At 56.7% G+C, this 113,950-nt stretch carries 104 protein-coding genes, 5 tRNA genes, 17 pseudogenes and 1 other annotated feature (1 of these 127 cut by a window edge); of the genes and pseudogenes, 21 read left to right on the top strand and 105 right to left on the bottom strand.

The window, feature by feature from the left end:
- The 6 genes from htpG to DXA70_RS15300 form a co-directional block, all read left to right on the top strand.
- Window positions 1-1,669, top strand: the 3' portion of a protein-coding gene (htpG, locus tag DXA70_RS04875) for a molecular chaperone HtpG (RefSeq protein ID WP_128117769.1). The gene continues 260 nt to the left of window position 1, outside the view; 1,669 of the gene's 1,929 nt are visible here — the last part of the coding sequence; the start codon falls outside the window, past its left edge; the stop codon is at window positions 1,667-1,669.
- A 170-nt stretch (window positions 1,670-1,839) separates the two neighbouring features.
- Window positions 1,840-2,934: a 5-bromo-4-chloroindolyl phosphate hydrolysis family protein gene (locus tag DXA70_RS04870; protein ID WP_128117768.1), complete on the top strand. Its 1,095-nt coding sequence runs from the start codon at window positions 1,840-1,842 to the stop codon at window positions 2,932-2,934.
- 290 nt (window positions 2,935-3,224) lie between these two features.
- Window positions 3,225-4,511: a galactokinase family protein gene (locus DXA70_RS04865; protein WP_112149102.1), complete on the top strand. Its 1,287-nt coding sequence runs from the start codon at window positions 3,225-3,227 to the stop codon at window positions 4,509-4,511.
- On the top strand, window positions 4,508-6,010 hold the full coding sequence (gene galT, locus DXA70_RS04860) for a UDP-glucose--hexose-1-phosphate uridylyltransferase (protein WP_128117767.1): 1,503 nt from the start codon (window positions 4,508-4,510) through the stop codon (window positions 6,008-6,010). The genes DXA70_RS04865 and galT overlap by 4 nt, the downstream gene beginning before the upstream one ends.
- 1 nt (window position 6,011) lies before the next feature.
- A complete protein-coding gene (locus tag DXA70_RS04855; protein WP_347553488.1) occupies window positions 6,012-6,659 on the top strand; it encodes a copper homeostasis protein CutC in 648 nt (215 codons plus the stop codon).
- Complete coding sequence (locus DXA70_RS15300) at window positions 6,656-6,784, top strand: hypothetical protein (protein ID WP_347553487.1); 129 nt, start codon at window positions 6,656-6,658, stop codon at window positions 6,782-6,784. The genes DXA70_RS04855 and DXA70_RS15300 overlap by 4 nt, the downstream gene beginning before the upstream one ends.
- 56 nt (window positions 6,785-6,840) lie before the next feature.
- Here DXA70_RS15300 and DXA70_RS04850 read toward each other — a convergent pair whose 3' ends face one another.
- The 14 genes and pseudogenes from DXA70_RS04850 to DXA70_RS04785 form a co-directional block, all read right to left on the bottom strand.
- Window positions 6,841-8,061, bottom strand: coding sequence for a U32 family peptidase (locus DXA70_RS04850; protein ID WP_022256262.1), 1,221 nt, complete (start codon window positions 8,059-8,061; stop codon window positions 6,841-6,843).
- Between the two features lie 69 nt (window positions 8,062-8,130).
- Window positions 8,131-9,264: an endolytic transglycosylase MltG gene (gene mltG / locus DXA70_RS04845; RefSeq protein WP_128117766.1), complete on the bottom strand. Its 1,134-nt coding sequence runs from the start codon at window positions 9,262-9,264 to the stop codon at window positions 8,131-8,133.
- 10 nt (window positions 9,265-9,274) lie between these two features.
- Window positions 9,275-10,093, bottom strand: coding sequence for a hypothetical protein (locus tag DXA70_RS04840; RefSeq protein ID WP_128117765.1), 819 nt, complete (start codon window positions 10,091-10,093; stop codon window positions 9,275-9,277).
- Window positions 10,094-10,115: 22 nt separating this feature from the next.
- Window positions 10,116-10,805, bottom strand: a complete 690-nt coding sequence (locus tag DXA70_RS04835; RefSeq protein ID WP_128117764.1) for a thymidylate kinase — start codon at window positions 10,803-10,805, stop codon at window positions 10,116-10,118.
- Window positions 10,798-11,580 carry an FAD-dependent thymidylate synthase gene (thyX, locus tag DXA70_RS04830; RefSeq protein WP_128117763.1) on the bottom strand — a complete coding sequence of 261 codons (783 nt, stop codon included), beginning with the start codon at window positions 11,578-11,580 and terminating at the stop codon, window positions 10,798-10,800. Before thyX ends, DXA70_RS04835 begins: the two co-directional genes overlap by 8 nt.
- Window positions 11,581-11,584: 4 nt before the next feature.
- Window positions 11,585-14,260, bottom strand: coding sequence for a UvrD-helicase domain-containing protein (locus tag DXA70_RS04825; protein WP_128117762.1), 2,676 nt, complete (start codon window positions 14,258-14,260; stop codon window positions 11,585-11,587).
- 140 nt (window positions 14,261-14,400) lie between these two features.
- A pseudogene (locus tag DXA70_RS04820) lies at window positions 14,401-15,608 on the bottom strand (sodium ion-translocating decarboxylase subunit beta).
- A 15-nt stretch (window positions 15,609-15,623) separates the two neighbouring features.
- Window positions 15,624-15,989 (bottom strand): OadG family transporter subunit, encoded by a 366-nt coding sequence (locus DXA70_RS04815; RefSeq protein WP_022256269.1) that lies wholly within the window; start codon window positions 15,987-15,989, stop codon window positions 15,624-15,626.
- Between the two features lie 166 nt (window positions 15,990-16,155).
- Window positions 16,156-17,180: pseudogene (locus DXA70_RS04810) on the bottom strand (rod shape-determining protein).
- 100 nt (window positions 17,181-17,280) lie between these two features.
- Entirely contained in the window at window positions 17,281-19,506 is a 2,226-nt protein-coding gene (locus tag DXA70_RS04805; RefSeq protein ID WP_128117761.1) for an ATP-dependent RecD-like DNA helicase, read from the bottom strand.
- 119 nt (window positions 19,507-19,625) lie between these two features.
- Window positions 19,626-20,996, bottom strand: coding sequence for an MATE family efflux transporter (locus tag DXA70_RS04800; protein ID WP_128117760.1), 1,371 nt, complete (start codon window positions 20,994-20,996; stop codon window positions 19,626-19,628).
- Between the two features lie 231 nt (window positions 20,997-21,227).
- Window positions 21,228-22,022: a HAMP domain-containing sensor histidine kinase gene (locus DXA70_RS04795; protein WP_128117759.1), complete on the bottom strand. Its 795-nt coding sequence runs from the start codon at window positions 22,020-22,022 to the stop codon at window positions 21,228-21,230.
- A gap of 22 nt (window positions 22,023-22,044) precedes the next feature.
- Window positions 22,045-22,782 (bottom strand): response regulator, encoded by a 738-nt coding sequence (locus DXA70_RS04790; RefSeq protein ID WP_128117758.1) that lies wholly within the window; start codon window positions 22,780-22,782, stop codon window positions 22,045-22,047.
- Between the two features lie 140 nt (window positions 22,783-22,922).
- On the bottom strand, window positions 22,923-23,162 hold the full coding sequence (locus DXA70_RS04785; RefSeq protein WP_128117757.1) for a hypothetical protein: 240 nt from the start codon (window positions 23,160-23,162) through the stop codon (window positions 22,923-22,925).
- Between the two features lie 145 nt (window positions 23,163-23,307).
- Here DXA70_RS04785 and DXA70_RS04780 point away from each other — a divergent pair, with 145 nt between their 5' ends.
- Window positions 23,308-26,556, top strand: a complete 3,249-nt coding sequence (locus tag DXA70_RS04780) for an ABC transporter ATP-binding protein/permease (RefSeq protein WP_128117756.1) — start codon at window positions 23,308-23,310, stop codon at window positions 26,554-26,556.
- Between the two features lie 78 nt (window positions 26,557-26,634).
- On the opposite strand, the gene DXA70_RS04775 is transcribed toward DXA70_RS04780, so the two are convergent.
- The 39 genes and pseudogenes from DXA70_RS04775 to DXA70_RS14130 form a co-directional block, all read right to left on the bottom strand.
- A complete protein-coding gene (locus DXA70_RS04775) occupies window positions 26,635-27,516 on the bottom strand; it encodes an aldose 1-epimerase family protein (protein ID WP_128117755.1) in 882 nt (293 codons plus the stop codon).
- 15 nt (window positions 27,517-27,531) lie between these two features.
- Window positions 27,532-28,634, bottom strand: a pseudogene (locus DXA70_RS04770) (iron-containing alcohol dehydrogenase).
- Between the two features lie 73 nt (window positions 28,635-28,707).
- A complete protein-coding gene (locus DXA70_RS04765) occupies window positions 28,708-31,074 on the bottom strand; it encodes a formate C-acetyltransferase/glycerol dehydratase family glycyl radical enzyme (RefSeq protein ID WP_243001099.1) in 2,367 nt (788 codons plus the stop codon).
- A 168-nt stretch (window positions 31,075-31,242) separates the two neighbouring features.
- Window positions 31,243-31,428: a hypothetical protein gene (locus DXA70_RS14150; RefSeq protein ID WP_243001097.1), complete on the bottom strand. Its 186-nt coding sequence runs from the start codon at window positions 31,426-31,428 to the stop codon at window positions 31,243-31,245.
- A complete protein-coding gene (locus DXA70_RS04760; RefSeq protein ID WP_243001095.1) occupies window positions 31,425-32,207 on the bottom strand; it encodes a glycyl-radical enzyme activating protein in 783 nt (260 codons plus the stop codon). Before DXA70_RS04760 ends, DXA70_RS14150 begins: the two co-directional genes overlap by 4 nt.
- A gap of 206 nt (window positions 32,208-32,413) precedes the next feature.
- Window positions 32,414-32,581, bottom strand: coding sequence for a helix-turn-helix transcriptional regulator (locus DXA70_RS14145; RefSeq protein WP_243001093.1), 168 nt, complete (start codon window positions 32,579-32,581; stop codon window positions 32,414-32,416).
- A 17-nt stretch (window positions 32,582-32,598) separates the two neighbouring features.
- Complete coding sequence (locus DXA70_RS04755) at window positions 32,599-33,540, bottom strand: helix-turn-helix transcriptional regulator (protein WP_243001092.1); 942 nt, start codon at window positions 33,538-33,540, stop codon at window positions 32,599-32,601.
- A gap of 1 nt (window position 33,541) precedes the next feature.
- Window positions 33,542-35,044, bottom strand: a complete 1,503-nt coding sequence (gene glpK, locus DXA70_RS04750; protein ID WP_128117754.1) for a glycerol kinase GlpK — start codon at window positions 35,042-35,044, stop codon at window positions 33,542-33,544.
- A gap of 122 nt (window positions 35,045-35,166) precedes the next feature.
- Window positions 35,167-36,375: an ROK family transcriptional regulator gene (locus DXA70_RS04745; protein ID WP_128117753.1), complete on the bottom strand. Its 1,209-nt coding sequence runs from the start codon at window positions 36,373-36,375 to the stop codon at window positions 35,167-35,169.
- 170 nt (window positions 36,376-36,545) lie between these two features.
- Window positions 36,546-37,199 carry a hypothetical protein gene (locus DXA70_RS15295; RefSeq protein WP_347553486.1) on the bottom strand — a complete coding sequence of 218 codons (654 nt, stop codon included), beginning with the start codon at window positions 37,197-37,199 and terminating at the stop codon, window positions 36,546-36,548.
- A 145-nt stretch (window positions 37,200-37,344) separates the two neighbouring features.
- Window positions 37,345-37,884: a hypothetical protein gene (locus tag DXA70_RS15290; protein WP_347553485.1), complete on the bottom strand. Its 540-nt coding sequence runs from the start codon at window positions 37,882-37,884 to the stop codon at window positions 37,345-37,347.
- 162 nt (window positions 37,885-38,046) lie between these two features.
- Complete coding sequence (locus tag DXA70_RS04735) at window positions 38,047-39,597, bottom strand: tripartite tricarboxylate transporter permease (protein ID WP_128117752.1); 1,551 nt, start codon at window positions 39,595-39,597, stop codon at window positions 38,047-38,049.
- The gene (locus tag DXA70_RS04730; protein WP_128117751.1) at window positions 39,597-40,073 is read right to left on the bottom strand and encodes a tripartite tricarboxylate transporter TctB family protein; all 477 of its coding nucleotides are present in this window, start codon (window positions 40,071-40,073) and stop codon (window positions 39,597-39,599) included. The genes DXA70_RS04735 and DXA70_RS04730 overlap by 1 nt, the downstream gene beginning before the upstream one ends.
- A 166-nt stretch (window positions 40,074-40,239) precedes the next feature.
- Window positions 40,240-41,331 carry a substrate-binding domain-containing protein gene (locus DXA70_RS04725; protein WP_128117750.1) on the bottom strand — a complete coding sequence of 364 codons (1,092 nt, stop codon included), beginning with the start codon at window positions 41,329-41,331 and terminating at the stop codon, window positions 40,240-40,242.
- Between the two features lie 73 nt (window positions 41,332-41,404).
- Entirely contained in the window at window positions 41,405-42,163 is a 759-nt protein-coding gene (locus tag DXA70_RS04720; RefSeq protein WP_128117749.1) for a sulfite exporter TauE/SafE family protein, read from the bottom strand.
- A 3-nt stretch (window positions 42,164-42,166) separates the two neighbouring features.
- Window positions 42,167-44,176, bottom strand: coding sequence for an alpha-glucosidase (locus DXA70_RS04715; protein WP_128117748.1), 2,010 nt, complete (start codon window positions 44,174-44,176; stop codon window positions 42,167-42,169).
- A 28-nt stretch (window positions 44,177-44,204) separates the two neighbouring features.
- Entirely contained in the window at window positions 44,205-44,876 is a 672-nt protein-coding gene (locus DXA70_RS04710) for a DUF4867 family protein (RefSeq protein WP_128117747.1), read from the bottom strand.
- An 18-nt stretch (window positions 44,877-44,894) separates the two neighbouring features.
- The gene (locus DXA70_RS04705; protein WP_128117746.1) at window positions 44,895-45,752 is read right to left on the bottom strand and encodes an NAD(P)-dependent oxidoreductase; all 858 of its coding nucleotides are present in this window, start codon (window positions 45,750-45,752) and stop codon (window positions 44,895-44,897) included.
- A gap of 51 nt (window positions 45,753-45,803) precedes the next feature.
- Window positions 45,804-46,481, bottom strand: coding sequence for a transaldolase family protein (locus DXA70_RS04700; RefSeq protein WP_243001090.1), 678 nt, complete (start codon window positions 46,479-46,481; stop codon window positions 45,804-45,806).
- Window positions 46,482-46,988: 507 nt separating this feature from the next.
- Window positions 46,989-49,136, bottom strand: a complete 2,148-nt coding sequence (locus DXA70_RS04695; RefSeq protein ID WP_128117745.1) for an S-layer homology domain-containing protein — start codon at window positions 49,134-49,136, stop codon at window positions 46,989-46,991.
- A gap of 81 nt (window positions 49,137-49,217) precedes the next feature.
- Entirely contained in the window at window positions 49,218-50,423 is a 1,206-nt protein-coding gene (locus DXA70_RS04690; protein ID WP_128117744.1) for an ABC transporter permease, read from the bottom strand.
- Window positions 50,420-51,190: an ABC transporter ATP-binding protein gene (locus tag DXA70_RS04685; protein WP_128117743.1), complete on the bottom strand. Its 771-nt coding sequence runs from the start codon at window positions 51,188-51,190 to the stop codon at window positions 50,420-50,422. The genes DXA70_RS04690 and DXA70_RS04685 overlap by 4 nt, the downstream gene beginning before the upstream one ends.
- On the bottom strand, window positions 51,190-52,908 hold the full coding sequence (locus tag DXA70_RS04680; protein WP_128117742.1) for an HlyD family efflux transporter periplasmic adaptor subunit: 1,719 nt from the start codon (window positions 52,906-52,908) through the stop codon (window positions 51,190-51,192). Before DXA70_RS04680 ends, DXA70_RS04685 begins: the two co-directional genes overlap by 1 nt.
- A gap of 288 nt (window positions 52,909-53,196) precedes the next feature.
- Window positions 53,197-54,447, bottom strand: a complete 1,251-nt coding sequence (locus tag DXA70_RS04675) for a histidine kinase dimerization/phospho-acceptor domain-containing protein (RefSeq protein ID WP_128117741.1) — start codon at window positions 54,445-54,447, stop codon at window positions 53,197-53,199.
- Entirely contained in the window at window positions 54,444-55,181 is a 738-nt protein-coding gene (locus DXA70_RS04670; RefSeq protein WP_347553484.1) for a response regulator transcription factor, read from the bottom strand. Before DXA70_RS04670 ends, DXA70_RS04675 begins: the two co-directional genes overlap by 4 nt.
- 104 nt (window positions 55,182-55,285) lie before the next feature.
- Window positions 55,286-56,499: pseudogene (locus DXA70_RS14140) on the bottom strand (EAL domain-containing protein).
- Window positions 56,500-57,035: 536 nt separating this feature from the next.
- Window positions 57,036-57,505 (bottom strand): annotated as a pseudogene (gene fabZ, locus DXA70_RS04655) (3-hydroxyacyl-ACP dehydratase FabZ).
- Window positions 57,506-57,508: 3 nt separating this feature from the next.
- Window positions 57,509-58,747 (bottom strand): beta-ketoacyl-ACP synthase II, encoded by a 1,239-nt coding sequence (gene fabF / locus DXA70_RS04650; protein WP_128117738.1) that lies wholly within the window; start codon window positions 58,745-58,747, stop codon window positions 57,509-57,511.
- 16 nt (window positions 58,748-58,763) lie between these two features.
- On the bottom strand, window positions 58,764-59,513 hold the full coding sequence (gene fabG, locus DXA70_RS04645) for a 3-oxoacyl-[acyl-carrier-protein] reductase (protein ID WP_128117737.1): 750 nt from the start codon (window positions 59,511-59,513) through the stop codon (window positions 58,764-58,766).
- Window positions 59,510-60,447, bottom strand: a pseudogene (locus DXA70_RS04640) (ACP S-malonyltransferase). Before DXA70_RS04640 ends, fabG begins: the two are co-directional and overlap by 4 nt.
- A pseudogene (locus tag DXA70_RS04635) lies at window positions 60,444-61,509 on the bottom strand (nitronate monooxygenase family protein). Before DXA70_RS04635 ends, DXA70_RS04640 begins: the two co-directional pseudogenes overlap by 4 nt.
- Window positions 61,503-62,440, bottom strand: a pseudogene (locus DXA70_RS04630) (DUF561 domain-containing protein). Before DXA70_RS04630 ends, DXA70_RS04635 begins: the two co-directional pseudogenes overlap by 7 nt.
- Window positions 62,441-62,444: 4 nt before the next feature.
- Window positions 62,445-63,388: pseudogene (locus DXA70_RS04625) on the bottom strand (beta-ketoacyl-ACP synthase 3).
- Window positions 63,385-64,350, bottom strand: coding sequence for an acetyl-CoA carboxylase carboxyltransferase subunit alpha (locus DXA70_RS04620; protein WP_022256306.1), 966 nt, complete (start codon window positions 64,348-64,350; stop codon window positions 63,385-63,387). The pseudogene DXA70_RS04625 and the gene DXA70_RS04620 overlap by 4 nt, the downstream one beginning before the upstream one ends.
- Window positions 64,343-65,223, bottom strand: a pseudogene (accD, locus tag DXA70_RS04615) (acetyl-CoA carboxylase, carboxyltransferase subunit beta). Before accD ends, DXA70_RS04620 begins: the two are co-directional and overlap by 8 nt.
- A gap of 18 nt (window positions 65,224-65,241) precedes the next feature.
- The gene (acpP, locus tag DXA70_RS04610; protein ID WP_022256308.1) at window positions 65,242-65,472 is read right to left on the bottom strand and encodes an acyl carrier protein; all 231 of its coding nucleotides are present in this window, start codon (window positions 65,470-65,472) and stop codon (window positions 65,242-65,244) included.
- Window positions 65,473-65,830: 358 nt separating this feature from the next.
- Window positions 65,831-67,165, bottom strand: coding sequence for an MATE family efflux transporter (locus tag DXA70_RS04605; RefSeq protein ID WP_128117736.1), 1,335 nt, complete (start codon window positions 67,163-67,165; stop codon window positions 65,831-65,833).
- 42 nt (window positions 67,166-67,207) lie between these two features.
- The gene (locus tag DXA70_RS14135) at window positions 67,208-67,576 is read right to left on the bottom strand and encodes an AraC family transcriptional regulator (RefSeq protein WP_243001088.1); all 369 of its coding nucleotides are present in this window, start codon (window positions 67,574-67,576) and stop codon (window positions 67,208-67,210) included.
- A complete protein-coding gene (locus DXA70_RS14130; RefSeq protein ID WP_243001086.1) occupies window positions 67,522-68,100 on the bottom strand; it encodes an AraC family ligand binding domain-containing protein in 579 nt (192 codons plus the stop codon). The genes DXA70_RS14135 and DXA70_RS14130 overlap by 55 nt, the downstream gene beginning before the upstream one ends.
- A gap of 205 nt (window positions 68,101-68,305) precedes the next feature.
- Here DXA70_RS14130 and DXA70_RS04595 point away from each other — a divergent pair, with 205 nt between their 5' ends.
- Window positions 68,306-68,554 carry a hypothetical protein gene (locus tag DXA70_RS04595; protein ID WP_128117735.1) on the top strand — a complete coding sequence of 83 codons (249 nt, stop codon included), beginning with the start codon at window positions 68,306-68,308 and terminating at the stop codon, window positions 68,552-68,554.
- A 92-nt stretch (window positions 68,555-68,646) separates the two neighbouring features.
- On the opposite strand, the gene DXA70_RS04590 is transcribed toward DXA70_RS04595, so the two are convergent.
- Window positions 68,647-69,024, bottom strand: coding sequence for a PH domain-containing protein (locus tag DXA70_RS04590; protein ID WP_112115361.1), 378 nt, complete (start codon window positions 69,022-69,024; stop codon window positions 68,647-68,649).
- A 178-nt stretch (window positions 69,025-69,202) separates the two neighbouring features.
- Here DXA70_RS04590 and DXA70_RS04585 point away from each other — a divergent pair, with 178 nt between their 5' ends.
- The 3 genes and pseudogenes from DXA70_RS04585 (at window position 69,203) to DXA70_RS14120 (ending at window position 71,230) form a co-directional block, all read left to right on the top strand.
- A complete protein-coding gene (locus tag DXA70_RS04585; RefSeq protein WP_128117734.1) occupies window positions 69,203-70,198 on the top strand; it encodes a nucleoid-associated protein in 996 nt (331 codons plus the stop codon).
- A gap of 101 nt (window positions 70,199-70,299) precedes the next feature.
- Window positions 70,300-70,704 (top strand): annotated as a pseudogene (locus tag DXA70_RS14125) (AEC family transporter); the annotation flags it as partial.
- 184 nt (window positions 70,705-70,888) lie between these two features.
- On the top strand, window positions 70,889-71,230 hold the full coding sequence (locus DXA70_RS14120; RefSeq protein ID WP_243001084.1) for an AEC family transporter: 342 nt from the start codon (window positions 70,889-70,891) through the stop codon (window positions 71,228-71,230).
- Between the two features lie 76 nt (window positions 71,231-71,306).
- Here DXA70_RS14120 and DXA70_RS04575 read toward each other — a convergent pair whose 3' ends face one another.
- The 8 genes from DXA70_RS04575 to DXA70_RS04545 all read right to left on the bottom strand — a co-directional run bounded on the left by DXA70_RS04575 (window position 71,307) and on the right by DXA70_RS04545 (window position 75,731).
- Complete coding sequence (locus DXA70_RS04575) at window positions 71,307-72,731, bottom strand: ABC transporter ATP-binding protein (RefSeq protein WP_243001082.1); 1,425 nt, start codon at window positions 72,729-72,731, stop codon at window positions 71,307-71,309.
- Window positions 72,707-73,192, bottom strand: coding sequence for a hypothetical protein (locus DXA70_RS13745; protein ID WP_199522847.1), 486 nt, complete (start codon window positions 73,190-73,192; stop codon window positions 72,707-72,709). The genes DXA70_RS04575 and DXA70_RS13745 overlap by 25 nt, the downstream gene beginning before the upstream one ends.
- Window positions 73,185-74,969 (bottom strand): ABC transporter ATP-binding protein, encoded by a 1,785-nt coding sequence (locus DXA70_RS04570; RefSeq protein WP_128117733.1) that lies wholly within the window; start codon window positions 74,967-74,969, stop codon window positions 73,185-73,187. Before DXA70_RS04570 ends, DXA70_RS13745 begins: the two co-directional genes overlap by 8 nt.
- A 223-nt stretch (window positions 74,970-75,192) precedes the next feature.
- Window positions 75,193-75,268 (bottom strand) — tRNA-Gly (locus DXA70_RS04565).
- Between the two features lie 142 nt (window positions 75,269-75,410).
- Window positions 75,411-75,486: transfer RNA gene (locus DXA70_RS04560), tRNA-Phe, on the bottom strand.
- A 9-nt stretch (window positions 75,487-75,495) separates the two neighbouring features.
- Window positions 75,496-75,569, bottom strand: a tRNA-Asp gene (locus tag DXA70_RS04555).
- Between the two features lie 3 nt (window positions 75,570-75,572).
- Window positions 75,573-75,648: transfer RNA gene (locus tag DXA70_RS04550), tRNA-Val, on the bottom strand.
- 7 nt (window positions 75,649-75,655) lie between these two features.
- Window positions 75,656-75,731, bottom strand: a tRNA-Gly gene (locus tag DXA70_RS04545).
- A gap of 284 nt (window positions 75,732-76,015) precedes the next feature.
- Between DXA70_RS04545 and DXA70_RS04540 the strand changes: the two genes are divergently transcribed.
- The gene (locus DXA70_RS04540) at window positions 76,016-76,858 is read left to right on the top strand and encodes a sulfide/dihydroorotate dehydrogenase-like FAD/NAD-binding protein (RefSeq protein ID WP_112115356.1); all 843 of its coding nucleotides are present in this window, start codon (window positions 76,016-76,018) and stop codon (window positions 76,856-76,858) included.
- 1 nt (window position 76,859) lies between these two features.
- Window positions 76,860-78,253: pseudogene (gene gltA / locus DXA70_RS04535) on the top strand (NADPH-dependent glutamate synthase).
- Between the two features lie 94 nt (window positions 78,254-78,347).
- Here the strand turns inward: gltA and DXA70_RS04530 are convergent.
- Window positions 78,348-78,698 carry a cupin domain-containing protein gene (locus tag DXA70_RS04530; RefSeq protein WP_181566992.1) on the bottom strand — a complete coding sequence of 117 codons (351 nt, stop codon included), beginning with the start codon at window positions 78,696-78,698 and terminating at the stop codon, window positions 78,348-78,350.
- Between the two features lie 322 nt (window positions 78,699-79,020).
- Between DXA70_RS04530 and DXA70_RS04525 the strand changes: the two genes are divergently transcribed.
- From DXA70_RS04525 to DXA70_RS04510, 4 genes and pseudogenes are all read left to right on the top strand, one after another.
- Complete coding sequence (locus tag DXA70_RS04525) at window positions 79,021-79,650, top strand: TetR/AcrR family transcriptional regulator (RefSeq protein WP_278321313.1); 630 nt, start codon at window positions 79,021-79,023, stop codon at window positions 79,648-79,650.
- A gap of 150 nt (window positions 79,651-79,800) precedes the next feature.
- Entirely contained in the window at window positions 79,801-80,226 is a 426-nt protein-coding gene (locus DXA70_RS04520; RefSeq protein WP_128117731.1) for an RNHCP domain-containing protein, read from the top strand.
- Window positions 80,227-80,334: 108 nt separating this feature from the next.
- Window positions 80,335-81,080, top strand: a pseudogene (locus DXA70_RS04515) (GNAT family N-acetyltransferase).
- A 17-nt stretch (window positions 81,081-81,097) separates the two neighbouring features.
- Window positions 81,098-81,643: a GNAT family N-acetyltransferase gene (locus DXA70_RS04510; RefSeq protein ID WP_128117730.1), complete on the top strand. Its 546-nt coding sequence runs from the start codon at window positions 81,098-81,100 to the stop codon at window positions 81,641-81,643.
- Window positions 81,644-81,756: 113 nt separating this feature from the next.
- Here the strand turns inward: DXA70_RS04510 and DXA70_RS04505 are convergent, their stop codons facing one another.
- Window positions 81,757-81,972, bottom strand: a complete 216-nt coding sequence (locus tag DXA70_RS04505) for a hypothetical protein (RefSeq protein ID WP_199522846.1) — start codon at window positions 81,970-81,972, stop codon at window positions 81,757-81,759.
- 72 nt (window positions 81,973-82,044) lie between these two features.
- Window positions 82,045-82,275 (bottom strand): LysR family transcriptional regulator, encoded by a 231-nt coding sequence (locus DXA70_RS14115; RefSeq protein ID WP_243001081.1) that lies wholly within the window; start codon window positions 82,273-82,275, stop codon window positions 82,045-82,047.
- A gap of 199 nt (window positions 82,276-82,474) precedes the next feature.
- Between DXA70_RS14115 and DXA70_RS04495 the strand changes: the two genes are divergently transcribed.
- On the top strand, window positions 82,475-83,761 hold the full coding sequence (locus tag DXA70_RS04495) for a threonine/serine exporter family protein (protein WP_347553483.1): 1,287 nt from the start codon (window positions 82,475-82,477) through the stop codon (window positions 83,759-83,761).
- A gap of 160 nt (window positions 83,762-83,921) precedes the next feature.
- Here DXA70_RS04495 and DXA70_RS04490 read toward each other — a convergent pair whose 3' ends face one another.
- The 5 genes from DXA70_RS04490 to DXA70_RS15060 form a co-directional block, all read right to left on the bottom strand.
- Window positions 83,922-84,674: a DUF4866 domain-containing protein gene (locus DXA70_RS04490; RefSeq protein ID WP_128117729.1), complete on the bottom strand. Its 753-nt coding sequence runs from the start codon at window positions 84,672-84,674 to the stop codon at window positions 83,922-83,924.
- Between the two features lie 185 nt (window positions 84,675-84,859).
- Window positions 84,860-85,702 (bottom strand): class I SAM-dependent methyltransferase, encoded by an 843-nt coding sequence (locus DXA70_RS04485; protein WP_128117728.1) that lies wholly within the window; start codon window positions 85,700-85,702, stop codon window positions 84,860-84,862.
- 19 nt (window positions 85,703-85,721) lie between these two features.
- Window positions 85,722-86,405 carry a class I SAM-dependent methyltransferase gene (locus DXA70_RS04480; protein WP_128117727.1) on the bottom strand — a complete coding sequence of 228 codons (684 nt, stop codon included), beginning with the start codon at window positions 86,403-86,405 and terminating at the stop codon, window positions 85,722-85,724.
- 22 nt (window positions 86,406-86,427) lie between these two features.
- Complete coding sequence (locus DXA70_RS04475; protein WP_128117726.1) at window positions 86,428-87,039, bottom strand: class I SAM-dependent methyltransferase; 612 nt, start codon at window positions 87,037-87,039, stop codon at window positions 86,428-86,430.
- A gap of 247 nt (window positions 87,040-87,286) precedes the next feature.
- Entirely contained in the window at window positions 87,287-87,412 is a 126-nt protein-coding gene (locus DXA70_RS15060; RefSeq protein ID WP_278321315.1) for a hypothetical protein, read from the bottom strand.
- Between the two features lie 238 nt (window positions 87,413-87,650).
- Here DXA70_RS15060 and DXA70_RS04465 point away from each other — a divergent pair, with 238 nt between their 5' ends.
- Window positions 87,651-88,487 (top strand): hypothetical protein, encoded by an 837-nt coding sequence (locus DXA70_RS04465; RefSeq protein ID WP_128117724.1) that lies wholly within the window; start codon window positions 87,651-87,653, stop codon window positions 88,485-88,487.
- Window positions 88,488-88,596: 109 nt separating this feature from the next.
- Here the strand turns inward: DXA70_RS04465 and DXA70_RS04460 are convergent, their stop codons facing one another.
- The 14 genes and pseudogenes from DXA70_RS04460 to DXA70_RS04395 all read right to left on the bottom strand — a co-directional run bounded on the left by DXA70_RS04460 (window position 88,597) and on the right by DXA70_RS04395 (window position 97,343).
- Window positions 88,597-89,355, bottom strand: coding sequence for a cyclase family protein (locus DXA70_RS04460; protein WP_128117723.1), 759 nt, complete (start codon window positions 89,353-89,355; stop codon window positions 88,597-88,599).
- A 372-nt stretch (window positions 89,356-89,727) separates the two neighbouring features.
- Window positions 89,728-90,360, bottom strand: coding sequence for an alpha/beta hydrolase (locus tag DXA70_RS04455; RefSeq protein ID WP_128117722.1), 633 nt, complete (start codon window positions 90,358-90,360; stop codon window positions 89,728-89,730).
- Between the two features lie 26 nt (window positions 90,361-90,386).
- Window positions 90,387-91,154: an EFR1 family ferrodoxin gene (locus DXA70_RS04450; protein ID WP_128117721.1), complete on the bottom strand. Its 768-nt coding sequence runs from the start codon at window positions 91,152-91,154 to the stop codon at window positions 90,387-90,389.
- A gap of 140 nt (window positions 91,155-91,294) precedes the next feature.
- Entirely contained in the window at window positions 91,295-92,203 is a 909-nt protein-coding gene (locus DXA70_RS04445) for a radical SAM mobile pair protein B (protein WP_128117720.1), read from the bottom strand.
- Complete coding sequence (locus DXA70_RS04440; RefSeq protein ID WP_128117719.1) at window positions 92,191-92,880, bottom strand: radical SAM mobile pair protein A; 690 nt, start codon at window positions 92,878-92,880, stop codon at window positions 92,191-92,193. The genes DXA70_RS04445 and DXA70_RS04440 overlap by 13 nt, the downstream gene beginning before the upstream one ends.
- A pseudogene (locus DXA70_RS04435) lies at window positions 92,877-93,313 on the bottom strand (radical SAM mobile pair system MarR family transcriptional regulator). The gene DXA70_RS04440 and the pseudogene DXA70_RS04435 overlap by 4 nt, the downstream one beginning before the upstream one ends.
- Window positions 93,314-93,464: 151 nt before the next feature.
- Window positions 93,465-93,677 (bottom strand): hypothetical protein, encoded by a 213-nt coding sequence (locus DXA70_RS04430; RefSeq protein WP_243001080.1) that lies wholly within the window; start codon window positions 93,675-93,677, stop codon window positions 93,465-93,467.
- A complete protein-coding gene (locus DXA70_RS04425) occupies window positions 93,674-93,967 on the bottom strand; it encodes a flavodoxin domain-containing protein (RefSeq protein ID WP_243001078.1) in 294 nt (97 codons plus the stop codon). Before DXA70_RS04425 ends, DXA70_RS04430 begins: the two co-directional genes overlap by 4 nt.
- 59 nt (window positions 93,968-94,026) lie before the next feature.
- On the bottom strand, window positions 94,027-94,170 hold the full coding sequence (locus tag DXA70_RS13740) for a hypothetical protein (protein ID WP_199522852.1): 144 nt from the start codon (window positions 94,168-94,170) through the stop codon (window positions 94,027-94,029).
- A gap of 60 nt (window positions 94,171-94,230) precedes the next feature.
- Window positions 94,231-94,428, bottom strand: coding sequence for a zinc ribbon domain-containing protein (locus tag DXA70_RS04420; RefSeq protein WP_128117718.1), 198 nt, complete (start codon window positions 94,426-94,428; stop codon window positions 94,231-94,233).
- 149 nt (window positions 94,429-94,577) lie between these two features.
- Window positions 94,578-95,171 (bottom strand): sugar O-acetyltransferase, encoded by a 594-nt coding sequence (locus DXA70_RS04415; protein ID WP_128117717.1) that lies wholly within the window; start codon window positions 95,169-95,171, stop codon window positions 94,578-94,580.
- 277 nt (window positions 95,172-95,448) lie between these two features.
- Window positions 95,449-96,432 carry a Gfo/Idh/MocA family oxidoreductase gene (locus DXA70_RS04405; protein ID WP_128117716.1) on the bottom strand — a complete coding sequence of 328 codons (984 nt, stop codon included), beginning with the start codon at window positions 96,430-96,432 and terminating at the stop codon, window positions 95,449-95,451.
- A gap of 190 nt (window positions 96,433-96,622) precedes the next feature.
- Window positions 96,623-96,802 (bottom strand): annotated as a pseudogene (locus tag DXA70_RS04400) (DNA/RNA nuclease SfsA); the annotation flags it as partial.
- Between the two features lie 13 nt (window positions 96,803-96,815).
- Window positions 96,816-97,343, bottom strand: coding sequence for an isochorismatase family protein (locus DXA70_RS04395; protein ID WP_128117715.1), 528 nt, complete (start codon window positions 97,341-97,343; stop codon window positions 96,816-96,818).
- A gap of 306 nt (window positions 97,344-97,649) precedes the next feature.
- Window positions 97,650-97,909: a binding site (T-box leader), on the top strand.
- 106 nt (window positions 97,910-98,015) lie between these two features.
- Between DXA70_RS04395 and DXA70_RS04385 the strand changes: the two genes are divergently transcribed.
- Window positions 98,016-98,960 (top strand): bile acid:sodium symporter family protein, encoded by a 945-nt coding sequence (locus DXA70_RS04385; protein ID WP_128117714.1) that lies wholly within the window; start codon window positions 98,016-98,018, stop codon window positions 98,958-98,960.
- Window positions 98,961-99,313: 353 nt separating this feature from the next.
- Here the strand turns inward: DXA70_RS04385 and DXA70_RS04380 are convergent, their stop codons facing one another.
- Window positions 99,314-101,368: a TIM-barrel domain-containing protein gene (locus DXA70_RS04380; protein WP_128117713.1), complete on the bottom strand. Its 2,055-nt coding sequence runs from the start codon at window positions 101,366-101,368 to the stop codon at window positions 99,314-99,316.
- A 122-nt stretch (window positions 101,369-101,490) separates the two neighbouring features.
- Window positions 101,491-104,703 carry a PAS domain-containing hybrid sensor histidine kinase/response regulator gene (locus tag DXA70_RS04375; protein ID WP_128117712.1) on the bottom strand — a complete coding sequence of 1,071 codons (3,213 nt, stop codon included), beginning with the start codon at window positions 104,701-104,703 and terminating at the stop codon, window positions 101,491-101,493.
- Window positions 104,704-104,990: 287 nt separating this feature from the next.
- On the opposite strand from DXA70_RS04375, the gene DXA70_RS04365 reads away from it, so the two are divergent.
- Entirely contained in the window at window positions 104,991-105,791 is an 801-nt protein-coding gene (locus DXA70_RS04365; protein ID WP_128117711.1) for an SDR family oxidoreductase, read from the top strand.
- 87 nt (window positions 105,792-105,878) lie between these two features.
- Here DXA70_RS04365 and DXA70_RS14105 read toward each other — a convergent pair.
- The 19 genes and pseudogenes from DXA70_RS14105 to DXA70_RS04280 form a co-directional block, all read right to left on the bottom strand.
- Window positions 105,879-106,078, bottom strand: a pseudogene (locus DXA70_RS14105) (relaxase); the annotation flags it as partial.
- Window positions 106,012-106,245 (bottom strand): hypothetical protein, encoded by a 234-nt coding sequence (locus DXA70_RS13580; RefSeq protein ID WP_158565132.1) that lies wholly within the window; start codon window positions 106,243-106,245, stop codon window positions 106,012-106,014. The pseudogene DXA70_RS14105 and the gene DXA70_RS13580, both read right to left, overlap by 67 nt.
- Before the next feature lie 86 nt (window positions 106,246-106,331).
- Complete coding sequence (locus DXA70_RS13730) at window positions 106,332-106,493, bottom strand: hypothetical protein (protein ID WP_165852876.1); 162 nt, start codon at window positions 106,491-106,493, stop codon at window positions 106,332-106,334.
- Between the two features lie 82 nt (window positions 106,494-106,575).
- Complete coding sequence (locus DXA70_RS04355) at window positions 106,576-106,905, bottom strand: hypothetical protein (protein ID WP_097778305.1); 330 nt, start codon at window positions 106,903-106,905, stop codon at window positions 106,576-106,578.
- 61 nt (window positions 106,906-106,966) lie between these two features.
- Complete coding sequence (locus DXA70_RS04350) at window positions 106,967-107,902, bottom strand: hypothetical protein (RefSeq protein WP_128117710.1); 936 nt, start codon at window positions 107,900-107,902, stop codon at window positions 106,967-106,969.
- Window positions 107,903-108,121: 219 nt separating this feature from the next.
- On the bottom strand, window positions 108,122-108,481 hold the full coding sequence (locus DXA70_RS04340; RefSeq protein ID WP_128117709.1) for a DUF2500 domain-containing protein: 360 nt from the start codon (window positions 108,479-108,481) through the stop codon (window positions 108,122-108,124).
- 1 nt (window position 108,482) lies between these two features.
- Complete coding sequence (locus DXA70_RS04335; RefSeq protein ID WP_097793435.1) at window positions 108,483-108,830, bottom strand: DUF6054 family protein; 348 nt, start codon at window positions 108,828-108,830, stop codon at window positions 108,483-108,485.
- A gap of 173 nt (window positions 108,831-109,003) precedes the next feature.
- The gene (locus DXA70_RS04330; protein ID WP_128117708.1) at window positions 109,004-109,207 is read right to left on the bottom strand and encodes a transposon-transfer assisting family protein; all 204 of its coding nucleotides are present in this window, start codon (window positions 109,205-109,207) and stop codon (window positions 109,004-109,006) included.
- Window positions 109,197-109,436, bottom strand: a complete 240-nt coding sequence (locus tag DXA70_RS15050; RefSeq protein WP_278321312.1) for a YodL domain-containing protein — start codon at window positions 109,434-109,436, stop codon at window positions 109,197-109,199. Before DXA70_RS15050 ends, DXA70_RS04330 begins: the two co-directional genes overlap by 11 nt.
- A gap of 61 nt (window positions 109,437-109,497) precedes the next feature.
- Window positions 109,498-109,572, bottom strand: a pseudogene (locus DXA70_RS15045) (hypothetical protein); the annotation flags it as partial.
- Window positions 109,560-109,817, bottom strand: a complete 258-nt coding sequence (locus DXA70_RS04320) for a hypothetical protein (RefSeq protein ID WP_128117707.1) — start codon at window positions 109,815-109,817, stop codon at window positions 109,560-109,562. The gene DXA70_RS04320 and the pseudogene DXA70_RS15045, both read right to left, overlap by 13 nt.
- On the bottom strand, window positions 109,799-110,332 hold the full coding sequence (locus DXA70_RS04315; RefSeq protein WP_128117706.1) for an AbrB/MazE/SpoVT family DNA-binding domain-containing protein: 534 nt from the start codon (window positions 110,330-110,332) through the stop codon (window positions 109,799-109,801). The genes DXA70_RS04320 and DXA70_RS04315 overlap by 19 nt, the downstream gene beginning before the upstream one ends.
- Window positions 110,333-110,510: 178 nt before the next feature.
- Entirely contained in the window at window positions 110,511-110,747 is a 237-nt protein-coding gene (locus DXA70_RS04310) for a hypothetical protein (RefSeq protein ID WP_128117705.1), read from the bottom strand.
- A gap of 60 nt (window positions 110,748-110,807) precedes the next feature.
- Window positions 110,808-111,068: a type II toxin-antitoxin system PemK/MazF family toxin gene (locus tag DXA70_RS04305; protein ID WP_243001077.1), complete on the bottom strand. Its 261-nt coding sequence runs from the start codon at window positions 111,066-111,068 to the stop codon at window positions 110,808-110,810.
- Between the two features lie 21 nt (window positions 111,069-111,089).
- Entirely contained in the window at window positions 111,090-111,581 is a 492-nt protein-coding gene (locus tag DXA70_RS04300; RefSeq protein ID WP_128117704.1) for an HD domain-containing protein, read from the bottom strand.
- 55 nt (window positions 111,582-111,636) lie between these two features.
- Window positions 111,637-112,113 (bottom strand): NUDIX domain-containing protein, encoded by a 477-nt coding sequence (locus DXA70_RS04295; RefSeq protein WP_128117703.1) that lies wholly within the window; start codon window positions 112,111-112,113, stop codon window positions 111,637-111,639.
- Window positions 112,114-112,161: 48 nt separating this feature from the next.
- Entirely contained in the window at window positions 112,162-112,881 is a 720-nt protein-coding gene (locus DXA70_RS04290; protein ID WP_128117702.1) for a DUF554 domain-containing protein, read from the bottom strand.
- A gap of 17 nt (window positions 112,882-112,898) precedes the next feature.
- Complete coding sequence (locus DXA70_RS04285) at window positions 112,899-113,381, bottom strand: peptide-methionine (S)-S-oxide reductase (protein ID WP_097774964.1); 483 nt, start codon at window positions 113,379-113,381, stop codon at window positions 112,899-112,901.
- A 97-nt stretch (window positions 113,382-113,478) separates the two neighbouring features.
- Window positions 113,479-113,910 carry a GNAT family N-acetyltransferase gene (locus DXA70_RS04280; protein WP_243001075.1) on the bottom strand — a complete coding sequence of 144 codons (432 nt, stop codon included), beginning with the start codon at window positions 113,908-113,910 and terminating at the stop codon, window positions 113,479-113,481.
- Window positions 113,911-113,950 lie beyond the last annotated feature (40 nt).

Here is a 113,950-nt window from a genome sequence, read left to right as displayed (position 1 = left end):
GGAAAAGAACCTGGGCACCATCGCCCACTCCGGTTCTCTTGATTTCAAGAAAGACAATCAGGACGAGAGCATCGACATCATCGGCCAGTTCGGCGTGGGTTTCTACTCCGCGTTCATGGTAGCCGATAAGGTCACGGTCATCTCCAGGGCCTACGGCTCCAATGAGGCCTGGCAGTGGACTTCCTCTGGCGCGGACGGCTATGAGCTGGAGCCCACCGAGAAAGACACTGTGGGTACCGACATCATCCTGCACATCAAGGACAGCACCGATACCGACAACTACGAGAACTACCTCGATGAGTACGGCATCGTGGCCATCGTGAAGAAGTACAGCGATTACGTCCGCTATCCCATCCAGATGGAGCGGGAGAAGAGCCGCCAGAAGCCCGAACCCGATCCCAAGCCGGACGACTACAAACCCGAGTGGGAAACTTACACCGAGCTGGAAACGCTGAACAGCATGGTGCCCATCTGGAAGAAGCAGAAGAGCGAAGTGACCGATGAAGAGTACGCAAGCTTCTATAAGGATAAGTTCAACGATTACTCCGACCCCGCCCGCGTCATCGTGAGCCGCACCGAGGGCACCGCCAATTACAACGCCCTGCTCTTCGTGCCCAGCCACCGCCCCTATGATTTCTACACCAAGGACTACGAAAAGGGCCTGGCTCTATATGCTTCCGGCGTGCTTATCATGGAGAAGTGCGCGGACCTGCTGCCCGATTACTTCAGCTTCGTCAAGGGCATCGTGGACAGCCAGGACCTGAGCCTGAACATCAGCCGTGAGATGCTGCAGAAAGACAACCAGCTCAAGCTCATCCACAACGCTCTGGAGAAGAAGATCAAGAACGAGCTGCACGCCATGCTGGCCAATGACCGTGAGAAGTACGAGGCATTCTGGAAAGAGTTTGGCCGCCAGATCAAGTTTGGTGCTTACTCGGATTACGGGATGCACGCCGAGCTCCTGCGCGACCTGCTGCTGTTCTGGTCTGCAAAAGAGCAGAAGATGGTCACCATCCAGGAGTACATCGACAAGATGCCCGCCGAGCAGAAGTACATCTACTTTGCCGCCGGTGACTCCACCGACCGTCTGGCCAAGCTGCCTGCTGCCGAGCTGGTATTGGACAAGGGCTATGATGTCCTGCTCCTGACCGAGGATGTGGATGAGTTCTGCCTGCAGATCCTCCGCACCTATCCCCGCAAGGATGCCGAGGGCAAGGACGGCACCGTGGAGTTCAAGAACGTCAACAGCGGCGACCTGGGCCTTGAGACTGAGGAAGAGAAGAAAGCCGCGGAAGATGCTACCGCCGAGAACAAGCCTCTGTTCGACGCCATGAAAGACGCCCTGAACGGCAAGGTCAAGGAGGTCAAAGTTTCTACCCGCTTGAAAGATCACCCCGTCTGCCTGTCCGCCGAGGGTCCCCTCTCCATCGAGATGGAGAAAGTGCTCTCCAAGCAGCCCGGCAGCGAGGACGTCAAGAGCGATAAAGTCCTGGAGCTGAACGTCAACCACCCTGTCTTCGCGGTGCTGAAAGCCGCCCAGGAGGCTGGCGATGCCGACAAGGTCAGCAAGTACAGCGCCCTGCTCTACGCACAGGCACAGCTCATTGAGGGCCTGCCCGTGGATGACCCCGCCGCTTACGCGGAGGCCGTCTGCAGCCTGATGAAGTAAGGGGTTCTCCCTTTCATGATTTCCCGGGAAACGATACTGCTCCCTTGTAGCGTTTTCCTGTTCTTTCTTACACATACTCCCAACAAAAGATTTCCCCTTAACAAAAGGGCCGCGCTCCGCTATAATAGAGTGGAACGCGGCCTTTTTCTTTGCCCGTAGGAGGTTCTTATATGCCGAAGAAGCATTATTTTGCGCAGATCCCCACCATTGCCATTTTCATTGCCTTTGCCATTTCCGGGCCGCTGGGGCTGCTGCTGTTTATCCTGAAACACATCGATAAGGATTCGCTCAAAAAAGAGCAGGCAAACGCCGCCTATGCCAGTGATTTCCGTGCCTCCGATACCCGGCCTGGCGCACAGGCACAGCCTGCGGCAGAATCTCCGCTGAGCCACGACCTCCCGACGGCAGAGCAGAAAAAAGCCAAAGAGCGCCAGAAATCCATGACCACCCTGTGTGCTGTCGTGGGCGCAGTCTTTTTGCTGGCAGGCGTGAACGGGATGTTTATCAAGGGGCCGGGCGGCATGGCAGAGATGTTCCGGTATCTGGCCCAGATGCTGGGCGGCGGCGGAGCTCTGTGGCTGAGCACCCGGATGAGCCGCACCCGGAAGCTGGAACGTCAGCTGGACAAGATCGTGGCCGACCGGGATAACATCCCGCTGGAAGAGCTCTTTGCTGCGGCAGGCGTTGATGCCGCCAAGGGCCGCGCCGCCGTGGAAAGTGCCATTGAGCACGGGTACTTCGGGGCGGATGCCTACATCGACAACCGCACGGGCACCCTCGTGGTGCGGGGGCCTGCGCCTCAACCGCCCACTCCCCCGCAGCCGGAACCCACTCCGGAACCGCAGGACCCTTACACCGACCTGCTGCGCCAGCTGCGGCAGGCCAACGATGCGATCCCGGACCCGGTGATGACGGCCAAGATCTCCCGGCTGGAGACCCTCAGTGCCCGCATCTTTGCGCTGGCCAAGCAGGACCCCGGCAAAAAGGCCCAGCTGCAGAAGTTCATGGATTATTATCTGCCAACCGCCCTCAAACTTTTGAACACCTACGCTGAGCTTTCCCGGCAGGATGTGGCAGGAAGCAATATCTCCGACGCCCGGCAGTCCATCGAGCGTTCCATGGACCTGCTGGTGACCGCCTTTGAAAACCAGCTGGACAAGCTGTTTGCCTCCGACGCGCTGGATGTCTCCACCGACATTGCCGCGTTGGAGGGGATGCTCAACCTCGATGGTTTGACCACGCCGGATTTTCACACCAACGCATAAAAATGCAATCCTCCATATCGGCAGGCAGAGCCGCATTTCCGCCGCAAAGAACGGTTCTTTGTGGTTTGTGGCCAATGTTTTTCCTGTATGGAGGATTTTTTCGGCTCTGTTGTTGGATTTTTTGCACAAAATTCTGTGCGGATTTTCTGGCAACTTTGCATTGAAATGCAACAATAACGCATGGTCTTTTGGGCGCGGATTCTTTATTATAGAGTTAGAAAGCTTTCCCCGCGCCTGCCCTGTGGGCTGCGGCCGCAATTTGCACCATTTGTTCAGAGGAGGAACACGCAATGATGAAGCCTATTTCCGTTTGGAAGCAGGAGCTGTCCGGTGGGGCTCACGCTGCCCGGCTGGCAGCGCTCTACTGCTGCGCTCCCGAGCAGACCCCCGCACAGGCCGCCCGGTACGAGGCCGTGCTGGACGGGCTGGAAGCAACGTTTGGCCCCCATGCTGAGGCAGGGCTGTACAGCGCCCCCGGCCGTACCGAGATCGGCGGCAACCACACCGACCACCAGCATGGCCGGGTGCTGGCGGGCAGCGTCAACATTGATATGATCGCCGCCGCAGGCCCCAACACGCTGGGCCAGCTCCGTGTCCAGAGCGAGGGCTATGACCTGTGCGTCATCGACCTGAATGATCTGGCCGCCCGCAAGGAAGAGGAGAACACCAGTGCCGCCATCCTGCGCGGCGAGTGCGAGGCGTTCCGCCAGCGGGGGGCCAAGCTCTCCGGCCTGGACGTCTACATCTCTTCCAACGTGCCCAAGGGCAGCGGCGTTTCGTCCTCTGCCGCCTTTGAGGTGCTGATCGGTGTCATCCTCAACGATCTGTTCCTGGCCGAGAAAGTCTCCCCCATCGCCATTGCACAGATCGGCCAGTGGGCAGAGAATGTCTACTTTGGCAAGCCCTGTGGCCTGATGGACCAGATGGCTTCCAGCGTGGGCAACATCATCACCATTGATTTTGCCGACCCCGCCAAGCCCATCGTGGAGCCCGTGCCCGTGGACTTCTCTCAGGCGGGCCTCGCCCTCTGCATTCTGGATTCCGGTGCCGACCACGCCGACCTGACCGACGAATATGCCGCCATCCCCAATGAGTGCCGCGCCGTGGCCGCTGTCTGCGGCGGCGAGGTGCTGCGGGATGTTCCCTTTGAGACGTTTATCGCAAAGCTGCCGGAGTGCCGTAAACAGTGCGGCGACCGGGCTGTCCTCCGCGCGTTCCATATCTATGCGGACAATGACCGGGTGGCAAAACAGGTCACTGCCCTGCGGGAGGGCGATTTTACCACATTCCTCAATCTGGTGGGCGAATCCGGCCAGAGCAGCTGGGAGTACCTGCAGAACGTTATCCCCGCCGGTTACAAGGAGCACCAGGAGGTGGCCGTGACCATTGCGGCGGCCAAACATTTCCTGGGCGGCAAGGGCGCTGTCCGCGTCCACGGCGGCGGCTTTGCCGGTACCGTACAGGCCTTTGTGCCCGTGGAGCTTCTGGCGGGGTTCAAAGCCAACATGGAGGCCATTTTGGGTGAGGGCCGCTGCCATGTTCTCTCCATCCGCCCGGAGGGAGGCGCAGTCCTGTGAGCGATATTTCTACTGCCATCCAGCAGCTCGTCAACTACGGCCTGGACACCGGCCTTATCCTGCCGGACGATGAAATTTACATCCGCAACCAGCTGCTCATGACCATGCAGCTGGACAGCTTCACCGCGCCTGAGGGCGAAGTGTGCTACACCGACCTGGAATCCATCCTGAAAACACTGCTGGACGACGCCGTCGCCCGCGGTGTCTGCGCGGACAACTCCACGGCCCGCGACCTGTTTGACACCAGACTCATGGGTGTGCTCACCCCCCGGCCCAGCATCGTCCGCGCCAACTTTGAGGAGCGGTACGAAAATGAGGGCCCGCAGGCCGCCACCGACTGGTTCTACCAGTTCAGCCAGGATACGGACTACATCCGCCGCTACCGCATCAAGCGGGACCTCAAGTGGGTGACCAAGACCCCCTACGGCGATCTGGATATCACCATCAATCTCTCCAAGCCCGAAAAAGACCCCAAGGCCATTGCAGCAGCCAAGCTGGCCCCCCAGAGCTCCTACCCCAAGTGCCAGCTCTGCGTGGAGAACGAGGGCTACGCGGGCCGGATGAACCACCCCGCCCGCGAGAATCACCGCATCATCCCGCTGACCATCAACGACAGTGCGTGGAATCTGCAATACAGCCCTTATGTCTATTACAATGAGCACTGCATCGTCTTCAACAACAACCACACCCCCATGAAGATCGAGCGGGCCACGTTCCGCAAGCTGCTGGACTTTGTGGCCCTCTTCCCCCACTATTTCGTGGGCAGCAACGCCGACCTGCCCATTGTGGGTGGCAGCATCCTGAGCCACGACCATTTCCAGGGCGGCCATTACGAATTCGCCATGGCCAAAGCCCCCATCGAGAAACCCTGGGTCTTCCCCGGCTTTGAGGATGTGGAAGCGGGCATTGTCCACTGGCCCATGAGCTGCATCCGCCTCACCTGCGCCGATGATACCCGGCTGGTGGAGCTGGCAGATAAAATTCTGACAGCATGGCGCGGCTACACGGACGAACAGTGCTTCGTCTACGCCGAGACTGACGGCGAACCCCACAACACCATCACCCCCATTGCCCGGATGCGGGACGGCAAGTTCCAGCTCGATTTGGTGCTGCGCAACAACATCACCACCCCGGAACATCCGCTGGGTGTTTACCACCCCCACGCCAAGCTCCACCACATCAAAAAAGAGAACATCGGCCTGATCGAGGTCATGGGTCTGGCCGTGCTCCCCAGCCGCCTGAAGCAGGAGCTGTTCGACCTTGCTGATGTGCTGATGGCACACCTACCCACCGCAGAGTACCCCGAAGCCCTGCAAAAGCACGCTGCGTGGGCAGAGGAGATCCTTGCAAAGCACCCGGAGTTGAACGCCGACAATGTGCACCTGATTTTACAGGACGAGGTAGGCCATGTGTTCGCACAGGTGCTGGCCGATGCCGGTGTCTACAAGCTGGACGAGGCAGGCCGTGCAGGCTTTGTGCGCTTCCTGGAGAGTGTGTAAGATGATCCTGGAAGTCTGTGTTGACAGCACGGCCAGCGCCCTTGCAGCCAAACGCGGCGGGGCCGACCGGCTGGAACTCTGTGCCGACCTCATTGTGGGCGGAACCACCCCCAGCCTTGCGCTGGTGCGGCAGGTCAAGGCCGAAACCGGCCTCCCCGTGCGGGCACTGCTCCGCCCCCGTTTTGGCGATTTCTGTTACGACCGCTATGAGCTGGCCCAGATGGAGCAGCTGGCCGCAGAGCTGGTTGCCGCCGGGGCCGACGGCATCGTGACCGGTGCCCTGACACCGGAGGGAGATTTGGATACAGCGGCGCTGCGGCCCATCTATGCCGCTGCCCGCCGTGCCGCGCGGGAGGCCGGACGCCCGGCAGCTTGCACGCTGCACCGCGCCTTTGATGTCTGCCGGGACCCGTTTGCGGCGCTGGAAGCCGCCAAAGAGCTGCAGCTTGCCACCATCCTGACCAGTGGGCAGGCAGCCAGTGCCCCGCAGGGAGCGTCCCTGCTCCACCAGCTGGTGCAGGCCGCCGGGAATGACATTGAGATCCTGGTGGGTGCTGGCGTCGGCCCCGCCAACCTCCCGGACCTTGCCGCCCAGACGGGTGCCAGGCGTTCCACCTCTCGGGCAAAAAAGTCCTTGACAGCCGGATGATATTCCACCGCGAGGGCGTGCCCATGGGCCTGCCCGGCTTCTCCGAGTTTGACATCTGGCAGACCGATGAAGCCACTATCCGGGAAGTACGAACGATTTTGGATGCCCTTGCATCCGATGCATAAGAAAAGAAGCTCTCCGCGCAGGAGAGCTTCTTTTTGTGTAGATCCGTATAATAATCTCAGACTTTCCGGCGAAGCAGGCTCATGGGAGGCAGCTGCGGGGTGGGGATGGTGTATTTTTCCATCGCGTGCGGGGTGGACTCCATGGCCTCCCCGGCCTCGTTTTTGATCCACTCCGGGGTCAGCGGAATGCTCCGGCCATCCGGGCAGAGGGCTTCCAGCGTATCTCCCAGGCTCCACTTGCCCCGCTGCTGGCAGCTGGCAATGCCATTCTCCCAGCCGTCCACCGTGCCCACAAACTCCCACTCGCGGATGTAGGTGGCGCTGTCGGTGGCCTGACGGGCCTGCTCCCGGCCAAAATAGAAGCCGGGCGAATAGTGGCGGTGGCTGGTGCGGGTCAGCTCCTCCAGCACCTGCTCCGGCAGAGCGAAATCATCGTTGAGCGGGTCGGCAAGGTACTGGTCCAGCGCCTTGCGGTAAGCAGCGGTCACGCTGGCCACATAGTAGAACGTCTTGGCGCGGCCTTCGATCTTCAGGCTGTCCACACCCGCCTTGCAGATAAGGTCCAGGAACGGGGCGGTGCACAGATCATTGGCGTTGAGGATGTAGCTGCCGTTCTCGTTCTCGCCAATCTCATACAGCTGGCCGGGGCGGGTCTCCTCGCTGAGATAGTACTTCCAGCGGCAGGGCTGGGCACACTGGCCCCGGTTGGCGTCACGGCCTGCCATGTAATTAGAGAGCAGGCACCGGCCCGAGACGCTCATGCACATGGCACCATGGACAAAGGCCTCAATTTCCAGTTCCGGCGGGGTCTTGTCCCGCAGGGTAGCAATGTCCTGCAGGGTCATCTCCCGGGCCAGCACCACCCGCTTGGCACCCATGTTGTAGGCAGCGCGGGCAGCAGCCCAGTTGGTGATGCCCGTCTGGGTGGACATGTGGACATCAATGTCCGGGGCAAAGTGCTTGCAGGCGTCCAGCACACCCAGGTCAGCCACAATAAAGGCATCCACGCCCGCCTCCGCGGCGGACTTGATGGCCTCGGGCAGGCGGTCGGCCTCCTCATTGGTGGGCAGGGTGTTCATGGTCAGGTAGACCTTGCGTCCGCGGGCGTGGGCATAGATGACGCCCTCCGCCAGCTGCTCCGGCGTAAAGTTGGCCGGAGCCGAGCGCATTCCAAATTCAGGCAGGCTGCAATACACAGCGTCCGCGCCGTAGTTGATGGCATACCGCAGGCGCTCCAAATCGCCCGCCGGGGCCAGCAGTTCCGGGATCTGCAACATAACGTTATCCTCTCTTTTTATCGTTCTGATTCACACAATAAGCTCCCCTTGCCGGGGAGCTTATTGCATTTACTTCAGGCTTTTATTCACGCTGTCGGCCTCGGCGCAGTTTTTCTGGTGGTCCGCGTAGGTCTTGGCGTAGTAATAATGACCGCTCTGGTCTGTCACAAAGAAATAGCAGTCCTTGACTTCCGGGTCACACTGGGGGTCCAGCGCCGCCCGGATGGCCGCAAGGCCGGGGTTGGAGATGGGGCCCGCCGGGAGGCCGGTGCAGTTGTAGGTGTCGTAGGCGTCCCGGATATTGGCCGGGATGCTGTCCCACCCGCCGTAATAGGGGGCCACCCAGTTCCACAGATAGTTGTTGTCGGCATCGCTCTGGACATGGCTGGAGGCGTTGCTCTGCAGCTTGGGGTAGGGCGAACCCTCCGCCAGCCGGTTGCGGAACACCTGGGCCACATTATCGTCCTGGTCGTTGCCCGCTTCCTCCTGCACGAACGATGCCAGCGTGATCAGCTCCGGCAGGGTCATCCCCTGCTCGTCCAGCTGCTCGTACATGGCGTCGGTGATCTGCTTGTCAAAGTGGGCGTAGAACGTGGCCACATAATTGTGGACGGTATCGTCTTTCAAAAACTCGTAGGTATCCGGGAAGAGATAGCCCTCGCCCTTCAAAAAGCGGTCCGGGGCGTCCTTGTCGTCCGGGACATACTGCCAGAACTTATATTCACTGAAATCGCCGGTGTTGGCCTCTTTCAGGAATTCCTCAGCCGTGCAGAGGCCGGCATCCTCCATCTTCCGGGCCATGGCGATGGCGGTGGTACCCTCGGGGAACGTCAGGCGGACGCTCTCGGCCTTGGCATACTCCGACAACACCTCGATCAGGTCGTCATAGGAGCTGCCGGGTGCAAGCGTAAACTCGCCGTACTGCAATTTTGCGGCGGCTCCCTGTTTGCCCACATACCAGCGGAACAGGCGCGGGAATTTGATCACCCCCGCCTCTTTCAGCGCGTTGGCAATGGTGCCCACGCCGCTGCCCTGCTGGATGCTCACGGTGACTTCCCCGCCCGGCGTGCCGCCGTCGATCTCCCGCTTTGCCATCCAGACACCGCCGCCCGCGACCACGAGCAGCAGTACCAGCAGCACCAGAACTATTTTCAGTGCCCCGCCCTTTTTGCGGGGAGCACTGTGGGAATTTTTGTGTGCCATACCCACTCCTTTAACCGTTTTCCAGCATCAGCCGCATGTAGCTCTCGCTCATATCAAAGGGTTCGCCCTCAAAGCGGATCATGCCATAGTCCTGCCGGGTGCCCTCACCCAGGAACAGGTTCTGGGCAGCACCCACCGTGATAACAGCTTTTTCCACGATGACCTCTTTCTCCCGGGCCGCTTCCATCAGTTTCTCGGCAGAACGGTCATCCTCGGCCATCAGCTCCACAAAATAGAGGGTATCCTCCTTGCGGAAATAGATGCCGTAGCCCTGCTCACTGGCCACGATGGTGGCACCGCGGGAGTACAGGTCTCCCAGCACCACGGCCATCTTCTCCGGCGTCAGCATGACCGTATCCGGCCAGAAGCGCTCCCGCAGCTCGCAGAGCTTTTTGGCGGTCACCGAGTCAAACTCAGCCTGGCTCCACAGGTTGCGCTCCACTTCCCGGGGCAGGCAGCGGAGGGCAAAAGCTTTCTGGAACCCCTTATCCTGCAGCAGCGCTGCCCGCTCCGGGCTGGTGGGCGCGGCCACCGTAAAGCCCGCGCCCCGCAGCTTCTGCTGGGCGCAGAGAGTATCCACCAAACCCGCCAAAATCAGGTTGCCCTGCCCGCACAGGCCAAACAGGTAATTGCCCGGGCGGCCCTGCAGCGTGACCGGCACCGCCAATGCCGCAGCCTCGATCTGGCCGTTTTCTTCGGCCACGTAAACATTCTGTTCCCCGGCAAAACGGTCCATGGCGGTGTTGATAAACTCCGCCGTATCCCCCCGCTCTTTCTGCCAGAGTGCCACCACCGCCGCGCGATCCGACGGCTGCATCAAACGATACATGAATAGGATGCCTCCTTTATTCTCAAATAACCCGCTGGGCCAATTTCCGCACTTCGCTCTGGATGTCCTCGATGCTCCGCATGGCATCGCCCTGGGTGCAGTGGACAGTCTCCCAGCCCAGATGGGCCGCACAGAATTCCGCCGCGTTCCGGCTCCGGGCCAGGTACTCCACGTCTTTTTCGTGGACGTCTTTTTTGCTCTCGTCGCCATGGTAGCGGCCCGTCATCAGCTTCTGGCTCACAGCGGGGTCTACCTGCAGGTAGATGACTTGGTAGATGACTTCATCCGGGGCAGGCAGTCCCAGCAGCCGGAACTCATAATCAAACAGCCACTGCAAAAAGCTCTCCCACTGCTCCGGCGGGAGCTTGGAGCACTGGTGTACTGCATTCGATGTGGTGTAGCGGTCCGCAATGATGACGCCGCCCGCCTCGTAAAAGCTGCCCCAGCTGGTTTTGTAACTGGCGTAGCGGTCTACTGCATAGAAGCTTGACGCCGCGTAGGCGTTCACATCATCGGGCTTGTCCCCAAACTGTCCGGCCAGATACATCTTGACCAGGGCGCTGGAATCGCTGGCATAATCCGGGAATGTGATCTCCTGGACATTTTTGCCTGCTTCTTTCAGGTGTTGGGCCAGCAGTTTCGCCTGCGTCGCCTTGCCGCTGCCGTCCAGCCCTTCCAGCACGATGAGGGTGCCTTTTTTTGCATCAACCATTCTGCGGTTCCCCTTTCAGCGCGGCATACCGGGCACGGACTTCCGCCGTGCGGCCACAGCACATTTTTCCCTCCGGGCAGGGGCCGGAAACGCAGGCCGGGCCCGCCTTGGCAAAGAGGTGGGGTGCCACCGGGTAGACCAGCCGGAGCATCTCTTCGGCCAGTGCCCGGATCTCCCACTGGGCACGGCTGCAACACCGCAGGTGGAAGAAGTTCTGCAAGCTGCGGGCGTTCATCGTCACTACCATTTTCGTCTCGCAGGCGTTGGGCAGCACAAAGCGCGCGTCCTCGTTGGCCTGCTTGGAGGCCTTAGCGCGGGCCTGCTTCTCAGGCATTCCCTCGGCCATGAGGCGGGCGGTGTGGCCGTCCTCCAGCTTCTGCACGAGATCAAGATACCGCTGGGCGTCCTCGTTCATACTCTCGATGAACGCTGCCTTTGCCTCGGGGATGGCCTCGATCTCGGGCGGGATGACATAGCGGAAATCGTCCAGCCGGACATACCGCTGGCTCTGGACGCTGAACGACGCAATGCGGTGCCGGGTGATCTGTGCCAGCAGGGTGCGGCTGACTCCCTCAATGCCAAAGGTAAAGCTGGCGTGCTCAATGGGGCTGGCATGGCCCAGGTCACTGAGCATGGTCAGGAAGCGGGCGGTCTTTTCCTCGTCCAGCCCGTCCAGCAGGTCGGTGATATGAGCATCGGAGTAGCAGAGCTTGGCCGCTGCGGCCACCACCTTTTCAGGCTCCGGGGTGTGGGCGATCAATCGAACGGTCATCATACTCTCATTCCTCCGTAATTTTGGTCAGCGGGGCAAAGTTTGCCATGGTCTTCTTGACGCCGACTTTTTCAAAACGAATCTCCACGATCTGGTCCCCGGCAGCAGGCTTGACCGCCACCACCGTGCCTCGCCCGAAGACTTTGTGCTCCACCACATCGCCGGGCTCGTAGTGTTTCGTCGTGTTTGCGTTTGTTTTTGCAGCAGGCGTTCCTGTAAAGTTGATTTGCTTTGCAGACGTTTCAGGTGTTGCCGGGCGGCTGTAGCCGCTGCCAAAGCCGCCAGAACCGCCCACGCTGCCGCTGCGGGAGCCATAACTGCTGCCGTAACCGCTTGAAGAACTCCCCCGCCCGGCGTAACCGGAACCGAAGCCCCGGCTCTCCCCGGCGTTGTACTCCCGGTTCAGGTAGCCGGAATGGTTTCCATAGCCTGTACTGCCACCGTAGCTGCCGTAAGAAGCCGAACCGCGGCCCCAGCCCGAAGCCCCGGAATAACCGGAGGCACCACCGGGCACCGTGTCGCTGTAGCTGCTGCCCCAGCCGCCCAGACGGCTGCGCTGTTCCAGCACCGGGCTGCGGGTCTCTTCCAGATACTCCGGCTCGATCTCCCGCAAAAAGCGGCTGGGCTCATTGCGCTGGGTGCGGCCATACAACATCCGGGTGACGCTGTTGGAGATGTACAGCTCTTTCTTGGCACGGGTGATGCCGACGTAGGCCAGGCGGCGCTCCTCTTCCAGATCAGCCTCCGAGTATTTGCTCATCTCACTGGGGAAGACACCCTCTTCCATGCCGATCAGGAATACATACGGAAACTCCAGGCCCTTGGCCGAGTGAATGGTCATCAGCACCACCTGGTCGGCACTCTCGTTGTAGTTGTCAATGTCGCTGATGAGGGCGATATCTTCCAGATAGCCCTCCAGCGAGGCCTCCTCGCCCTGCTGGTCACAGTAGTTTTTCACGTTGTTGACCAGCTGGCCCAGGTTCTGCAGGCGGTCTGCCGCGTCCTCGTGGCCCTTGGCGGCGTCCGCTTCCAGCATAGCCTTGTAGCCGGTGATTTCAATCACATCGCTGGCAAACTCGTCCAGTGTCTTATTCTCCAGCGAGTCCTGTAACCGCTCATAGATCTGATAGAACTTATACAGCGGTGCAATGGCCCGGCTGAGCTTCGCGTACTGGTCCGCATGGCGGATGATCTCCAACATGCTCACGCCCTCCTGCCCGGCCAGGTCAGCGATGACGTCAATGGTGGTCGCACCAATTTTACGGGCAGGCTCGTTGATAATGCGGCGGAGACGCACATCATCCCGAGGATTGGCCACAATGGACATGTAGGAGTGGATGTCCTTGACCTCTTTGCGGTCGTTGAACCGCTGGCCTCCCACGATCTTGTGTGGGATACCCGCGCGGGTGAAGTAGCTTTCCAGCGGGGCCGACTGGGCGTTCATCCGGTAGAGCACGGCGTGGTCGGCCAGATGGCCGCCCTCCCGCAGGTGCTGGCCGATGATGTCCGCGATGTGGCTGGCCTCGTCCTGCTCGTTCTCTGCCGTGTAGACCTGCACTTTGTCGCCCTCGCCGTTTTGGGTCCAAAGGGTCTTACCCTTGCGCTCCGTGTTGTGCTGGATGACGCAGTTGGCGGCGTTGAGGATGTTGGAAGTGGAGCGGTAATTCTGCTCCAGCCGGATGGTCTTGGTGCCCGGGTAAACGCGCTCAAAGTTGAGGATGTTCTCAATGGTAGCCCCCCGGAAACGGTAAATGCTCTGGTCATCGTCGCCGACAACGCAGATGTTCTTCTCCGGACCGGTGAGCAGGCTGACAAGGCGGAACTGTGCCACACTGGTGTCCTGATACTCGTCCACCAGCAGGTAACGGTACTTGTTCTGGTAGAAGTCCCGCGCCTCTTTGTGCTCGGCCAACAGCTGGACGGTCTGATAGATCAGATCGTCAAAGTCGAACGCGCCGGCCTCTTTCAGCTTCTTTTCATAGGCGGCATAAACACGGGCCGCCAGAGCGCCTTTGGTGTCCTTTGCCGGGGTCTGCAGTGCTTCGGCCGGGCTGACGAGCTGGTCTTTCCAGCGGCTCATCTGGTTGATGGCGCTCTTGACCGGGAAGAACTTATCGTCCACGCTCAGCTCTTTGTACACGGTCTTCATCACCCGCTGGGAGTCGTCCGTGTCGTAAATGGTAAAACTGCGGGGATAGCCGATCTCCTCGGCCCAGCGGCGGAGGATGCGGACACAGGCGGAGTGGAACGTGGAGGCAAACACCTCATCGCCTTCTTCCCCGCCCAGCATATTGCGCAGGCGCTCTTTCAGCTCGCCTGCCGCCTTGTTGGTAAAGGTAATGGCCATCACGTTCCAGCTGCGGACCGCGTCCTTGCGGAGCATCCCGTCCAGCCAGCCGGGGGCATCCGTGCCCGTCATAAGGGCGGTGCGCAGGGCTTTTACATCATCCTCCGTTACCTCACGGGGCGTCCAGCTGGAGCCGTGGGCCGAGCCAAACCGGATGAGGTTTGCAATGCGGTTGACCAGCACCGTGGTCTTGCCGCTGCCTGCGCCTGCCAGGATCAGCAGCGGGCCGCTGGTGGTAAACACCGCCGCGCGCTGCATCTCGTTCAGGCGGCCAAACTGCTTTTCAATGTAGGTATCGCGCAGTTTACAAAATTCCTGTTGAAGATTGGTTGCCATGGTTTCACCTGTTCATTTCATCAGAATCATACAAGATATAGTATAACACAAAAGTGCCTGGTTTGACAGTGCTTTGGGCACAAAAAACGCCCACCCACAGCGCTGCCATGGGTAGGCGGAAAATATTTTTCAGGAATCTCTTAGCCGAAGATGTTGATGAGGATACCAGCAGCAACGGCAGAGCCGATCACGCCGGCCACGTTGGGGCCCATGGCGTGCATCAGCAGGAAGTTGGAGGGGTTCTCGCTCTGACCCACTTTCTGAGAAACGCGGGCAGCCATAGGCACGGCGGAAACGCCTGCGGAACCGATCAGCGGGTTGACCTGGCCGCCGGTGAGGGCGTACATCACCTTGCCGCACAGGACACCTGCAGCGGTACCAAACGAGAAAGCGATCAGGCCCAGCACGATGATGAACAGGGTGCGGGAGTTGAGGAACGTGTTGGCGGAGGTGGTGCAGCCGACAGACAGTGCCAGGAAGATGGTGATAATGTTCATCAGCTCATTACCAGCGGTCTTCTGGATACGATCGACAACGCCGCACTCTTTCATCAGGTTGCCCAGCATCAGCATACCGACCAGAACGGCGGCATCCGGCACGATGAGGGAAACGATGATGGTGACCATGATGGGGAAGATGATCTTCTCGGTCTTGGTCACGGTGCGCAGCTGCTTCATCACAACAGTACGCTCTTTCTTGGTGGTCAGCGCTTTCATGATGGGCGGCTGGATAACGGGCACCAGAGCCATGTAGCTGTACGCTGCCACGGCGATGGAGCCCAGCAGCTCCGGAGCCAGACGGGAGGTGACGAAGATGGCGGTAGGGCCGTCTGCACCGCCGATGATGGCGATGGCAGCGGACTGCTTCTGGGTGAAGTCCACCAGGCCGGTAGCCGCCAGCAGGCGGGCGCCCATGTAAGTACCAAAGATACCGAACTGAGCGGCAGCGCCCAGCAGCAGGCTCTTGGGGTTGGAGATCAGCGGGGCAAAGTCGGTCATGGTGCCGATGCCCAGGAAGATCAGCGGCGGGTAGATGCCCAGCTTGACGCCCATGTAGAGCATATCGGCCAGGCCGCCGTTGTTCAGGATCTCGATCCACATCGGGTGCTCGAGGCCGTCACCGACGAAATACTGCATGTGGATCACGCCGCTGCCGGGCAGGTTTGCCAGGATCATGCCAAATGCCATGGGCAGCAGGATCAGGGGCTCAAACTCTTTGACAATGGCAGGTAGAGCAAAAAGCAGCCCACGCAGATCATCACCGCGTACAGCCAGCCGCCCGGCTCGCCGAACCGCGCGAAACCGGAGCTCTGGAAAATACCGACCAGAGTACTGATAAACTGTGTCATATTTTTCCTCCCGTGTTAAAAAGGTGCGGTGGTGTCGTTGACACCAGCCTTGCCCCAGCCGTTTTTGCCGCGGCGCACTGCCTTGAGCACATACTTGCCGTTGCCCATCGAGTAGATGGCAGCCATGATGGCGGCCACAACATCGGCGGGGATGCCCTGCTCCACCTGGGGTGCAGCAGGAGCCTGTGCGGCAGCGGGCTTTGCGGCGGGCGCTGCAGGCTTTGCAGCTGCCTTGGGAGCGGCCTTGGCTGCAGCCTTTTTGCCATTCATGGCGTCAAAGATCTTGCCCTCCAGCGTGATGATGGCCATTAGCAGCACGAGGATCGCGAACACCAGAACGATACCGGTGATAGTCACGACCACATCAAAACCTAAATCCATGGTCTTCCTCCTATTTTGTTTGTATTTTTGCCCTCCGGAGCCAACCGGATCACAAAAGCGATTTGAAATTATTATACATTATTTTCCGGGCCGATTCAACAACTATGAACAAAAATCATGCTCAATATTAAGGGTTTGTTAAGATTTTGTCCAATCTCAGCGGCTCTCAGCGGCGGCCGATCCGAGGCGTTGCATCGGTAAAACCGGTCTCCAGCTTATCGCCGATGCCAAGGCTCATGGCCGTGCCCAGTGCCACGCAGTTGACGGGGTCGGGCGAGACGGTCACTTCCACTTTCAGCTCCTGGCTCAGGTACTCGGTCAGGCCGTGCAGCTGGGCACCGCCGCCCGTCAGCACCACACCGTTGCGGTAGATATCACCGGCCAGCTCGGGCGGGGTCTTCTCCAGCACCTGATGGGCTGCCGTGCCGATCTGCTCGCTCAGCATCATGACCGGCTCGTACAGGTCGCTGGTGGAAACGTTGACACGGACGGGCAGGCCGGTGAGCAGGCTGCGGCCCTTGACCTCCATCGTCTCGTTGAAATCCGCCTTCTGGGGGCAGCAGGCCACATGCTTTTTCAGTTCCTCAGCCGTGCGCTGGCCAATGGCAATGCTGAACTTGCTGCGGACATGCTTCAGGATCTCGTCGTCGTAGTGGTTGCCCGCCACCCGGACACTGGTGGCCTTGACCTTGCCGCCCAGCGACAGCACCGCGATATCCGTGGTCCCTCCGCCGATATCAATGATCATCCGCCATCGGGCACGGTAATGTCGATGCCGGAGCCGAGGGCCGCGGCAATGGGCTCATCAATGAGGTAGACCTGCCGGGCACCGGCGGCCACGACCGCCTCCACCACGGCGTCGCTCTCAATGCCGGTGATGGCCGCCGGCACGCAGACCGCCACCCGGGGCTTGACCATGTGGGAGCTGTACACCTGATTGACGAAGCGGCAGATGAGCTCACGGGTCATGGTGTGGTCACTGATGACGCCGTCTTTCAGCGGGAAAATCGCGGAAATATAGTTGGGCGTGCGGCCCACCATAGCCAGTGCCTTGTCGCCCACCTCCAGCACGGAGTTCTTGCGGGTATCCACGGCCACTACGCTGGGCTGGTTGAGCACAACGCCCTGCCCTGCCTGCGCAATGATGATGGTGGTAGTACCAAGGTCAATGCCGATATCTGTCTGTGCCATAATCCAAAAGTCCTTTCTCTCGTCCCCAAAAATCCTTTTTCTGTATCAAAACGCCCTCGCGGGCCGGGAAATCAAATCATCTTATAGTATAACATAGTGCTTACGCTTTTTCCACTGTAACTTGCTCCGGCGGCAGGGCTTCCTCCAACAATTTGGCAAGGCCGCTGTACCGCAGGTTCTGGCGCACATTGCTCATCATCCGGTTGACGACATCCCGCCGCCCGGCCACGATGCACAATTTGCGGGCGCGGGTAACACCGGTGTAGAACAGGTTGCGGTAACACAGCCTTGGCGGCACCTGCGCCACCGGCAGGATGACAGCCGGGAACTCACTGCCCTGGCTCTTGTGCACCGTGATCGCGTAGGCGATCTCCAGCTCATTGAGGTTCTCCGCCGGGTAGACCAGACGGCGGTCATCCATCCGAACCACCATCGAGCGGTCACGGGTGTTGATGGATTCCACAATGCCGATGTCGCCATTGTAGGCACCCACACCCTGTTCCCCGCCGACTCTCTGCCAGACGATCTCATAATTGTTGCGCACCTGCATCACTTTGTCCCCTACCCGGAACACCCGGGCTGCGCTCTGCAGCTGGGGCTTTCCTTTCCGGGCCGGGTTGAGCAGGTTCTGCAGCTCCACATTCAGCGCCTGGGTGCCGGTAGGGCCCAGCTTGGTAGGGCAGAGCACCTGGATATCCCGGATGGGGTCAAACCCGTAGCTGCGGGGCAGCCGGGTGGTGACCAGATCACACACCAGCTTCTGGGCGGCATCGCCGTCCGCCTCCAGAAAGAAGAAATCGTCCGTCTTGCCGCCCTTTTGGAGCGGCTCGTTGGAGATGATGTGGTGGGCGTTCTCCACAATGAGGCTCCGCCTGGCCTGCCGGAAGATCTCGTTCAGGCAGACGGTGGGCACCAGCCCGGAGCGGACCACCTCCCCCAGAATGTTGCCCGGGCCCACGCTGGGCAGCTGGTCGGCGTCGCCCACCATGATGACGCGGCAGCTATACCGCAGCGCCGCAATGAGAGCCTGGAACAGCTTGACATCCACCATGCTCATCTCATCCAGAATGACCACGTCACACTTGAGGAGGTTTTTATCGTTGTGGATAAAGCTGACCACGCCGCCTGTGTAGTCCACCTCCAGCAGGCGGTGGATGGTGGAAGCCTTACGGCCCGTCAGCTCACTCAGCCGCTTGGCGGCACGGCCGGTAGGGGCGCAGAGGGCCACCCGCTCGGCCTGATTTTCCAGCAGCTGCAAAATAGCGTTCACGGTGGTGGTCTTGCCGGTGCCGGGGCCGCCTGTCAGCACCAGACAGTTTTCGGTCATGGCCTTGCGGATGGCCTCTTTCTGGAGCGGTGCATAGGCAAAGCCCTGTGTCAGCTCCAAAATCTGGATGTTTTTATCCAGATCACGGGCGGTATTCTTCCCCCGCCGGGTCAGCATGGCCAGCCGGTCGGCAATGTCCTGCTCGGCGTCCAGCAGGTCTGGCAGGTAGATATAGGGCACGCCCTCGTACAGTTTCACCCGCAGCTCTTCGGTCTGCAAGCAGCGGTCCAGAGCAGACGCCAGCTTTTCCGACGGCTGGTGGATGAAATTGGAGGCAGTGTCCAGCAGCTGGCTCCGAGGCAGGCAGGTATGGCCGTTGCCCGCGTTGTGACGCAGGGTGCGCAGGAGGGCAGCTTCCAGCCGCTGGGCGCAGTCCCCTGCCATGTGGTAATACTGAGCAATGCTGTCCGCATGGCGGAAATCCAGCTGCAGCGGCTCCCCGCAGAGCAGATAGGGGTTCTGGGCAATGGCGTTCATGGCACCGGGGCCAAAGGTGCGGAAAACCTCCATAGCCCGCCGTGGGCTGATCTCAAACTGGGCCAGATAGGCGATGAGCTCCCGCATCCCGAACATCCGCTTGAATTCCTGCTGGATGCGGTCGGCCTTATCCGCCGAGATGCCTGGGATCGTGGTGAGCTGGGCCGGGTCATTGGCGATGATCTCCAGCGCCTGGGCACCGAATTTATCAATGATCTTGTCCGCCGTCCGGGCACCGATATAAGGCAGTGAGCGGCTGGCCAGGAACGCGTACACGGCTTCCAGATCCTTGGGCATGTCCGTCTCGCACTCCTGCGCATGGAACTGGCGGCCATAGGTGGCATGGTTCTCATATTTGCCCCGGCAGATGACCGTCTCGCCCGCGTGCAGCTCACCTACCACGCCGCAGACCACGGTCATGACACCGCCGCCTGATACCTCGAACACCGTATAGCCGTTGTCCGAGTTTTCATAAATGATGTCCTCCACGGTGCCTTCCAGTTGTTCCAGCTCCTGCTCCATTGGCTCACCTCCCTGTTTCTGGCATAATTATTTATAGTATAACGTTTTTGAGGCGATTTGTAAATCCGGCACAGCAAAAAGCCGCTCACCCCGGAGGATGAACGGCTTGATTTTATGGTTTACAGACTGTTCCGCACTGCGTGTCCCTGCTGATTTTCTTTTTCATTCATCAGCTTTTTGCGCACCACAAAGTACGCCGGGATGAGGAAAAAGCAGGCAAAGAACCAGGCCACCGGGTTGGCGATGCAGGCAGCAAAGTAGCCCCACAGCGGCACAAAGAGGAAGCCCACCATGGCACGGGCCACCATCTCAGCAACGCCCGCAAACATGGCAAGACCCGAATAACCCAGGCCCTGGATGGTGTAGCGGTAGATGATGAGCACCGCCAGCGGGATGTAGAAGACGCTGTTCCAGAAGATGAAGCTCTGGGCGTTTGCCATGATCTCCACCTCGCCGGCGTCCAGGAAGAGGCCAATGAGCAGCTTATCCGCAAAGCGGAGGATGATAAAGGAAGCAATGCTGTACACACAGCCGATGCCCAGCGCCGTGTTGACGCCGCGGTTCACTCGCTTGAGGTCGTGGGCACCCAGGTTCTGGCTGGCATAGGTGGTCATGGCCGTGCCGATGCTCTCCAGCGGGACAGACAGGAACTGTGCGGCCTTGCTGCCGGCCGTCTGGGCGGCCACGATATCACTGCCCAGACCGTTGACGGCACCCTGCAGCACCACGCTGCCAATGGCCGTAATGCTGCACTGCAGGCCCATGGGGATGCCCATATTGCAGAGCTTGAGGCAGTGATCACGGCTGAGTTTTCCCTCTTCTTTGGACCAGCGCAGCTCATGGTAATGCCGGGCAATGTACCACAGGCTGCCAAAGCCTGCCACGGCCTGGCTGAACACCGTGGCAAACGAAGCGCCGAACACGCCCATTTTGAAGACGATGATGCAGAGCAGGTCGAGGCCGATGTTCAGAAAGCTTGCCATCAGCAGGAAATACAGCGGACGCTTGCTGTCGCCCAGAGCGCGCATGAGAGCGCTGGTAACATTATAAAGCAGGGTGAACGGGATGCCCCAGAAGATGGTGCGGATGTAGATGTCCGCCAGGTCGATGATATTGGCCGGGGTATTCGTCCAGACCAGGATGGGCCGGGTGAGTGCCACCGTCACGATGGTGAGCACCACCGCAAAGACGATGCTCAGCCAGACCGTGTTGGCCGTGTAACGGCGCATCTGGCTGTAATCTTTTGCGCCAAACGTCCAGGAGATGGGGATGGAGAAGCCGCAGGCGATGCCATTGACAAAGCCCAGCACCAGATAGTTCAGGCCGCCCACGCTGCCCACCGCCGCCAGCGCTTCCACGCCAACAAAGCGGCCGACAATGATGGTATCGGCCAGGTTGTAAAACTGCTGGAACAGGCTGCCCAGCATCAGCGGCACCGCAAAGGCAAGGATCAGCTTGAGCGGGCTGCCCTGCGTCATATCTTTTGTCATACCATAGCCCCTCCCATGGGCGGTTTTCTTTGCTAAATTTTTGCCGATAAAAACGCCCTGCCGCAGAAAAAGGGCAGGACGTCTCGGTTTCCATGAGTGGTATTATAATCAGGGGGCCATTTTTTTGCAAGAGGTTTTGCAAAGATTCCCCGGTACAACATTCACAGTCTGCCGCACAAAAAACTGTTGATTCTGCTCAAGAGATTTTCCAGCATTCTGAAAATCCCGCTTTCAGGCATTCCCAGCCAGCAGATGCAGCTCCCGTTCCAGCTGCCAGCGCAGCCGGGAGGGCAGCACCTCCCCTGCCGCGTGCAGGGCGATGGTATCGCCGGAAGCTGCTGTTTCCGGCTCCATGGGGAGGGTCACAACCGCCTCGGCACCGCCGCCGGAGCCGGCTTCCAGCGCAAAGCCCCAGCCCGCGCGGCGGCAGACCGCCCGGCAGATCTTCAGGCCAGCGCCCGCACCGCCCAGGAAACGGCGGCGGTTCTCCTGCCAGTTTGCCGGGGCTGGCAGGCCGCAGCCATGGTCCGTGACCGTCAGCTGCCAGGCGTCCTCTGCCCGGCACAGACGCAGAACGATCTTTCCGCCCGGGGCAGAAGCCCGCAGCGCATTGGAGAGCAGATGGAAGACCATCAGCTCGGCTTCTTCCGGACTGCCCAAAACCGGGCAGGTGTCCGGCTCGCAGGATACGGTCAGGTGTACTTTTGCCTGCCGGGCCATTTCCTCCCGCAGGGACGCTGCCTGCCGCAGAACACTGCACAAATCAAAACCGCGGCGGGACGGCACCGGGTCCTCTTCCAGCGCCATCAGGTCCATCATCTCGCTCAGGGTGCGCTCCAGCCGGGCGGTCTGCAGCTCCATATCGGCCAGCGCCTGCCGGGTGGGCGCGTCGCCGCTCTCCCGCAGGTGCATCTGCAGATATTCCCGGTTCTGGTCCACGAGCCCAATCGCATGAAAGCAGACAGACTCAAACTCCCTGCGCGGGAACTCCATGCTCTCCGGCTGCTCTTGTGGTGTCTGGCGCATCCCATCGCCTCCTGCCTTTGTGTCAGTATTCGTATTCCTGGCTGATTTGTGCCCGCAGGGTGTAGATCAGCTTGCCTGCGGTCACTTTCTGCCCTGCCAGATGCGTTTTCTCCTTGAATGCTTTCCACGCGGGCATCTGCCGCGTTTCCAGCGCGTCGATCAAACGGCGCAGGCCGCTGTCCACCGCCGCGACGGTCACATTGTGGTGCTCGGCCACCACCTGCAGGATCTCCTTGCGGATGGCCAGCTTGCCTTTGGACTGGCTGGCAATGAGCACCGCCTCGGTGAGGTAATCACAGTTGCTGTCCGGCTGGATGATGCCCCACTCCTGATACATCCGGCCAAAGCGCTGCTCCAGCGTTCCAGACTCCTGCCCGGCCGCCGTCAGCAAACTTGCCAGCAGCTCTTTCAGGCTGCTCTGGCGGATGAGGTAGCAGGGGCCGTCCGGCGAGAAGCTGGACACAGCGGTTCTTTCCCGCCGGGCATTGTCCTGCAGCAGGAGCAGCGGCTTTTGCGGCAGGCGGCTCATCCGCTCCAGAAATTCCCGGCTGTCCATATCTTCCAGCGGGCCGCCCAGCACCACGACCTCAGTGTTCCGGCCCTGTTTCAGGCTCTGCAGCAGTTCTTCGCCGCTGCGGTACTCGCTGCACAGGATCTCCGCACTCTGCTCCGCGATATACTGGTGCCACACCCGCAGCTGATGTACATCATAGCTGGCCAGTGCAACGCGCAGCCCGGTGTTCTTCCGCTCACTGCTCACCCGCCGCGCCTCCCTCCGGCCGCCAAAAATACCGCGTCGCTGCCGTTTTTGTCGTTCTCATATTCCATTCCTCCCTGCTTGCGGTTTGCGTCGAAATGTGTCTCTACATTTTATAATTCTATAAAGCAGGGGGAGAAGATTCAATCCCAAAAAAGCGTCAAAAAGTGTCGAAACTCCGCATTTGCTGACGCATATCGACGCTTTGCGAATCGCAACAATGCAGTATGGGGCGTGTCCGGTGTTTTCCGCCAGCGGGTATAATGCCCCGCCTCTACACCAAGAATAACATTACCCACCCGCAAAAGCAAGCGCTTCTTCGCAGTTTTCAAACTTTTGTCGTCAAATTTTAGCTGCACAAAACTTTCCTGTGATAAATCCATGGTTTGTTCACATTCATTTGATAGAATAAGACGGTTATCTTGTTATTTTTCTGTCGGCGCGCGTCCGGCAGACCTCCGGGCAGCCCGGTTTGCAGGGCCGGAAACACGCATCCGGCTCCGGGCCGTTGCCCAGAAAGGCAGGTATATGCTTCAGCTTAAAGAAATCCGCAAGGAATACAAAACAGGCGATTTGGAACAGGTCGCCCTCAACGATGTCAGCCTGAACCTCCGTGACAATGAGTTTGTCGCCATCCTGGGCCCCAGCGGCTCCGGCAAAACCACACTGCTCAACATCATTGGCGGCCTTGACCGCTATGATGGCGGTGACCTGATCATCAACGGCATCTCCACCAAGCAGTACACCGACCGCGACTGGGACTCCTACCGCAACCACACCATTGGTTTCGTGTTCCAGAGCTATAACCTTATCCCCCACCAGACGGTGCTCTCCAACGTGGAGCTGGCACTGACCATCTCTGGCGTGTCCGGGGCCGAGCGCCGCCGCCGGGCCGTGGAAGCCCTCAAACAGGTGGGTCTGGGCGACCAGCTGCACAAGCACCCCACCGAGATGTCCGGCGGCCAGATGCAGCGGGTAGCCATTGCCCGCGCGCTGGTCAACAACCCCGACATCCTGCTGGCGGACGAGCCCACCGGCGCGCTGGACAGCGAGACCAGCCTCCAGGTCATGGAGCTTTTAAAAGAAGTGGCCAAGGACCGGCTGGTGGTCATGGTCACCCACAACCCGGAACTGGCTGAGCAGTACGCCACCCGCATCGTCAAGCTGCGGGATGGTGTCATCATCTCGGACACCCAGCCCTACGCCCCGGACGATGCCCAACTGGCCCCGCCCGTCTACAAGAACATGGGCCGGGCCTCCATGTCGCTCTGGACCTCGCTGGCTCTCAGCTTCAACAACCTGCGCACCAAGAAAGCCCGCACCCTGCTCACTGCCTTTGCAGGGTCCATCGGCATCATTGGCATTGCGCTTATCATCTCCCTGTCCCAGGGTGTCAACGATTACATCGACGATATGGAGCGCTCCACCCTGAGCGAGTACCCGCTGCAAATTCTGAGCAGCGGCATGGACATCACCTCCCTGTTCTCGTCCAGCAACGCGTTCACCACCCTGACGGGCACCCAGTACGCCTCCATGACCGTAGCCGAAGAGGGCAAGATCCCGGTCAAGCAGCTTGTGACCAAGATGGTGTCCGGCATCAGTTCCAACGACCTGACCTCTCTCAAAAAATATCTCGAGGGCGACGAGTGCACCATCCGGGACGACGCCACTTCCATTGAGTATTCCTATAATGTGTCACCCCAAATTTACCGGCAGGACGCGGACGGCAGCATCCGCAAAGTGAACCCGGATTCCACGCTCTCGGCACTGGGCATCAGCTCTTCGTCCTCCACCAACAGCCTCATGTCCAGCATGATGGACACCAGCGTTTTCTACCAGCTGCCCGAGAACAGTGATCTCTACAGCTCCCAGTACGATGTCAAAGTAGGCCGCTGGCCCGAGACCGCCAACGAGTGCGTGGCGGTGCTGGGCAAGGACGGAAGTGTCATTGACTATGTGCTTTACGCCATGGGCCTGCGGGACAGCGCCGAGCTGGACAAGATGATCCAGCAGTTTGCGCAGAACCAGAACGTCGATCTGCCGCAGGATTTCCGCACCTATTCCTACGAGGATTTCCTGGGCCTGAATTTCAAGGTGGTGCGCGGCGCGGACTGCTACGAGTACGATGAGACGTACAACATCTGGAAAGACAAATCCGAGGACAGCGATTATATGAAGCAGCTGGTGGCAGGCGGCGAAGACCTGACCATCGTGGGCATCGTTCAGCCCAAGGCGGATGCTTCCGCCGCCATGCTCTCCTCCGGCATCGCCTACCCTGCTGCCCTGACGCAGCATGTCATCGAGGAGGCCAAGACCAGCGCCATCGTTCAGCAGCAGATGGCCGACCCCACCACCAATGTGCTGACCGGGGAACCCTTTGGCGATTCCAAGGGTCTGGTCAATTCGCTGGACCTTTCCACGATCTTCTCTGTGGATACCGACGCCCTCAAACACGCGTTCTCCATTGATCCCAGCGCCCTGAACTTTGATCTGGACGGTGCTTTTGACCTGAGCGGCGGGGCGTTCGACCTCTCCTCTCTCATTGACGCATCCAAGTTCAAGCTTGATCTGGACGCTCTGGCCGACAGCCTGGGCGGGATGGAGAACCTGCCGGACATTGACCTGAGCGAGGCCTTTGCCGGGCTGGACCTCTCCATCTCCCCGGACGCCCTGCAGGCCTTTGTGCAGAAAGTGTTCAAGGGATACAAAAACTATATCATCGGCAACGGCATCCTCAACTTTAAAAAGTGGAGTTTTTCCGCCTACCTGAAGTCGGAGCAGTTCCAGCAGCTGCTGACCGAATCCCTGCCGGATCTGGTGGACACCGACGCCATTCAAGGCCAGCTGACCGAGGCCGTTTCCGGCGTGCTGCAGACTGTACTGGAAAGCTACTCCGACCGGATCACCGACGTGCTCCAGACGCAGATCTCTGCGGCACTGGAGTCCTCCATCCAGTCCGCCATGGGCCCGCTGATGCAGTCGTTCCAGCAGAACCTGCAAACGATGCTGGAAAAGAATCTGGCCCAGCTTGGCAGCCAGATGGAAAACGCCATCAAGATCGACACCAAGACGTTCCAGAGTGCCATCCAGCTCAACATGAGCACCGACGACCTCACGGAGCTGATGAAATCCACGCTGCGCTCTTCCAAATCCAGTTATGAGGGCAACCTCTCCGCCTTTGGCTATGCAGACCTTGCCTCCCCGAGCCAGATCAAAATTTACCCCCACGATTTCGACAGCAAGGCCGTGATCCTGGAAAAGCTGGACGCCTACAACGCCTCCATGGAAGCACAGGGTCTGGAAGACAAGACCATCCGCTACACCGACCTGGTGGGCACCCTGATGACCTCCGTGACGGAGATCATCAATATGATCAGCAGTATGCTGGTGGCATTCGTCTCCATCTCGCTGGTGGTCTCCTCCATCATGATCGGCGTCATCACCTATATCAGCGTGCTGGAGCGCCGGAAAGAGATCGGCATTCTGCGCGCCATTGGCGCTTCCAAGATGAACGTTTCCGAGGTGTTCAACGCCGAGACGTTTATCATCGGCCTGTGTTCGGGCGTCATGGGCATCGTGCTGAGCGAGATTCTGCTCATCCCGGGCAACATGCTCATCCGGCAGGTCTCGGGCAGCGACACCCTGACGGCCATCCTGCCGCTGGATGCCGCCGCGTTCCTCATTGTGCTGGCCACCCTCCTCACCATTCTGGCGGGCCTCATCCCGGCCATGGGTGCCGCCAAGAGCAACCCGGTCAAGGCCCTGCGGTCGGAATAAAACCGCTTTTCCTGATACGCGCAAAACCCCGGACAACAGGCAAACGCTTGCTGTCCGGGGTTTTCTTGTGTCGGAACTTTATCGCTCCACAGTTGTAGAAAGGGTGGTGCTCCAACGCTTGCCGGGTGCCAGGCAGACGGCTGCTGCCCGCTCGTTCCACTCCTGGGGATCGTTTTCTGCACTGGGCAGGGAGTGCCACGGTTCAATGCAGACAAAGCGGACGGGCTTTGCCAGGGCACTCCAGATCAGTTTGTACGGGAAGCCCTCCACATTGCAGACGATGTGCCGCCCGGTATCTTTTTCATAGATCCCCAGCGTTTTGGTGCGCAGACCCGCCATGCAGAAGCTGTCGTTGGAGAACAACTCATCTGTCAGCTGGATCTTTTCCGTGTTCTTCCACTTGTAATAGCACCGCCCGCTGAGCAGACCATGGGGCCGCGCATCGATGATAACGGGGCTCTCCGGCTGGTCGAACCGAAATTCATAGTCCTCTGTGGTATGGCAATCGTCAAATGGGATGTTGAATGCCGGGTGGAAGCCGATGCCAAAGCGCAGTTCCTCCTGCCCAGGGTTTTCCACGGTCAGGGTATGGTGGATGGTCTTGCCCTCCAGCCGGAACATGCTGGTCAGAACAAACTCAAACGGGAACCACGTTTCTTTCAACTCCGGGCTGGACCGCAGTTCCAGGACGATCTCGTGCTCATCCACCCGCACCAATGTGTGCTCCACATCCCGGGCAAAGCCCTGCTTGACCACATGATAGGTTTTGCCCTTGTGAGAGTAGGAGCTCTGGGGCAGTTCCCCCGTCCAGGGGAAGAGGATGGGCGCGTGACGGGGCCAGACCTCCGGGTCAGCCTGCCAGAGCACTTCCTCCCCGGCTGCGTTTTTCAGGCTGACAGCTTCCGCGCCAAGGGTGTCCACCGTCAGGGTAAAGAATTCGTTCCGAAGCACTGCCTGCATGGGAAACGCCTCCTTTTACATGGTCTTCTCGTACAGCTTGATGATGTCCTTCACCGTGCTCTGGCGGGGGTTGGCGGGAATGTTGCCGCTCTTCATGGCGTCCTCGGCCATGGCGGGGATCTTATCCGCCGTCACGCCCACTTCCGACAGGGTAGCCGGGATGCCCAGTTGTTCGTTCAGATGGCGCAGCTCCTCCACCAGCATATCCGGGGTAAAGTTTTCGATGGGGCCATTGCCCTCCCGGATGTAGTTGTAGATGACCTCATAGCGGCCATGGTCGGCCAGAGCGTTGTACTCCACCACATTGGGCAGCAGGATGGAGTTTGCCACACCGTGGGGCACGTTGAAGTAGGCGCTCACCGGGTGACTCATGGCGTGGACATTGCCCAGACGAGCCCAGGCAAAGGAGATGCCCGCAAAGTTGGAGCCCAGCATCATGGCACAGGCGGCCTCTTCGTCCTGACGGTTTGCCACAAAGCGGCGCAGGTTGCCGCCAATGAGCTCCATGGCCTTTTCCGCCATGGCATCGGAAAACGGGGTGGCGTTGCGGGAAACATAAGCCTCCATGGCGTGGATGAGGCATCCACACCGCAGGAAGCGGCGATGGAAGCCGGGGCCGTCATGATGAGCTCCGGGTCCAGCACGGCGTACTTGGGCAGGATCTCATAGCTGAAGACCGAGAGCTTGTAGTTGCGCTCCGTGTCCGTGATAACGGCAGAGGCGGTCACCTCACTGCCGGTACCTGCCGTGGTGGGAATGGCGATCATGGGCACGATGGGACCGGGCACCTTGTGGTTGCCCTCGTAATCGGTGATCTTGCCGCCGTAGTTGACCAGCACGCCCACGGCCTTGCCCACATCCATGGAACTGCCGCCGCCCAGGGCCACGATGCTGGTAGCACCACACTCCTTGTACAGGGCTGTTGCCTCATTGACCACAGCCACGGTGGGGTTGGGCACCACGTCCAGATAACTGGTGCACTTGAGTCCGGCCGCCTCAATGATATCCTGTACTTTTTTGACGACACCGATCTTTTCCAGCCCGCGGTCCGACACCAGCAGGATGTTGTCAGAGTGGTTCTCGGCCAGGATCTCCGGCAGCTTTTTCAGGCTGCCCATGCCAAACTGGATGTTCTGCGGAATTTTGAAGTTGAAGTCTTTCATGGCTGCTCTTCCTTTCTATCGTTACCCGTTAAAAATGGAGTTCGGTTCTCTGGATCAGGTCTTTCTGCAGGGGCTTGCCCAGCTCCACAAAGTAGGCGCTGTAACCGGCCACGCGGACCAGCATGTCCTTGTAATCCTCGGGCTTTTTCTGGGCGGCCCGCATGGTGGCGGCGCTCATGATGTTGAACTGGACGTGCATGGCGCCCTTGTGGATGTACTCCTCGATGAAGCTTGCCAGATTGTCCCGGCCCTCAATGCCAGCCACAGCTTCCTGGGGGAAGCGGAGGTTCATCAGGGTGCCATTGGTGGCGAGACTGTGGTCCACTTTGGTCAGCGAGTTGACAATGGCCGTGGGGCCGTTGATATCGTGGGAGCCAAAATCCGTGTGGACCGGGCCCATATTATCGGAGATGGCCTCCCCTGCCTTGCGGCCGTCCACCGAGGCATTGGTGTTCAGGCCCATAGCGACATTGGCGTTGACGGAGTAGACACCGGGGCTGAAGATGCCGCCGCGCGGCGTCTTGCGGCCTGCAATGTGCTTGCAGTACGTCTCAAACATGAACTTGAACAGCTCATCGGCATAGTCATCATCGTTGCCGTAGTGGTGGACCTTGGAGCTGTTGACCAGGGCATAGAGCTTTTCGTAGCCTTTCCAGTTGTGCTTGACGGCTTCCAGCAGCTCGGCACCCGTGCAGCGTTTCTCGTCAAAGACCAGCTGCTTGATGGCGGCCAAGGAGTCCGCACAGGTGGCCATGCCGCTGGCCTGGGGGCCGATGCCGTTGTACTTGGCACCGCCCTCGGTCAGGTCGTGGCCAGACTCCATGCAGTCCTCAAACAGAGCTGAGACATAGGGCAGCGGTTTGAGGGCACGGTGGGCATTCTCGATGACGCAGAGGCTGGAGCACATCTGGTTGGTCCAGTACTCAAACTGGGTGTCCACGCTCTGTTTGACTTCCTCAAAGCTGGCGTAGCGGTCCAGGCTGCCCGTGTCGGGGCCAAGATGCTTGCCCAGCGCGCCGCACTGGCTCCAGCGGGGGCAGTGGGGGCCGCAGTCGATGCAGCGGCCGCCGTTGAGCACCATCTCCATCATCTTGGCGGTGTTGACATAGGCGGCATCGTGCCAGCCATACTCCTTGCCGGGCAGGCTGATCTCCACGCAGCCCACCACGCAGTAATCCCGGGCTTCTTCCAGCGTCATCCCCTTGCGCATCATACCCTTGATGGCAGGGCCATCGTTGAAGATCTTCGGGTGGCCATAGCCCGCCCGGATGCACTCCACGGCTTTGACGCGCAGCTCTTCGGGGGTGCCCTCATGCATCCGGACGCAGACCCAGGGGTTCATCATCCGGGTGTGGGCGGAGGCTTCCAGCATCAGCATGGTCAGATCGTTGGTAGCGTCGGTGCCGTCCCGCTTCACGCCGCCGATGGTCAGGCTCTCGCCGCCGAAGCCACGGCCGTTGCGCAGGGCCATGCTGCCCCGGTCTTTGAGCTTGGTGGGGTTGTTGAGCTTGACGTACTCCACTTCCAGTAACTCCAGCGCAAAGTCTTTGGAGATGCTCTTGTCGGCTTCGTAGTAGGGGTAAAGCCACTGGTCCATCCGGCCATAGGAGATGGAGTGGCCGTTGGACTCCACGCAGATGAGCATGGTGGCAAAGTTGAACAGCTGCAGCGCCTGCCAAAATGTCTTGGGCGTGCCGCCTGCCACGGCATGGCAGTTGACGGCGATCTGCTCCAGCTCTGCTTTCCGTTTGGCATCCGGCTCCTTGGCGGCCATTTCCTCTGCCAGAACGGCGTAGCGCTCGATGTACTTCTTCACGGCGCTGTGCATGATGATGACCGCCTGATAGAATTCCCGCTTGGTGCAGAACTCGGGGTCGTGCATATCCAGCGCGGCCAGCTTCTGTTTGGCCTGCTCCAACAGTCCGTCAAAGCCCAGCCGCATCAGGCGGGCGTAATCCACGGCCAGGTGGCCGGTACCCGCATAGTGATAGAGGTTGGTCTGGTAGATCTTCTTGCCCGCCTCGGAGCCCTTGAGCTGGTCATCGTCCAGCCGGACGTTGATGTAATCATCCAGCGTGCGGCCTTTCCACCAGCTGCACAGGTCTAAAATCTCCTGCTTTTCTTTCTCGTTGCGGATATAGAACTGGTCATGCTCCCGCTCCTCAAAGGGGTGGTTCTGCACCTCGTCCAGGATCCAGTTGACAGAAAACTCCGGGTAGATGGGCGCGGATTTGACGGGCGAAGCGATCTCGCCCACAATGAGGTCATCGTCGTAAATTTCAATGCCGCAGTGCAGCAGCACATTCTCAAAGGCATAGGCCACTTTGAGCTTTTCGGGCAGGTGCTCGTGCCGCTGATAGCTCTCGGTGACGAGGCGCAGGCGCTCTACATCCACATCATAACCACGGTCCAGAAAAGTCTGGCGCAGTTTGTTGATGCGGGGGTAGGGCGACCAATCCTCGTGGTGGACCTGATAGCCAGGCAGTAAACTTTATCGTACGGCTCGGTGCCGCGTGCGGTGGTGTGGACAGTTGCCATGGATGTTCCTCCTTGGTGTGATGATTTATTCCGGTTGACTCTCTTCTTTTTCTTTGGTGCCCACGAGGCAGTGGATGCCCCGGCTGTTGAAATACCTTGCAATTTCTTCTACCCGCCGCTGGAACGCCCGGCGCTGCAGGCGCACGGCTTCCATCTGGTACGGGATCCCCAGTGATTTGTATTTTTCCTCGCCCAGCCGCATAAAACTCAAAAGCTGCAGGTTCGCACCTGCCCGCCCAGCTGTCTGAGGATAAAATCCGCGCTGGCCTCGATGTTCTGCCGCCCATCGTTGACCCCCGGGATGACCGGGATGCGGAGGATGAGCTCCCGCCCCTCCTGTGCCAGGCGGCGGAGGTTTTGCAGAATGAGCTCGTTGCCCACCCCGGTATACTGGCGGTGAAGGGCAGAATCCATCAGCTTGAGGTCCGAGATGATGAGGTCGGTATAGGGCAGAACCTTTTCCACCTCCGACCAGCTGGCACAGAACGTGGACTCGCAGCAGGTGTGGTAGCCCTCCGCCTTGCAGGCGCGGAAGAGGGCCTCCACAAAATCGCTCTGGACCAGCGGGTCCCCGCCCGAGACGGTCACGCCGCCGCCCGAGCGCTCGTAGTAGCCTTGATCCCGGCGGATGAGTTCCATGCACTCCTCCACCGTCATCTGCCTGCCCCACTGCTTGAGCGCGTCGGAGGGGCATTCCTCGTAGCAGGCCAGGCAGTCCGTGCATTTTGTCCGGTCAATGCCCGCCAGCTTGCCCGCCGTAAAGCGGAAGATGTCTCCCTCCGGGCAGCTGTCCTCACAGCCGCCGCAGACTTTGCGGCCGATGCATTTGGTCCGGTAAACCCCAACCTGGGGCTGCGGGGCCCAGCTTTCGGGGTTGGAGCACCACTGGCACCGCAGCGGGCAGCCCTTTAAAAAGAACTCCGTCCGCATCCCGGGGCCGTCGTGAATGGTAAAACGCTGGACGTTGAACACGATGCCCGTTTCCGTCACATTGTCCGCCTCCTTTCCCAGTTCATTTCTCTGATCGTTTCTGGCTTGATTCTAACAGATGCCGCCTCTAAGAAACAGTGGACAACAGGCTGATTTTATATAGGGAACATTCCCTATTTTTACGGCACAAAAAATGCCGGGCAGAGCAGCCGTTTCCGGCGCTCCACCCAGCATTTTACGGGAGATATTCTTTTCTGTCTCGGGAGTCACTTTTTCGGTTCGTTCTGCTCCATCCAGCGGTAGAGCTGGAACCGGGAGTTCACCCCGCACTTGAGGTAGATATTCTGCACATGTTTCTTCACGGTGTGGTAGCTCACCACCAGCTTATCCGCCACCGCCTGATAGGTCAGGCCCTTGGCCAGCAGGCGGGCCACCCGCAGCTCCGCTTTGGTCAGGGGCTGGCCGGTGCCGCGGGCAGGGCCTCGCTGTTTTTGCCAGCTGCCGCAGGCTGCTCCGCCCGGGCAATGGTGATCCAGTGGTAGCGGTCCACAATGCCGTTGGAATAGCGCTGGTCGTAGGTGTAAATTTTGAAAATATAATCCCGGATGACCCGGGTCTGCACCCGGTTTTCGGCGTGGCCCAGCTCACTGCCCAGCAAAAACGGGAGCCAGCTGCAGGGCCTGCTTCCATCCAACCCATCGGCAGTCCCGCCCAGGATATCATCCAGGCAGACCTTTGCCGCGTGGTTGCAGCTCATGATGTGCATGAAATCATCCGTAACGAGATAGGCTTTTTCCCCCGAGAGGATGATCTCGCTCTGGATGTTGGAGATGATCTTGGCCTGCTCGTATTTCTTGAAGTTTTTGTAATCGTTGGCGATGTAAACGTAAATCTGTTCCAGCTGGCTCAGCTCCTCGGGCGTGAAATCGCCCTCTTCCCGGCTCTTGAAAAACGCCACCTGAATATACGCGTTGATGCCAAAGGCCATGGTCACGCTGTAGCGGGCCCCGAAATTTTCTTCGAGAAAACGCACATAGCTGCTCTGCTCATAATCCTCCGGCGGGATGAGTTTGGTGGAGTGGTAGAGCCGGGGCGTGACGTTGTTGTAGGTCAGTTTGTCCTGCACGGCCTCCCGGTACAGCGTCTGGCGCACCACGTCGGCCGGCTGGCAGCGGCGGTAAGGGTGCTCCTCGCAATCGGCCAGCACCCCGTTGCGGTGGGTCCAGGAGAGGAAATTGCCCTGCGGATCAAAGTAGGAGATGAGCACATTTTGCAGCCCGAAATTCCGGGCCAGCGAGTCCAGCAGGACCACGTTGAAAAACTCATCGGCTGAGATCTGGTGCTCCGACAGCTCCGAGAAAAACCGGAGGCGTCCGTCTTCTGCACGGTCCATGTCACTCGTCCTCTTCGTCTTTGGCCCAGTGGTAGGCGCAGCGGACGGCCTTGTTCCAGCCCTTGACCCGCTTTTTGCGCTCCTCCGGGGTGATGTTGGGCGTAAAGGTGCGGTCCACCGACCAGTTCTGCAACACATCGTCGGTGGATTTCCAGTACCCCACCGCCAGGCCTGCCAGATAGGCGGCACCCAATGCCGTAGTCTCCACGCAGGAGGGGCGCTGCACCGGCACATTGCTCAGGTCGGCCATGGTCTGCATCAGGTAGTTGTTGGCGGAAGCACCGCCGTCCACTTTCAGGGCTTTCATCTGGATGCCGGAATCCGCCTCCATGGCGTGGAGGACATCGTTGACCTGATAGCACAGGCTGTCCAGCGTGGCCCGGATGATGTGATACTTGTTGCAGCCGCGGGTCAGGCCCACAATGGTGCCGCGGGCGTACTGGTCCCAGTGGGGCGCGCCCAGGCCCGTGAACGCCGGGACCACATAGCAGCCGTTGGTGTCCTTGACCTTACCGGCCATATACTCGGAGTCCCGGGCTTCTTCCAGCAGCTTGAGCTCGTCCCGCAGCCACTGGATGGCGGCACCGGCCACGAAAATGGAGCCCTCCAGCGCGTAATGTACTTTGCCGTCCAGGCCCCAGGCAATGGTGGTGACCAGCCCGTTATTAGAGAAGACCGGGGTCTCACCCGTGTTCATCAGCATAAAACCGCCGGTGCCGAAGGTATTTTTCGCTTCACCCGGAGTAAAGCAGGTCTGGCCGAAGAGCGCCGCCTGCTGGTCGCCTGCCGCGCCCGCGATTTTGATGCCGTCGCCAAAGTGCATGGGGTCGGCCCACTCATAAAAGCAGCTGGAGGGCATGGGGTCCGGCAGCATACATTTGGGGATATCAAGCTCTTCCAGAATCTCATCGTCCCACTGCAGGGTGTGGATGTTGAACATCATGGTGCGGCTGGCGTTGGAATAATCCGTGACATGGATCTTGCCACAGGTCAGCTTCCAGATGAGCCAGGTCTCCACGGTGCCAAACAGCAGCTGGCCCGCCTCGGCCTTTTCCCGCGCGCCGGGCACGTTGTCCAGAATCCATTTCAGCTTGGTGGCGGAGAAATAGGCGTCAATGACAAGGCCGGTCTTCTGGCGGAATTTCTCCGTCAGGCCTTTGGCCTTGAGCTCGTCGCAGTAGGCGCTGGTGCGGCGGCACTGCCAGACGATGGCGTGGTAAATGGGCTCGCCGGTGTCACGGTCCCACACGATGGTGGTCTCGCGCTGGTTGGTGATGCCGATGGCCGCAATGTCCGCCGCGCTGGCTCCCACCTGGTTCATAGCCGAAAGTGCCACGCCCAGCTGGGTGGTCCAGATCTCATTGGCGTCGTGCTCCACCCAGCCCGGTTTGGGGAAATACTGGGTAAACTCCTTTTGTGCCACACTGCACATCTCGCCTTTTTCATTGAACAGGATGCAGCGGTTGGAAGTGGTTCCTGCATCCAGTGCCATGATGTATGACATGGGGAAACTCTCCTTTTCTGGTAAAAATAAAAGCTGTGGGGCAAGCGCCGCCCAGAACTTTGCAAAGCCCTTGCGCTCTCTTGCTCCACAGCACGCTTTTGCCTGTTTGCCTGATAAAATTTTCAGCCCTGATAAAACAGCTCGTTGGTCACAACCGCCAGCGGCCCGATGTATTCCAGCTTTTCAGCCAGTTCTGAGACACGGATATAATTTTCGTCGTAGGCGGGGTCGTACCGCTTGCAGGCGGCGAGGAATTTTTCCCGGAAGTGCGGCAGCTTGAACATGTACCCGTACAGGATCAGATGATCCGGCGTGAGCATGGTCAGGCAGCTGCCCACCACATCGGCCAGCACCTCAATGTCCGCATCCAGCGCCTCCCACATGGCCGGTTCGTCCAGCGCGGCGAGGGTGTCCAGATTGTGCACGGTAATGTTCTCGGGCCTGCCGCCCACGGCAGCCCACAGCAGCGGGGTCGTTTCCGGGCTGCACACCTGCCGCAGATGGCGGGCAATGGGGTGGCTGGCTACCCGCGTTTCCAGGCAGCCGTGCCGCCCGCAGCGGCAGAGCTTGCCGTTCTTTTCCACCCGCACATGGCCGATCTCCGCCGATTTGTACATCCGGCTCTCATAGATACGGCCCTGCGCAATGATGGCGGAGCCCACGCCGGGGCCCCATTTGAGCAGCAGCAGGTTTTCCTCCGTCCGCCCCAGGCCATAAGTCAGCTCGGCCTGGGCAAAGGCCTTGACGTTGTTTTCCAGCAGTACGGTACACTCCAGTGCCTCAGCCAGCGGGGCAGTTACCTGCACGGGCTGATCCCAGACGCGGTAAGCGTGGGTGCTGACGCCCTTTTCCCGGTCCACCGGGCCGGGCACCGAGACGCCCGCCCCCAGCAGCTCTTCCCTGCCGACGCTGTTTTCCCAGAGCAGGGCTTTGCCCACATTGGCCACCCGCTTTAAAAACAGCTCCGGCTCCACGCTGGTATCCGTGGGGATGCGGCGGGTGATGCAGTGCTCTCCCCGCAGGTCACACAGGGTGACACTGGTGGCGGGGGTCTCGATGCTGATGGAGAGGACATGGCGGTAGGCGTAATTGATGCCCAGCAGGATCTTGCGCCGCCCGGCGCGTTTATCCTCCTGCTGTACCTCGCCCAGCTCAAACAGAATGTTCTGGGCCAGCAGCTCTCCGCACAGGGTAGTCAGGCTGGCCGGGGTCAGGCCCAGCCGGGCCGAAAGATCCTTGCGCGGCATGGGGCCGTGGTCGTTCAGCAGCTTTAAAATGGAGCTGCGGTTCTGGTTTTTGACGTTTCCGAGGTTCAGGCCGCTGTATGCCATCTCCACACCTCTTTCCCTGTACATCTGGCAAGCATTCTCGGTTCCTTAAATTTACTTAAATCAAGCATTCTCAGTTACTTAAATTTACTTAAATCAAGTATACTCCGTGTTTTTCGTAGTAGCAAGAGAAAATCGCTTATTTCAAGGCGATTGTTTGCTGTTTTAGGATTTCAGAATTTGCAGACTTCCACGCCCAACATGTTGCCCAGCTTCTCCAGCTCGTTGGCCACCTGGCCGTACACCACCACAAAGTGGGGCTCCCAGCCGCCCTTGACGGTGCCATAGACGACATCCTTGGCGCTTTCCACGGTCTTGACCACCACGGAGGTGCCGTTGAACTGCTTGGGCTTGTCCAGTGCGGAGCCCTCCGCGATGAAGAAGCGGAAGCTGCCGTCCGGCTTGCGGCCGACGCGGAAGATGGTGACATGCTCGCAGGCCTCGCAGCCAAAGTCCATGACGGGGCCGATCTTCCGGTTGGGGTGGACGCCCACCTGTGCACCAGTGTCCTTGCGGGCCAGGTCGCAGGCTGCCATGCCGCAGTGCCAGAACGTGATGGTGCCATCTTTCTCGTTCATGGAGACAGGGTCACCAAAGAAGCAGGAGCGGCTGGTCAGGTCGCTGCCAATGAACATGGACAGTGCGCCGTAAGCATCGGACTCGCAGCTGGCGGAAACGCCGTTTGCATTCAGCAGGGAGAGCACGCTGCACACCGGGGTGCCGAACTCGGTGAAGAAGTCCGGCCAGCAGCGGGAGCACAGGGCGCCGATGTGGTTCTCGCCCACATAGCTCTTATAAGCCTTATAGAGGCGGGCAAAGTTGACCACGTTGTTCTCGGGGATCGTCTCCAGCCCGACGATGGTCTTGCGGGCCTCGGCCAGCTCGTCAGCCAGCTCCTCCTCGGTGTAGCCTTAGCCTTGTTGATGAGCTCACGGGCCTCGATGGAATCCAGCGTGGTGCCAAAGGTGCTCATCATCTCGGCATCCAGTGCGCGGCCAAAGCCGAAGCCTGAGGAGTGTGGCCGATGGAGATCATCTTCAGACGGCGCAGGTCATACTTGACCTTGGCGGCGCGGATGGCAGCGCCCACTTCCTTGACCACTTCGTCCTCACCGGGAGCACCGAAGATGTACTCAAACTTGCCCTCGCCGCGGAATGCCGTGATGGCGTTGCCGGCGGAGTAAGCGCCCGTCAGGCTGTTCAGACGCAGGCGGGTGCCGTCAATGACAGGCTCCCGCAGAGTCCACAGGACGATGGGGCAGGCAAAGCGCTTGAGCACCTCGCTGGCGTAAGCAGCGTTGGCAAAGGTGATGTTCTGCAGCACGATGAGGTCCGGGTTCAGGGTATCGAGGTAAGCATCCAGGTCCCCGATGGTCAGCAGCATCTTCTCGGGCACGGTGCAGTCCGCATTCAGGCCCTTGAGCATAGCAACCGACTTTTCAAACTGATCCTGTGCGCTCTCCAGATGGAACGTACCGACGCCAATGGGGACATAAGCAACTTGAAAACCCATAATAATTACTCCTTTTTCTGCAGGTCTCTGCAGTGTAATTTCGCTCTCTTTTTATTGTTCCGGTTTATTTTGCTTTCTCTCCAAAAAATGCGGGACCGGGCACACCCGGCCCCGCCAATGGAAGGAGAGAGAAAATGTCTTAGGATGGTTTTGTCTGTGAAATTATGCGTTCTCCATCTTTGCGTGCTCAGCAGCCATTTCAGCTTCCTGCTTTGCATTCAGCTTTGCAATACGGCGGTTGACGCGGATCATGGACACCAGCAGCACCACGGTGACGATGAGGATGACGCAGGAGATGGGGCGGGTGATGAAAATGCTGTAGTTGCGGTCGTAGCTCATGGAAGCGGTGACGAAGTTCTGCTCCATGATGTCTTCCAGGATCATGCCCAGCAGCAGCGGGGTGTTATCGATATCCAGCACGGTGAGGATGTAGCTGAAGATCAGGATGCCTGCGCAGATGATGAGCTCCTTGGTGTTGCCCGTGGCAGCAAATGCACCTGCAAAGCAGAACATGATGATGACGGGAGCCAGATAGGTGTAACGCACCTGGACGATCTTCGCAACAATGCGGGTCATGCCCAGGCCCAGAGGAGCCAGCAGGACATTGGCCACCAGGCAGCCGATGATGATGGTGTAAGCCATGACGCCCTGTTTGGTGAACATGGTGGGGCCGGGCTGGATGCCGTGCAGGACGAATGCGCCCAGCAACAGAGCGGTGACGCCGTCACCGGGGATACCCAGCGTCAGCAGGGGGATCATTGCAGAACCAACGACAGCGTTGTTGGAAGACTCAGCAGCAGCGATGCCTTCCAGGCAGCCCTTGCCGAACTCTTCGGGGTGCTTGGAAGTACGGCGGACTTCGTTGTAGCAGAGGAACTGTGCCACGCCGCCGCCGACACCGGGCATTGCGCCCAGCACGCTGGCGATGGCAGAAGAGCGCAGGCAGGCGGGCAGGATGCTGATCATTTCTTTCTTGGTGATGCCCTGCTTGTCGATCTTGCGGGCGTCGTCCAGCTTACCGCCGGAAACCTTGAAATCACGCAGCTTCTGGACCACCTGGGTCAGAGCGATGAGGGCGATCATGGCGGGCAGCATATCAATGCCGTACTTCAGGGTAGCAGAACCAAAGGAGAAACGGGTGACGCCCGTGACTGCGTCCATACCGATGCAGGCCATCAGCAGGCCGATCATACCGGAGATAAGGCTCTTGGGCAGGCTGCTGCCGGAAACACCGGCGATCAGGCTGATGCCCATAATACCCAGGGAGAAGTACTCCACGGAGGTGAAGTTTGCCACCAGCTTGGTGATGAGGGAGGCGCAGAGCAGCAGCAGGACTGCAGAGAACAGGCCGCCGAACACCGAAGCAAACAGCGAGGTGTCCAGAGCTTTTTTGACCTTGCCCTTTTTCGCCAGGGGGTAGCCATCGAACGTGGTGGCGATGGCGGAGTTGGTGCCCGGGGTGTTCAGGGTGATGGCCGAAATGGAACCGCCGTACATACCGCCGACGTAAACGGCCAGCAGCAGAATGATGGCGGAAGCCGGATCATCAAACGTATAGGTCAGGGGCAGCATCAGGATGATGCCCAGGGTAACGCTCAGGCCAGGGACACAGCCGATGACCATACCCAGGATCAGGCCGCCGAAGATGAGCAGCATGTTATACAGAGTAAACACCTGCGGGATAGCCTGAGAAATCAATGCAAAATCCGACATCAGATGATCCCTCCTAACAGGCCCAGAGCGGGCAGCGAAATGTTAAAGACGTTCTTGAACAGCAGGAAGATCGCAAATGCTGCCACCAGAACCACGATGTAGGGGCCGGGCTTGCGCTCGCCGACATAGAACAGCGCCAGCGGGAAAACAATGAGGGATGCCAGCACATAACCGATGCAGAGCATCAGGCCGATGTAAACGCACATGCCAAGAATGAGGAGGATGGCGGGTTTTTCTTTTGCCCAGTCAAACTCCACGACCTTTTCCTGCTTGAGGACCAGGCTCTGGATGATGAGGGCGATGGAGGATACCAGCATGATGGCAAGGCAGATACCGGGGATGATGCGGGGGCTGGGTGCACCGGAGTCATAGGCCGGAACACGGACCTGACTGGGCATCACAAGAATAAGGATCAGTGCGATCACACCCATGATGATGCCCGAGACCAGATTGGTCTTGATCTTGAATTTCTTCATCGAAATTCGTTCTCCCTTCATACCGCGAGCAGAAGCACGGCTTTTAATTTTTCTGCTAAGTTTCTTTGCTAACAAAAAATGCTGACGGGTTGCATCGGCAACCCGTCAGCACAATGTTCATGCGGAAGTGACCGATACGGTACTTGTTTCCGGTTCAGTTCAGCGCTCAGGCCTGACCGCTCAGGTTCTTATAAGCGTTGATGGATTTCTCGCAGGCCTCGTCGATGAATGCCTCAGCCTCATCGCCATAGACCTCAAAGCGGTTCAGCAGGATGGAAGCGATCCACTCGTTGAAGTCGGGCTCATTCCAGACATCCTTGGTGATCTCGATCATCTCATCGACAAAGGCCTGGTCAGCGCCCTTGTGAGCAGCCAGCACACCGCCTGCGGGCAGGATGCAGGAGGAGTAATCGTTGTCCGGGTTCAGCTCAGGAGCCTTGGAGTCGCCTGCGCAGGTGGGAACGGTGATGGGGCCGTTCGGGGTAACAAAGCCCTCGAATGCACGGTCGTTCATAGCCAGGATGGGGATCAGGGTACCAGCCTCGACCTCGTCCTTAGCAGCCTGGGTGGTGCCAACGAAGACATCGACCTCACCATCGGTCAGGCCCTTCTTCTGGTTTGCACCGCCATCATACGGCACGACCTGGACCTTGCCGCCTTCCATGGCCAGCAGGGAGCCCCAGGACAGGTGGCAGTCAGACAGGGGGTTGCCGCCGGACATCTTGATGCCGCCGTTCTTTGCCTTGTCCAGGATGGAAGCCAGGGTCTGGTCGGGGGTGGTGTAGACGATCCAGGTACGGTCATCGATGGTGCCGATGGGATACATTGCATGACGGTCGAAATCGACTTCCTCAGTGCCGAACTCCTTGCCCAGGTCATGGCGGTAGCAGACGCCGTAACCGAAGACCAACAGCTCTTTTGCAACGGAAGTAGCATCATCTGCAAAGTAGGAAGCAGCTGCGAAACCGTCGCCGCCCGTCATGTTCTCAACGATGAAGTTGTACTTCTTCTGCAGCTGGTTTGCCACCTGTCCATATTTGCGGGCCACGATATCAGCGGTGCCGCCGACGCCGTAGGGGCAGATGATCTTGATGGTCTCGCCGCCGTTGCTGGGCTCCTCAGCTGCACCAGAAGCAGCAGCAGAACCAGCGGTGGAAGCAGCAGTGGAGGTGCTGCCTGCATTGGAAGCGGCGCAGCCTGCAAACAGACCAGCAGCAGCCAGAACAGCGCTCATGGACAGAAATTCACGACGTTTCATAGTGGGTTCTCCTTCTTTAATCTCTTTTTCTTTTGGGTGAGTATTCGGTGTTTTTTGCGCTTTTACGGAGCCATCACTTCACCAGAAGCGACAGACCCGAAATAAACAACAGAATGTACGTCAGCTTCATAAAGACCATCTGGCTCATGCGGGCCACCAGCTTGCTGCCGATGAACATACCCGCCAGCAGGAACGGCACCGAGATGGCCAGCATTTTCACCGTGGAGGGGACCCACAGCCCTGCCTGGATGTCCTCCAGCAGGACGAGGGTGTTCAGGAAGACCCACACTGTGGAAATGGTGGCGCGGAACACGCTCTTGTCTTTGATGCGCTTGGTCATGTAACCTGTGAGCAGCGGGCCGCCGCTGACGAACAGCCCGTGGATGATGCCTGCAAGCACCAGCAGTGCGTAAGTGCCAATGCTGGCTTTGCCGCTTCCCTGCTCTTCCGCGTTCTGGGGCTTGTCTTCCGGCTTGCGGAGGAGCTTGTAAAAGCCCTGTACCGAAAGCCCGATGACCAGCAGACCCAGCAGCTTGTAGAGCAGATGCTCTTTGCCGACGAACAGCCCTTTGATGAACACGGCACCAAAGATGCCCAGTGCCATCACCACCACGATCTTGCCAAGCTCTTTCCAATCGATCTTTTTGTAGTTGCCCACAAAAACATACACACCGGAGAAGATGGCCAGAACATTCAGGATGGGTTTTGCGATGTCGTAACCCACCAGCATCAAACTTGGCGGCATGGCCAGGATGGTTCCTGCAAAACCCGTGATGCCGTGGATGATGTTCGTCAGCAGAATGACGATGTAAAACAGGATCTGATTCAGCATAGCTTACTTCCCGTATTTTTCCCGGATGGAATCGAACAGTGCCGACCACTGGGAGCCCTTGCGGCAGAACACCGGGATGTAACCCATCTCTGCCGGGACAGTGTGGGTGCCTTTGCTCAGGCTCTCGCCCGTCCACAGGCTGGTCCACTCGTCACTGGGCAGGTAGACTTCCCACTCGGTCTTGCCGCTCTGCCACACCGGAGCCACCAGCAGGTCCGGACCGTAGAGGTACTCGAACTGCTCAGTATAGCTGCGGGGGTCATCCTCATACTGGAGGAAGAGAGGCCGCATGACCGGAGTGCCCTTGGCGGCGTTCTCCGCCACCAGCGTTTTGGTGTAGGGAGCCAGCATAGTGTAGATATCCACCAGCCGCGCCAGCTGCTTCATGCAGTCGTCATCGTCGTAATACTGGAAGTTGGTGTCCGGACGGTTGCCCTCGTGGGTGCGCATCACGGGCATGAATGCTGCCATCTCAGCCCAGCGGAGGAAGACCTCCTTGGTGCGGCAGTTGTCAAACAGCGAAGTGTAACCGCCGATGTCGCAATGGTTGAGGCCGCAGCCGATCATACCGGAACTGAGCGCCGCGCAGATGACGGTGCACAGGCCGTCGTGGCGGCTGAAGTCCACGCTCTGGTCGCCGGCCCACAGCAGGGTGCAGTATTTCTGGCTGCCCGTGCCGCCTGCCCGCATGAAGTAGACCACCTGGCCCAGCTTGCCGCTCTCTTTCACGGCCTCGTAGTTGCATTTTGCCCACAGTGCCGGCCAATGGTTGTGCTCGATCATGGGGCTCACGCCGTTTGCCAGCACCAGATCGTCGGTGGGCAGATACTCGCCAAAGTCTGCCATCCAGCCGTCGATGCCGATATCCAGCGTATATTTCTTGATGACCTCATCCTTGAACCAGCGGAACGCCTCGGGATTGGTGAAATCCACCACGCCGCAGTAGAACTCGCCAAAGTCCACCAGGTAATCGGAACCATCCGCCTTTTTGGCAAAGACGCCAAGCTTTTTGCCCTCTGCGTACAGCTCGCCGTCATTGACGAGGTACGGGTTAACGTAACCCAGGAACTTGATGCCCCGGGCGTGCAGCTCTTCAATGTGCTTGGGCAGGTCGGGGTACATTTCCTTGTGATAATGCCAGTCCCACTGCAGGCGCTTACCGAAGCTGGTCACGCGCTTGCCGCACCAGTCCTGGCACCACAGACCGGAGACCTTGATGCCATGCTCCAGGCTCTTGTCCACGATGCCGAAGCTCCGCTCGTTGCCGCCCTGGGCACCGATGATCAGGCCGTTGTAGACCCAATCCGGCAGCTCCGGCTGGCGGCCCAGGAACGCGGTCAGCTTCTCCAGCAGCTCCACAAAGGTGGGGGCTGCTTCGATGCGGATGAAGCCAGGAACGTTCCAGCACTGCAGCTCATGGTAATGCGGGTTGCGGAAATCGAAATCGCCGTAAGCCGTGGTATCCATGTGGAGATAATAGTGGCGGCTGGAAACGTAAGTCGGTTCCGGGTAGTTGGTGTTGTAGTAGTCACCGCCTGCGCCGCCGTTTTCCACGTCGCTGCGCCAGGTGACATAGGTCGTCTTGTCGCGGCCGACACCCGGCTCACTGGACCACAGCGGGAAGTGACGCCCGCGCAGATCGAAATAGCTCATCTGCTCGCCGCAGCCGTAAACATGTTCGTCCTCGGCAGCTTCGACCCGCAGCCAGAAGCGGTTGATGCCTTCCGCCTTTTCGGTCACAGCCAGGGTCACGGCCCCGTCTTTCTCAGTGACCAGCAGCTTGAGCTGACCTTCCAGGTCCAGCTCTGTCCCCTGCTCGGTCACCCGGGCAGCGGTCAGGGTCAGGGGGCGGCGCTCAATGAGGTGATCCTCGATCTTGAAGTTGCCGCGGTACATATCCACACGCTCTTCGCCGTAACCGACATAGATCATGGGAGTGGTTGCATCGGTATGCAGCAGCACATCGCTGCCGTTTTTCAGGGTAAAGACCTGATCTTTGCAAATGATCTCCATGGTTGCCCTTTCTCAGCCGTCCTGTCTGTTAATAATGGAGCTCCTTGTTTTCGCCCAGCAGACCGGGGTGAGCGCCCTGCCTGATGAGCGGCTCACGCTCCGGGTGTGCAATGACCCACTTGTTGCGCTGGAGCAGCAGCTTGCTCTCCGGGTCGCCATTGGGGGTCTTGTCCTCCAGCGGGGTGTTGGTGCCCTTGGGCAGGATGACCACGCCCTTGAAGCCTGCATCGCAGACCCGGCAGGGCGAGAGGTGCAGCGTGGTCTGGTACATTTCCACCGCCGTGCCCTTGGGCACAAAGAACACTTTTGCGTTCTCAAAGCGGTAGGTATTGTCCTCGATCTGCCACACATGGCCCAGGATCAGCATAAAGTCCGTGACAGCCACATTGATCTCGCTGCCCTTGTGATACTCAAAGCCGTTCCAGGTGGTGTTGCGGCCGTTGCAATAGCCCACTTCAATGGGCATATCGCCGTAGAATTTCTTCTGCACTTCGGCGCTCACCGCCAGGGCTTCCATCTCCGGGACGCTGGCCACATAGACGTTGCCGTTCTCCGGGATGGGGGTGTTCTGCTCCATGTAAGCGATCATCTCGCTGAAATCGTATCCCGTGACCACGCGGCCGTAGGGGGCGAATTCCGGGCTCAGCACACTGGTGACCGGAACATCGTTGACCTGGTTCAGATGCTCTAACATCTCCATTTTTCGGTTCCTCTTTTCTCAGTGGCCGCGGACCAGCTTAAAGGTCGAGCGCCAGTCGTCGCCGCCCATGCCGGCTTCCATGCCCTTGTCGTAAACTTTCTTGACGTTTGCCTCGCCGGGCATCTCCAGGCCGCACTCCTTGGCCAGGTTCATGCAGATGCCAACATCCTTGGCTGCATTGGCCAGAGAGAATGCGGTGGTGTAGTCCTCGTCCCGCAGCTTCTGCCACTGGCCGTCCAGATAGAAGTTCTGGCCGCCGCCGTAGGAGATGGCCGTTGCATAATCTTCCACCGAGATTCCGTTGAGCTGTGCCAGGGACAGGGTCTCGTTGACGCCGTTCTGGATCTGAGTGACCAGAGCATTGTGGCAGATCTTCATGACCAGGCCCTTGCCGTTGTCACCCATCCGGATGATGTTCTCGCCCATGTAAGCGAGGATGGGGCGCATGGCCTCGCAGGTAGCTTCGTCGCCGCCCATGTAGATGCCCAGCTTGCCGGCAATAGCGGCGGGCTTGCTCTTGACCACAGGAGCATCCATAAAGGCTGCGCCCGTTGCCTTGACCATCTTGCTGATCTCCACCGAGACGCTGGGGTCAATGGTGGACATATCAATGCAGGTCTTCCCTGCGCCCAGCACGGGGAGGATGGTCTTGTAAACGCTCATGGAGTGCTCCGACTTCGGGACCATCGAGATGATGACGTCGGATTTCTCGGCCAGCTCCACCGAGTCTTTGCAGGGAACCGCGCCCTTGGAGGCCAGCAGCTCCACTTTTGCGGGGATGAAATCGAAGCAGTAGACGGTGTCGTCATGCTTCTTGACAATGTTTTCGCACATGGACTCGCCCATGATGCCCAGACCGATAAAGCCGATTTTCATAGCGTTTCTCCTTCTTGCCTTCTTGTTCCTGCTCGCGCTTTGCTTACTCCGTTACGGTGTTGTCCCATGCATTGATAAAGGTCTCAATGCCTGGCGGGTGTAAGCGTGCTTGATGGCGTCCTGATAGACTGCCAGGCCGGTGGTCACGATATCAGCACCTGCCACAGCGCAGTCCACGATCTGCTTGGGGGTGCGGATAGCAGCGCAGATGATCTGGGTCTTGCCGTAGAAGCCGTAGTTCTTGTAGATGTCCACGATGTCCTTGATGTACTGCTTGCAGTCCTCGCCGTTGGCCTCTTTCCAGCCCAGGAACGGAGAAACGAAGAGGGAGCCGTTCTTTGCGGGCCAGATGGCCTGTGCCGGGCTGAACACCAGCGTCACGTTGGTGCGGATGCCCTCTTTCTCCAGGCGGCGGGCAGCAGCCACACCAGCCTCGGTGCAGGGGATCTTGATGACGAAGTTGCTGCAGATAGCAGCCACTTTCTTAGCAGCAGCAATCATCTCTTCGGTATCGTCCAGATGGGGGTTGATCTCCACGGAGACGGGGAACTTCTCGTAGCCCTCCAGGCCCTCTTCCTTGATCCAGTTGGCGATGTCGGTAATGGCCGTCAGGAACGGCTTGCCGCTCAGCATGATGTGGCGGGGGTTGGTGGTAACGCCGTCAATGCCAAAGGTGTTGTAAGCGAGCTTGATCTCATCGAGTTTTGCGCTGTCCAGGAAGTACTTCATAATCATTTTCTCCTTTTAGTTAAAAGTGTTAATCAATTCGTTCTTCAAGCAAGCAATCGTTTTTTGTTTGAGATTCGTCGTTTTTTATCAAGCTTCAAATCTCATCCGGTAATAAATCTTTAATTGATTAAAAGTGTTAATCAATTACTGTACCTGCATTATAGCGCCGTGCGGAGCAAATTGTCAATACTTTAACACCATTTTTTAATCTACTACTTACCAATGTTAGAGAATTATTTTTGTGCTTGTTGCACATTAGCCGTTACTAACCATCCGTGTCATGCGGATTTTCGGCTCTCCTTGCACCCCGCCTTCAGATCCGGTAAAATAAAAATCAGGAGGTGACTGATTTCTCCAAGCTGGAGACCATCACCATCGGCCCCATCATCAAAGCCGTTTTTATTCCACCAGCGGAGCTGGTGGTTGTCGCTCGCTCAAGCTACCCAATGCCAAAAAGCCCCTGCGCAAGAGAAACTCCTGCGCAGGGGCTTTGGTTCTGTTTCGCTTTTAGTTGGTGCGCACGGCTACCAGCAGGCGGATCTTATTGCCTGCGGAATGGCCCTGGTTATCGTACCAGCCGATCAGTTTGTAATCCTGGGTATTGAGGTCGGCCAGAGAAACTTTGTAATAAGTTCCCTGGTTCCACAGATAGACCTGGATGTCGTCGGCGGTCTCATAGCGGGTATCACCTTTCATGACCCAGCCGGCGCCCAGCTTATCCACCACCACCGGGGAAAGCTGGACCATCGCGTTGACTTTTTTGCCGTCGGCGGATTTGCCAATGGCCACGCCGCCCGCGATGACCGGGTACTTGACCGAAGTGGTATAGGTGACCTGCTTGCCGTTGACATAGCAGACATAGTTGGCACCGGAGGCAAAGTAATCAATGATATTGCCTGCCACGCCGCCTACATTGTCGCCCACCTTTTTCAGCACGTAGGAAGCCAACCGGTCGGTGCTGCCGGTGAGCTGGTTCCAGGTGGTGCTGACGATGCTGCCATCCACCAGACCATACAGCACGTCGCTGGTGCTGGGCAGCATGATGTTGCGCACATCCAGCGCGGTCTGCTTGGCTTTCTGGTCGTCATCCTCGGTGGTCGTGGTCATGCCTGCCAGAGACGAGCTTGTCGAAGAGGAAGAGGAAACTTTCTCGTTGATTTTCTCGTCGATCTTGCTGCCCGCATAATCGGTGGCTGCCTGGATGCCATCCAGTGCCGCATACTCCCACAGATCGCCCGTCACGTCGCTGAGGATGAGGCGGTCGATCTCGCCTTTTTCATTGGTGGTATAATATTTGACGTCCGTGCCGCTCAGAGTGACCCCCGATAGGCGGCTGGGGCGAACTGCCCCAGCCAAACCCTCCGAAGTCGTGTCCAGAATTTCCACGTTACTGGCCAGGGCCGTATTGTCCAGGGCGGTGCCCTCGGCGTTGACGGTGCCGCTGGTGGATTTGGTCTCAAGGCTCTGGATGTTCTCACCGTTTTCATCCACGGTGATGGCCACCAGCTTGCCTGCCGGATAGTTGAACTGTTTGTCCACGTTCACGCTGCGGGTCACGCCATCGGTGCAGGCAACGGCCACGGTCTGCTGCACATCCGGGCCGCTGTTTTCCACCAGGCTGCGGCTGGTGGTCTGGACCACGCCGTAGAACACCTCGTTGGCGGCGTCGCCCGTCAGAACGGAAACCGCTTCATCGTTCATGCCCAGCAGCAGGGTGACCACCTGGCCCACGCCGCCGCCGTTCAGAGCGGAGAGCTGTGCCGCCACAGAGGAGGAAGCGATGGTGTACTCGGTGCCTGCCACGGTAACAGAAGTGGGGGCATTGGCCGAGGGAGACACGGCCGTGATGCGGCCTGCGGCCTTGCGGGTGTAGATCCATACCGTCCGGGCCGTCTCGTTGTAGTAGTAAACGTCATAGGCGTTGAGGGTGGCGTCCGTGGTCACGGTATCGTTGCGGTAGACCGCCGTGGGTGCAAAGGGCAGCTGGGTGCCCAGGCCCGCCACAAAGGGGCCCTTGACATTGCTGAGCAGGATGGAAGAGACATCCACCACGCCGTTGTTCACGGTAAAGCCCAGCGAAGAGGCATAGACTTTGCCCTCCGCGGTGGTGGCCGTCAGGGCATTGTAGAGCAGGACAGCGCCGTCTTCCAGCGTCATCCCCTCGCCCTGGGTCTTGGTCAGGTTGTCCCGCAGGCCCAGCTCGTTTGCCTTGTTGAGCTGTGCGGCCGGGAACGTACCGCTGAGAGTGGTCACGTCATAGCCCAGCAGCTTGAGGACCGCGGTGCAGGCTTCTTCCAGCGTGACAGCGTTGTCCGGGCGGAAGCTGCCGTCGGTATAGCCGCTGATCCAGCCCTGCTGGACCGCAATGCGGACGTAGGGCGCATTGGCGGAGCCGCTGCCCACATCCGAAAAGAGGGTACCCGTGGAGCCCTGGGTCTTGGCGCTTTCCCGGTAGGCGGAGAACGCCACCATCAGTTTGGTCAGCGCGCCGCGGGTAAGCGGTGCGGCCAGGTTCGCCGTCTGGTCGGAGGTCAGGCCGCCCAGCGTAACGGCTGTCTGGACTGCCGTGTTGGAGCCGCTGGCCGAGGCGGGCAGGATGAGCATGGAGCAGGCCACGCAGACCGCCAACAGCAGCGCAAGAATGCGTTTCTTCATAGTTTCACTCCTTAAATCTTGGCTTCCCTGTCAGGGGAGCTGTGAGCCGCGCGGCCAATGGCCGACGGCGCAGCTGAGAGGTCAATCATATCTTAGAGCTTCAATGGGGTTGAGGCTTGCGGCACGTTTTGCAGGCAGATAGCCAAACAGCACACCAATGCCCACCGAGATGCCAAAGGCCACGGCAATGGAGCCGGCGGTGGGGGTGACCGTAATGGTCATATCGGTCATGATGACGGCCAGGACCTTGGTGGCAAGGGCTGAGACGGTGTATCCCAGGCCAATGCCAATGATACCGCCCAGAGCAGACGTTGCGCCCGCCTCCACCACAAACAGGCTCAGGATCGTTCTTTCCTTGGCACCCAGTGCCTTGCGGATGCCGATCTCACGGGTGCGCTCGGTAACAGAGACCATCATGATGTTCATGATGCCGATGCCGCCGACCAGCAGCGAGATGGCCGCAATGGCCGTCAGGACCGTGACCACCATGTTGACCATGCTCGTCATCATATCCAGCATCTCGCTCAGGCTGATGACCATATAGCCGCTGTCCGAGTGAAGCAGCTCCTGCAGGCCATTCTCAATGATGGACTTGCCCTTGGAGATATTCTCCTCATCGGACACAAGGACCGCGTAAGAACTGGCCGTGCTGATGCCGGAGACACGCATGGCCGTGGTGTAGGGCACAAAAATGCAGTCGTCGCTGCTGCCCTCCTGATCGGAGGGGTCGTCGATCTCGGCTTCCAGCACGCCCACAATGGTGTACCACTCTCTGCCGATCTTGATGCTCTGGCCAATGGCGTTGCCGCCATAGCCCACCCGGCTGATGTAATCGCCTACCATGCAGACCTTTTTGTTGGCGTCCATGTCCACGTAGTTCAGGGGACGGCCCTGCGCGATGGTGTAGCCATCCATGTTCAGATACACTTCGCTGACGCCTTTGACGGAGGTGCTGCTGTAACTGTCATCGTCCGTACCGACTTTCACCGTTCCGCTCATACTGATGACGGGCGAAACATCCCCGAGGACATCCGAGTTTTTTTCCACCAGTTCATAGAAGTCCTTGACTTTGACAGAACGGGAGCCGTAGCCCATGACCTGCACGGTCAGGAGGTTGGTGCCCATATCGGCAAACTCGTTCTGGATGCTGGTGGTCATACCGTTGCCCAGACCCACAATGACCATAACAGCCATCACGCCAATGATGATGCCCAGCATGGTAAGGAATGTACGGAATTTATTGCTCCAGATGTTCTGGATGGCTTCACGGAAGGTTTCGTAGATCATACGCTGCCCTCCTGTTTGGTTTCATTCTGTGGTTTTACCGGGTCCGGGATGACCAGGTTGGGCTGGACCACCGCCTCCGGGGCGTGGGCGTCGCCGTCGTAAACGACACGCCCATCCTCCAGCCGGATGATCCGCTGGGCCTGCACCGCAATGGAGTTGTCGTGGGTGATGAGCACCACGGTGTTCCCCTGCCGGTGCAGCTCCTGCAGCATCCCCAGCACCTCGCGGCCGGTGTGGCTGTCCAGCGCGCCGGTGGGCTCGTCGGCCAGAATGACCGCCGGGTTACCCGCCAGAGCACGTGCAATGGAGACACGCTGCTGCTGGCCGCCGGAAAGCTGGTTGGGCTTGTTCTTGAGCTTATCGCCCAGCCCTACCCGCTCAAGAGAGGCGGTCGCGCGGCGCTTGCGCTCAGCCAGGGGGATGCCTGCGTACACCAGCGGCACTTCCACGTTTTCCAGCAGGCTGAGCTTGGGCAGCAGGTTATACTGCTGGAAGATGAAGCCCAGCATCTCGTTGCGGATCTCGGCCAGCTCGTCCTTGTTCATCTTGCCCACATCCCGGCCATTGAGCCGATAGGTGCCCGCCGTGGGCACGTCCAGGCAGCCGATGATGTTCATGCAGGTGGATTTGCCCGAGCCGGACTGGCCGACGATGGCCACGAACTCGCCTTTGTTGATCTTCATGGAGATATGGTCGGCAGCCTTGACCGTCGTGTCACCCATCTGGTAATACTTGCACACGTTGTCAAACTCAATGAGTGCACTCATTACTGGCCACCTCCCGGGCCGCCACCGCCAGGAGCACCGCCGGGGCCGCCGCCCATATCACTGCCGTCCATCACCAGCTGCATATCCCCGGCGAGGGTGGTGGTGCTGTAGCTGGAATCATAGGCCACGGTGTCTTCCGCGGTCAGGCCGCTGGTGATGGCAATGTAGTCATCATCGCTGACACCGGTCTCCACCTTGACGTAAACGTAGCCGTCCGGAGCGGTCATGCTGTCATCCGCGTTGGCGGCGCTGGGCGAATCCTTGGTTACAAGGACGTAATTGCCGCGGGTGATGGCCGCATTGGGCACCGAGAGAACATTGTCGGCGCTCTCGGTCACGATCTCTGCCGTGGCGTTCATGCCGGGCAGCAGGTCGCCCATCTCGTCGATGCGGATGGTAACGGGGTACGTGGTGGTACCTCCGGTGGTGGTGCCTGCCTTGGAGATGCTGGTAACCACACCCTCAAAGGTCTGGCCGGAAACGGCATCGGCGGTAATGGTGGCTTTCTGGCCCTCCTTGATGTTGAGGATGTCCAGCTCGTCCACGTTCAGGGTCATTTCCAGGTAGCTCATATCGTAGATGACGCACATGGTATCGGCCGTTGCCGTGCTGGTGCCCACGGTATCACCCACCTTGACATCCTTGGAAATGATCGTGCCGCTGATGGGAGCGGTGATGGTGTAATCGTCCACCTGCTTCTGGGTGTCTTCCACAGAGAGCTCGGCGCTGCGCAGGTTGTCGGAGGCGTTGAGCACCTGCTTGGTCAGGTTATCGCCAGAGAGCTGGATCAGGGCCGTGTCGGCGCTGACCTGAGCTCCCTCCTTGACGCAGAGAGCGGAGACGGTGCCGCTGTTCTGGGCGGTAACGCTCTGCTCACGCTGGTAGCTGAACCGGGCGGAAGACAGGGCGCTGACGCCGTTGATGGTGGCAGTGGCCGCCTGGGAAGCGGTCAGGTTGCCGGTGTTGCGGACCGCGATGGTCACGGTGCGGACCAGCAGGTTGCCGCTGCTGAGGGTATCCGCACCGGAGACGGACTGCACGCTGCCGGTGATGGCCTCAAAGGTGCTGTCCAGCAGCACCTCCGCGCTCTGGCCCACGGCAAAGTTGGCGGCGTCCGCCGCCGGGAACTCCAGCTCCAGCAGCAGGGTGGTGTCGTCCCGGATGGTGGCGACTTCCTGCCCTGCGTTGACCACATCGCCTACCCGCACTTTAAAGGAAGCGACGGTGCCGGCAATGTCGGTGCGGATGTACTGGGCGTCCACAGCGTCATCGTAGCTGCGCTGGGCCTGGCCGAGGTTCAGCTCTGCCTTTTCCACGCCGCTGACGACATCGGAGCTGTCGATGGTGTAAAGGACCGCGCCCTTTTCCACCACATCGCCCACCTCAAAATCCGCGGTCAGGACATCGCCCTTGACCGTCGCCTTGACGGTGTAGCTGTTGGCGGCGTTCAGGGTGCCCGATGCGCTGTACACGTTGGTGATGTCCCGGTTTTCGGGGCTGACGGTGGTGTACTGGGTCTCCGCGCTCACAGCTTTTTTCTTTCCCTTGGGGGCAAAGAGGGCGATGAGAAGGACCAGTACGACCAGAACGGCCACCAGCTTCTTCCCATTTTTGTGCAGGAAGGGCTTCAGGCCCTTTTGCGGCATTTCCGCTTCCTGTAGCGCGATTTCCAGTTCTTGCGGGGAGCGTTCCTCCGCTGGCTTTTTTCTAAATAGCATAAACATTGGCCTCCTGGTTTTTTTTCGGGGGGGGGGATGGGGCTTCCAAAATGCCCTCTCTATGATACAACGGAATTATAGCAGACTTTTCTTCAGAAATTCCCGAGGATTTTCTTAAATTTGGCTTAAGAATCGTGAACAATTTATGAAAGCACGTCAGAAACCGCGCTGACACCCGTTTCCGGCGCTCTCAGGTGATGGGAAACAGCAGCGTGATCGCAAACTGCTCTGTTCCCTGCTCCACCCGGCAGACCGCGTTCATCTTTTCCATCATGGTCTCAATGCTGGTCAAGCCACCTGGGTGCTTTCCTCCCGGTGCTGGCCGGGCAGCACATGGTTTGCAAAACGCAGGCCCACCCACTTTTCTTCCTTTCGAAAGGTAACGGAGATCTCCCGGCCGGGGTCGGCATACTTGATGGCATTGGACGTGATGTTATCAAAAACGCGGCGGATATACTGCATCTTGACCGTCAGCATCAGGTCCTCACTGCCAAGGTCCAGTGCGCAGGCAAAGCCACGCTGCTGCAATGTATCCACCATCTCAGCCAGCGGTTCCTCGAAAATGCGGGAGAAGTAAGCTGGCGGGTCCAATGTAACGACGGTGTCCCGGGTGACAAGGGCATACTCAAACAGGTTATCGGACAGCTGTTTGAGCTGCCGGGCCTTGGTGTCGATCTTGTTCAGGTAGTCATCCCGCTGGGCGTCGTTCTCATATTTGCGGCTCCGGACGATCTCGGTATACAGCAGCAGCGTGGTCAGCGGGGTGCGCAGGTCGTGGGACATTTCGGTGATGAGGTTCTTCACCTTGGCAGAGGCCTTTGCTTCCTCCTCCTGCTGCTGGCGCAGGGTGACCCGCATGGAGTCCAGGCAGCGGGCCAGCGTCGTCAGCTCATCATCTCCCCGGATGGTGATGGGGTGGTCGAGGTCGCCGCCCTCCATGGCCTGGATCTCCTCACTGAGCTGGATGATATATTTCACAATGCGGCGGCAGGCAAACCAGAACACCACCAGAAACACACCCACGCAGAAAACGATCAGCAATTTACTGAACAGGACCCACCAGTTGAGCATCACATTGCAGAACAGCTGTACCTGGGCCGGGCCATCCGAGAATTGGACAAGATAAAACACCTGCCAGCTCTCACCGGGTTCCCGTTCCTCATCCGAGCCATCTCCAAAACTGAACGAAAAGTTTGAACCGGGTTCCCGTTCCTCATCCGGGCCATCTCCAAAACTGAACGAAAAGTTTGAGTAGAGCATCCGATGCCCGCGGTAAATGTTCATCAGCAAAAAGCTCTGCTGCCCCACCCAATCATCAATGGCCCGGGTGTCTTTTGCGGAGATCTCCTGTGCTGTAACATATTTCTGAAATCGTTCCACCTGCCGGGCAATGGAGCGCTGCTGAATATCGGAGTGGTTATTGTAGTAGCTCAGCCCTGCTCGCGTGGCAAACAGGAGCGCAAAATACAGCAGAATGCACACCAGCGCCGACGCCACCTGCAGGTGGAGCATTTTTGCAACGAGGCTCTGTCTGTTCATACCTGTTCCTCATTCACAAACCGGTACCCCTTGCCCCACACGGTACACACCCGCTTGGGGTTCTGAGGGTCGGCTTCAATTTTTGTCCGCAGGTTGCGGATGTGGACCATGACCGTGCCGTTGGAAGTATAGTAGTAAGGCTCGCCCCACACGGTCTCATAGATCATCTCCACTGAGAAGATGCGCTCCGGGTTCTGCATCAGCATCCGCAGAATTTTATACTCCGTCTCGGTCAGGTCCACTTCCCGTTCTTCTACCCAGACCCGGTTGCAGTCCAGTGCCAGCTGGACGCCATTGGAAATGAACTTCAGGTTTTCGGGCTGGGCAGCCACCTGCCCCTTGCCCTGATAGACGCAGTACCGCCGCAGCAGAGCCTTGACCCGGGCACTGAGCTCCGCAAAGGAGAACGGCTTTGGCAGGTAATCATCGCCGCCCGCCGTCAGGCCCAGCAGCTTGTCCGATTCCTGCGATTTTGCCGTCAGGAACAGGATGGGCACCGTGGACACCTTGCGCAGCTCCTCGCAGACTCGCAGCCCGCTCATGCCGGGCATCATGATGTCCAGGATGACCAGGTCTACTTCCGGGTTGAAGATCTCCAGCGCCCGGGTGCCGTTTTCTGCCTCCAGGATATGGTAGCCCTCCCCGGCCAGCAAAATGCGCACACCGTCCCGGATGTCCGGATCATCTTCCGCAATGAGTATCGTCTGTGCCGCCATGATCTTGTTTCCTCCCATTTTTCACGTTTCCAGCGTTTACCGTTTTCAGTATATCAGCAACGGCCCGGCTTTTCCATTGGATTTTTCTTAGGAAATCTTAATCTTTGCTTTAGATTTTGCCGTCAGACAGCACACAAGGCCCCTGCACCACGGCAGAGGGCCTTGATAAAACCGTTATTCCTCGGGAAATTCTTCCCGCGCGACCACCACAGCCCAGGGGTCTTCCGGCTGCAGTCTTTGCAGGGCAGCACCTCGATGCGTACCCAGACATACTTCCCCGCCACCATTTGGCGGCAGCGGCGGATCACCGAGCGCCGCTCCCGGAACAATTCCGCCTGAAGCAGCTCCAGCTTCGCCTGCGCGCGGAACTGCGCCGCGTCCTCCGGGTGGATGGCTTTTTCGGCCACCAGCTGCTCGCAGTAGCTTTCCAGCTGAAGCGTTTTCTCTTCGGAAACACCCATCAGCCGTTCGTCCCGCTTGACGATGCGGTATTCCCCTGTAACCAGATCCAAGCGGGCCAGCAGCAGAGCGTTATCGGCCAGGATCTGAAACGCCTGCAGGGCAATGGCACTCTTTTCGCTCACAAGACCGCCCGTAAAGGCCTTGTAATTTCGGCGGGTCATGTCCCGGCGCAGGTCCCAGTAATTTTCCATGGCAGGCTGCGCAAGCAGCTCCTCGGCCTGTTTCACGGCCATGGGCTTATAAAAATAGTACCCCTGGGTGTAAAGGCAGTCCATAGACTGGAGCATGAACACCTGCTCCTGCGTCTCCACGCCCTCGGCGATGATGGGCAGGTTCAGCCGCCTGGCCATCTCGATGACCGATTCCACGATCTGCCTGCCTTGCTGCTTTCACTGTCCCGCACGATGAACTGCATATCCAGCTTAATGGCATCCACGCTGGTATTGCGGAGCACATTCAGGGAGGAATAGCCGCTGCCAAAATCATCCATCAGCACGGCAAAGCCCTTGCGATGGAGGGCCGCGATGGTGTTTTCCACCATTTTCAGGTTTTGGGCCAGCATACTCTCGGTGATCTCCACCAGCAGCAGTTTGGGCTCCAGCTGATATTTCTGCACCAGCTCCCAGAGCACCTGCGCCACATCCAGCGCCGCGATATCCGCAATGGAGACATTGACCGAGATGGGCACCATGTTCTCGTTCCGGGCTTTCCAGCCGTGGAGCATCTGGCAGACCTCTTCCCACAGGTAGAGGTCCAGCCGGGTGATGAGGCCCGTCTCTTCCATCAGGGGCACAAACTCCCCGGGCGACACGATGCCCCGGGTGGGGTGGTTCCAGCGCACCAGCGCTTCCATCCCCACAATGGCGTGGGTCATGCTGTTGCACTTGGGCTGTAAGTAAAAGCAGAATTCCTTGTTCTGCAGCGCCCGCTCTATCTCAATGAGCAACTGCTGGCGCTGCTTGAGCTTTTCCCGCATGGAGGGACTGTACTGCTCCCAGTTGCAGCCTGCCTCATCCAGCTTGAAATGCTCCACATCCACGGCCGCCATACACAAGCGCCGTTCCGCGTTTTCCCGCAAAAAATCTTCCAGTTCCTCTAAAAGCGCATCTTTTGATTCCTGCTGTGCCAAGCCCTTTTCTCCGCACGTTTCCAGCTTTGCCATGGTTCGTTTGCTTCCTTCCGGTCAACGTCTGATGGTGTCTGTTTCTTTCTTTGAACAATCATAACACGAAAAGCTTTTCGGCGCAACCCCGTTCAAGAAATGGTACTGTATATCCTCACATTTTTGTGCATTTTATGCACCATTTCAAACACCTTTTGGGAGCGCTATCCGCTGACGCCTGTTTTTGGCAAAAAAGCACCCCAGAGCCGCAGCATCTCTGCAACTCCGGAGTGCTTTTCTCGTTTTTGTTATTCGGTGCGGTCGGTCAGCACAAAGGTCAGCTCGGCAGTGGCGGCACATTTACCGTCCACATAGGCGGACGCCTTGCCGATGCCCACCGGGCCCCGCTGTTCCACCAGCTCACAGTGAGGGTGAGCACATCCCCCGGCGTGACCTGTTTGCGGAAGCGTGCATTCTTGATGCCGCCAAAGAGGGCCAGTTTGCCCGCGTTTTCCGGCAGGCTGAGAGCCGCGACGGCCCCGGTCTGAGCCAGCGCTTCCAGGATGAGGACGCCCGGCATGACAGGCTGGCCTGGGAAGTGGCCGCAGAAAAATTCCTCATTGCGGGAAACACACTTGCGGCCGATGGCCCACTGGCCCGGCTCATAGTCCAAAATGCGGTCCACCAGTGCAAACGGGTAGCGGTGCGGCAGGATGGCCGCGATCTGCTCCGAGGTGAGGCTGTTTGCGTTTTCACGCGCGGTGCGAGGTTCCGCCATGGTTCAGCCCTCCCACTTGCGCAGCAGCAGGCAGGCGTTGTGGCCGCCAAAGCCCAGGCTGTTGCTCAACGCGTAGGTCATGGACATTTCCCGGCCCACATTGGGCACATAGTCCAGGTCACACTCCGGGTCCGGCTGCTCATAGTGGATGGTGGGCGGGGCGAACTGGTCCCGCAGGGCCAGCGCCGTGAACACCGCTTCCACACCGCCGGCACCGCCCAGCAGGTGGCCCGTCATGCTCTTGGTGGAGACGACCGCGATCTGCTTTGCGTGCTCGCCGAACACCGCATGGATGGCCGCCGTCTCACAACTGTCGTTCATGTGGGTGCCTGTGCCATGGGCATTGATGTGGTCCACCTGCTCCGGGGCAACGCCGGCGTCGGCCAGCGCCTGCTTCATGCAGCCGATGGCCCCCACGCCGCCGGGAGCCGGGGCGGTAAAGTGGTAGGCGTCACAGTTGGCACCGTAACCCACTACTTCCGCGTAAATTTTGGCACCGCGCGCCTGGGCGTGTTCAAGGCTTTCCAGCACAAGGATGCCGCTGCCCTCGCCCATGACGAAGCCGCCGCGGCGGGCGTCAAAGGGCAGGCTGGCTGCCTCCGGGTCCTGGGCCGTGGAGAGGGCTTTCATGCTGGTAAAACCGCCGATGCCCAGCGGGCTGATGCAGCTCTCGGCACCGCCGCAGACCATGATGGGCTCATAGCCATCCCGGATGCGATGGAAGGCATCGCCCACGGCGTTGGTGCCGCCCGCGCAGGCCGTGACCGGGCAGGTGCACATCCCCTTGAGGCCAAAGCGAATGGCGATCTGGGCCGCTGCCATGTTGGCAATGGCCATCGGGACAAAATAAGGGCTGACCTTTTCCATTCCCTTTTCCAGACCACGGCTGTGCTGCTCCTCGATGGTGGGCAGGCCGCCGATGCCGCTGGACACACTGACACCGATGTGTTCGCCCTCTGCGGCCAGATCCAGGCCGCTGTCGGTCAGTGCCTCCGCGGCAGCGCCCAGCGCCAGCAGGGTGAACCGGGCCATCTTGCGGGCCTCTTTTTTATCCACAACCGTCTCGGGGTCAAAGTTTTTGACCTCAGCGGCCAGCTTGCACTTGAACTCACTGGCGTCAAACTGGGTGATGGGCCCAATGCCGCACTTGCCTGCTTTGGCAGCGGCCCAGCTCTCGGCGGTGGTGTTGCCCAGCGGGTTCACGGTGCCAAGGCCCGTAATCACGACTCTGCGTTTTTCCATAAGAGAATTTCTCCTTTTACATTGCCATGCCGCCGTCTACACAGAGCACCTGCCCGGTGAGATAGCCGCTTTGTTCGGCAGCGAGGAACGCCACCGCGTTTGCCACATCCTCCGGCTGGCCCACACGGCCCAGCGGGATGCCCTTTGTCATTTCCGCCTGAACCGCTTCGGGCAGGACAGCCGTCATATCCGTTGCAATAAAGCCGGGGGCTACCGCATTGACCGTAACGCCGCGGCTGGCCAGCTCCCGGGCCAGGCTCTTGGTCAGGCCGATGAGGCCTGCCTTGCTGGCGGCGTAGTTGGTCTGGCCTGCGTTGCCCCGCAGGGCCACCACGCTGCTGAGGTTGATGATCCGGCCAGAGCGCTGACGGACCATCCGGCGGGCAGCCTCCTTGCAGCAGAGGAATGCTCCCTTGAGGTTGGCGTTGAGGACTTTGTCAAAATCCTCCTCGCTCAGCCGCAGGATCAAATTATCCCGGGTGACACCGGCGTTGTTCACGAGGATATCCACCCGGCCAAAGGCGTTGACCGCCTCTTCAAACAGTTTTTTACAGCCCTCGGCGGTGGAGACATCGGCCTGTACGGCCACAGCCTGCACGCCCAGAGTGGTGCACTGGGCCACCGTCTCAGCAGCAGCATCCACACCGTGGCAGTAGTTGACCACCACATTGCAGCCCTGTTTGGCCAGAGCCACGCAGATGGCACGGCCAATGCCCCGGCTGCCGCCGGTGACAACGGCAGCACGCTTCACCACAGCTTCGCTCATGCGTGGGCCTCCTTCCACTTGGTCAGGAACGCGGCCAGCTCCTCCGCCGTTTCCACGGCAGTGCAGGGCACGTCCGGTCCCAGCGTCTTTTTGACAAAGCCGCTCAGTGCCTTGCCCGGGCCAACTTCCAGGATCTCGGTGACGCCCAGCTCACCCAGGCGGCGGAGGGTATCCTCCATGTAAACACTGCTCTGCACCTGCTTTTCCAGCAGCGCCGGGATGGAATCCTCCGCGCTCTTTTCATGGCCTAAGCAGTTGAAGAGAACGGGAGTTTCATCTCTCCGAAGTTCTCAGTGGCAAAGCGCTTGGCCAGCGCGTCCCCTGCCGGGGCCATCAGCCGGGTGTGGAACGGGCCGCTGACCTTGAGGGGGATACAGCGGCGGGCACCGGCGGCTTTTGCCAGCTCGGCAGCCTTTTCCACAGCGGCTTTCTCGCCGCCGATGACCAGCTGACCCGGGCAGTTGTAATTGCAGATTTGAACAACACCCAGTGCGGAAGCCTCTTCGCAGCATTTTGCGAGGGCGTCCCGGTCCAGGTTCATCACAGCGGTCATGCCGCAGTCGATGCCTTTGGCGGCATCGGCCATCGCCTTGCCGCGGTAAGCCGCCAGTTCCACCGCCTGCTTGGCCGTAAAGACGCCTGCAGCCTGCAGGGCGGAATACTCACCCAGCGAGAGGCCGGCCAGATCATCCGCCTTGACGCCGTTTTCCTGCAAAACAGCCGTCACGCCGGCCGCAAAGGCCACCATGCAGGGCTGGGTGTATTCGGTCTGATTCAAAACGCCGTCCGGGTCTTCAAAGCAGACGCTGTGCAGGTCAAAATCCAGCGCGGCGGCATCAAAAGCGGCCCGGAAAGCGGGATATGCTTCGTAAAGGTCTTTGCCCATGCCGGGGTGCTGACTGCCCTGCCCGGCGTAAAGAATGGCAAGTTTCATTGGTGTTTCCTCCAATCGTCCATCAGTTCATCCATCAGCTCCCGGACGCTGCGCATCCGGTCCAGCTGCCCCACGTTGGCCCCGCAGAAGAACAGGCCCTCTTCCACATTGCCCTTGACCGCTTCAATCAGCGCGTGGGTAATGCAGTAGGGTACTTTTGCAGGGTCGCAGGCTTTCAGGCAGCGGGCGCACCGTTTCGGGGGGAAGCGCAGGCCCTCGGCCAGCTTCTGCACCAGCGGGGTGTTCAGCGCCGGCCGGGCATTCCCACCGGGCTGTGGATGATCCGGACATCCTCCGGCTGTGCCGCCAGCAGGACATCTTTATAGGTCTGGCTGGCGTCGCACTCATAGGTCGGGATGAATCGTGTGGCCAGCTGGGCACCGGCGGCTCCCAGCCGGGCATAGTGGGCGATGTCCTCGCCCGTGTAAACGCCGCCCGCCACAAACACGGGGATGGCGTGGCCGAACTGCTCCTCGTAGGGTTTTACCTCCGCAAGGACTTCCGGCAGAATTTCATCTAAGGTCTGGCATTTGCCTGCCAGCAGCTCTTCCTCGGAAAAGCCAAGGTGTCCGCCCGCCTTGCAGCCCTCAATGACCACAAAATCAGCGGTACGGCCAAAGGATTTGGCCCAGCGGCGCAAGATCAGCTTGGCCGCCCGGCCGCTGGATACGATGGGTGCCAGCGCCACATCGGCTTTTTCCACCAGACCGGGCAGCTCCAGCGGGAGCCCGGCCCCCGAGACGATGGCGTCCACTCCCGCCTCCACCGCTGTTTTCACGGCGTCGGCATAGTTCTGGGTGGCAACCATGGCGTTGATGGCCACAAGGCCCGCACCATTGGCGATCTCTTTTGCTTTTTTGATCTCCGCCGCCAGGGCGCGGCGGTTGGCACCGACCGGGTCTTTGGCAAATCCGGTTCCCGGTAGCCGGTGTCGGCGGTGGAGATGCACCCCATGCCGCCGCAGGCCGCCACGGCTCCGGCCAGCCCGCCCAGGGAAACGCCCACGCCCATGCCGCCCTGTAAGATGGGGACTGCAAGGGGTTTGCCCGCGAGGGTCAGCATAGCTCACTCAGCGCGGCCATGCGCTGCCTCCCACTCTCCCACAGCTCATCCAGAATGGCAGCTACCGGGCGCACCTCATGGAGCATTCCGGCCACCTGACCGGCCATCAGGCTGCCCGTGGCAGTGTCGCCCTCAAAGACGGCACGGCGCAGGCTGCCCAGCGTGTATTTTTCCAGCTCCATCTTATCGGCACCGGCCTTTTCCTGCCGAACATATTCCCGGCTCATCCGGTTTTTCAAAACACGGACGGGGGTGCCGCCAATGCGGCCCGTTACGATGGTGTCACTGTCCTTGGCCCGGAGGAGGGCCGCTTTGTAGTTTTCGTGGATGGGGCACTCCTCGCTCACCAGCAGGCAGGTGCCCACCTGAGCACCGCAGGCCCCCAGCGCAAAAGCTGCTGCCAGCTGGCGGCCATCGGCAATGCCGCCCGCCGCGATAACCGGGACATTGACGGCATCCACTACCTGGGGCACCAGGGCCATGGTGGTCATCTCGCCCACATGGCCGCCGCTCTCGGTGCCTTCGGCGATGATGGCATCCACGCCCAGCGGCTCCAGATGCTTTGCCAGCACGGCGGCGGCCACCACGGGGATGACTTTGATGCCGGCTTCTTTCCACATCTGGATATACTTGCCCGGGTTGCCCGCGCCGGTGGTGACCACCTGCACGCCCTCTTCCACCACGATCTTTGCAAACTCATCTGCAAGAGGGTGCATCAGCATGATGTTGACGCCAAAGGCTGGTCGGTCAATGCCTTGCAGCGGCGGATGTTCTCCCGCAGGGTATCCCCATCCCGCATTCCGCCCGCGCCGATGAGGCCCAGGGCCCCCGCATTGGAGCAGGCGGCCGCAAACTCGCCGGTGGCGATGTTGGCCATACCGCCCTGAATGATGGGGTACTTCGTCCCCAGAATCTCGTTTAGAAGTTTCATTTTTTCAACCTTTGTATGTCAGAATCATGCCGCCCCAGGTGAGGCCGCCGCCAAAGCCAATGCAGGCCACCCGCTGGCCGGGAGTCAGCTTCCCCGCTTCGGCCAGCTCATTGAGGGCCACCGGAATGCTGGCAGCACTGGTGTTGCCGTGGCGGTCCATGTTCTTGTAGAACTTGGCCGGGTCGGCATTCAGGTGTTTGATGCAGTGGTCGATGATCCGGCTGTTGGCCTGATGGCAGACCACCCAGTCCAGATCGTCCAGCGTCAGTCCTGTCTCAGCCAAAACCTTGTTCAAGCTCTTGGGCAGGGCATCCACCGCAAAGCGGAAAACAGCCTTGCCGTCCATGGTAATGGGCGCAGAACCAGCCCGATCAGGCCCGCCTGCGTGGATGGCATCATTGCCCCGGGCTCCCAGCGTGATGGCGAAAGGAGTATCGGCCAGCGCGTAAACGGCCGCGCCTGCGCCATCTCCAAGAGGACACAGGTAGAGCGGTCGGTTGGGTCCATCAGACGGGAAAGGGCCTCGCACCCTACCACCAGCGCATACTGCCCGCCCAGTGTGGTGAGCAGGCCGCGGGCCACGGCGGTGCCGTAGACAAAACCGGAGCAGGCCGCGTTGACGTCCAGTGCCGGGCGATCTTCGGGCAGGCCCAGCGCACGCTGTACCTGACAGGCCACGCTCGGGGTCGCGTCCGGGGCCGAGAGGGTAGCACAGACACAACAGGCGATCTGCTCCGGGGCCAGGCCGCTGCGTTCCAGCGCCTGCCGGGCGGCTGCGATCGCCAGGGTGGCCGCGCTCTCCCCCTCCGTGCACCAGTGCCGGGTGCGGATGCCCGTGCGAGTGGTGATCCACTCGTCGCTGGTGTCCACGACGCGGCTCAGATCTTCGTTGGTGACCGTGCGGCCGGGCAGTGCCCCGCCGGTTGCGATCAGCTGTAACCCGTTCATGCTTTCCTCGTTTCCCCGATCTGGCGGTATTTTTTATAGCGCTGCTCGGCCAGGGCCTTGCCGTTCATCTTGCAGAGAGTGCGCAGATGGTTTTTCAGGGCCGTGTCCAGCGCCGCGTACAGAGCCGCGTGGCTGCGCTGCGCGCCGCCCACCGGCTCCGGGATGATCTCTTCCACAATCCCATCCCGATAGAGGTCCTGGGCCGTCAGCTTCATCAGCTCACAGGCCTCGCCGCTGCGGGAAGAATCTTTCCACAGGATGCTGGCAAAGCCCTCCGGACTGAGCACCGAGTAAACGGCGTTTTCCAGCATGAGGATGTGGTTTGCCACGCCCAATGCCAGTGCACCGCCGCTGGAGCCCTCGCCCGTAACGACGGCAATGATAGGCACAGTCAGGCCGCTCATCTCCATCAGGTTGCGGGCGATGGCCTCGCCCTGACCCCGTTCCTCGGCTTCCTTGCCGGGGTAAGCGCCCGGCGTGTCAATAAAGGTAATGATGGGGCGGCCAAATTTTTCGGCCTGCTTCATCAGGCGCAAGGCCTTACGGTACCCCTCAGGGCCCGGCATTCCAAAATTGCAGGCCATGTTTTCTTCCAGTGTGGCACCCTTGCGGTGACCGATGACGGTCACGGGCATCCCGTGGAATTTGGCGATGCCGCCCAGAATGGCCCGGTCTTCCCGGCACTGGCGGTCACCGCACTGCTCAAAGAAATCGGTAAACAGGGCGTTGACGGTCTCGTCGATGTGGGGGCGGGCCGGATGCCGGGCCAGAAAGACCCGGTCTTCGGCGGTCAGCGGGCCGCAGCTGCGGAGGATCTCATCCTCCTCCACAGCCAGCTCCGCCAGCTCAGAGGCATGGGCCGTGATGGCGCTCATATCGCTCTCTTCGTCGGCTGCATTGCCGCGCAGGGCTGCGATCTGGGCATCCAGCGGAGCAAGCTGCTCCAAAAGGTCTTTAATCATTCCGTCTTCCTCCCTCTGCGTGGAGCTGCAGCAGCTGGATCAGCGTAGCGCGCAGCTCACTGCGGGGCACCACCTTATCCACAAAGCCGTGCTCCAGCTGGAACTCACTGCGCTGGAAGCCCGCCGGCAGTGTCTCGCCGATGGTCTGCTCGATGACGCGGGGGCCGGCAAAGCCGATGAGTGCCCCGGGCTCGGCCAGCATGATATCGCCCAGGCTGGCAAAGCTGGCGGTGACACCGCCCGTGGTGGGGTGGGTCAGCACACTGATGTACAGCCCGCCCTTGCTGGAAAAGCGCTCAATGGCAGCGCTGGTCTTGGCCATCTGCATCAGGCTGAAAATGCCTCCTGCATCCGGGCGCCGCCGCTGGCCGAGAAGATGACCAGAGGCAGGTGCTTGCTGGTAGCATACTCAATGGCGCGGGTGATCTTATCGCCCACAGCCGTGCTCATGCTGCCCATAAAGAAGCGGCTGTCCAGCACCGCGGCCACGCAGGCCACGCCGCCGATCCGACCCACGGCCGTGACGGCAGCTTCGCTCAGGCCTGTCTTCGCCGTTGCCCCTGCCAGCTTTTCCGGATAGCCCGGGAAATGGAGGACATCCTGCGGAGGCAGCGACTCATCCAGCTCCCGGAAACTGCCATGGTCCAGCACAAGGCTGAGCCGATAGTAGCCGCCGATGGGCAGGTGGAAGCCGCAGTTGGGGCAGACGAAAAAGCTTTTGGCCCAGATCTGCCGGGTAGTGCGGCGGCCGCACTGCTTACACTCCACAAACTGGGGTTCTGTCCAGGCCACGCCGACGTCACGCCGGGCCTTGAGCTGGAACGTGCGTTCCCGCATTTTGCCGCCGGGGAGCAGGTCTCTGATATCGTTCATCTCGCTTGCCTCGGTACCTTATTCCGCGTGGGCCGTCAGGTAGTTAAAGATATCGCCCACGGTCTTCATGTTGGCCAGCTCCTCATCGGAGATGGAGACGCCGAATGCATCTTCCAGAGCCATGTTCAGTTCCACTGCATCCAGGCTGTCGGCCTCCAGGTCCTCGGTCAGGCTGGCCTCCATGGTCACCTTGTCTTCCTCGCAGTTCAGGGTGTCAACAACGATCTTCTTCATCTCATCGAAAGTCATAGTAATGGTCTCCTTTTATCAAATGGTTTATCTTGTGTGTTTCAAATTGTTTACCTAAAGTTTTTGAGTTGTCGAACAAGGCCATTATATCGAATTCCGGTCGGATGTCAAGAGTTTTATCTAAAAAGTTTTAGCTTTTACAGTTCTTTCACAAGTATTTATCAAACCAAACAAAAGTTTTCGTTGTGTAAATCCCTGTTTTGGGCGCAAAAAGGCCCTCCCACGCAACTGGTGAGAGGGCTTCGCCGATTCTTAATTTACCGCAAGCATCTTATATTAAACCCATCACCCCGGCGCCAAAGCGTCCAGATCCATCCCCTTGAAAAGCGTCTCGCCATGGCACATCAGCAGATGGTTTTCATGCTGCTGCCTTCGTTTTCTTATTCTTGAAATAATAGCCAATGCCAATGGCGTCCGCCAGTGCCCAGCCAATGGGCACACTGAGCCAGATGCCCGTCACGCCCAGTGGAGTGGCCGAGAGCAGGTAGGCCAGCGCCACACGGGTGCCCAGCGAAGCAATGGTCAGGATGACCGACATCCCGGGCTGATTGACGGCCCGGTAATAGCCGTACAGCAAAAACAGGGTGCCGATGCCGATGTAGCAAGCTCCCTCGATGCGGAGGTAGTGGACACCTGCCGCCACGATCTCTGTCTGGGCCGGGTCAATGAAGATCTGCATGAGCGGGGCCGCAAAGAGACAAACCAGCACACTGATACAGACGCAGAATACCGCAGAGGTCGCGGCGGCGCTGCGGATGCCTTTCCGGATCCGCTCCGGCTGGTTGGCCCCGTAGTTCTGGGCCACATAGGTGGAGAACGCGTTGCCGAAATCCTGCACCGGCATATAGGCAAAGGAATCAATTTTGACCGCCGCTGCAAAGGCCGCCATGATGACCGTGCCAAAGCTGTTGACGAGCCCCTGCACCATCAGGATGCCAAAGTTCATGATGGACTGCTGGACGCTGGTCATAACGGACAGATTCAGGATGGTTCCCAGATTGTGCTTGTCCCACCTGCAGTCTTCCCGTCGGGGGCAGAGCTCCGGGAACTGCTTTAAGGTATAAAGCCCGATGCCCACTCCGGATACAAACTGGGAAAACACGGTGGCGATGGCCGCACCCTGGACGCCCCAGTGGAGCACCAGCACACAGACCAGGTCCAGCACCACGTTCAGGATCGACGACACTGCCAGAAAGACCAGCGGCACCATCGAGTTCCCGATAGCCCGGAGCAGATTTGCAAAGTAGTTATACAAAAAAGTGGCAAAAATGCCGCCGAAGATCATAACGAGGTACTGCTTCATCAGCGGGCGGATCTCCACCGGGACCCGCAGCACCCACAAAATGCCGTTGAGGCCCAGATAAACCAGCAGGTTGACTGCCAGCGAGATGCCCGCAATGAGGGCAAAGGACTGGAACACGCTCTGCCGCATCCGGGCCTCTTCCCCACCGCCATACTGCATGGAGATGGCCGCGCCGCTGCCCATACACAGGCCCAGCACAATGGAGGTAAGGAATGTCATCAGGGTGTAAGACGAACCCACGGCGGCCAGAGCGTCCGCTCCGAGGAAGCGGCCCACCACCCAGGTATCGGCAATGTTATACATCTGCTGCAAGAGGTTGCCGCACATCAGCGGCAGGGCAAACAGCAGCATATTGCGGGTAATGGGCCCTTGGGTAAGACTGCACTGCATAATAAACGGATTCTCCTTTTCCGATTTTTTCCAACTCCTGTTTTATGCTTCCAAGCCGAAGCGCTGCCGGTATTCCAGCGGCGTACAGTGTTTCACCTCACGGAATGTTTTAATAAAGTAGCTGCCATCCGCAAAACCGCACTCAGCCCCGATCTCCCCGGTCTTGAGGCGGGTGGAACGGAGGAGTTCAGCGGCCTTTTCCACCCGGTACTGCTTGACATACTGGATGGGGGTGGTTCCCAGCAGCTGCCGGAACGAGCGCAGGCAAGCACTCTCGCTCAGAGCCACACAGGCGGCGATCTTCTCCACGGTCAGCTCCTCCGCATAGTGCTCCTCCACAAAGCGGAGCATCTGCTTCATCCGCTCGGCCGCGATCTGCTCCTGCTGGGAGACTTTGGTCTTGCCGCCCACGCACTGGGTGCTGAGGAGCCGCAGCGCCGCCGAGAGATGATACCGCGCCCGGTTCTCATAATCAAAGGCTCATCGGCCACCTCCCGCCAGGCATCCCGCAGGCAGGCCAGCACCTCTTTCTGCCAGGGCACCGCCTCATTGAGGAGGAAGAACGCCGGAGCTCCCGGCTGGGTCATGGGTTTGATGAGCTTCTGCCAGAAGATGGTGTCCATACCGCCCACCAGCCGCGGGTGGAACACGCTGGAGTGAAGCAGGGCGGGGCTCTGCTCCACCGCATGAAGCGCCCCGGAGTTCACAAAAATACCCTCTCCCTGATTCAGGCGGACGCGGGTCTTGTTCACATCCACATACAAAATGCCTTTTTCCGATAGGATATACTCAAATTCCTCGTGCCAGTGCCATGCCACGGAATCTGCCGTCATGTCCTCCGCATAGCACGCGATGGGGAACATCGGGCTTCCGTGTTGTGCCAGCTCCCGGCCCTCCGAGCTTGCCACAACATTGTTGCAGACCTGTACCGCCATATTTGCCAATTCCTTTCCCCACATGAATGTTAGTTTTTTATCCAAGCCGATTTTGTTGTATAAATCGGGTGCTTTTATTCTACTACATCCACCTGTTTTATGGTATTATTTCATCAGAGCTGCAAGCTCAGTATAACACCGCGACGGACGGAAAACAACCGCCCGCACCCGATGTCTCTAAACCTGTTTTCTAGGAGGTATTTTTATGCTTCGGATTCAATATCTTGATAAAGACCGTTTTATGCACCAGGTTGCTGCCAGCAAGGGCAGTGTTTACCTGCATCTGGACAATGGCGAGACCTGCGACCTGAAGAAGGATTCTGCCGCCACCGAGCTGTTCCAGATGATGAATGCCCCCGCCAAGGGCTTTTCCATCAGCGTGGCCGACCCTGCTGACGTGACGGGCTTCCTGCACTATATGCTGGAGGCCGGCCGCAAGGACCGCGCCTGCTAAATGCCATCATCTCATTCACATATTACAGCAAAACGAGAGACCCGCCCCGGCGTGCAATGCCCCGGAGCGGGCCTTTCGTTTGCTTTGCTGTTTTACAGGATGCAGCGGCTGATGGCCTTTGCCACCGCCAGCAGTTCCTCCTGCCCGATAAAGCCAAACTTCATCTCGTGCTCATCCGCATAGCAGACCGTCAGCTGTGAGGTCTGCAGCGGGTCGCCAAAGCCGGCCGTCTGGATGCCGAAATGGACGATCTTCCGGTAGGGCAGCACAAAGATCTCCTGCCGGGTGCCCGTGACGCCCTGCATATCCACAATAAAAATACGGTGGGAGGTAAACACGGCCTGGTCACGCACCGTCTTGTAGGCTCCCACGATCTGCTCGCCGTCCAGCAGCAGCTCCTGCACATTTTTGCAGATCTCTTTTTCTTTGACGCGGATGAGGTTCTGCATCGGTTTATCCCGAAATTCCATTCTGTCTTCCCCTTTCAGCGCTGCAGCGCAGTTCATTCTGTGTCCAGTATAGCATCTGTAGCGTGGTGTTGCAAGATGTCCGGCTCTCGCTTTTGGGCGCGGGATATGTTATAATTCACTTCGAGAACTTCTGCCCCGCTCCCGGGGCCCAAAATAAACGAGAACCGTGAGGGATATTATGGAGATCATCATTCATCAGGCCATTCTGCATGTGCTGGACACCACACTGGACGCCCCGGTGCTCAGCGGCAGCTGCATGGAGCCTACCGCCGAGAAAATGGCATACCTGCAATACCACATTGAAAAACTGCTGGCCAGCGATGACATCCGCCAGTGCCGTCCCCTGCCCGACTCCGCGTTTCGGAACGAGCTGGAACAGAACAAGGATTTCGTGGACCTCTCCTGCCGGATCGCGGGTGTCCTGTTTGATTACATGCACGCCCACACCACCATCCCCGGGGCAGACCTGGCCGTGGTGGATTTCACCCGGGATGGCGAGCCCTGGTTGGGGATCCTGAAACTGAACTACAAAAACGGCTACACCCATTACACCGAGGAGGTGGGCGGAGCCCCCGTCAACTCCATTATCCAGCAGCGGGCCTGCCTGCCCACCCAGAGCGGCAAGGTGGAGGAGGGTGCCCTTGTGGACCTGACCGATTACTCCATGCGTCTGCTGGAAAAGAAATACGACATCGACGGCCACAAAGAGTTTTACCTCTCCACGGTGGTGTTCCAGTACACCCAGGCCGAGCCCGAAAAGAAAAAGCTGCAGGCCATCCAGGAAGCCGCTGCCCAAGCTGTGAAAGACAGCTATGCCGACGAGCCCCACGCCGAGGCACAGGTAGCCATGCTCATCGCCAATCAGGCCTCTGACAACGACAATAAAGTCACTGTGGAGCAGGTGCGCAGACAGCTGGCCGAGGACTACCCGCTGGCCGCCGTCCCCTTTGATGACTATGTGGAGAAAAGCGACGTGCTGGAACCTGCCATGCACGACCAGCCCGTGACGGTGACGCCTGCCCGCATCCGCCGGATGGAAAGCCGCAGCATCCACACTGCCAACGGCATTGAGGTCAAGATCCCTACCGAGATGCTTTCCGAGGATTCGGCCGTGGAGTTCCTCCACGATGCGGACGGCAGTGTCTCCCTCCTTATTAAAAATGTGATTTTGTAATTTTACCGCGCTCCCTCTTGCAATTTCAGTCTTTCTATGGTATACCCGTGTTGTATTCTTCGTAATGTTTTTGATTGTCTGGATTGCAAGGAGGATTCTTTATGGAGTTGGCTCTTATCTGCGCCCAACAGGTCATTGTGCTGTTTCTGCTCATTGGGGTGGGCACGTTGGCTGTCAAAACGGGTGTCCTGAAGCTGGAACACAAACAGCCGCTGTCCAATCTGCTGGTCAACATCGTGGTCCCGGCCATGATCGTAAACTCCTATCAGATGGAGTTCAGCCTTGAAATCCTGCGCAACCTGCTGGCGGCGTTCGGCCTGAGCATCCTCACCATTGCACTGGGCACCGTGCTCACGCTGGCCCTCACCGCCCGCCGCAAGAACAGCCGGACCGCGATCTTCCGCTTCGCCAGCATCTTTTCCAATGCAGCTTACATGGGCTTCCCGCTCATCTCGGCCCTGTTCGGCTCGGAGGGGCTGCTTTACGCCAGCGCCTATGTCACGGTGTTCAACGTCCTGCTCTGGACGCTGGGCTACAGCATGGTCAGCGGCAGCTCTGACCCCAAAGCCGTGGTGAAGAGCCTGGCCCACACCCCGGCCATTTACGCTGTCCTGGTCGGCCTGGCCATTTACCTCCTGCAAATCCCCACTCCCTGCCCTGCTGGCCCAGCCCATCTCCCTGCTGGGTGCCATGAACACCCCTCTTTCCATGCTCATCACCGGAATGCTGATCGCGGCGGGCGATTTAAAGAGCATCGTCTGCAGCCGCCCCATCTGGAAACTGGCCGCCGTGCGGATGCTGGTCATCCCGGCCCTCTGCCTTGGGGCCTTTGCTCTGCTGGGGCTGTTCCGCTTCGGGATGGCCGCACAGGTCGTGCTGCTGCTCGAGTGCTGCCCCGCCGCTGCCATCACCTCGGTGTTTGCGGTGCAGTTCGGCCACGATGAGCAGTTTGCCGCCGGGTGCGTTGTACTCACCACCCTGCTCAGCATCCTCACCCTGCCGCTGTGCGCGCTGGTGCTCACGATGGCGTAAAACGAAAATGTTCTCAAAAAACGCTCCTGCAAAGGGTCTTGGCCCAATGCGGGAGCGTTTTGTCTTTTGATTTCCTTTATTGCAGATTCAGCTGCTCTTTGTGGTATTGCAGCGTGTAGAGCTGGTAATACCGCCCGTGCCGGGCCAGCAGCTGCTGGTGAGTGCCCTGCTCCAGAATTTTGCCGTGCGAGAGCACAATGATGTTGTCCGCGTGCTGAATGGTGGACAGGCGGTGAGCCACAATGAGCATAGTGCCCACCGAGCGCATCTTTTCCAGCGAATCCTGGATCAGCAGCTCGGTCTCGGTGTCGATGTTGGCGGTGGCCTCGTCCAGGATCATCACGCTGGGCTTGTGCAGGATGGTGCGGGCAAAACTGAGCAGCTGGCGCTGGCCTGCCGAGAAGTTGTTGCCCCGCTCCCGGACTTCCTCGTCCAGACCGTGGTCCAGCTTGTTGATGAAGTGGTCCGCATTGACATAGCGGCAGACCTCCATAATTTCTTCATCCGGGATGTTCTCCTCCCGCAGGACGATGTTGGAGCGGATGGTGCCCGAGAAGAGGAAAACATCCTGCAGCATCTGGCCGAAGTGCTTCCGCAGGCAGGAAATTTTGATCTTGCGGATGTTGATGCCGTCAATCAAAATCTCACCTCTCTGGAACTCATAGTTGCGGCAGATGAGGGAGAGAATCGTGCTCTTGCCGGAGCCCGTGGAGCCCACGAATGCCACGGTCTGGCGGGGGTTCACATGGAACGAAACGCCCTGCAGCACCCACTCGCCGGGGATATAGCTGAACCAGACATCCTTGAATTCGATCTCGCCCTTGATGTCCTCCAGCTCGATGGCGTCCGGGGCATCCTGCATCTTGGGCTCAATGTCCATGATGGAGAAAACTTTCTCCGACGACGCAAAGGCCGACTGCAGCCAGTTGAATTGCTCCGCCAGGTTCTGGATCGGCGTAAAGAACTTGGAGATGTACATGTAGAACGTGACGATGGTGCCGGACGAAATGCTCTGCCCCAGGAACGTGGCCCCCGTCAGGTGGCCCATGCCGCCCAGATAGAACAGGCAGAGAATGGAACTGATATAAAGCATATACACCAGCGGGCGGAACACGCCAAAAACGAAGATCTGCTCCTGGGTCGCCCGGGCCAAAGTCTGGCTCTTCTGGCGGAACTCGGTCATCTTCTCGTCTTCCCGGCCAAAGATCTGGGTCACTTTGATGCCAGAGAGGTTCTCGGAAAGATAGGTATTGATGTCGGTCGTGGCATCTTTCACCTTGCGGTAAGCCCGGCGGGAGAACTTGCGGAAGATGACCGTGAAGATGACGATGAACGGCACAAAACAGAGCACCATCAGGGTCAGCTCATAGTTGAGGCAGAGCATCGCCACCAGAATGCCCAGAATGACGAACGCGTTCTTGGTCAGGTTGACCAGCAAGTTTGTAAACATCATCGAGATGGCGTTGGTGTCGTTGGTCACGCGGGTGACCAGCTTGCCCACCGGGATCTCATTGAGCTGTTCGTGAGCCAGTGACTCGATGTGGGTAAACAGGTCTTCGCGAGGTCGGAAATGATGCGCTGCCCCACTTTCTGGAGGATGACGGCCTGGAAATAGGTGCTCAGCATCGAGAAGACGAGCACGCCCGCATAGACCGCCACCGAGGCAAACAGATGGTCGAGGGTAAAGTCCCCTACCACCAGCTCTTCAATATAGCCCACGATGAGAGGAGACGCGATATCGTAACTGATGGAGAAGAGGACCAGAAAGCCCACAATGATGAATTTTCCGCCATAGGGCTTGGCGTACTGGATCAGACGGCGGACGATCTCGCCATCGGCCATATTCCGTTCAAAGCCCATGGATCCTTTCTTGTCCCTGACGGAGGCGTAGGCAAACACCAGCAGGGCCGTGACCACACCAATAACGGCTCCCACCAGCAGAAGCGGATTCACATTAGCCATTGCTGTCACCTCCTACCTCATCTTCCAGCCGCTGGAGGTCCACCATCCGGCGATACTCGGGGCAGGAAGCATACAGGCTGTCGTGGGGGCCCACGGCCTCCACCCGGCCATCCTCAAGGAAGATGATCTTGTCCAGCCCCTCCACCGTGGAAATGCGGTGGGCAATGAGGAGGGTGGTCTTCCCTGCCCGGCTGGCCTTGAGGTTGTCCAGAATGATCTTCTCGGTGCGGGTGTCCACGGCCGAGACGGAATCGTCCAGAATCAGGATGGGCGCGTTCTTGAGCAGGGCGCGGGCAATGGAGATGCGCTGCTTCTGGCCGCCGGAAACGGTCACACCGCGCTCGCCCAGCACGGTCTCATAACCGTCTTTAAAATCCACGATGTTGTCACGGACGTCCGCCAGCGCGGCAGCACGGTCAATGTCCTCCCGGGTAGCGTCATCCACACCGAACCCGATGTTATGGGCGATGGTGTCCGAGAAGAGGAAGTTGTCCTGCGGGACATAGGCGCAGGCGTTGCGCACCGAGTGGATGGAAACGGTGTTGACGTCTTTGCCATCCACAAACAGGGTGCCGTCCGGCACGTTGTAGGTACGAAGCAGCAGGTCTACCAGAGCGGTCTTGCCCGCGCCCGTCTTGCCCACGATGCCCACTCTCTCGCCGGGCTGGATCGTGAAGCTGATGTTTTTGAGCACATCGAACTCGCCGTCCGGGTAGCGGAACGTCAGGTCCCGGAATTCCACGCCGCCCTGCACATTGGCCAGATCCGGCACGCCGGGACGGTCAGCCACATCAATGGGGGCATCCAGCAGCTCGGTGATGCGGTTGAGGGACGCCTTGCCACGGGAGGATTTTTCAATGAGCATGGCCACGGCCATGATGGGCCAGACGATGGCCTCAAAGTAACCGATGTACTCCACCAGCTGGCCCGCGTTGAACCGCCCGACGTAGACAAGATAGCCGCCAAAACCCAGAATCACGCAGATGACCGACTCCACAAACAGGGTGACCATGATCTCCAGCAGCACCGAGATGCGGGTATACTCCACGTTGATCTTCTCGTTTTCCTTGTTGAGCTTCCGGAACGCGATCAGCTCTTTCAGTTCCTTGACAAAGGCCTTGATGACCGCGATGCCGGAGAAATTCTCCTGCGCGAAGTCTGAGAGGTCGGAGAAAGCCTGCTGGCGCTTCTCCCAGGTCTTGGTCATCGTCTTGCCCATCACGGTGCCAATGGCCAGCATCAGCAGCGCCGGGATCAGGGCCAGCAGCGTGAGCTGGTGATCCATGTTCCACATTTTATAAAGGGCCAGCAGGCCAAGGGTCAGGGCATCAAAAAACATGAGCACGCCATCGCCAAAGCACTCTTGGATGGTATCCAGGTCGTTGGTGTACAGGCTCATCAGGTTGCCCACCTTGTTGACCTGATAATATTGCTGGGAGAGCTGGCGGCTGTGGTCAAACATCCGCTCCCGCAGATCTGCCGTGACCCGCACGGCACTGCCAAAGAAGCAGACGCGCCACAAAAAGCGGCCCAGCACCATCAATATAATAATGTAAATCATAGGCAGGCAGATGTGCTGGAACAGCACCTCTTTACCAAAAGCCACAGTCTGCCCGTCCACGACCACCTGCCCCAGATTGACCCCATTGATCACCAGCCGGTAAAGCCGGGGGATCAAAAGCTGGATGTAGTCTACCGTCAGCAGTGCCGCCAGGCCCAGCAGAAGCACCGGAGCATTCTTGAGGTAGTAGCGGTTGATGTACTTGCCAAAGATCACTGCAATGTTTCCCTCCTTTTTCTATCCATCAGCAAAAACGCGCACAAAGGCGAGCCGCCCTGCCCGCAAGGCAGGCCCGGCTCGCCCTATATGCTTTTCAAAACCGAACGATACCAGTATAAGGGCATTCGCAGATTCTGTCAACATCTGCAAACTTTCCCACTCCGAGAATCAAACAAAAAAGCCATCATCTTTGCAATACGCATTGATGATGGCTTCGTGTTGGAGCGGCCGACGAGGCTCGAACTCGCTACCTCCACCTTGGCAAGGTGGCGCTCTACCAGATGAGCTACGGCCGCATACAGATAACGCTTTGCGTTATCTCGGGGCCCCCGCAAAGACTTGCGGATGCAAGGGTTTGTGGGGAAGAGGAGAAAGTCTGGCGTTCATCACAGCGGTCTTGCTGGCAAGACTGCCTGATGAACCGTAGGACTTTCGACGTGGTGCCTCCGATCGGAATCGAACCAATGACACGGGGATTTTCAGTCCCCTGCTCTACCGACTGAGCTACAGAGGCAAATAAAAGCGACCCGGATCGGGCTCGAACCGACGACCCCCAGCGTGACAGGCTGGTGCTCTAACCAACTGAGCTACCGGGCCACATGGTGGAAGTTAACGGGCTCGAACCGCTGACCCTCTGCTTGTAAGGCAGATGCTCTCCCAGCTGAGCTAAACTTCCACAATAATGGAGCGGCCGACGAGGCTCGAACTCGCTACCTCCACCTTGGCAAGGTGGCGCTCTACCAGATGAGCTACGGCCGCATACTCCATGTGGCGTCCCGGGGTGTTGTTCCCGGCGACGTCGATTATTATACCGCACCCCGGGGCCATTGTCAACCACAAATTTGCATTTTTTTCAATTTTTTTGTTTGGTCAAGTTTGCCGCCGCTGACACGAAGAGAATTTAATTGCAATTCCATCCCAAAACCGTTATAATTATTTTATCAAATTGTTGCCTGAAGGATTCCGCGTCTGTAGCCTGCCGTGCGGGCAGGGCAGACGCGTTTTCATGCACTGAGATCTTGCCAGAAAAAGGAGCAAACGCAATGTATAAGATCACTGAGAAAGTCGCGCTGAACCCCACCGTGACAAAGATGGTCATTGAAGCCCCGCTCATTGCCAAAAAAGCAAAGCCGGGCCAGTTTATCATTGTGCGCCCGTTTGAGGACAGCGAGCGCATCCCCCTGACCGTGGCCGGTTATGACCGCGAGGCAGGCACTGTGGATATCATTTTCCAGATCGTGGGCGGCACCACCATGGAGCTGAACAGCCTCAAGGTGGGCGAGAGCGTCCATGATTTCGTGGGCCCCCTGGGCCGCGCCACCGAGGTGGAGGGCCTGAAAAAGGTCTGCGTGGTCGGCGGCGGCGTGGGCTGCGCCATCGCTCTGCCCATCGCCCGTGAGCTGCACGAGCAGGGCTGCGTGGTGCACAGCGTGGTCGGTTTCCGCAGCAAAGACCTGCTCATCCTCGAGGACGAGTTCAAGGCCTGCAGCGACGAGCTGCGCGTGATGACCGACGACGGCAGCTACGGCACCAAGGGCGTGGTCACTGCTGCCCTGGACGAGCTGGTGGCCGCCGGCAACCAGTACGATCTGGTCATCACCATCGGCCCGCTCATCATGATGAAGTTTGTGGTCAAGACCTGCCAGAAGCATGGCCTGAAGAGCATCGTCTCCATGAACCCCATTATGATCGACGGCACCGGCATGTGCGGCGGCTGCCGCCTGACCGTGGGCGGCCAGACCAAGTTTGCCTGCGTGGACGGCCCCGACTTTGACGGCGACCTCGTGGATTTTGACGAGGCAATGGCCCGCGGCACCATGTACCGCCCCTTTGAGGCCCGCGCCCGCGAAGCAGCCTGCAATCTGCTGAATCAGGAGGTAAAATAAGATGGCTTTCAATATGGACCCGAAGAAATGCCCCATGCCCACCCAGGACCCCAACGTCCGCAACAAGAACTTTGAGGAAGTGGCACTGGGCTACACCGCTGAGATGGCTGTCAACGAGGCCAAGCGCTGCGTCCACTGCAAAAACAAACCCTGCCAGACGGGCTGCCCCGTCGGCATTGATATCCCGGAATTCATCGGCCATGTGGCAGAGGGCGATTTTGAGGCCGCTTATCAGGTCATCAACCGCTCCTCTTCCCTGCCTGCCGTCTGCGGCCGTGTCTGCCCGCAGGAGAGCCAGTGCGAGGGCAAGTGCACCCGCGGCATCAAGAACGAGCCCGTCGGCATCGGCCGTCTGGAGCGCTTTGTGGCCGACTGGCACCGCGAGAATGTCCACACCGCTCCCATCGTTCCCGCGTCCAACGGCCACAAAGTCGCCATCATCGGCGCCGGTCCTGCCGGCCTGACCGCTGCAGGCGATCTGGCCAAGCTGGGCTATAAAGTCACCGTGTACGAGGCCCTGCATGTGGCCGGCGGCGTGCTGATGTACGGCATCCCTGAGTTCCGTCTGCCCAAGGCCATTGTCCAGCAGGAGATCGACGGCCTGAAGAAGATGGGCGTGGATTTTGAGTGCAATATGGTCATCGGCAAGGTGCTCACCATCGACGAGCTGATGGGCGAGTACGGCTATGAGGCCGTTTTTGTAGGCTCCGGTGCCGGCCTGCCCCGCTTTATGGGCATCCCCGGCGAGAGCCTCAAAGGCGTGTACTCCGCCAACGAGTTCCTCACCCGTTCCAACCTGATGAAAGCCTACCTGCCCACCAGCAAGACCCCCATCCGCACCGGCAAGAAAGTGGCTGTTGTGGGCGGCGGCAATGTGGCCATGGACGCTGCCCGCAGCGCTCTGCGCCTGGGTGCTGAGACGGTCTACATCGTTTACCGCCGCGGCATGGCCGAGCTGCCCGCCCGCAAGGAGGAGGTTGAGCACGCCGAGGAGGAGGGCATCATCTTCAAGACCCTTTGCAACCCTGTGGAGATCCTGCCTGATGAGAGCGGTTTCGTCAAGGCTATTACCTGCATCGAAATGGAACTGGGTGAGCCGGATGCTTCCGGCCGCCGCCGCCCCATTGAGAAAAAGGGCAGCGAGTTCACCATGGATGTGGACACTGTCATCATGAGCCTGGGCACCAGCCCCAACCCGCTCATCCGCTCCACCACCCCGGGCCTGGAGACCAACAAGCATGGCTGCATCGTCACCGAGGGCGATGAGGCAAGACCAGCCGCGAGGGTGTGTACGCTGGCGGTGACGCCGTGACCGGCGCCGCTACCGTCATCAAGGCCATGGGTGCCGGCAAGGCCGCCGCCAAGGCCATCGACGAATACATCCAGAGCAAGTAATCCGTAATTTCTCTGTAAAAACAGCACCCTGAGACGCTGCAAAGAGCGTTCAGGGTGCTGTTTTGCTTTGATTCTGGTTCGGTCTGCACTTTGCTTAGACAAAATCCTCCCGCATAGGGGTAAAGATGTCCAGCAGGATACCGGCCTCGGTGCAGACACAGCCGTGCTCCACGCCGTCCTCTTTCAGGATGGTATCCCCTGCCCGGACGGTATGGGTCTCGCCGTCCACGGTAAATTCAAACGCGCCCGACACCACATAGGTGATCTGGGTGTGCGGGTGGTGATGTAAAGCACCCACGGCTCCTTTTTCAAAGGTGTTCTCCACGCACATCAGGCCGTCGGTATAAGCCAGCACCCGGCGGGTGACGCCCGCCCCGGCGGGCTGCGGCAGAGCCTCAGCATGGTAGACCCAGCGCTGTTTCTTTTCAGGCAGATTCATATTCATTTCCTCGTTTTCTGCCGCAATGGCGGCGTTTTTCGTGTTCAGAAACCCATGGAATCTCTGTGACCATTATACTGTATTTTCTTCCCAGATGCAACCGCGGCATCGGCACACTGGCGGAAAGTCTGAATCTTTACTCCTGCCTTTCTCCCACATCTCGGAAGAGCTGCTGGTAAAAAAGTCCGGCAGATTTTCCTCTATCTTTTTATACCAATCGTTCTGCATTGCTTTCATAAAATCCTCTTTCAGAAAAAGCTCTTGACAACGGAAACTTTTTTGATTATAGTAGAGCTAACAAATATTAGTTAGCAAAGGGCGAATGAAAATGGAAGATACTAAGCAGCGCATTCTGGAAAAATCTCTGGAGCTGTTTTCGACCAAAGGGTATGATGCCGTCAGTGTGGGTGAAATTGCAAAGGCGGTCGGCATCAAGGCACCCTCGCTGTACAATCATTTCCCAAGTAAACAGGCCATTTTTGATGCGATTTTGGAGACAACTTCGGCACACTACCAAAAAGACACCGCTGAGATTTCAGTCCATGTACAGGATTCCCAAAAGGATATTCCGGTGTTCTCTCACATCTCGGAGGAACTGCTGGTTGAAAAAGTCCGACAGATTTTCCTTTATTCACTGCACGATAAAACCATCAGCCAGTTCCGCCGGATGATGACGCTGGAGCAGTTCCGCTCCCCAAAATTTGCCGAACTGCTTTCCAAACGCTATGTGGATTGGATGATCTCCTACCATGCAGGCATCTTCCGCGCGCTGGTTGCAAACGGCGAACTGCAAAACGAAGACCCGGATACGCTGGCGTGGATGTACGTTTCCCCCATCATCGTCCTGCTGAGCGTCTGCGACCGTCAGCCAGAACGGGAAGCCGAAAGCCTTGCCAAGCTGGATGCCCATGTAAAGCTGTTCTTCCGGACCTTTAACCTTGAGCACAACGAAAAATGAATCTATCTTTGAATTTTATTTTGTAAGGAGAATTTTTTTGAAACATACAACATTTGCACTGGGACTTGTGGGCTGACCGGGAGGTCTGGCAAAACCGCAAGCCATTCCTCCCGAAGACGAACAGACACAATTCTTCAGGAGGACGATACCATGAATCGTGAAAATAAACGCAAGACCTTTGAAAAAGGTTACTATAAGACCCACGCCTGCAACGACACCTTTACCTGCAAAGTCTGCGGACGGGTCTGCACCCCGCAAAATGCCGGGAGCGACCACCGCAATCATTGCCCCAACTGCCTGTCCAGCCTTCATGTGGACGAAGAACCCGGCGACCGCGCCTCCGACTGCGGCGGCATTATGGAGCCGGTGGCAGTCTGGGTACGCAAAGGCGGCGAGTGGGCCATCATCCACCGCTGCAAACGCTGCGGAAAGCTCAGCTCCAACCGGGTGGCGGCAGACGACAACCCCATGAAGCTCATGAGCATTGCCATGAAGCCCCTGTGCTCTCCGCCGTTCCCGCTGGATTATCTTGAGGAAATGACCGCCTTGATGGGCGGCGATGGCCGGATGCGGTAAGCCGCAGCCAAAAGCGAAAAGGTCGCTGTGTCGGAGAAACGCTCTGCGGTACAGCGGCCTTTTGCAACTTAAGAGGAACTGCAAAAAGAACTTGGGAGGAACCGCAAGATGGACTATATCAGAGTTACCAAAGAAAACATCGACAAGGAACACATCTGTTGTGCCATGTCCGGCAAACAGAGCCTTGCCAAGAAGGAATGGCTCAAGCAGCGCTTTGAAGAGGGGCTTGTTTTTTACCGCAGTGCAGAGCGCGGCAAGTGCTTTATCGAGTATATCCCGGCAGAAAACGCATGGGTGCCCATTGACGCGGCAGGCTGGCTTTATATCAACTGTCTGTGGGTCTCCGGCTCCTTGAAAGGGCACGGCTATTCCAGCGAGCTGCTGGAAGAATGCTTTCGGGATGCCAAGGCGCAGGGCAAAAACGGCGTTTGTATTCTGTGTGCCGAGGGGCGCAAACGGGAGTTTCTCGCTGACCCAAAGTTTTTGACCCATAAGGCTTCAAGGTTTCGGACATCTCCGATTGCGGGATCAACCTCATGTACCTGCCACTTGCAGAGAGTGCCCAGCCGCCAAAATTCAAGGCCTGCGCCAAGCACCCCAAGGTGGAGGAAAATGGCTTTGTCCTCTACTATACTGACCAGTGCCCCTACACCTATTATTGGGTGCCAAAGGTGCAGGAGGCTGCAAAGGAACATGGGATCCCGTTCAAAGCCATCCACATCACAGAGAAAGAGACGGCTCAGAATGTGCCCGCACCGGTCACAACATACGCATTGTTCCGGGATGGGAAGTTTGTGACCCAGAGCATCCAGTCGGACAAGAAATTCTTGAAATTGGCAGACGCAGCGGATTGAACGATTCAGGAGGAAAAATGAAATACGATCAAACGATTATCACTCCAAAAGAGCTAACAGTCCACATCCGAAACGGCGTGGCATCTGATGGAAGCACCGTGCTTGAAAACTTTAATCTGACACACGCAGAAACAGATTATCTGCTGAGTTATCCCGACGAAAATCACTTTGATTCGGAACAGGAAAGCCGTTACTTGGAAAGAAAGGCAGCCAGCCCGAATGAAATTGAGCTGATTGCCTTCGTGAACGGTAAAGTGGCAGGAACTGCCGGAATCGAGGCCATCGGAGCGCAGTATAAAGTGACGCATCGTGCCGAATTCGGCATCAGTATCCTAAAAGACTATTGGGGACTGGGCATTGGACGAGCCTTGATGGAAGCCTGTATCCAATGCGCCAGAACCGCGGGATATGCTCAGTTGGAGCTGGATGTGGTGGCAGAAAACGCAAGAGCGATTTCCATGTATCAGACGGCAGGATTTGTGGAATATGGCAGAAACCCAAAAGGTTTTCGCTCTCGGAACGCTGGATATCAAGAACTGATCTCCATGCGGCTGGAATTGTAAATTTTATCATCGCTCAAGACGCCAGACGCTGCATTGAAAATGCTTATCCTCTCCCCAGCGCACTTTGGGATGGAAAAGAGAATCCACCCCTTTCACGCAGTAACGTATCTACGTCAAAGCAGGGCATTCATCTCCTTGGTGATACCCTCACAGTCGCCGTTCCAGACTGCATCAAACAAAGCATTCCGATTCCACTTCTTCGTACTGTCATCAAACCATTTGATGACTGTTGTTTCAAAAGTCTCTTTGATTTCTGCATTCGGGATCATCAGCGCAACCATACCGTCCGGCAGTTCGCCTTGATAATCCTCTTCACGCGCCTTGGTCAAGCATCCTGTCAGATACAGCGTACTCCAGAGATTATCTTCCGAAGAATGCAGATCGTTCTCCGCTCTTTGCTCTTATTTTATCTGCGGCGCATCCTTTCGCTGCCGGGTGGATCTCAGATATTCCAGCAGCGTCCGGCTCACCACAGAGCTTTCCGTCTTGGAAAGCGCCAGCCCCACTTCCTGTTCCAGCTCCCGGATCGCATTGGTCAGGCTGGGCTGAGAAATATAGAACTGCTGCACTGCATGGCTGATGGTGCCGGTGCCGGCAACAGCCGTGACATAGCGGAGTTGTTGAAGGGTCACGGCAGTTTCCTTTCGGCGTGTTTTTTCCATCCTACCGCAGAGCCGCCAAAAACGCAACGTATTTTCTTCTTTGAAATACCAAACGAACATTGCCGGCATATCCAAGATACGTTTTACCCGCCCTGCAATTTCCCTTATAATAGCACCGCAGTCTTGAAACGACTGCAACATTCCCATATCACAAAGGAGGCTTTCCGGTATGGGACAACGGCAAAGTGAGATCATCAAAAATCACATGGAAGTCTACTGGCACGACTATGCGTCGGCCAGCAAGGGCGTCCCCATTACCGAGGCGGGGCTTGTGGAAAAAGCCTCTGTCATTGGACGCACCGGGCTGATGCTGCTGGAATGCGGCACCGGCGCATGGCGTGTCCGAAGCTCCATGAACACCCTTTCGCGGGAGCTTGGAGTCACAACAACAGCGGACATCGGCCTGTTGTCCATTGAGTTCACCTGCTTTGACGGTGACCAGTGTTATACCCAGTCACTCTGTCTGACAAATACGGGCGTGAATACCTCCCGGCTGAACCGACTGGAGCATTTCGTCAACGACTTCGACCGGGAAGGAAAATTTATGACCGGCGAAGAACTGCACAGCCACCTCGATGAGATCGAGCGCATCCACGGCTTGTATTCGCCCATCGCACTGGGCTTTGCAGCTGCACTGGCCTGCGGCTGCTTCACCTTTCTGCTTGGCGGCGGCATTGTGGAAATGCTGTGTGCCTTCTGCGGTGCAGGCATCGGCAACTTTGTACGGTGCAAGCTGACAAAGCACCATTTCACCCTGTTTCTGGGCATTACGGCGTCGGTCTGTTCAGCAAGCCTCGTGTATGCCATCCTGCTGAAGCTGGCAGAGGTGCTGTTTGCCGTATCGGCGCAGCACGAGGCGGGGTATATCTGCTCCATGCTCTTCATCATTCCGGGCTTTCCGTTCATTACCAGCGGCATCGACCTTGCCAAGCTGGATATGCGCTCCGGGCTGGAACGTCTGGCCTACGCCGTCCTCATCATTCTGGTGGCAACCATGACGGCTTGGATCATGGCACTGCTGCTGCATTTGCAGCCGGTGCAGTTCCCTGCCCTGAGCCTGACACTCCCGGAAGAGATCGTGTTCCGGCTGCTGGCAAGTTTTGGCGGTGTGTTCGGCTTTTCGCTCATGTTCAACAGTCCCCGGAACCTGGCAGTCTGCGCCGCCCTTATCGGTGCGGTAACGAACACGTTCCGGCTGGAGCTGGTGAGCCTTGCGGGCTTTCCGCCCGCTATTGCAGCGTTTCTGGGCGCACTGCTGTCCGGATTGCTGGCCTCCTGCCTGAAGAGCGCCGTCGGTTATCCCCGCATCTCCGTCACCGTGCCGTCCATCGTTATCATGGTACCGGGACTGTATTTCTACCGTGCCATCTATAATCTGGGCATCCTGTCTCTGATGGACTCCGCCACATGGTTTGCAGATGCCATTCTCATCATCGTGGCACTGCCGTTAGGCTGATCTTCGCCCGTATTGTCACTGACAAGACTTTCCGTTATTGCACCTGATGTGCAGCATTTCCATTCTCCCTTATAAGGCAAAACGCAGCGAATCATTTAACGGTTCGCTGCGTTTTGTTTTGCTGTGATGCACTTATAAAGGGAGTTCGTTTACAGGGCGTTTACTCGCCGTAAACGATCTTGGTAGCAGTTTCCACATGGCGTTCCAGCCGGTCGGCAAAGTGTTCCAGCGGCAGAAAAACGCCAAGTTCATCGTAGCGGGTTCCGCCGTCCTTGAGCGTATCCTGTCCATAGTAGACCACGGAACGGGGCAGTGCGTGCTGCAGCTTCATCTGGATATCCCAGACGGTGGAGTAGGCCTCCGCTTCCGTTACCTTCTGCTTCACGGTGTCCGGCAGTTCGTAGATCAGCAGCAGCCCCAAATGCTGGTTGTAGTGGTACTCCACCACATCCATCGAGCCTTCGTCGTAGCCGTGATACTTGCAGTAGCCGCTGGCAAGGTACATTTTTACCTTTTCCTGCTTCTGGAACACCCGGGTGAACCGGTCGTATACTTTGCTGCTCACGGCAACTTTGTTGTTCGGCAAAAGAACGCCGGTATCATCCGTCAGGATCACCGGGTTCGGCTGACCATCGGCGTTGAATTTGAACGGGATCAGGGCAGCGTTCCGTAGCAGGTCAAACATACTGTGCTGGCAGATCGCCATCAGAAAGGCAGACAGATCCTTGTTCTCGTAGGCATTGAACAGCGCTGCGGCAAACTGCTGTGCACTCACGGCCGGCGCGTCCAGTACGTCTGCCATGTCCAGCGAGTCATTGAAAGTATCCATCAGGCGGTGGCAGGCTTCTGGATTTTTCAGGATCTCCCCGAACAGTGCCTCTGCCTTTTCTTCTCTTGGAAATATCGTTGCCATCAAAAAGACCCTCTTTCTGTTTATTTCCAACTACTATTATAGATTCATAATGCCCCGCTGTGAAATACTGCTTTCATATTGCTGCTATATACAGAACACTGTTCCACGAATAGGGGCTGCGGTCAGCTGCTTTTGAAAGGAGCCAGCAAACAGCACCCACATTCCAAAGGGCATTCCGGCATATTTCATTGTCTGTCTCCAAATCCGATCTTCACGATCTGCATTTTCATCCCGTTGTCCCCGACCTTGGCGAGAAACCGGAAAAAGCTGCTGACGGAAGGATCTCTCAAATCGTTGTAACCCAGCATATAGCCCCGGCTGGACACTTGCAAACGGCTGTTCCATGGGGAAAGCTCGCTTTTCGCATCCGAAACCGCGAAATATGCCCCTACATCCTTGATTTTCGCCGTCCTGAGCCATGTTTTCGCGATCATCTTCACCGCCGTACGGTTGGCAGCATCAAAGACCAGCACTCCGCCGGGAAAAGCATCTGCCATCCCCTGCACCAGCGCCTTGACCTGCTCCGTCAGGAAGTAATAGAACACCCCGGAGGCAAAGAACACCGCCCCGCCGGAGGCATCGATCTTGTCAAACCATGCGGGGTCTTTCAGGTCGCAGGGGATGTTTTGCTCCCGCTCCCCGGCGGGCAGCAGCTGCTGCCGCAAGGCGATCACATCCGGGAAGTCCAGATTGTAGATCTTGCATCTGCCGTTGTCGCAGGCTCTGCCGGTGTTATCCAGCCCGCAGCCCAGATTGACCACCGCCGCGCAGGGATGCGTTTTCAGGTACGCCCGCACCTCAAAGGCAAGATCATTCTGCCGCATGGCGACCTCCAGCGCACCAAAGCGCTGCATCAGGCTGCGGGAGTTTTTCTCTGCCTGCGAAAAATCGTAGTCGATCTCGCTCAGCAAGCGCACCGCCGTTTCATCCCGGTAAAGATCCGGATACAGCTCGGTGCACAGCTTCCGGGAATACAGTGGGAGGATCAGCGTCTCCTGCACGGTGTTTTTCTCGATTTTGTATTTCATAGGTCCCTCCCTGTTCTCCTTATTCTGCTTTCCGGCAGACAAACCATGCCATGCTCTTCACTGTTCCAAGTGTTACGGTTGCGTACCGTTTCTCCAGCCGTTTTTTCAAGCTGAAGGCCGTCTCATAGGGCGGTGTGAAGAACCCCGTTCTTTCATAAATGTGCCGGACAAACCAGTCCGTCCGCTTCTGCTCGCCCTTTACATAAAAGCAGCCGCAGAAGATTCCGCCGGGTTTCAGCACCCGATAGGCCTCCCGGTAAGCGGCCTCTTTATCCGGGAACGCGTGAAAGCCGTTCAGCGACAAAACAATATCAAACGCGCCGTCCGCATACGGAAGTGCGCCCACATCCCCCTGCCGGAAGGTCACATTCTTCAGGTGCAGGCGGTCTGCCTTTTCCTGTGCCTGTCCCATCATATCCGCCGAGTAATCCAGACAGGTGATGTCCGCTTTTGGCAGCGTCCTGTAAAGCGGCATGGTCAGAATGCCGGTGCCCACCGGCACCTCCAGCAGCTTGCCGGAGAAATGCTCTGGGATGCCGGACAGTGCCTTTTCCAGATAGGCATCGTTTTCCACTTTGTTCATGTCCCACACCAGACGGCACACCGCGTTCCCGCTCAGGGTGGAGCAGGTGATCATACTATCATAAAAATTGTTGCCGCCTGTCAGCCGATAGGCACCGCGGATTGCTTCTTTTCGTTCCATGCTCCGTCCTCCTTACACTATTTCACCGCTTTTGCGCCGTAACGCAAAGCCAGCCCTTTTTATTTTTGTGGCTTTGGATCTGACAAAATCCTGCTTTTTTCAGATACTCTTTCAGTGCAGTATCCGTATAGATGGTCATGCCATCGATGATCTGCGTCCATTTGTCGTCTTTTGTCGTTTCGCCGTTTGCTTCGTTACAGATGAAAAAGATTCCGCCGGGCTTCAGCACTCGATAGACCCCTCTGAAATTCTGTGCAAGCTCCGGCCAGAAATAGACCGTTTCAAAGGCAGTCACCACATCAAACTGCTCCGCTTCAAACGGCAGTTCTGCCACACTTGCCTGTTGCACGGTACACCGTCCTGCCGCAATGGCTCTGGCATTGACTTTTCGCGCTTTTTCCACGCTGACGGCTGAGTAGTCGATGCCCTGCACCTTGCCGTTGGGGCACAGTTTCAACAGCGTTTTCATGTTCGCTCCACCGCCGCAGCCGCAGTCCAACACCATGGCATCCGGGGCAGGCTGTAAAAAACTCAGCCCCCATTCTGCCATCGCGCTGTGTCCAAAGTTCATCATAGCAACCATGATCTTCCCGCCAAAGCCTACGGGCTTTCGGGTGTTTTCAAAAAAGGACATAACGCCACCCTCTTTCTGTTTACCGTTCAAAATGCAATGCTTTTTACCAGATGCGCCCACTGCACCGGATGACAGGCCAGCAATTCCTCGTGCTGTAAGTTAGGAAAAGCTAACTTTCTGTTCTATAAAAAGCCGCTTCTCAGCGGTCCTTCTGCCAAAATAATACGCCCTGCCGTCTCCTCTGTCAAGAAGTTTATGCATTTTCGGAGATTTCGAAAAAGATTTCGCTTTCGGGAACCCCCAACCGTCACCCCAATGCCACATCCAGCACCATCATCACGCTGAAGCCCACCGCGAAAAATACCGTGCCAATGTTGGAGTGCTGTCCCTGCGACATTTCCGGGATCAGTTCCTCTACCACCACATACAGCATGGCTCCGGCAAAAAGGTCAAGGGCTTTGCGGGATTGAGGATGCAGATCGTTTCCTGCATCGAAAAATTCACCTCTGCAAACTTTCCGGTTTCTACTTGACAACGCCCTGTGGGAGTGCTATTTTTACTTTGTGAATTTGTTTTGCCTAACTATCTAAGGGGTTTTGACCCTGTATTTTTTGCATCAATTGTTAGGTAAAGCTAACTGTTTTTCAAAACTGAGATAGAGGTGTGTTATCATGAGATTGAAAAAAGTATTTGCAGGTGCACTTGCGGCCGCTATGCTGGTATGCGCTGTGGCAGTCCCGGCCTTCGCTGCGGAAGAGGTGGAACAGGAAAACGGCCTGACCTCCAGCTATGTCCAGATGAACATCCCCTACGCCGACTTCTACAAGGCTGCCGGTGTGGACAACGCATCTGAGATCGACGCTGTGACCAGCGCCACCAAGAACAAGACCCGTGCGGGCAACCTTGCCGCCGGTTCCTACCACGTCAACGCGGACGGCTCCGACATCACCGGCGTTTCCTTCCCGGTCAAGGTGCTGACCCCGTGGGCGCTGAAGAACGCAAAGCAGGTCACCGATGCCGACAGCTACGACATTACCGTTACCCTGAAGGGCAAGGAATCCACCACCACCTACACCGGCGCAGATGCCTTGTTTGAGAACGAGAGCTACGCTTACTACAAGCTCCGTGAGACCCCTGCCTACTACATTACCGCATGGTACAATCTGCTGAGCGGCAAGTGGGAGTTTGGCAAGGTCCACGCCACCGAGACCACCGTAGAGGGCACCACTGTGGAGCTGAATACCAACGGTCACCACGCCACCTACGAGATGAAGCTCTCCGGTTTTGATCTGGACTACAAGGCCAACAAGGTCTACGGCGTAGTTCTGACCACCGCCGATGGCAGTGAGTACGGCCTGCATCATGTGACCAACATCTGGCATGGTACCAAGCTGGGCTTCAATGCCGATGATCCTTACTTTGCATCCATCATCGGCAAGACGATTACTCAGATCACCTTCTACGCCGCCGACGGCGTGTATGTCCTGCCGGTCAATGTGGCACTGTGAATACACGGGAAACTGCCTAATTTATTGTAAAATATAACACAAAAGGGCAAGGTCGCTTGGCATCAGGCGGCCTTGCCCTTTTTTATGACATTTTCCCACTTCTCCGCTCTTATTCGGTAATGGCCCAGACCCGTGCGGGCAGACCAGTTGCACCCTCAATGCGGGGATAAGAAACGATGACCACCGCACCGGCAGGCTGAACTTTATCCAGATTTGCAAGCACCTCCACCTGCAGCTTGTCGTTGTCCAGAACATAGCGCTCGCAGGCAAGGTCGCCCTTTTCCTCCGCCACCGCAGAGGAATCGGTATCCAGCGTTTCGTGGCCGTTGGCGGCGGCGTTGCGCACCTTATAGATATACTCCAGTGCTTCCAGCGACCAGCCGGGGGCATTTTCTTTGCCCTCTGCGTCGATGCCGGACAGCGCATCCATATCCGGCCACTTCTTGTACCAGTCGCTGCGCAGAGCCACCAGCGCACCACCCGGGATAGGACCGTACTTTGCTTCATAGGCCTTGATGTCCTCTACCGTCACGGCGTAGCGGGGGTCTTTCTTGGCCTGCTCGGAAATATCGATGACCACCAGCGGGAAAATCAGGTCGTTCACATCGTACTTTTCGGACAATGCTTTGCCCTTGATGAAGTGCCCCGGGAAGTCGATATGGGTACCGAACTGTCCGGGGAATTTGAAAGTCTGGATCAGGCATTCCAGTTCCGGCTTGCCCCAGTCCCACACGGTCTTTGCCAGCTCCACAGAGCCTTCCGGGATGCCGGACCAGTAGGGGCTTTCGTTGTTCAGCGAGTGAGAAAGTTCCACCCAGCGATATTTTTTAGCATTCTTCAGTGCGTTCCACAGTTTATAATCAGCCATTGTCGGTTCTCCTTTTATTGTGACGATGTATGTTCGGGCACTTCTCCCAGACAACGGCATCTTCCTGTTTTTTCTCAGTCTGTCTGCCGGGAATTTGTCTGGGAGCAGCGCATTCGCCCGGGCAGCCTGTGCCGGGCATCTGCTGTATGTTTCATCTGCTTGTGCTCCCTTCCTTGTGTTGGGGATAGTATAAACCCATTTTCGCACCATGTCAATAGGTTTGTCCTCGTAAAGACAACTCTGCCTTTTCGTCAGCCGGTTGCCCGCCGCCATCACCGCGCCGATTCGTGCACCGCAGGTGCTTTCCAAGCAACAGCCTGCGCTGCCTGTTCTTCGAGTTTGCTTGACAGTCCTCGTCTCTCTTTTAATAAATCAGATTGATTCGATATCGTCATAAAATCTCTGTAACACTGCCGCCAATCCCTCCGGAGCTTCTATGTTTGCTTCATGACCTGTTTTTAAAAGTTCACGATAGCAGGAATCGCTCAAATAGCTGGCAAGTTCCTTTGAGGCTTTTTTGTTTGCGTTGTCCTTTTCGCCACAAACGATCAATACAGGACAAGACACCTTACACAATGAATCTCCGAAATCCAATTCTGCCATCGTGCCGCACAAACTGATCACATCTGCTTTTTTGAATCCAAATTTCTTGAACGTTGCATTTGGCATAAAGCGGAAGAGCATATTCTGGAATTTCAATAATTTTTTAGGCATTTTGTATTGTGCCGCAATTAACACAAGTGCCTTTACTTTATCCGGATGGTCTATTGCATAATTAAGTGCCAAAACAGCACCCAGAGAGAGTCCGCATAAAACGATTTCGTCATTTTCCTTATTGCACTCTTCTGAGAATGCAGTATACAGCTCCCCATAGGTGGCCGCTTTTCCTTCCAGCATCTCTGCCAGACTCAAGCAGACGCTGCTGTCCGAGACCGTCGTTTCTTTTATCACTCTATCCCAACTGTCTGGTTTTTGTCCTAATCCATGTAAGTATAAATACTTCATCTACTTTTTACCATCATCGTTTTTCTTCATACGTCTTTCTGCTTTTCCAGTGCTTCAAAGTGGTACCGGGGCTTGCCTTTGCTCTTTTTGCCGTACTCGATGGCCTCTTTGGGGCAATCGCAGATGCAGGCCATGCAGTGGGTGCAGTGTTTGCCCCAGACCGGCTTGCCGTTTTCCAGCCGGATGTTGTTCAGGGGGCACAGCTCCACGCACTTACCGCAGCCGATGCAGGTGTCCGTTGCCCGAAAGGCCTCCGCTTTTACGAAAAAGCAATAGAACACCGGGTTTACCGGGCCGCTCATAAAGCGGTCGTAGAGGGTCTCTCTCGGTGGGGGAAATTCCTGCCCGGCCTTGAGCTGGGTCAGCACCTTCTGAAGTGCTGGCTCTGCCTGCTCCACGATGCTCCGTGCCTCCTCCGCTTGCGGTGCATTAAACATGGCAATGTAGTTTTCCGGCATGATGATCTGGGCTGTGCCCATGTACCGCAGGTGCTTTTGGGCTGCAAGCTGCTGGTTATATTTCGCCGCGTTGCCGATCTCGCTGCCGCAATCCATCACAAACCAGATGCGCTCCGCCCCGGTCAGCGCAGTCTTACCCAGCCACTCCCACACCACCCGGGGGATGCGCCATGCGTAGGTAGGCGTCACCAGCACCACGTCCCGCCCGGTCTGCACCGGGGCGGTATCCCCTGCCTTGATGCAGGTGTTCAGGTCGTAAAGCGGCGTATCCAGCCCTTCGGCAATGCGCCGTGCCAGATACCGGCTGTTGCCGGTTCCTGAAAAATATAGTATCATGGCTGCTCCCTCGTTTTTGTGTGTTTTTTCAGATGCCTGTCTGCCCGGCAAACTGGAATTGTTCTAAATCTTCTCGGTTGCACCTTCTTGCCCTTCGGACAAGGAGTCTCCCTCGTTCAAAGTTCTTACAAAATTTCTGTTTAACGATTTCTTTTTCCGGTATTTTCTGTTCCTCGGATTTCCTCATGATAGAAATAATCCACGATTGCCGGATGTCCCTGCGGGACTCTGCCATAAGGCATTTCATTATCCACAAAGGGACAATCATACTTCTTAGCCATTTCCGCAGCTTTTACTTCAAGCGCTTCAAAGTAGCTGCGGTTATGCTTGTTATAGATCTCATCGTAAAGCGGTACAAGATCAGGATATTTTTCGACGATATAATCCATAATTGTCTTTTTGAAACCGCCTCGAAGATTGAGATTTTCGAGCCAGAACAGATCGCACTGATCCTTTACCCGCTCAAAGATTGCTTCAAAATCTGTGATACCGGGGAATACCGGGGATACGAAACAGACTGTACGGATACCTGCTTCATATACCTGCTTCATAGCAGCGATACGGCGCTCAATGCTAGAAGCAGAGTCCATATCGTTCTTGAAATTTTCATCTAGTGTGTTGATCGACCATGAAACGGTTACTCGTCCAAGCTTCTTCAGCAGATCAATATCCCGTACCACAAGATCCGACTTTGTGCAGATCAGAATATCTGCGTCACTGCCGATCAGCTGCTCCAGAAGTTTTCTGGTATTCCCGAATTGCTCCTCCTGTGGATTGTAGCCATCTGTCACAGAACCGATGACCACCCGCTGTCCGGCATATTTCTTCGGATTCTTAATTTCCGGCCAATGCTTCACATCAAGGAAAGTGCCCCATTCCTCCGTGTGTCCGGTAAAGCGCTTCATAAAAGAAGCATAGCAATACTTGCAGGCATGTGTACAGCCTACATAGGGATTAACCGAGTAACCGCCTACCGGCAGACTGGACTTGGTCATGATGTTCTTTGTTTCCACCTCACGAATGAGGATTCCATCAATTACTTCTGCCATGATCTCTGTACCTCTAACACTTTATTGAATTCTTCTGGCATTTCCTGAATCATATTTTCATCCCCTATGATAGGGACAAGGTCTTCCTTCATAAACACCGGAATGCCGAGCTTATGTGCCTGGTCCGTCAGAGACCATGCCCACTCCGGCTCCGTATGAACCTTCCTGCTCTGAACCCCGGTCATGGTGCCGACAACGATCCAGTTGATTCTGGAAAGGTCAACTGCACCGGGATCGTCGAATAACGGCTCAAAGGTAACATGGTAATGTTTTGCTTTGACGTTTTTCCGAAGGGCGTCGATACGCCATAGTTCTGCTTTCCTCGTCACCGTAACGCCAAACCATGCGTTTTCCAGATCGGTATCAAAATCCAGCAGATCTGGTCGCTTTGTAAGGAATAGGAACTGATGCTGTGGATTTTCACGGATTTTTTCAAATACCTCGTCTCTCCATTCTGACTTCCAGCCGGAAAGATCGCTCATGCCGGTAAGAAGAAAGTTCTGCGGACGTTTCTTTTCCATCATCTTGAGCTTACCCGGAAAGAATTCAGGGTCAGCAAAGTCATCAATCATATGCCAGCGTTTCACATTATTGCGGGCATAGCAATATGCACACCCCACTGTACATCCGATGACGAGATTCATGTTTTGAATCTGATCTTTGATACAAATACTCATGATTTCTGCCACTCCTCAAGATTCTTTCTGATGCGGTCGAGGCATTCCTCAAACTGGGTAATTTCTTCCTCCGAAAAACCTTTGTAGTAAATACTGCCCATTTTATCAGATACAGAATCGTATTCGTCCTTTAAGGCATGTGCTTTTTCAGTCAGAAACAGGAGTGTTTTCCTTTTGTCCGTTTCAGATTGAACACGTCTTATCATCCCTTGATTTTCCATTCTTTCCAGCATCGTAGTAAGAGAAGTTATCGCTAATCCACATTTAATCGAGAGTGACCTGATTGAGATCCATCTTCCTGCCACAGTACATAAAGAATACGCCCTTGGGCTCCGTTAAACGCATCAATATTCTTTTCGCTGAGAATCTTTTCAAAGATTCGATCTCCAAGTTGTTTTATTTTGGTAACAAGAAATCCGCCATTTGTTTTCATCCAAAAGCTCCTATATAGTAGTTTATAAAATCATACTATATAGGAGCTTTATTGTCAACAGTTTGTATGTCTGAGTAGAGGTAAATTCCGAGTTGTCGTTCTCCGTATGCCATAGTCTCCGCACGCAAAAGACCCGCGGCAAGGTGTGTGCTTACACCTCGCCCGCAAACTTCATGCCCCAGCTCATGCGGGTGTCGTACATCAGGCGGGTCAGGGCAAGGCTGTCCTGCGGGGTGTAGCGGTCGCTGCCGGTACGCCCCAGCTTGACGCAGCGGCTTGCTTCCCGGATCTCATACTCAAAGCCGTTGATGTCCACCGGGCAGCGGATGACCTCCGGTGCTTTGCCCTCCACTACCAGCGTCATAGTCTCGGCGTGCTGGAAATCAGGCAGAAAGATGCTGCCTTGGTGCCCACGATACGAGCGTTGCGCTCCGCCCCGGTCAGCGCAGTCTTGCCCAGCCACTCCGACACCACCCGGGGGATGCGCCATGCGTAGGTAGGCGTTACCAGCACCACATCCTGCCCGGTCTGCACCGGGGCGGTATCCCCTGCCTTGATGCAGGTGTTCAGGTCGTAAAGCAGCATCTCCAGCCTTTCGGCAATGCGCCGTGCCAGATACCGGCTGTTGCCGGTTCCCGTAAAATAAAGTACCATGGCTGCTCCCTCATTTTTTGTGTGTTTTTCAGTTGTCTGTCCGCCCGGCAGACTGGAAGTTACCGAAGCGCATCCCCTAATTGAAACAAGCCACTGCGGATACTTTCTCCAGCTCCACCAATAGCCTGCGCTATAATGATTGCGGCAACTATAATTGCCACTGCAACAATAATCTTTCCAATCAAATATTGATATTCTTTCATTTTGATTATCTCCATCTACAAGTATCGATTTTCTCAATTCTCAAAACTGGAAGTTATCGCCTAATCTTTTAAATTAGTTAAATCCTCTAAGTACATTTCTGTATAACCGCACTCTGGGCAGACTGCAACTTTTACATCATCTATAATTGTTGCCTTTTGCTTTTCATCTACACGAACAACAATCCCATAGCCACCACCATTTACTTTAATCCTTAAATCTGATACCATAACTTTTCCGCATTTTGCACATTTTCTCATTGTTTACCACCTCCAAATGTATAAATTAAATTCCGAGTTGTCGGTTTCAGTATACCATGCCTTCTCCCCACAGAAAAGCATGGCGAAAAACAAAAATGTCCCCGGAGGGCTTGTGCGTATGTTTTTCCAGCGTTTCCGATCTGAATTTCTCAGAACAGAATATCCTCCGGCTTGAACTTATCTTTTTCGGTAATGGGGCGGATCACCTTGCAGGGCACCCCTGCAGCGATGACTCCAGCGGGAATGTCATGAGTGACGACGCTTCCCGCCCCGATAACCGAGCCTGCCCCGATGGTAACGCCGCCGCAGATGGTGGAATTTGCGCCGATCCAGACGTTTTCCTCCAGCGTAATGGGTGCCGAGGTGCCAATGCCGTGGCTGCGCTGCTCCGGGTCGATGGCATGACCGGAGCAGGCAAGGCATACGCCGGGGGCAATAAAGGCACCTGCTCCGATATTTACCGGAGAGGTATCCAGAATGACGCAGTTATAGTTGATGACCGCCAAGCCGTGGGTATGGATGTTGAAGCCATAGTCACAGTGGAAATCCGGCTCAATGCCGGTCATGGGAGAGCAGGTGCCTAGCAAGGTCTGCAGGATACTGCGCCGCTTTTCCTGTTCGTTGGGAGCGGTGCGGTTGTACTCCCAGCACAGTTGCTTTGCACGGTTCTGCTCCTCCGTGGGGGTGTTTTCATAGCCACTGACATAAGCGGCAGGGCGTTTCATAATATCCAGAGCGTTCATCGTGTTTGTCCTTTCCATACAGTGTTTTTTCAAGAATTATACCGCATTCTCTGTCGGTGTGTAATAGGCTGCTTTTTTCTCATTTGTTTGTCCGCTTGATCTTCTCCATCGCTTTGCCCTTAGCCAGCTCATCCACCAGCTTGTCCAATAGTGAATCGTTCCGCAACGAGTTTGACAAGTCTTTTTCTTTCGTCGGGCTTTCCTCCACAAATTCCAAGTTGTCGTTCTTAGTGTCCCATGGTTTTCGCACGCAAAAGACCCGCGGCAGGATGTGCGCTTACACCTCCCCCGCAAACTTCATGCCCCAGCTCATGCGGGTGTCGTACATCAGTCGGGTCAGGGCAAGGCTGTCCTGCGGGGTGTAGCGGTCGCTGCCGGTACGCCCCAGCTTGACGCAGCGGCTTGCTTCCCGGATCTCATACTCAAAGCCGTTGATGTCCACCGGGCAGCGAATGACCTCCGGTGCTTTGCCCTCCACTACCAGCGTCATAGTCTCGGCGTGCTGGAAATCCGGCAGAAAGATGCTGCCTTTGGTGCCAAGGATGCGGGCGTTGCGCTCCAGCTCCTGCCCGATGGTCTGGACAGACTCCGCCTTGCAGCCGCCGGGGTAGGTCAGCACAAGGCGGCTGTAATCGTCGGTGCCGTACTCGTTGATGTGGACCTCTTTGGTTTCCACTTTCTCCGGATCCTGTCCGGTAAGGATGCGCAGAAAGCCCAGATTGTAGATGCCGATATCCAGCAGCGCACCGCCGCCCAGACCGGAATCAAACTTGCGGTTCTTCCGGGCACCGGAGGCCACAAAGCCGTACTGGCAGGTAATCTGCTTCAGCTCCCCGATGGTGCCCGCCGCAAGGATCTCGCGCATGCGGTCGTACAGCGGTAGCAGCCAGATCCAGAACGCCTCCATGAGAAAGAGGTGCTTTTCCTCTGCCAGACGATACAGCTCCTGCGCCTGCTCCGGGTTGATGGTAAAGGGTTTTTCGCACAAAACGTGCTTGCCCTGCTCCAAGCAGAGCTTGCAGTTTTCGTAGTGCAGGGTGTTGGGAGTGGCAACGTAGATAGCCTCCACCTCCGGGTCTGCGGCAAGGGCTTCGTAGGAGTCATAGCAGCGGGGAATGCCGTACTGCTGTGCAAACGCCTGGGCACTTTCCAAATGCCGGGAGCCCACGGCAACAAGCTGCTCCCCCTCCGCGCCCATCTGTTCCACCGTAGATGCAAACTTTTTGGCAATGGTGCCGGTCGCTAAAATTCCCCACTTCATAACGGTACCTCCCGGTTTATTACTTTGGATTCGTTGTGTTCAGTATACCATGGTTTTCCCCTGCGGAAAAGATTTCGAAAAACAAAAATGGCCCCGGAGGGCTTGTTGCAGCTCTCCGGGGACAGATCCGATGCACCGGTATCTTTCATCTTGTTCCAAACAATCGCATCCATTATAATAGAGATTTTATCTTGCGTTTCGGGTTGTCCGACACTTCCAGACGCACCGCCGCACCGGGCAGCAGCAGTTCCCTGCACCGCCCGGTGTTTTTGACATGGACGGTTTCCACCGCACCGTTCACATCTATATGGGCAATAAAACGATTGGGACGGTCAAGAAAAATGCCGTCCACGATCTCTCTGTATTTCAAAACTCACTCCATTTCACTTTTTGAGCAATTCCAGCGCCTTATCCATCGGTACGCAGTCTGCATAGCAATCCGGCCAGAGGAACTCATTATAATAGCGATAGTTCTGCTCCCTTGTCATGTACTCATTGTCCTGCGTAGAATTTGCGTAGGCGGGAACGATCATGTGCAGGCCATGCTCAAAGCCTGCCTCCACCGTTGCATTGATGCAGAAGTCCGTCATGATGCCGCAGACCATCACATCTTTTTCGCCTTTTGCAGTCAGATATTCCAGCAGGCCGCTCTCCTTTTTGAATGCACTGCAGACGGTCTTGACGAACCGTTTTTCGGTCGGCAGCGGTGTGAACTCAGAGTAGACCTCAAACTCGTCGTCCCCGATGGAGAAGCCTGTCCCTGGCCCATCGTCATGCTGGACATAGATGACCTCTATCCCCTGTTCGCGAGCGGTCCGGATCAGTTCTTTAACATTGCTGACAAACTTTTCGAACGCATACAGGCGTTCATCCACGATACCTTTCTGTGTATCCACAACCAGTAAAACCATATGCTATCCCTCCTGTTTTTCTTTAGTCCCATCCTACCACAGACTGCCGGTTTCTACAAGCAGATTCAAAAAATCCCCACAGGAAGCATATAGCCTGTGGGGATTCCTTCAGCCGCCCATGACGATCAGAATCAAAACCACGACCACCGCAATGGCGATGAGACAGCCGCAGCCGCTGCCGTCTCCGCCACCACCGCCGTCATCGTGTGAGCAGTTTTCACTTCCGGTGTGAATCAGATGAAAAACTAGAGGGGTCGTTTTTCTTGACTTCGACCCGGCAGAAGAGTATACTTCGTGGCAGTGAAATATTCGGCTATGACGAGAAAGAGTACCCGGAAAGAATGCTGCAGAGAGCTGCCGGATGGTGCAAGGCAGTGCAGGGCGTCCGTGGGAAGATCCTCTCCGAGCTTTCCGGCTGAATGGGCGGTATCTACGCCCCAGTAAGCGGGAACGGCAGGCCCCCGTTATCACGGGCCGCGCATTGTTGGATGCGCACTGAGGGGCCGGGCTTTGCACCGGCAATAAGAGTGGTACCGCAGAGGAGTTTATACGCCTTTGTCTCTTACGAACCGTAGGGGACAAAGCGTTTTTGTTTGCGGGAAAGCCATTTTCCGGATGTTTCATTGCCTTTGCATCCGCAAAAACAAGTGTTTTGAAAAAGGAGATTTCATCATGAAAACATTGGAAAAAGTAAGCGACTTTGTGGGCAAGTACATGGCCGCCATCGTCATTGTGGTAGCGGCACTGGCTCTGCTGTTCCCCGGCACCTTCAGCGTGGTAAAGACCGCATGGGTCAACACTCTGCTGGGCATCGTTATGTTCGGCATGGGTCTTACCCTGAAGCCGGAGGACTTCAAGGTAGTGTTCAGCCGCCCGAAAGACGTGGTCATCGGCTGCATTGCCCAGTTCACCCTGATGCCCTTTCTGGCATGGGCGCTGACCCAGCTGTTCCACCTGCCCACCGAGCTGGCTATCGGCGTCATTCTGGTGGGCACCTGCCCCGGTGGCACCTCCTCTAACGTGATGACCTACCTTTCCAAGGGCGACGTTGCACTGTCCGTTGGCATGACCGCAGTTTCCACCGTGCTGGCGCCCTTCCTCACCCCGCTGCTGACCCTGCTGTATGCCGGTCAGCGAGTGGATGTGAACCCGGTGAATATGTTCCTGTCCATCGTCAAGGTGGTGCTGGTGCCCATCGCACTGGGCTTTGTGGTCAATCACTTCTTCCACGCCTTCACCCAGAACGCCGTCCGGGTGCTGCCGCTGATCTCCACCACCGCCATCGTGCTCATCATCTGCGCTGTTGTGTCCGCAAACTCCGCCAAGATCATGACCAGCGGCCTGCTGATCCTTGCCGTGGTCATCCTGCACAACCTGCTGGGCTACCTCACCGGCTTTGGCGTGGGTAAGCTGCTGAAGCTGGATTCCACCAAGTGCCGTGCAATTTCCATCGAGGTCGGAATGCAGAACTCCGGTCTGGCCACCTCTCTGGCTGCCGCCCACTTTGCACAGTATCCGCTGGCAACCATCCCCGGCGCTGTGTTCTCTGTGTGGCATAACATTTCCGGTGCCGTCCTCGCCAACTTCTTTGCCCGCACCGCCGAGAAGAAGGACTGAGTTCCTACATACCATAAAGGGCTGCTGCACAAGGTCTGTTCCCTGTGCAGCAGCCCTTTTTTCAGTACAAAATTCTGGAGACGTGATGTTCCTGCTTGCCCAGATACAGCTCCACGATCATCCGTCCGTTTTCGGTGTTGCAAAGCTCATCCCTACAGGATATGCTCTTTTCACAAATGTCGCTGTGAACGCCAATCTATCCTTGAGCCACTTCCCAGCACACAGCGGGTACCCGACGACTTCATGAAACAGCTCAAACAGAACAGATCTCTGTGGTTCAGACAACAAAAAAGAGTGACAGCATTTCAAGCTGAAACGCTGCCACTCTGTAGGAACTGCGTAATGACTGACGATTATCCTTCTACTTTGACCGTAGCACGATCGCTCTTTGCGTTTCCATCCGCATCCAGCGTGATCTGCACAAAATGTTCCGGCTTATCATAATCCTTTGTCTCGCCGTCATCGGTATAGTATTCATAGGATGCACCATCGGGAGCATAGGCAAGCAGGCGCAGATCTGCAAAATCCACATCGGCAACGCTCTGGATCTTTTTGCCGTCCTTGGCAAGGGGCAGAAGGTGTCCCTTGCGCATAAAGAACACCACTTCATCCAGCTCCACCGGAATGTAATGATGGCCTGCCGGCAGCACGCTGGTTTCCATGCGGTTGCTTTCGCTGCACTTTACCCGCACCTGCAGCATCTCCTCCGGCAGATAAACATACCGACCTCGGGCATTTTGCTCATATACCGGGGCGATCAACAGGCTTTCACCGATCATCACCTCATCCTCTACCCGGCGGGCAAAGTCGTCCTCCGGGAAGGCGAACGCCAACGGCATACTGTACATGCCGTCGTGCAGGGCAGCTTTCATGTACTCGCTGTAAATGTAGGGCAGCAGCAGGTAGCGCAGCTGTAAAATACCGGCAAAGGCGGCCTTGTTCTTAAAGCGGTAGGGTTCCTGCCGGCGGGTGCCGTTGGCAGAGTGGTTCCGCAGCAGCGGAGAGAAGATGCCCAAGCCGTACCAGCGCAGCACCAGATCCTCCGTGGTATTGCTGCCAAAGCCGCCAATGTCGGGGCCTTCGTACAGGAAGCCGCACATATTCAGGGAGGGCATCATGTGCAGCGCAAGCAGAATGTGGCTCCACCAAGAATGGTTGTCGCCGGTCCAGATGCCGCCATACCGGTGCATCCCGATGCAGGCAGAACGGGAGTACATCAAAATGCGCTTGTCCGGCTCCAGCCGCTCAAAAGCCTCGCCTGCAGCACGGGTCATGTTATAACCAAAAAGATTATGTACCTTGTCGTGCCGCATACGCCCCTGTTTGGTGTTGTGGTAGAACATCTTATAATCGTTTTCGTTGTTGGAAAGCTCTGCCACCATGCCGGTAAAAGCACCAAAGCTGGAAATATCCAGGTTTTGCTTGTTGTATTCCCCAATTTGGGCAAAAGTCTTTTTCAGTCTTTCCTCTGCGTAGAAGATAGCAGGCTCGTTCATATCATTCCAGAAGCCCTCGATCCCCTGATCCAGCAGAACTTTATATTGACTGCCAAACCAAGCGCGGGCTTCCGGGTTGAGCATATCGGGGAAGTGTACCCGTCCCGGCCACACACCGGCTACAAAGGGGGTGCCATCCTGATTCGTGCAGAAGTAGCCGTTTTTCACGCCTTCCTCGTACACATCATATCCCTCTTCGACCTTGACTCCTGCATCGATGATGGGGACAAGATGGATGCCCTGCGCTTTCATCTCGGCGGCAAAGTCCGCAAAACGCGGGAAGCGCTGCGCATCCACCGTAAAGTCCTTGTAACGCTCCATGTAATCAATATCCAGAACCACAGCGTCCAGCGGCATATTATTGGAACGGTAATTTGCCACCACCTCGCGGACCTCGTCCTCGTTCATGTAGCTCCAGCGGCTCTGGGCGTTGCCAAAAGCCCATTTGGGCGGAATATAACTGCGTCCCACCAACTGGCGGAACTGGTGCACAATATCGGTCAGGCTTTCGCCCTCAATGATGTAGAAATCGTAATTTTCCTCGGCCACCGTGATGCGTAAGGTATCCATGTCGGTGTAGCCGCAGTCAAAGGTGACCTTGCCCGGGTAGTCGATAAAAAAGCCAAATGTATCCTTGCCGGACACGATCATAAAATTATAAGCACCGTACAGCGAGGATTTGCCCTCGGTATGGTTGCCGTCATCGGAGCATTTGCTTTCGTACACCCACCCGCGCTTGTTGATACCACGGACGTTTTCGCCAAGACCATACAGGACATCCTGCGGCTCCATGGCATAGGAGAAACCATCCGGCTCCTTGGTCAGATAGGGTATCGTTTCCATCATGGGCAAAAAAGAACCCACTACACTTTCGGTATCAAAGGGTTGACCGTATCGCTTTTTGTAGATCATAGTAAAACACCTCTCCTTTGTTTTTTTGAATCGTCACAGTGTAAAACGTACCAACGTATTTTTGATGGGCAATGATAGCAATTCAACTTTTTAATGCAACAGCAACAACGTTGAATTGCAGATCACAGCCACTGTTTCAGCACATCGTTCAGCTTATTCAAATCAAGCGGTTTGGCGATATGCTCGTTCATGCCGGTGTTCTTTGCCAGCTGCACGTCCTCGGCAAAGGCATTTGCCGTCATGGCAATGATGGGCACTTTGCCCCGGCTGCCGGCAAGCGCACGGATCGCAGCAGTGGCTTCGTAACCATTCATGATGGGCATCTGGATGTCCATAAAAATGAGATCGTACCACTTTTCTGGCGCTTCCATCACCTTTTCGACTGCAATTTTTCCGTTTTCGGCAATGTCAATGGTCACGCCCGTCATGCCTATGATCTCGGTTGCGATCTCACGGTTCAGCGCATTGTCTTCCACAAGAAGGATCCGCTTGCCCGCAAAGTTTTCCTTCGCAAAGTCTTCCAGATAGTTCCGGGCGTTTTTCTCCTTCTTCCCGGATGTAAACTGCCGCAGAGTTGCCGTCAGACGGGAACGGAACAGCGGTTTTGCCATAAACGCATTCACGCCCGCCGCTCTGGCTTCTTCTTCAATTTCGCTGAAATCAAAGGAAGTCAGGATGATGATCGTGACCTCTTCTCCTACCCGTTCCCGGATTTTTCTGGCGGTTGCAATACCGTCCATTTCCGGCATCTGCCAGTCCAGAATCACCGCAAAATAGTCGCTGTTGGTCTCATGACGCACATAGCAGCGCTCCACAGCTTCCTTACCGGTCAGAACCCATTCGCCCGCTATGCCGATTTCCTGAAGGGTCGCAACGGTGCTTTCGCAGCAGGTCTTGTCATCGTCCACGACCAGTACCGGCAGATCGAGCAGTTCTTTTTCCTGTTCCTTCTCGTTCTCCTGAAGCTTCAGATAGACCGTGACCGTGATCTTCGTTCCCTTGTTGGGAGCGCTTTCGACCTGAATATCACCATTCATCAGGTTGACGATGTTTCTTGCAATGGCCATGCCAAGACCGGTGCCCTGCACCTTGGTCGTCCGGTGATCGTCTGCCCGGCTGAACGGCTCGAACATGATTTTCTGGAATTCCGGCGTCATCCCGATGCCGTTGTCCTCGATGGAAAACTCGTAGCAGCCAAGCGCCGAGAAGCCGTTCGGTTTTTCCTTGATCGTAAGGGTGATGTTTCCTCCATCCGGGGTATACTTGACGGCGTTGCTCATCAGGTTCACAAAGACCTGCTGGATGCGCAGGCTGTCGCCGCAGACAGCTTCGTGCTCGATGTGCTCAACATGGACTTCGAGCTGATGTTTGTGCTCGTCGATTGCCGGCTTTGTGAGGGTGAGCAGGTTATCGACCAGCTCCGGCAGGCTGAAATCCTCCTCGGCAAGGCTCATTCGCCCGCTCTCGATTCTGGCCATATCCAGCACTTCATTGATCAGTCCCAACAGATGACGGCTCGATTTTGTGATCTTGCCAAGGCACTCGACCACCCTGTCCTGACTCTCGATATTCGCGCCCGCAATGGCGGTCAAGCCAACGATTGCATTCATCGGTGTACGGATATCATGGGACATATTGGAGAGAAATTCTGTCTTGGCGCGGCTTGCGTTTTCCGCCGCCCGGTACGCATCCTTCAGTGCCTTATGGGATTCGATCTCGGCCTTTTTCTCCTGTGACACATCCATAGAGGCCAACAGTGCTTTGACCAGCTTTGTGCCATCCCACTCCAGCGGAATGAAGGAAGCGATCTTATAGGTGTTCTCATCTATGGAGCAGTATTCAAATTTGTAGATGTCGTTCTCGCCCTGCAAATTCTTGCGGATATTTTCCGGCGAGATCAAAGCGGCCAATGCGTCCAGCGGTTCCAGTGTCTTATACTTTGCAGCCACCTGCTCCACAAAATCATGGTAGGTTCCCGTCGGCGCGTAGATCATGTCGCCTTGCAGATTGTAGAACCGATACCGGTCATTCTCCAGATCGCAGACGATAAAGCGGTCCAGCAGACGCACCATACTCTTGATCAAAAGATCCATCGATGCGTTATCTGAGGCCATCTGCATCCGCCGTGCCGTCTCTGCTTTGGACTCTGTGATGTCCCGCAGAAAAATCATCGCATATTCGGAATCTTCGATCTCGCCGCGCATGACCACGTTGCTGACCCATCGTTCCTTCCCATTCAGAACGATGCGGCACTCCTGACGCAGCTCCGTCTCCAGCCCCTTTAATTTTTCCGTGATGTAGGCGCGATTGTAGAAATTCGTTACAGACTTTTTATCCTCTTCCACCACATAGTTATCCACAAAGAACCGGACCAGTCCATCCCATGTGTGATTCTGCTCAAAGGCCGTCATCAAAGAGGGCTCCACTTTGAAAGTATCAAAGGTGTTCTTTTCCAGATTTACATAGTATTCGCAGAGGTTTGCGCTGGTGAATGCGCGGTGGAATGCCGCTGCCCGCTGCGCCTGCATCAGGCTTCTTTTTTCCGCGTCAATGTTGCTGATGATTCCGGCAATTCGATTGGCCGAGCCATCCAGACGGCGTATCACCTCCGCCGATGCTCGGAACCAGTGGTATTGGCCATCCTGCATTTTCAGTCGGTACTCAACATTATATTTTGTAGTATTGGTTTTGTCCGCAATCGTTTCCAAAAGCAGCTGCATTACCCGGTTATAGTCCTCCGGGTGCAGAAGGTTCGACCACGAATCCAATTTGTTCGGAAAATCCAGAATGTCATGATAACCAAGGATCTGCCGGAACGCATGGCTCCAGTTCACATGAACGATCTCACCGTTTTCATTACACTCAAAATACCATAGTGCAGAATGGATGGATTCATTGACCAGCGCAAGGTTCTCATACGCCCAGTTCATCTGTACTGACAGGATCCAGATCGGTGTTCCATCCGTATCGACTGCATCTTTTTTGTAGAGACGCACATAGACGGGAGAGCCATCTGCCGTGAGGATCCGGCCTTCCCCTCCGCCCTGAATCTGACGAAAGCGCGCATTGTCGAGGAATGTGGCATCTTTCTTATAGAAAAGATTCTTCAGCGAACCCTTTGTCTGCTCCATCAGGGATGCATAGCTGTGGTTCAGATTATGCAGCAACAGATCACTGACCGACAGGATCGACAATTCGGCATCATAGTACCCGGTAATGGTTCCGACACCGCCATTATGATAGATCGTCTCCTGCATGGCCTGAAATGCATCTTTTCCCAGCCTTACCGTATCGGAAGTGTAGATTTCATCTGTAAGTCTTCTATCGAATTCCATTTTCATCCTCGTAGGGTTTTGATTCTGCCGCGCACTTCAATTCTGGTATGTCTTTTATGGTCAACTGGCATACTGATTTTTGATCAAGCTTGTACAGTATAGCTAGTATAGTATACTTGCGCAGCGTTTCGTTTTCAAGTGCTAATTGGCATTGGCTGTGTAAAAAATCTGCGTGAAAATTTGCGCAAGTTGATCCCTGTACTTTTCCACGATCCGGCTATCCGTATAGACAGCCGCCCTGCGATACGGTATACTCGAACCAGATCAACATTTTCAGGAGGAAAATCATGGTGGGAGAAACCAACAAGGTGGTCATTGTTACCGGAGGAAGCTCCGGCATCGGGCGGTGCACGGCATCCGCTCTGAAAGAGAGCGGCTGCGTCGTCTATGAGTTCAGCCGCAGAAGTATCCCTATGGAGGGCGTCACCCATCTATCTGTCGATGTGACCGATGAAGATGCGGTCAACGCCGCTGTGCAGCAGGTCATCCAAAAAGAGACCAAAATTGATGCAGTGATCAACTGTGCAGGCTTTGGCATTTCCGGTGCGGTGGAGTTTACGTCCATGGAGCAAGCCAAAGCACAGTTTGATGTGAACTTCTTCGGAACGGTCAACGTGAATAAAGCAGTTCTCCCCTTCCTGCACCATCAAGGGAAGGGGCATATTGTGAACATCAGCTCCGTTGCCGCCGTAGCACACATTCCGTTCCAGACCTTCTACTCCGCAAGCAAAGCTGCCGTTTCCTCTTACTCTTATGCTCTGGCAAATGAAGTCAAGCCCTATGGCATCCATGTTACTGTCGTAGAATTGGGTGACATCTGCACCGGTTTTACAAAGGCACGTCAAAAAAGCATTCTCGGCGATGATGAATACGGCGGGCGTATCTCCCGGAGCGTCAGTCAGATGGAGCACGACGAGCAAAACGGCATGGACCCGGCACGCATTGGGCGGTACATCGCCGGTATTGTGGAGAAAAAGAACCCGGCAGTCGTTTATGTTGCCGGTGCACAGTATAAATTCCTGAGCCTTTTGTGCAAACTCCTGCCCGCCGCAGCACGCGGAAAGATCGTGGGGAAAATATACGGGTAACAGGCGCATTGCTCCGCAAAGCTGCTATATAAACTAAAAAATCCGCCGAGGATGCCTCCCAACCGGGAAAGCTCCTCGGCGACTTTTTTAACGTGTCTGTGTTTTCTCGGTGGTGTCCTTTTCCTCTGCAAAAAATCGTTCTACGTTTTTCTGAGCCCGAACCAGTTCTTGCATCTCGTTCCGTGCCTTGCGGTAGTCCGGGTAGGCTGCTTCTTTTTTGTCAGTAGCTCTGAGAACTCCGCATCCAACTCCTTGACCTTCGGCAGCTTTTGAAGCCCTGCTTCGTCATTGGTCGCCCACTTTTTGTAGCCGACGCTTTTGCCCTCTGCCATTTTTCCCTGAATGTCCACCGCACATAGCGGTTCATCCGGTTGTTCCAGATGTCAAAGTCGGCGCAGGCGGTGGCATCCGGGCGCTGGGCAAGGGCGAGATATTCTTCGGTTTTGCTTGGCATTTTGACCTCCTTCTTCAGATTTTAGGGTATAAAAATAGCGGGCAACCGTTTTGAGGTTGCCCGCTGGAAAGTGTATCGAGATAAGATTATTTGCTATTGCCCTTTATGTACTTCATAACGCAGCACCCCATCACGATGACGGGAAGCACGGTTCGTAAACCGAGGTCGCCGACCCGCACATTTACATCAATCACAAGCCCTGCAAACCATGCCGCTAAAGTGAAAACAGTTGCCCAACCGTAACTCATAGAACTGTACTCCTTCCTATGTGAATATTCCAAACTTCCTTCTCAGCTTCAGCTTTCATAGCTGCCCGCAAGGAACTTACATTTATTCGACTCGAATGTTTACCGGATTCAGTGTAAGGTTGCCTCCGCCCGCCACCTTATACCATTTGCCTCGTTCAAGTTTGATTCTTTCCGTTACGCCCTGTGTAATATATCCGATTCTGTATTTTTCTCCAGTCTCTACATCGGTAAAGACCACCTCAGTATCACAATCACCGCTCACTTTTACAGTTCCCCAAAGTGGCTGTATTTGTTCTGTCTTTATGGTGCCTTCATCGTTTGAAAGGGTGAAAGTATGGCTTCTCTGAATATTGATATAAATCGCCACCAGAAAAACCGTTGCCAGACATAAAGCAAACCTTCTTGTTTTCATCGAAACACCTCCTGCAAATTCGGTTTTATCGAATCATATCACATAAGCGGACTCTTCAAACTTACAGCTCAGTTTCCACCGCAAGCTGCTCCTGCTTCTCTTTTTCGTCAGCGATTTGGACGTCAATATCTTCACGCATCTTTTTCAGAAGTGCGAGGACTCGCTTGATTTGACCCTTGGTGTTTTCCACCCTGCTCTGTGCCTGATTGATGTGATCCAGAACTGCCCAGTCTGCAAAGAGGCCGTCAAAGAAGAAATCCGCAAATTTCAAAAAGCTGTCCACCGTAACCTGAAGGTCTGCGGTGATTTCAACATCGGAAAGTTCAGTTTTGAACCGCCGCAGTTCCACTTGGAGCTGTTCGATTTGTTCCTGCGCATCGTCCAGTTCCGCATACTTGGCGAGATCCACCCCTAGACCACCGCCCATTACGTCCCATGTACTCCAGCCCTCGGCATTGTCGAGAGTTTCCAGAACTTCATTGACCGTGTGCAAGGCAGTCTTTCCGGCGTTGATGGCTTCCAGCAGCTCCCGTTTTTGGACTTTCAGCGCGGCAATGCGGCTTTCGCTTTCTGCAACCTGCTGTGCGGCAGGGTGGGCAGATGCTTTGATGCTTTTGATTTTTTCGGAAAGAGCAGCTTGATACTGCCTTTCGCAATCGGACAGCCGTGCCAACCTATTTTGAATTTGTGCTAAATCAGCATCAACGGAAGAAAGGTCATGGAGAGCCGCATCGTACTTGACACGGGCTGCATAGGCTTCCTGCCGTTCCTTGTCCAGCTTCTCATCCATCTTTCCGATGACCTGATAGAAAAATGCGGCAAGGCTGTGTCCCTCCAGACGGTCCACATCAGCCTGCTCTGCCAGCTTGGATTTTTCCAGCTTTTTCAGGCGGTCAGCAAGCGTATCTCTCTGGGCGGTCAGTTCTTTCTGCTTTGCTTCACAGTTCTTCTTTTCTGCGACCTGCTGCCAAAGCTCTTTCAACGTAGAATCACTCATAGATAAAGTCCTTTCCCTGCATTACGGCTCTTCGTTCAGAAGCTGGTTCAAAAAATGCTGCCGATTAATTACAAATGTTTTGGTGATAACGTAGCTGTCCGTATCTTTATACTGACAAGGATGAATCGTGCCATTGTCGAAGCTAAAAATTTCAGCATCAGGCATTCCGAGGAGAATGAGTGAATGTGATACGATACCATATATAATGTAGGAGAACGCTTAGCTCCGCTCAAACCCAAGATAGCGGGTGCCCTGAAAATTCAGCTTTCCAATGTCGCCCTCCACAAGCATTCCGTAGTCCGAACCCCTTACGGTAAGTTCCATGCGGTCGCCGCTCTCTACCTGAAAGGTCACATAATAGGTCGTGAACGTATGCGCCATCGTATTGTCTGTATGGTGGCGAGAAACTTCCGTGCGCTTTGCCACAACCGTTGCCGGAACGGTCAGCCGCGGCGAATGGTTGTTTTTATTCCATGTGCTGATATTTCCGATGATGGTGTATAGGACCATACCCAAAACCACAAAGAACAGGATAGGAAACAGAATGCTGAACAGCATATCAATTCCAGCGTAAAACATCTTATTCCTCCAAAATTTCTTCCAGCAGGTCTTTTACATCGTCCAGAAAAGATTCTTCTCCGAGGGTGTTCACCTTGAAGAACACCGCTTGACTGCCTCCTGCGGTGATGGCAGACAGCCGAATCGGACTGTCCGCATTCTGGAACATGGTCAGTGTCAGACTCAGGCGGTTGCCGCCCATCATGCTGTACCGTTCAAACACACGGACACTGCACCGGGCATCGCCCTCTTTGAAATCACTGCCCGCCTCTAAATCTGCCGACCAACTGCTGTCCGGGATTTCTTGTTCCAGCTTCCGAAGCAGCTTGTCAAAGTTTTTGTTTCGGATGGTCTTTTCAAAGATTGCCATAATGGTTCCTCCGTTCTGACAATTAAAAATCAGTCCCTTATTTTTGATACGAGCAGAGCCACAGGAAAATTGCGGAGAAACCGCTTGAAGAGAGGAATTTTGTCTAATTTGATTATAGCATATCTTTTGGAAGAACAAAATACTTTATGTACGCCGCCCGCAGGCGGCAAAGATCAGTCCGGAGGAAATTCCAGTTCGGCAAACTCTGCATCGGTCAGCAGTTTCAGTTTTTCGATAACGCCCTCCGACAACTCCCGCAGGGCGGTTTCATCCGGCATCAGGTAGCACTGCATGAGCCGCAGTTCGTGGATAAGCCCCAGCCGGGTGCCGGAGTTGTAGAGCATCATCAGCATGAGTTCCTCATGGTTAAAGTTCATGAACGTCCCTCGCTTTCCGGCAGACGGTTGGATTGCACTCCGGGGCATCGCACTTTTCCTTGAGATTCATCAGTACCGAATGGCGTTCCGGCTGCTTGTCCAGAAACCCCTGTAAATCTTTGAAGCCGATGCTGTCCACATAATGCACAGACACCTCGCCATTGCGTTTGAGTGCGATCACATCGCTGACCGACAGGCTGTGCCCATGGTAATCCGTCGGGGCGGGCACAGTTGAATTTCTGGTACAGCTGCTCCAGCAGTTCTGCTTGCGGAACGCTGCGCTTTCCTTCCGGGAGATTGCCCCGGTACAGGATCTCGTAATTCTCAATGGACGGAGCAATGTTCTGCTTATTCAGATAGCGCATGGCGGCAAATCGGAGCGCAGGGTCTGCATCCTGTTGCAGTTGCATGACCAGATAGCAGTCGTGCCCGCTTTGCTGGAATTACGCAGAACTTCACTGGAAACAGCTTCTGCCAGTGCCTCAAAGCAGCCATCATCCACCTTATACCAGAGATTTTTCTCCGCATCGAACCATTTTTCCTGATTTCCGCGCGAAGTCGTCACCACAACCCTGTCGTTGGTATGCAGCGTCAAATAATTTCCAGCCATTTGTGATCCTCCGCCATTCTTCCCTGCGTCTTTTCAACAAGCAGAACCGGGTCATATTCCGGAACGCCAACAGCATCCAGATAGTAATCCAAGCCCTTTCGTGTTTTCGGAATGCATCGGTCTGCCAGAAAGGCCAGGAAGTCTTCCCATGAGGGCGTTTCGTTCACACCAAACGCAGTATCCAGTATTTCGTCAACTTTGTTTTCGATGCAGATCTGCTCCGCTGTAAAATCTGCCAAAATCACGGTACACAACGTATCTCCGTCATAATACCGATATTCTTTCAGCTGATGTCCTTTCTGTTCTGCATTTCTGCGGAACAGTTCCGGGTCTGTTGATGCAAGCGGTCGGACTGTGATTTTTTCACCGTCAAAAGAAAGTTCTACCCGGTCCTCTTTTGAAAGTCCCATCGCATGAAGCCACACTGCCGGGAGATTGACCGAATACTTTTCTGCATTCTTTCCTGCTGTTCCCCCGGCTTTTCTTCTCATAATTTTCACGCTGCGACGATTCATGCACTTCACCTTCCCTTGCAAAAAGAATACCATATTGGCCGCCAACAATCAATGATTTTATTTTGTCAGCAAAATTCCAAAAACTTATGTAACACAAAAAGCCCCACGCTCAACCTGCCTCTGAATCTGACTATCTCTGGTCGGAGCAGAAAAGCATATGTTGAGCGTGGGGCTTTGTTTATCGGCTCGGCTGCCAGCCGGGCTTTTGGTGTTCTTTGGGTTTGTAGGTTCCTTTGATAGTATCGATCACCGCCTGCAGCAATTCGAGCTTCTGCCATGTGGGGCAGTTCAGACGGTCGATTTTTTCGATCACATAGTTGGCGTGGGCGGTTGCGACCCGTTTTCCGAGTTCGTCCCATCCCTCTTTCGTTTTGGGGTAATGTACCACCGCTTCAATGGGGGCACTCTTTCGCATGGCTCACTCACCTCCGATTACATCGCTATCACCTCATTTTTACGGGTTACTGGTTGTCCGCTATTCGCTGCGGTTTCCGCTCAGAACGTTCAGAGCCAGACTGACCAGCAAAGCCATATCAATGCGGAGCATTTCAGCCTTGCTGGCATAGCCCATAAAGCGTTCGATGCGGGATTTATCGATCGTGAAGATCTGCTCCAGAAGAATCATGGACGGTTCTTCAAAGGCCGGGTTGGAATCCACCAGCACATGGGTGGGCTGGTTTTTCTTCTTTTCCGTCCGGGTGGTAACAGTTGCAACGATCAATGTAGGCGAATTCAAAGCAATGCTTCTGAATCATTTTTACACTCCAAACACTGTTTTCGTCAGCCGGATACCTGCTGCCGTCTTCATCGTATGTTCCATAAAGGTTCGGATCACCTGCTTGCTGTACCCGCTTTCGGACGCATTGACGATATAATCCGCCTCAATCAGAATTTGATAGTCAATGCCGTCGATTTGCGCCGGGCTATGGTGGTGCCCTACCAGATAGGCCACCCGGTCGATCTGTTCTGCCGTCATGCCGGTATCCGCCAAGAACTCCCGCACCAGCGGGGCACCCTCCTGCTCCTGATATTTACCATTGGTGTTGCCGTACTTTTTGCGGCAGAGCGGGCAGGCGATATCGTGGGTGATGGCCGCCACCTCCAGAATAAACTGCGTGTCTGCGTCCAGCCCCTCCAGCTCACCAATGGTTTTGGCATAGGTCCACACGCAGCTCAGGTGCGTGATGTCATGGATATTCCCTTCGGAAAAGGCGATCATCTTTTCCATGATCTGTGCAATGGTCATCATTTGTTTCACTCCCGTTTTTAATACTTAAATGTTCACCTTGATAAACGCGAATTTGTTACTCTAATTCCGTGCGAAGGGTGAATTCATCGGGAAGATCGTAAATTGCTTTTTTCAGGAAAAGCGGATAAAAATATTCATCTTTCAATCTATCAAACTCCAGCCATTCAAAAGTATGGATATGCTTTCCTTCTGTCAGAGTAAAGACGTTTCCTCTTTCCAGTAGAGTTGTCTCTGAAATATCCACCAGAAAATAAATACACAGTTCATGATAATGTAGATTATCCACATCTTCGGTAAAAAAAGCCTGATTGAGCCATAATGGACGTGTAATCTTTGGAGTTACACCAAGTTCTTCCTGAACTTCCCGAACCACTGCTTGCTCAGCAGTTTCACCCATCTTAACTCTTCCACCCGGAAGATAAAAATAAGGTGAACGTTCATCGTGCATCGCTAAAATTTTATTTTCCGCGATTATCATGGCACATACTCTATAATTAAATTTTTTATTTTCACAATTATAGGAAATATCCATTGCATTGCCTCCTCTAAATTCTAATTTTCCAATTTAACAAATTCCGATTCATAAAATCCCCGTCAGCGCCACTGCAACCAGAAGGGACGGCAGCAGATTTGCCACCTTGATGGTTCTTGGCCACACCAGATTGATGCCCACACAAAAAATCAGAATATTTCCTACCAGCGAGAGATTGTTCAGCACAGCGTCCGTCATAAAGCCGGACAGCACTACCGCAAGAGCCGTCATGGCACCTTGCAGCACTGCCACCGGAATAAATGAAAACACGCAGCCCTTGCCCATGGAGGACGCCATGATGAGCACAATGATAAAGTCCAGAATCGCTTTTGCCACCAGCGTGGAATGGTCGCCGTAGATGCCATCCTGAATGGAGCCGATGACGGCCATGGCCCCGATGCTCACCGTCAGGGATGCCGACACGAAGCCGTTGACGAACTGGTTGTCGCCGTCACTGCCAGTCTTGTGTTTGAGCCACTCGCCAAAGCGTTCAAACTGTGCATCCAGATCAATAAGTTCACCCAGCAGCGCACCCAACGCCAGCGATAGAATCATGACCATAGAGCCACCGGTGCTCAAAGTTCCGTCTGGCATAACCGTCAGTATCTTGGAGAGCGTTCCCGCCGCTCCCAGAAACACCACGGAAAAGCCCGTGGCTTTGATGATTGTATCCTGATAGCGCTCTTTCAGAAAGCGTTTGAACAAAATACCCTGCACACCGCCTATCACAATGGCCAGCGCATTGATGATCGTTCCCAATCCCCGCATTTTCGTTTTTCCTTTGCTTACTGATTCCTGTATTTGTTTAAGACTTCATCCGGGATATGACAGTAGCTGCAATCTTCCGGGTACCGCTCCAGATGGTGCTGATGCTCCTCTGCACTCCGGACGTAATTCGTCAGCGGCAGCACTTCCACAACGATTTTATCCCGGTCCTTCCGGCTGTCAATAAAGGCTCTTGCTTCTTCCAGATGTCCGGGATTTGTGCTGTAAAGCCCCGTGCGATACTTTTTTCCAACATCAACGCCCTGTTTGTTCAGGCTGTACGGGTCGATGATTTCAAACAGATGCTCCATAAGCTCTGTAACACTGGTACATTTCTCATCAAAGACCACTTTAACGCACTCTGCGTATCCATCATACGGGCCGTCCAGCGTGTTTGTTGTTCCGTTGGCTCTCCCGGCTTCGGTCGTCCGTACACCGGGCACCGTGTCAAAAAAATGCTGGACGCCCCAAAGGCACCCGCCTGCAATGTATACCGTTTCCATACTCTTGACTTTCCTTCTTTTACTGGTACAGTTTGCATCCATGCTCTGTACTCCTTACGGTTTCCTTGCTCGCTGCAAATCGATCCATCATACCAACTCACAAAAAGTGCTTCCGCACCATTGCAGAGTAATTATCATATTGTTGAAAGCCATATCGCTCATAAAATGGGATCGTTTTAGGATCAGACGGCATAACTTTCACATACAGAAGATTTTGATAGAAACTCATGATCCGTTTCATCAGCTCATCTCCAATGTACTGTCCCTGATAAGCAGGGTCCACCAAAAGATAATGGAAAAATGCGACTGTTTCTCCATCATCAAGCGCGCGAACCAGCCCGACCAGCTTATCACCATCCCACGCAGAAATAACTCGTGTGGAATTGTGCATCGGACGGACAAATTTTTCGGGATAATTGCCAGATTCCCAGTGAACGGATAAAAACAGTTTCTGCAATTCATGAACTGCACCCCATTTGTTAGACAGTATGGTATACTGTTTAGGAAATGGGGTGTTTTTGTATGCCAAAGGGAATACCACAGAAAAAATATAGTGGGGAATTCAAAAT

It is taken from the genome of Faecalibacterium sp. OF04-11AC, assembly GCF_003460645.1.
Taxonomy (GTDB): Bacteria; Bacillota; Clostridia; order Oscillospirales; family Ruminococcaceae; genus Faecalibacterium; species Faecalibacterium prausnitzii_I.
The sequence above is the reverse complement of the archived record's forward strand: the minus strand, read 5'-3'. Positions and strand labels throughout refer to the sequence as shown.

Excerpts from the sequence above, each read along its gene's own strand:
- DXA70_RS04870 (WP_128117768.1), top strand. The coding sequence starts at position 1,840 with ATGCCGAAGAAGCATTATTTTGCGCAGATCCCCACCATTGCCATTTTC.
- DXA70_RS04865 (WP_112149102.1), top strand. The coding sequence starts at position 3,225 with ATGATGAAGCCTATTTCCGTTTGGAAGCAGGAGCTGTCCGGTGGGGCT.
- DXA70_RS04855 (WP_347553488.1), top strand. The coding sequence starts at position 6,012 with ATGATCCTGGAAGTCTGTGTTGACAGCACGGCCAGCGCCCTTGCAGCC.
- DXA70_RS15300 (WP_347553487.1), top strand. The coding sequence starts at position 6,656 with ATGATATTCCACCGCGAGGGCGTGCCCATGGGCCTGCCCGGCTTCTCC.
- DXA70_RS04850 (WP_022256262.1), bottom strand. The coding sequence starts at position 8,061 with ATGTTGCAGATCCCGGAACTGCTGGCCCCGGCGGGCGATTTGGAGCGC.
- mltG (WP_128117766.1), bottom strand. The coding sequence starts at position 9,264 with ATGGCACACAAAAATTCCCACAGTGCTCCCCGCAAAAAGGGCGGGGCA.
- DXA70_RS04840 (WP_128117765.1), bottom strand. The coding sequence starts at position 10,093 with ATGTATCGTTTGATGCAGCCGTCGGATCGCGCGGCGGTGGTGGCACTC.
- DXA70_RS04835 (WP_128117764.1), bottom strand. The coding sequence starts at position 10,805 with ATGGTTGATGCAAAAAAAGGCACCCTCATCGTGCTGGAAGGGCTGGAC.
- thyX (WP_128117763.1), bottom strand. The coding sequence starts at position 11,580 with ATGATGACCGTTCGATTGATCGCCCACACCCCGGAGCCTGAAAAGGTG.
- DXA70_RS04825 (WP_128117762.1), bottom strand. The coding sequence starts at position 14,260 with ATGGCAACCAATCTTCAACAGGAATTTTGTAAACTGCGCGATACCTAC.
- DXA70_RS04815 (WP_022256269.1), bottom strand. The coding sequence starts at position 15,989 with ATGGATTTAGGTTTTGATGTGGTCGTGACTATCACCGGTATCGTTCTG.
- DXA70_RS04805 (WP_128117761.1), bottom strand. The coding sequence starts at position 19,506 with ATGGAGCAGGAGCTGGAACAACTGGAAGGCACCGTGGAGGACATCATT.
- DXA70_RS04800 (WP_128117760.1), bottom strand. The coding sequence starts at position 20,996 with ATGACAAAAGATATGACGCAGGGCAGCCCGCTCAAGCTGATCCTTGCC.
- DXA70_RS04795 (WP_128117759.1), bottom strand. The coding sequence starts at position 22,022 with ATGCGCCAGACACCACAAGAGCAGCCGGAGAGCATGGAGTTCCCGCGC.
- DXA70_RS04785 (WP_128117757.1), bottom strand. The coding sequence starts at position 23,162 with ATGGATTTATCACAGGAAAGTTTTGTGCAGCTAAAATTTGACGACAAA.
- DXA70_RS04780 (WP_128117756.1), top strand. The coding sequence starts at position 23,308 with ATGCTTCAGCTTAAAGAAATCCGCAAGGAATACAAAACAGGCGATTTG.
- DXA70_RS04775 (WP_128117755.1), bottom strand. The coding sequence starts at position 27,516 with ATGCAGGCAGTGCTTCGGAACGAATTCTTTACCCTGACGGTGGACACC.
- DXA70_RS04755 (WP_243001092.1), bottom strand. The coding sequence starts at position 33,540 with ATGGACCGTGCAGAAGACGGACGCCTCCGGTTTTTCTCGGAGCTGTCG.
- glpK (WP_128117754.1), bottom strand. The coding sequence starts at position 35,044 with ATGTCATACATCATGGCACTGGATGCAGGAACCACTTCCAACCGCTGC.
- DXA70_RS04745 (WP_128117753.1), bottom strand. The coding sequence starts at position 36,375 with ATGGCATACAGCGGCCTGAACCTCGGAAACGTCAAAAACCAGAACCGC.
- DXA70_RS15290 (WP_347553485.1), bottom strand. The coding sequence starts at position 37,884 with ATGGGTTTTCAAGTTGCTTATGTCCCCATTGGCGTCGGTACGTTCCAT.
- DXA70_RS04735 (WP_128117752.1), bottom strand. The coding sequence starts at position 39,597 with ATGTCGGATTTTGCATTGATTTCTCAGGCTATCCCGCAGGTGTTTACT.
- DXA70_RS04730 (WP_128117751.1), bottom strand. The coding sequence starts at position 40,073 with ATGAAGAAATTCAAGATCAAGACCAATCTGGTCTCGGGCATCATCATG.
- DXA70_RS04725 (WP_128117750.1), bottom strand. The coding sequence starts at position 41,331 with ATGAAACGTCGTGAATTTCTGTCCATGAGCGCTGTTCTGGCTGCTGCT.
- DXA70_RS04720 (WP_128117749.1), bottom strand. The coding sequence starts at position 42,163 with ATGCTGAATCAGATCCTGTTTTACATCGTCATTCTGCTGACGAACATC.
- DXA70_RS04715 (WP_128117748.1), bottom strand. The coding sequence starts at position 44,176 with ATGGAGATCATTTGCAAAGATCAGGTCTTTACCCTGAAAAACGGCAGC.
- DXA70_RS04710 (WP_128117747.1), bottom strand. The coding sequence starts at position 44,876 with ATGGAGATGTTAGAGCATCTGAACCAGGTCAACGATGTTCCGGTCACC.
- DXA70_RS04705 (WP_128117746.1), bottom strand. The coding sequence starts at position 45,752 with ATGAAAATCGGCTTTATCGGTCTGGGCATCATGGGCGAGTCCATGTGC.
- DXA70_RS04700 (WP_243001090.1), bottom strand. The coding sequence starts at position 46,481 with ATGAAGTACTTCCTGGACAGCGCAAAACTCGATGAGATCAAGCTCGCT.
- DXA70_RS04695 (WP_128117745.1), bottom strand. The coding sequence starts at position 49,136 with ATGAAGAAACGCATTCTTGCGCTGCTGTTGGCGGTCTGCGTGGCCTGC.
- DXA70_RS04690 (WP_128117744.1), bottom strand. The coding sequence starts at position 50,423 with ATGATCTACGAAACCTTCCGTGAAGCCATCCAGAACATCTGGAGCAAT.
- DXA70_RS04685 (WP_128117743.1), bottom strand. The coding sequence starts at position 51,190 with ATGAGTGCACTCATTGAGTTTGACAACGTGTGCAAGTATTACCAGATG.
- DXA70_RS04680 (WP_128117742.1), bottom strand. The coding sequence starts at position 52,908 with ATGCTATTTAGAAAAAAGCCAGCGGAGGAACGCTCCCCGCAAGAACTG.
- DXA70_RS04675 (WP_128117741.1), bottom strand. The coding sequence starts at position 54,447 with ATGAACAGACAGAGCCTCGTTGCAAAAATGCTCCACCTGCAGGTGGCG.
- DXA70_RS04670 (WP_347553484.1), bottom strand. The coding sequence starts at position 55,181 with ATGGGAGGAAACAAGATCATGGCGGCACAGACGATACTCATTGCGGAA.
- fabF (WP_128117738.1), bottom strand. The coding sequence starts at position 58,747 with ATGGAAAAACGCAGAGTCGTGATTACGGGCCTTGGCACCGTGAACCCG.
- fabG (WP_128117737.1), bottom strand. The coding sequence starts at position 59,513 with ATGAGCGAAGCTGTGGTGAAGCGTGCTGCCGTTGTCACCGGCGGCAGC.
- DXA70_RS04620 (WP_022256306.1), bottom strand. The coding sequence starts at position 64,350 with ATGATTAAAGACCTTTTGGAGCAGCTTGCTCCGCTGGATGCCCAGATC.
- acpP (WP_022256308.1), bottom strand. The coding sequence starts at position 65,472 with ATGACTTTCGATGAGATGAAGAAGATCGTTGTTGACACCCTGAACTGC.
- DXA70_RS04605 (WP_128117736.1), bottom strand. The coding sequence starts at position 67,165 with ATGCAGTGCAGTCTTACCCAAGGGCCCATTACCCGCAATATGCTGCTG.
- DXA70_RS14130 (WP_243001086.1), bottom strand. The coding sequence starts at position 68,100 with ATGGCGGTACAGGTCTGCAACAATGTTGTGGCAAGCTCGGAGGGCCGG.
- DXA70_RS04595 (WP_128117735.1), top strand. The coding sequence starts at position 68,306 with ATGCTTCGGATTCAATATCTTGATAAAGACCGTTTTATGCACCAGGTT.
- DXA70_RS04590 (WP_112115361.1), bottom strand. The coding sequence starts at position 69,024 with ATGGAATTTCGGGATAAACCGATGCAGAACCTCATCCGCGTCAAAGAA.
- DXA70_RS04585 (WP_128117734.1), top strand. The coding sequence starts at position 69,203 with ATGGAGATCATCATTCATCAGGCCATTCTGCATGTGCTGGACACCACA.
- DXA70_RS14120 (WP_243001084.1), top strand. The coding sequence starts at position 70,889 with ATGAACACCCCTCTTTCCATGCTCATCACCGGAATGCTGATCGCGGCG.
- DXA70_RS13745 (WP_199522847.1), bottom strand. The coding sequence starts at position 73,192 with ATGGCTAATGTGAATCCGCTTCTGCTGGTGGGAGCCGTTATTGGTGTG.
- DXA70_RS04540 (WP_112115356.1), top strand. The coding sequence starts at position 76,016 with ATGTATAAGATCACTGAGAAAGTCGCGCTGAACCCCACCGTGACAAAG.
- DXA70_RS04530 (WP_181566992.1), bottom strand. The coding sequence starts at position 78,698 with ATGAATATGAATCTGCCTGAAAAGAAACAGCGCTGGGTCTACCATGCT.
- DXA70_RS04525 (WP_278321313.1), top strand. The coding sequence starts at position 79,021 with ATGGAAGATACTAAGCAGCGCATTCTGGAAAAATCTCTGGAGCTGTTT.
- DXA70_RS04520 (WP_128117731.1), top strand. The coding sequence starts at position 79,801 with ATGAATCGTGAAAATAAACGCAAGACCTTTGAAAAAGGTTACTATAAG.
- DXA70_RS04510 (WP_128117730.1), top strand. The coding sequence starts at position 81,098 with ATGAAATACGATCAAACGATTATCACTCCAAAAGAGCTAACAGTCCAC.
- DXA70_RS04495 (WP_347553483.1), top strand. The coding sequence starts at position 82,475 with ATGGGACAACGGCAAAGTGAGATCATCAAAAATCACATGGAAGTCTAC.
- DXA70_RS04490 (WP_128117729.1), bottom strand. The coding sequence starts at position 84,674 with ATGGCAACGATATTTCCAAGAGAAGAAAAGGCAGAGGCACTGTTCGGG.
- DXA70_RS04485 (WP_128117728.1), bottom strand. The coding sequence starts at position 85,702 with ATGAAATACAAAATCGAGAAAAACACCGTGCAGGAGACGCTGATCCTC.
- DXA70_RS04480 (WP_128117727.1), bottom strand. The coding sequence starts at position 86,405 with ATGGAACGAAAAGAAGCAATCCGCGGTGCCTATCGGCTGACAGGCGGC.
- DXA70_RS04475 (WP_128117726.1), bottom strand. The coding sequence starts at position 87,039 with ATGTCCTTTTTTGAAAACACCCGAAAGCCCGTAGGCTTTGGCGGGAAG.
- DXA70_RS15060 (WP_278321315.1), bottom strand. The coding sequence starts at position 87,412 with ATGCTGTATGTGGTGGTAGAGGAACTGATCCCGGAAATGTCGCAGGGA.
- DXA70_RS04465 (WP_128117724.1), top strand. The coding sequence starts at position 87,651 with ATGAGATTGAAAAAAGTATTTGCAGGTGCACTTGCGGCCGCTATGCTG.
- DXA70_RS04460 (WP_128117723.1), bottom strand. The coding sequence starts at position 89,355 with ATGGCTGATTATAAACTGTGGAACGCACTGAAGAATGCTAAAAAATAT.
- DXA70_RS04455 (WP_128117722.1), bottom strand. The coding sequence starts at position 90,360 with ATGAAGTATTTATACTTACATGGATTAGGACAAAAACCAGACAGTTGG.
- DXA70_RS04450 (WP_128117721.1), bottom strand. The coding sequence starts at position 91,154 with ATGATACTATATTTTTCAGGAACCGGCAACAGCCGGTATCTGGCACGG.
- DXA70_RS04445 (WP_128117720.1), bottom strand. The coding sequence starts at position 92,203 with ATGGCAGAAGTAATTGATGGAATCCTCATTCGTGAGGTGGAAACAAAG.
- DXA70_RS04440 (WP_128117719.1), bottom strand. The coding sequence starts at position 92,880 with ATGAGTATTTGTATCAAAGATCAGATTCAAAACATGAATCTCGTCATC.
- DXA70_RS04430 (WP_243001080.1), bottom strand. The coding sequence starts at position 93,677 with ATGACGCTGGTAGTGGAGGGCAAAGCACCGGAGGTCATCCGCTGCCCG.
- DXA70_RS04425 (WP_243001078.1), bottom strand. The coding sequence starts at position 93,967 with ATGGTACTTTATTTTACGGGAACCGGCAACAGCCGGTATCTGGCACGG.
- DXA70_RS13740 (WP_199522852.1), bottom strand. The coding sequence starts at position 94,170 with ATGAAAGAATATCAATATTTGATTGGAAAGATTATTGTTGCAGTGGCA.
- DXA70_RS04420 (WP_128117718.1), bottom strand. The coding sequence starts at position 94,428 with ATGAGAAAATGTGCAAAATGCGGAAAAGTTATGGTATCAGATTTAAGG.
- DXA70_RS04415 (WP_128117717.1), bottom strand. The coding sequence starts at position 95,171 with ATGAACGCTCTGGATATTATGAAACGCCCTGCCGCTTATGTCAGTGGC.
- DXA70_RS04405 (WP_128117716.1), bottom strand. The coding sequence starts at position 96,432 with ATGAAGTGGGGAATTTTAGCGACCGGCACCATTGCCAAAAAGTTTGCA.
- DXA70_RS04395 (WP_128117715.1), bottom strand. The coding sequence starts at position 97,343 with ATGGTTTTACTGGTTGTGGATACACAGAAAGGTATCGTGGATGAACGC.
- DXA70_RS04385 (WP_128117714.1), top strand. The coding sequence starts at position 98,016 with ATGAAAACATTGGAAAAAGTAAGCGACTTTGTGGGCAAGTACATGGCC.
- DXA70_RS04380 (WP_128117713.1), bottom strand. The coding sequence starts at position 101,368 with ATGATCTACAAAAAGCGATACGGTCAACCCTTTGATACCGAAAGTGTA.
- DXA70_RS04375 (WP_128117712.1), bottom strand. The coding sequence starts at position 104,703 with ATGGAATTCGATAGAAGACTTACAGATGAAATCTACACTTCCGATACG.
- DXA70_RS04365 (WP_128117711.1), top strand. The coding sequence starts at position 104,991 with ATGGTGGGAGAAACCAACAAGGTGGTCATTGTTACCGGAGGAAGCTCC.
- DXA70_RS13580 (WP_158565132.1), bottom strand. The coding sequence starts at position 106,245 with ATGCCAAGCAAAACCGAAGAATATCTCGCCCTTGCCCAGCGCCCGGAT.
- DXA70_RS13730 (WP_165852876.1), bottom strand. The coding sequence starts at position 106,493 with ATGAGTTACGGTTGGGCAACTGTTTTCACTTTAGCGGCATGGTTTGCA.
- DXA70_RS04355 (WP_097778305.1), bottom strand. The coding sequence starts at position 106,905 with ATGAAAACAAGAAGGTTTGCTTTATGTCTGGCAACGGTTTTTCTGGTG.
- DXA70_RS04350 (WP_128117710.1), bottom strand. The coding sequence starts at position 107,902 with ATGAGTGATTCTACGTTGAAAGAGCTTTGGCAGCAGGTCGCAGAAAAG.
- DXA70_RS04340 (WP_128117709.1), bottom strand. The coding sequence starts at position 108,481 with ATGTTTTACGCTGGAATTGATATGCTGTTCAGCATTCTGTTTCCTATC.
- DXA70_RS04335 (WP_097793435.1), bottom strand. The coding sequence starts at position 108,830 with ATGGCAATCTTTGAAAAGACCATCCGAAACAAAAACTTTGACAAGCTG.
- DXA70_RS04330 (WP_128117708.1), bottom strand. The coding sequence starts at position 109,207 with ATGAACTTTAACCATGAGGAACTCATGCTGATGATGCTCTACAACTCC.
- DXA70_RS04320 (WP_128117707.1), bottom strand. The coding sequence starts at position 109,817 with ATGGCTGGAAATTATTTGACGCTGCATACCAACGACAGGGTTGTGGTG.
- DXA70_RS04315 (WP_128117706.1), bottom strand. The coding sequence starts at position 110,332 with ATGAATCGTCGCAGCGTGAAAATTATGAGAAGAAAAGCCGGGGGAACA.
- DXA70_RS04310 (WP_128117705.1), bottom strand. The coding sequence starts at position 110,747 with ATGCGAAAGAGTGCCCCCATTGAAGCGGTGGTACATTACCCCAAAACG.
- DXA70_RS04300 (WP_128117704.1), bottom strand. The coding sequence starts at position 111,581 with ATGATGACCATTGCACAGATCATGGAAAAGATGATCGCCTTTTCCGAA.
- DXA70_RS04295 (WP_128117703.1), bottom strand. The coding sequence starts at position 112,113 with ATGGATATTTCCTATAATTGTGAAAATAAAAAATTTAATTATAGAGTA.
- DXA70_RS04290 (WP_128117702.1), bottom strand. The coding sequence starts at position 112,881 with ATGCGGGGATTGGGAACGATCATCAATGCGCTGGCCATTGTGATAGGC.
- DXA70_RS04285 (WP_097774964.1), bottom strand. The coding sequence starts at position 113,381 with ATGGAAACGGTATACATTGCAGGCGGGTGCCTTTGGGGCGTCCAGCAT.